Here is a 114,129-nt window from a genome sequence, read left to right on the forward strand (position 1 = left end):
AGCATGATCTCGAGGTCGGCCCGCAATCCCGGGGTGAGCCGGGTGCGCAGTGTGCTCATCAACTGTCGGTCTTGCGGCATCAACGCCAGGCCGCGGAGGCGGCGGCGGTCGCGGTCGTCGGTGAGCTGCCCATCGGGATCCAGATGCGCCAGCAGACGCACACCGGCGGTGCGGACCCCGGCGGGAGTCAGGGTGCGGGCCACGGCCGCGAGCTGGGCTTCGGCACCCTCACGGACGTCGGTGGTGACGGCGGCGGGGATGCGAGTCAAAACGGCGTCGATCTCCAAGACGTGATCGACCCCGATCGCCCCGTCGCCGACCGCTACGGCGGTGGCCGGGCACCGCGGTTCGAGGGTTTGGCCGAGCATGTTGGTGAATCGTCCGATCGCCGCGGCGGCGACCCGGCGTCGGCGGGCGGCACCGTCACCGACCCGCAGACCACCGGACAGATACGCGTGCAACGACAGGTAGCCGGCCGTGCGGTAGGCGCCTCGGTCGGAGATCTCCACCAGGACGGCCGCATCGGCGGCGTCGAACCGGCGCCGTGCCTGCTCCAACGACTCCGCCGCCGCCAACAACTCACCTTCGGTGGACGCGGCCAGCGGTAGTGCGGCCAGCTTCACCGCGACGGCGTTCGCGACGGCGGCCAGGGCGACCGGATCATCGGGCAGCAGGGCATCCAGATCGGGTGAGGCCGGCGCGGCGATGATCGTCGTCACGACCCTCACCCCCTAGCGTGTTCCTGCAGCTCACCGCTGCTATCGAAGCTGTGACACGACACTAACAAGACCCTCCGACAAAACCGCTCTCCCACGATCGCCCCTCCGCTCACCTACTCGATGAGGCGAGGGAATGCGGACGCACCTGCCCGCTGAACGGACCATTCGCCCCCGGAACGCAGGCGCGTCGACCGCCACCGCTCCCCAGACCGACTAGAATCCGGCATTATGCTGCCCGACAGCCGCGGCCCCTTCGAGCTGCGCGGACCACTGGAACTCCACGTGGCGAACACCCCTGCCGCGTCGCCCGAACGCGCCGACGCCGCGCGGAATCGCCGCCTCCTCCTCGCGGCGGCCAAATCGTTGATCGATTCGCACGGTGCGGCCGCCGTCACGATGGAGGCCGTCGCGCGGGCGGCGGGCGTCGGAAAAGGCACCGTCTTCCGGCGTTTCGGCAATCGGACCGGGTTGATGCTCGCGCTGCTCGACCACTCCGAAGCCGATCTGCAGCAGGCTTTCCTCTCGGGCCCCGAACCGCTGGGACCGGGCGCTCCGCCGCTCGAACGGCTCATCGCCTACGGACGGGCTCGACTGAAGATGACCGTCGATCACCTCGACATCCTGTTGGAGGCCGGCGCCGATCATCCCGACTATCTGGCCCACCCGGTGATGGCGATGTCGACCCAGCACGTCCGACTGCTGCTCACCGATCTCGGGTTCACCGGCCGCCTCGACGTGGTCGCACACGCACTCCAAGCCCCGCTCAACGCTCTCGCGGTCCGACACCTGATCGACATGCTCGGCATGACGCCCGCGCAGATCGCCGACGACTGGGAGACCCTCGTTCGGCGCCTCGTCACGCACCCCTGAGCGTCGCGCCCCACAACCCCGCCCCCACGCCGACCGTCAGCGGGCCGTGTCGGCGGCGACGGCTGCCGCCTCCCGGCTGAGTTCGGGGCCCGACGGCAACAGCGTCACCACCGACCACGGAGCCCGCTCGGTGGCGGACAGTCCCAGCATCTCCCCGATGCCGTCGCCGATCCGATAGCGGACGCCGGTGTCGGCGATGTAGAACGACGTCGCCGACCGGGGACTGCGCGGGTCGGTCCCCGTCACGCGCACGTGCTCCCCCGACCCGGGCCGCAGGTACACGCCGTCGAGTGCGGGGCCCCGGCCGTCGGCGGACGCCATCCGGACCGGCCGGGCACCGTCGCCGAGCGGGAGCGCCGTCCCGGCCCACAGTGACGAGGTCGCATAGGCGTCGGAGGCGCCGCGGCTCCACGACCGGCACAGGACGTCCGCATGCTCGTCGACCAGTGCGGGCGTCCGTGCCGGGAAGTGGTCGACGGCCAGATCGTCGCGGACCGGCACCGTGGCGAGTGCCCCGGGCGAGACACGCCGAACCTGTGCCGACGCGGTCGGATCGGCGAGCCGGATCGCGTCGGCCACCGGTCGCGGCACGGGTTGGACGGCCCCGTCGAGGATCACGTGGTACGACTCCCGGCCACCGACCGACGTCGTCGTGAGCACCGATCCGACCGCGGCGCCGAGAGGGCCCGGCGCACCCCGCGCGGCGATCGCAGGGACAGTCAGGGCGGGTTCGGGAGGGAAGGCGTTGATCAGTCCGGCGCTCACGGTCCGCACCGGTGCGTCACGCAATCCGAGGGCCTCGAGCACCGCGGTGTCGGACGGGTCGACCCGCGCCCGCACGGGAACGGCGGTCCCGTCCGGGCCCGGGCGCTCGTACAGCAGCCAGTGCACACCGTCGTGTTCCACGAGGGCCCCGCCGCCGCTCCGCATGCCGGAGGTCCGCAGTCGACCCGCGATCACGACGGTCTCGCCGCCGGCGTCGCACACCGTCCACCGGGATCCGCCGACGCCGGAACCCACCGCCGTCGGTGCGCCGCGCAGACCGACGGCCGGCCCGCGTGCAAAAGCACGCAGCGAGTCGTCGGACACGTGTCGGGGTTCGGCGGGCTCCCCGAGCAGGAGCCGTGCCGAGACGATGCCGTTCACCGGGTGCATCACGTCGTCGATCCGCACATACATCGCACCGTCGTCGGCGACCACCACGGCGGCGTCCCCGACCGTCGGAGCGGGCCGGATGATGCCGTAGACGCCGGCGCCCGCGAGCGCGAGGACCGCGAGCACCAGGCCCGCCGCGAGCGACCGCGCGTGCGTCCGCATCGGATCGTGCATCATTCGGACGTCGCGCCGGACCAGGGCGTGCCCGGCACGGTGTATCCCGAAGCGGTGGCCGCTGACCTGTGCGCGCGTGGTGATGTGACGAGACATCCGATCCCCCCGATCGTTTCCCCGCAAGGAGGGTAACCGGGCGTTAGCCTGATCTCGGATGGATTCGGCGAACCCCGCGAATCCGCCGTGCCTCGGGGGGAGCACTCTGGTGACAGCACTGTTCGCACGCCGCGGTGCCGCCGCGGCCGTCCACGATGCGTTCGACGTGCCCTGCGACGACGGCTATGCCGGACTCCGCCGAGCGGGCGACGAGCTGCTCGGGGTCCTCGCCGTCGATCCCGGTCCGGCGGTTCCCGTGGTGCACGCCGTTCACCACGCGGGAGGCGGTGTCGGCGGGGCCGGACCCCGCGGGGCCGAGATCCTGCCCGCCGTGGCCCGTGCTCTCGGGATGCGTGACGCCGCCCCCGTCGGCGTCGACATCGTCAGCCAGGTGATGACGGCGGCGCCGCACGGCCCGGCGGCCCACGCCTACCGGCGTCTGCTCGGCGGCCTGCCGATCGCCGCGCACCGCAGTGTCCACCTCGTGATGCGTTTTCGGCCCGCGGCGCATCCGGCTGCCGTCGCGGCCCGCGGCGGCTCGGGGGTCGGCGCACTGCGGACCGCGATCTGGTGTCTGCGCCGGCTGGCGGCGTGTCTGGCGGAGGTCGGGGTGGCGGCGAGGCCGTTGACCGCCGCCGAGGTCACCGCTCTGACGGCCGGGCTCACCGAGGGTCGCGCTCCCGGCGATCCCGCACTCGTCACCCGGGTTCCGCTGGTCGAGGCCCCGGAGACGCTGCGGGCCCTGCTGGCGGCCCCGACGTTGTCCGCCGCATCCTCGACGACCGTCACGATCCGTGTGGGACGTCGCGTCGACGGGATCGGTCTGCAGACGGTGGTCCGCGATCGCCTCGTCGCGCCCGTCGCACCGCGCCCGGGTTTCGTCGATGTGGACGGCGATCCGCGAGCCCTCGCGGCGATCGGGCTGCCGGTCGCCGTGCCGGCGGGGCGCGTCGATCCCGATCTCCCGTGGCAGACGGGTGCGGCGGCGGCCGCGATCATCGGGTCGGTGCGGATTCCGACGGGCGGTGACGGGCAGGTCGTCGGCGCCGCCGTCGACGGCTCACCGGTGACCCTCCGGCTGGCGGGGCCGAGTCTCGCGCGGTCGGAGGTTCTCGGCGGTCGACGACTCGCGGGCCAGGTCCTCGTCCGTCTGGCGGGGCTGGGTGTGACGACGTGCGTCCGCACGGTGTGCCCCGCGGACTGGGAGCCGGCGGCCGCGCGGCTGGGTCCGACCGTGCGCGTCGGCGGGCACACGTCCGGTGTTCAGGCGATCGTCGACGCCGCCGATCCGCCGGTCGTCGCGGATCCGGGTGTCACCGTCGTCCGGGCGAGCGACGCTGCGGGAGGTCCGTCGGTCGGCGCGCACCCGGTCCTCATCGCGTCCCGCGACGACCCGGACACGGTGACGGCGACCGCGGGCGGCGCGAGCGTGACGGTCCGGCTGGTGTCGACGCCCGAGGAACGCGGTCTGCTCGGTGAGATCGATTGACCGGTGCCCGCCCCCGTCGGCGTCAGCCGTCGCGGCGAAGACCGGGAACCAGGGCGCGAAAGAACGTGGTCGCCGAGGACAGTGCCCGAACGGTCACGTCGGGGTCGCTGTCGGCCAACCACACCGCATCGCCGGGCCCGGCCTCCACGGTCTCGCCGCCGGTCGTCTCGACGACGATCCGACCGGACATGACCGCCAGCACCTGCGGGCCGGGCATGTCGAATCCGATCGACGACGCCGGACCGTCGACGTCGAGTTCCACGTACGACAGGCGGAACTCCGCCGCGGGCGTCAGGTAGATCCGCTCGGCGCCCTCGCTGCGGACCCGCGCGACGAGCTCGTCCATCGGCGCGGGGTGGAAGTCGAGGACCCGCAACAGTTCGGGGACGTCGATGTGCTTCGGCGTCAATCCGCCGCGGAGGACGTTGTCGGAGTTCGCCATCAGTTCGACGGCCGTTCCGTGCAGGTAGGCGTGCAGGTTGCCCGCCGCCAGGTACATGCCCTCCCCCGGCTGGAGTCGGACGCGGTTGAGCAGGAGCGAGGCGAGCACCCCCGGGTCTCCCGGGTACGCCTCACCGAGTTCCAGCAGTGAACGCAGTTCGAGTGTGAAGCGGTCCTCGCCCCGCTCCAACGCGCGGATCGCACCGGTGAGGACCTCGGGGACCAGGGTGCCGATGACCGCGTCCGGCAGGGTGAGCCACGTGGTGAAGATTGCGCGCAGCCCCGACTCGTCGGGCTGTTCGGCGAGCATCCCGAGGTACGGGGCCAGGGCCGGCGCGTCGATCCGGTGGAGCAGCTCCACCGTCACCCGCGGATCGCGGAACCCGGCGAGGGCGTCGAACTCGGTGACGGCGACGACCAGTTCCGGTTTGTGCGACGGGTCCCGGTAGTTCCGTTCGGGGGCGTCCATCGTCAACCCCGCCGCGTTCTCGCGTTCGAACCCGTCGATGGCCTGTTCGAGACTCGGGTGGGCCTGGAGGGACAGTGGTTCCTGGGCCGCGAGGATCTTCAGCAGGAAGGGCAGGCGCGGGCCGAATGTCTCGCGGCAGTTCGCGCCGAGTTGTCCGTCCGGATCCCCCTCGATCACGGTCAACAGGTCGTCGGTGTCACTGCCGCGGATCGTGGCGGGCGACGCCGGATGGGCGCCGAACCACAGTTCGGCCTCGGGGTGCGGGGACGGGCTCGGCGCGCCGCGCAACTCGGCGAGTGCGGTCCGCGACCCCCACGCGTACGGCCGCACCACTCCAGCCAGCAGCTTCATCAGGCCGTCTCTCCCATCAATCGGACGAACACCGCGGCGAGTTCGGCACGCACCGCGAGCACCAGGTAGGTGGTGAGGTCGGCCGGCCGGTCCGCGAACGGATCGGCCCCCGCACCGGTCGGCGGTGTCGGCCCGACGGACTCCTCGTCGCCCGACGCCCGGCCGGCGAGAACGTCGATGTCGCCGAACGGCGCCACCCGCCGCTCCACCTGGTCGCGCCGTGAGTCGGCGGTGATGAGCACGCCGCGGACGCCGGCGTCGCGGGGCGGGTCGAAGTCGGGGTCGTGGAAGATGTCGTCGACGGGCGAGGCCGTCGGTCCGTCCGCGATGCGGGCGATGAGCGCGGTCTCGTCGGCGGCCTGCGCCACGGCGCCGGCGACGGAGAAGGCGGTCGCGGCGGCATGGGCGGCCACGACCGCGGCTCCGGCGGTGTCACCCGCCCACGCCACGCGGCGGTCTGCCGTCCGCAGTGCGAGCAGCTTGGCCTCGTTGCGGAAGCTCTCCCGGCCGGGATGGTCGGCCGCCGCCTCCGCGTCGAGGCGGTCGGCGATGTCGGCGAGCCCCGGCGGCGCCGGTTGCAGTCGGACGTCGGGCATCGCCGTGCACATCGCGATGAGTGCGGCGACGTAACCGCAGAACGCGAACCGCGGGTCGACCGGCAGTCGCGGCGACAGGTCGGCGACCGGCGCGCCACCGACGGCTTCGCGGACGGGGCCCTCCACCGGGACGGCGACCACCAGTTCGGCGCGGCGGCGCAACGCACGGGACGCCGCGTCCGACAGCGCCGGGTCGCCGGCGTCGTCGCCGACGACCGCCACCACGTCGAGCGGACCGATCCACCCGGGCAGCTGCGGGACGACGCTCATGGGCACGTCGATGCGCGGGCCGAGGACGGCGACCACGAGGTCGGCGGCGCGGCGGGCGACGGCGGCGCGACCGGTCACGATCACCACAGCGCGGGGTCGGAGTTCGGCGAGCCTGCCGAGGACGCCCTCGGACTGCGCCTGCGACACCGCACGGACTTGTGCGCCGGCCATCGCCGCGGACCGCAGGAGTCCGTCGCGGTCGGCAGCGATCAGTCCCTCGACATCGTCGAGGTCAGTGGTCAACGCAGACATGCTTCACAGCCTAGTTCGCGGGGCGCCGAATATCGGCACCGCAGGGCCGCCGACGAACTCAGTCGACCGGATCCGGCAGCACCCGCAGGTGGCCGCGCCGTCCGGGCCGGGGGGTGACGGGCGCCGACGGCGCCGGGGGGCCGGATCGCGGGGCGCGATGCCGTCCGCGGGGGACCTCGTCGTAGTCGGCGTGGGCGAGGAATCCGGCCCGGGCCGGCGATGTGCCGCCGACCTCGCGGACCGCGTCGACCAGGGCCGTGAGCTCCTGATCCTCGGCCGGCTGGGTCAGTCGACGCTCACTGCGCAGCAGCTCCCACCCGACCGGGACCGTGGTGCGGTCGGCGTGCTCGGAGCACAGGTCCCACGAGTGCGGCTCGTCGGCGGCCGACAGCGGGCCGATGACCGCCGTCGACTCGGCATAGACGAATGTCAGGGTCGCGACGGCGATACGCGAACAGCCGGTTCTGCAGCACTGACGGGGGACACTCACGCCCGTCAGCCTAGCCGGTCCGACGGCACTCCGGACAAATCGACACGCAGAAGGCGGACACCCGCCGACAGTCGAGTCGAGTCATGGCGAGTCGAGTCATGGCGAGTCGAGTCATGGCGAGTCGAGTCGTGGCCGGGTCGTGACATGGCCGGTTCATGACATAGTCGGGTCATGACCTTCCGACTCGCCCCCATGCGGTCCGGCCGCGAGCTCCTCGCCCCTCCGGCGCGGCGGGTCCGCGATCGCCGCGGTCGCGGAACCCGGGGTCCGCTGATGCCGATGTCGATGCCGGGTCGACGGACTCGGCGCGATCACTTCGACGCGGCGGCGGTGGATGCTTTCGCGGAGATCGATGCGCGGTGGCACGACCATCTCGTCGATCTGGATGTGGCCGTCGACGACATTCCGCGGATGCTGCCGCGCGGGACCGACCCCGTGCAGTGGCCCGACGAGGTGACCGCCGACGACCAGGTGCCGCTGGCGCGACTGCTGCCCGCGGGAATCGACGTGGCGGGCAACCCGATTCGCGCACAGATCATCCTGTTCCGGCGGCCGCTGGAACTGCGCTCCCATGATGACGAGGAGTTGCCGGAGATTCTGCGGGAAGTGCTCATCGAGCAGGTCGCGACGTATCTCGGGGTGGACGAGGAGACTGTGGAGGGCGGACCGGAGACCGGCTGAGGGCGGATCGCCCGATGATCGCGAACCCGGTGATCGTCGACCCGGTCGCCGTATGCCCCGTCAAAGACGGCCCCGCCGATGACTGCCCTGTCGTTGCATGCGCAGTCACCGCATACTGCGGGTCTCGTCAGATGATGCCGCGCTTGAGGCGCCGGCGTTCACGCTCGGACAGTCCGCCCCAGATGCCGAAGCGTTCGTCGTTGTGCAGCGCGTACTCGAGGCATTCGGCCTTGACTTCGCAGCTCTGACAGATTCGCTTGGCCTCGCGCGTCGATCCGCCCTTCTCGGGGAAGAAGGCTTCCGGATCCGTCTGTGCGCACAGTGCACGGTCTTGCCACTGTTCTTCTTCGATGGCATCGAACAGCTCGTCCCATTCGTCCGGGACGGCCGAGAGATGTCGGTTGGTGAACGCCTGCCCGAACGGGTCAGCACCATTGCCGGCATCGAGAGTCATCTGGCACCTCCCTGCTCTCAGACTCGTTTCACCCCGCAACCGGACGTTTGTCCGGCCGGTGCCAGGATCGATCCCCCCGCGCGATGGTCATCGGTGGTGTGCAGCGGTTGCCGTTCACCGGTGATGGTCATCGGGAAGTTCAAAATGACACTGCTGTGATTAGACACGCTCGAAGGCTGATCGGTCAAGCGGAAGCCGAAGATTCATTCCTACCACCGGGCTCGGACATTTCCGTGTCAGACATCGAAACGACAGCATGTTGCGGCGTGTCGCGCACGCGTGGACGCCGCGCGAACGCCCGTTCCGGCCGCCGCACTACAGTGGGTCGGTGTGAAGGTGACGGTACTCGTAGGCGGCGTCGGCGGCGCCCGTTTTCTCCTCGGCGCACGCGAACTGTTCGGTCGGACGCCGTTCCCCGCCCTGTCGGAGGATCCTGGTCTTCCCGACGGCCCCAACAGCCCGGACAGTCCAGAGGCCCCTCATTCGGTGACGGCGATCGTCAACGTCGGCGACGACTCCTACATGCACGGAGTCCGCATCTGTCCGGATCTGGACACCTGCATGTACACGCTGGGCGGCGGCATCGACCCCGACCGCGGGTGGGGGCACCGCAACGAGACGTGGAACGCCATGGAGGAGTTGGCCGCGTACGGCGCCGACCCCGACTGGTTCGGCCTCGGGGACCGCGACCTGGCCACCCACCTCATCCGCACGCACATGCTCGAGGCCGGGTTCGGCCTCTCGGATGTCACCGAGGCGCTGTGCCGACGATGGGATCCGGGTGTACGGCTCCTTCCGGCCAGCGATCAACGCCACGAGACGCACGTGGTGATCGACAAACCGGGCGAGGCCGACGGCGCCCGCGTCGCCATCCACTTCCAGGAGTGGTGGGTGCGCTATCGGGCGCAGGTCCCCACCCATGGCTTCGCCCAGGTCGGTCGCGACACGGTGACGCCCGCCCCCGGCGTCCTCGAAGCGATCGCCGACGCCGACATCGTCCTGCTCGCTCCCAGCAACCCGGTGGTGAGCATCGGGGCGATCACCTCGGTCCCCGGAATCCGGGGCGCCCTGCGGACCACGTCGGCCCCCGTCGTCGGCGTGAGCCCGGTGATCGCGGACAAGCCGCTGCGCGGCATGGCCGACGCCTGCCTGTCGGTGATCGGCGTCGAGACCTCGGCGCAGGGCATCGCCGAACACTACGGCGCGCGCAGCGGCAACGGCCTCCTCGACGGCTGGCTGATCGCTGACGGCGATCGGGCCGACGTCGACGGGATGACGGTCGGCACCGCCCCGCTGCTGATGAGCGACGCCGCGGCGACGGCCGACATGATCCGCGCGGCGTGTGCGCTCGTCGGGGTGCAGACGCCGTGACCGATGACGCCGCGGCACCGGACGCCGCGACCGGCCGCGACCACCGCGCCTCCGCCGGACTCGAGATCCTGCCCGTGACCGGTCTCGGCGAGTTCGGCCCGCACAGCGACGTGGCCGCCGAGATCGCCGCCGCCGCCCCGTGGCTCGCCGACGACGACATCGTGGTCGTCACCAGCAAGGTCTTCTCCAAGACCGAGGGCCGCATGGTCGCGGCCCCCACCGATCCCGACGAGCGGGACGCCTTCCGCCGGACGCTGATCGACGAGGAGACCGTCCGCATCGTGGCGCGCCGCAACCGCACGCTGATCACCGCGAACCGCAACGGTCTCGTGCAGGCGGCGGCCGGGGTGGACGGATCGAACGTCCGCACCGACCAGATCGCGCTGCTGCCCGTCGACCCCGATGCGAGCGCCGCCCGACTCCGTGCGGCGTTCGCCGCCGATCACGGTCTGTCGGTGGCCGTCATCGTCACCGACACCATGGGCCGAGCGTGGCGGACCGGACAGACCGATGTGGCCATCGGCGCGGCCGGCATCGCCGTCAGCCACGGGTACGACGGCGTCGACGACGCCTACGGCAACACGCTCATGGTGACCGACATCGCGGTGGCCGACGAGATCGCCGCGGCCGCCGACCTGGTGAAGGGCAAACTCGACGGCGTCCCGGTGGCCGTGGTGCGCGGGATGACCCCGCGCGATGACGGCACCACCGCCCGCGATCTGGTCCGCGACCTCGACGACGACATGTTCCGACTGGGCGTCGAGGAGGCGCTCGACCAGGGGCGCCGGGAGGCGGTGCTCACCCGCCGCTCGGTGCGCCGCTTCGCCGACGGCCCCGTCGCGGACGCCGTGATGCACGCGGCGTTCGCCGACGCGCTGACCGCGCCCGCCCCGCATCACACCCACCCGATCCGCTTCCTGTGGATTCGCGATCCCGCGCGGCGTCGGCGTCTCCTCGACGCGATGGGTGCGGCGTGGCGCGATGATCTGGCCGCCGACGCCAAGACCTCCGCGTCCATCGAGCGACGGGTGGCGCGCGGGCAGATCCTCTACGACGCCCCCGAACTGGTGGTCCCCGTCCTCACCGGCGACGGGATGCACGAGTACCCCGATGAGCGTCGCAACGACTGCGAGCTCACGATGTTCACCGTCGCCGGCGGTGCGGCCGTCTCCGGTCTCCTGGTGGCCCTGTCGGTGCGGGGCGTGGGCAGTTGCTGGGTCGGCTCGACGATCTTCGCCGCCGACGTGGTCCGCGCCGAACTCGACTTGCCCGACCACTGGCGTCCGCTGGGGGCGGTCGCCGTCGGGCATCCCGCCGAACCGGCGGGCCTGCGGCCGCCGGCCGACACCGCCGGCCTCGTGGTGGAACTGTGACCGACGGACACCGACAGACCCTGCATCGCGCCGCGGTCGACGCACTGGCCTCGTGGTCGGCGCCCGATCCCGCACAGGATTCCCTCCGCCACGCCTACCTGGCGTTCCTCGCCGCCGCCGACGACGCGTGCGAGCGGGCGTGCGTCCCCGGGCACGTGACGGCGTCGGTGATCGTCTTCGACGCCGATCGGACGCACGTCCTGCTGACCCTGCACCCGCGCGTGGGCAAGTGGATCCAGCTCGGCGGGCACTGCGAGCCCGAGGACCGTTCGCTGGCCGAGGCCGCCCGACGGGAGGGCCTCGAGGAGTCGGGACTGGTCTCGTTGACGCTGTCGGCGGCACCCGTGCACCTGCACGCGCATCCGATCACCTGTTCACTCGGCGTACCCACCCGCCACCTGGACGTCCGGTTCGCCGCGGTCGCCGATCCCACGGCCGACGGATCCCTGCCGCGAGCCGTCATCAGCGACGAGTCGACCGATCTGGCGTGGTGGCCGATCGACGCCCTGCCGGCCGAGGTCGATGCCGAGTCGATCCCGACTCTCATCGACGCGGGTCTCGACGCGATGCGGAACCGCGCCGGTCACGGTAGGTAGTACGGCCCGATGTTCTCCTCGGCGCGGTGCGTCATCCGCACCCGGTAGCGCTCCCGTTCGGCGTCCGCCACTCGCCGGGTGCGCTCCGGGTCGTCCAGGTCGAGCGCCAGCTCGTCGGCGGTGTGGTGCTCGTCGACGGTGTCGTGCTCGTCGTCGGGAGCTTGCGGGGCCCGGCGCACCGCGAGTCCGATCATCACGAGCAGTGCGGTGAACCACACGATCAGCGCGACGACGATGAACCATGTTCGTGCCGTACCGGCCTCGTTCGACGCGACGGCCGCGATCGGCACCACCGGCGAGATGATCGCCATCATCATGGCGATGCGACGACTGGTGCGAACCCCCGGAATCCCCATGAATCCAGTAAACCACCGGAGCCGCCCTGCTCGGCCGGGTTACGCAGGCCGACCGGGCGTCGGATCGTGCGCTCACCGCGCCGAGACGGCGATGACTCCGTGCGCGCCCCGCTCGGCGTCCGCCGTCGCGTGGGTGACGAACCGCGTCGGTCACGGTAGGTAGTACGGCCCGATGTTCTCCTCGGCGCGGTGCGTCATCCGCAGCCGGTAGCGCTCCCGTTCGGCGTCCGCCACTCGCCGGGTGCGCTCCGGATCGTCCAGGTCGAGCGCCAGCTCGTCGGCGGTGTGGTGCTCGTCATCGGGGGCTTCCGGGGCCCGCCGCAACGCGAGTCCGACCATCACGAGCAGGGCGCTGTACCAGACGATCAGCGCGGTGACCGTGAGCCATCTGACCCACGTACTGTCGCTGTCCCACGGTGCGATCGGCCCCACCATCGAGAGAATCGCCATCATCATGGCGATGCGACGACTGGTGCGAACCCCCGGAATCCCCATGAATCCAGTAAACCACCGGAGCCGCCCTGCTCGGCCCGGTTACGCAGGCCGACCGGGCGTCGGACCGTGCGCTCACCGCGCCGAGACGGCGATGACTCCGTGCGCGCCCCGCTCGGCGTCCGCCATCGCGTGGGTGACGAAGGGATATCGTCCGGGTTCGTCGAACGTCAACTCCACGAACCCGCCCTGGGCCGGTGCGAGATCCAGGACCTGGCTGCCCCCGGCCTGATCGTTGCCCGGCACCAGCAGATAGGCGCCCTCGGCCCACACGGTGTCGAACTGACCGCCGATCACGTGGAAGGCACTGCCCCGGTTCGGCCCGGCGGCGACCACCCAGATCCGCACCCGCTGCCCCACCGTCGCCCGCAGCGGCGCGTGGTCGTACTGGTTCGCATATCCGTTGAACACCACCAGGTCGGGGCGGTCCTCGGCGACCTTCGCCGGATCGGCCGTCCCGTCGGGGCCGCCGAGGAACACCTCCGACTGGGTCAGGACGTACTCGCGGTCCACGGTCGGCAGGTCCGGCGGGTCGATGACGACAGCGCCGAACATCCCGTTGGCCATGTGCACCGACATCGGCATCGTGGAGCAGTGGTAGAGCCACGCACCGCTGCGCGTCGCGGTGAACCGATAGCGCAGCGACTCCCCCGGCGCGATCGTCCGCATGGGACGGTCCGGGGCGAGCGCGCCCGCGTGGAAGTCGACCGAGTGCCCCATCGACGCCGAGTTGACGAGGGTGATCTCGAAGACGTCGCCCACCCGGCCGCGCAGCGTGGGTCCGGGCGCTCCCCCGCGATACCGTCCGTCGGGGCCCACCGAGCCGTACGGCCACTGGGTCACCGTGACCCCGGGCGCCACCGGTCGCTGCACGTCGCGCACGTCGAGGGTGAGCCGGTGGACGCGCTCGTCGGGCGCCGGGGGCAACGACGGATCTCGCGCCGTGAAGCCGGGGCCCGGGTCCGCCGACAGGTCGACGGGCGTCGGTCCGCCGGCCCGATCGTCCGGGCCGTCGTCGGGCGTCGCGGACGCGGGCGGTCCGCCGGTCACCTCGATGTCGAGGACCATGCCCATCTGCCGATGCCCGGGCAGCGAGCACCAGCCCTGGGTGTCGGCGCCCATCACTCCGGCATCGAGGCGGGCGCTCTCGCCGGGACTGAGTCGCGGTGTGGCGGACCCCGTCGGCAGCACCAGGTCGTGCGTCTGGTCGCCGGTGTTCCTCAACTCGATCACCAGCCGGTTCCCGGCGGGGACCTCGATGCGCCCTGGTACGAAGCGCATCCCGGAGATCCCGACCTGGACGCGCGTGGTCTGCCCCGTGGCGGTGACCCGGGCGGGCCGATCGTCGCCGAACCCGATCGACGCCGGGTCGATCGCGACCCCGACCGCGGCCACCGCGACGACCGCGGCGACGCCCGCCGACATCGCGCCCAGCACTCGCGGCGTCGGCCGATCGGTGGGTCGCGGTCGGGGGCCGTCCGTCGCCGCGGGCCGCATGCCCTTCACCGCGGCCCACACCACGAGGGGGACGAAGCCGCCGAGACAGAGCACCGCGATCGCGGCGCCGAGCGTGTGCGGCAGGCCCTCCCCCGGCAGCGCCCACAGCAGCAGCCCGGCGTTGGCCGCCCCCACGCGCGCGGGGCCGGCGAGGTCGAGGACGCGCATCGCCTGCTGGGTGGCGGCCGGCTTCCTGCCGAGGACCACCGGGATGAGATAGCTGAGGGCGCCGATCAGGACCTGGGCCAGGAATCCGCCGAGCAACGCCGTGGTGAGCGTGTCGAGACGCGCATGTGCGACCGTCCAGTCGTCGGCGGTGGCGTAGGCGACGGCGCCGACGACGAGGGCGCACTGAAGCCAGGCGACACCCGCGAGCACGGACAGGCCGGCGAAGCTCGTCGGCTTCTTGCGGCGAACCTCGTCGGCGTGCGACCACGCGGTCCGCGCCACCCCGACCGCGTAGGCCGCCATGCCGAGTGCCGCGACCATCAGGACTCCGATGAGGGCGCCGGTGACGACGAGGGCCACCGCGCCGATCAGCAGGGGCAGGGCACTCGTCGCGGCCGCCTCGACGCCCGCCGCCATGCGGGTCCGCAGGATCGTCGGCCACAACGTGACCAGGGTGCCGATGACGGTGAGCCCGATCCAGCCGAACACGTTGAGCGTCGCGTGCGCCACGGCGAGACGGTCGGGCCAGTCGCCGTGCAGGCCGCCGCGTGCGACGATCACGCCGATACCGATCCCGACGAGCAGCAGACCGCCCGCGGCGACGTAGTAGTGGACCATCTTTCCGAAGCGGGCCCCGACGGCGGTCCGCACGCGGTGCGCCAGGTCGACGCTGTGCCACGCGATCATGGCGAAGGCCAGAGACGCTCCCGCGGTCACCGCATACCAGGGGCCGCCGCCGACGTCGCCGGAGGCCGCCGTGAACACCCCGTATCCGACGACCACGGCCACCGCGCCCGCATTGAAGCCGATCAGCCGGATCGCGTGCACCGCACGCCGGTCGGTGTGCGACAGGCGCAGGACCGATTCGGCGAAGTACCAGCTCCAGACGAGGATCGCGTTGCTGGCGGCGCCCAGCCCCAGCAGGTGGATCATCAGCCAGTGCGATGCCGTCACCGCATCGCTCGCGACGGCCACCGCGACGAGCGCGATCAGCCACGCCAGAACCGCGACGCCGGCCCGCACGTTCCACGCCCGCAGGGTGATCGGTTCGCGCGTCATCGCGTCTCTCCTCCGGTCGGGGCGTGTCGTCCCGCGGCATCCGGGTCCCGTGTCGCCCCCGACCGCGCGGTGAGGACCGACACGACGGCGATGATCGCGAAGCCGAGGACGGCGATGATGTTCACGACCCCGCCGGCCTGGACCGCCCACCGCACATCGGCGCCGTCACCGACCACGACGCGCAGCGCCAGGGATGCGTGGAGCGCGACGGCCGGGGCGTACATGATCGGCCGGTACGGCAGCGGACGCCGGAGGACCGCCGGAAGGATGATCGGAGCGTGCGCGAAGATCATCGAGATGACGAAACCGAGGAACACCGCGTGTGACGATGCGTCGTAGCCGGGGCCCGAGCGCACGGGTCCGCCGACGAGCCACACGCCGCCGGCCACCAGGAGCCACGCGTATCCGCCGAGCAGACAGTAGGCGCTGAAGCGGGGCAGCCCGCTCGACCGGACGGTTCGGCGGGCGATGTCGTGTCGCACCAGCCAGGCCGTCGCCGCGATCAGCGACGCCCCCAGCAGTCGGTAGCCGATCACGGGCCACAGCAGCGACGCCGGGACGGCGAGGAAGACCGCGGCGCTCGCCGCGAGCGCCGCCGTCTCCACGCTCGGATTCACGAACGCCACGCGGGCCAGCTCGAGCCGCTCGCCGGCGATGGTCAGGATGAGGAAGCCGGCGAGCCACGGCAGCAGCCACGGGATCGAGATCCCGGAGGCGTAGAGGACGCCGCCGCCGAACGCGAGAACGGCGCCACCGGCCTGCACCAGGACCGCCGGCGCCCCGTTACGCGACCACAGGGGGATGTAGAGGGCCGTGAGCAGTGCCGATCCGGCTGCGATCACGCCGCCGCCGATCGTGTGGGAGTCGAGCACCACGAGCAGGATGCCGCCGACCCCGAGAGCGCCGGGTGCCGCGAACCCCCAGCGCCGGCCGAGCGCGACCGCGCGTTCGAGGGCGACGAGGGTGCCGACGAAGGAGTACACCATCAGCGGGCCGTGGACGTCGGCGAGGCGACCCAGGTCGACCGGCGCCGGGAGGCCGAGGAGCATCAGGGCGGCGTCGAGTCCCGCGAGGAGGGCCAGGCCGCCGGGCACGAGGAGCGCCAGGCGCAGGGCGGGCCGTTCGGTGATCACTTGCGGTCCGCGGTCAGGGACGCTCGAGTCGGAGCGTGCACGAGCCCCGACGGGCGAACGGTTCGAGGGCGGGGCTGGTCACGGTGTCGCCCGCGGCATCGAGTGTGCCGCGGATCAGGCCGAGGTGGATCTGGCACGTCACCTCGGGGTAGCGGCGGGCGGCGTCGAGCAGCGGACACCGGCGCAGTGCGATGCTCCGATCGGCGTTCTCGACGGGCGCGAACCCGAATGCCTCCAGTTCCTGCAGCACTCCCGGTCCCTGCCCGCCGCAGCAGTGGGATTCGGCGATCTCGCGCCCCCAGGCACGACCGAGTTCGAGGGCGTCGGCCGGCGGGTCGGCGGAGGTCCGCTGCAGGTGACCGGCCAGTGCGACCGCGAGCCCCCGGTAGGCCTCGACCCGCGGATCGACCGCGTCGCTGACGGCTCGGTATCGACGCGCCGGTCGACCCCGCCCCGCCGGTCGGTCGGTCGTGGACTCCGCGAGTCCCGCGTCGACCAGCGCGTCGAGGTGCTCCCGCGCCGTGTTGGTGTGCAGGCCGCGCCGTTCGGCGACCTCCGCGACGCGCAACCCGCCCTCGGCGGCGCGCAGCGCATCGAGCACCGCGGCCTGTCGGGCACTGATCGCGGTCTGCGGCGGCGCCACGGGTTCGGGACCCCAACGATTACTCACGGATCTCACCGTATTTAATTTCGGCGCGAATGAGTAGTACCGACGTCACACGACGGCGCAATCCCCAGGTGACAGCCCCGTCCTCACCCGACTGGGCCGCCCTCACCCGACTGGGCCGCCCTCAGCCGACCGCCGTGTTCTTCCCGACGGTGACCACACCGCCCGGACTGACCACGAACCGTTCCCGATCGTGGTCCAGGTCGACACCGATCTGCCCGTCATCGCCCACCCGGACGTTCTTGTCGAGGATCGCATTGCGGACCACCGCATTCCGCCCGACCCGCACCCCGGGCATGAGGACACTGCCCTGGACCACCGCCCCCTCGTCGACGATCACGTTGTTCGAGAGCACCGATCCGTGCACCGTCGCGCCGGAGACGACGGTGCCCGCACCCACCACCGAATCGTGGGCCGCACCGCCGCGCACGAACTTCGCCGGCGGGAGATGACTGGTCTCGCCACGGATCGGCCACCGTCGGTTGTAGAGGTTGAACACCGGATTCTCCGACACCAGATCCATGTGCGCGTCGTAGAACGAGTCGAGGGTGCCGACGTCACGCCAGTACCCGCGGTCCCGCTCTGTCTGCCCCGGCACCACGTTGTCGTTGAAGTCGTACACGTACGCCTCACCGCGGGCCACGAACGCCGGAATGATGTCGCCGCCCATGTCGTGATCCGAATCGGAGTCGGCCGCGTCACGTTTGAGCATGTCCACCAGCGCCTCCGCGGTGAACACGTAGTTGCCCATCGAGGCGAACGTGACGTCCGGATCGTCGGGGGTCCCCGGCGGATCCGCCGGCTTCTCGAGGAACTCGGTGATCCGACCGGCGTCGTCGGAGTCGATGCACCCGAACGCGAAGGCCTCGCTGCGCGGCACGCGGATGCCCGCGACCGTCGCCGCCGCCCCCGAGGCGATGTGCGCGGCCACCATCTGCGCCGGATCCATCCGATAGACGTGATCGGCGCCGAACACGACGATGTAGTCGGGCATCTCGTCGTAGATCAGGTTCATCGACTGGTAGATCGCGTCGGCACTGCCGGTGTACCAGCGCGGACCGAGTCGCTGCTGCGCCGGGACCGGGGTGATGAACTCGCCGTGGAACCCCGACGACCACCAGGTCTGGGAGATGTGACGGTCGAGCGAATGCGACTTGTACTGGGTCAGCACGCAGATCCGCTCGTATCCGCCGTTGACGAGGTTCGACAGGACGAAGTCGATCAGCCGGTACGAGCCGCCGAACGGGACCGCCGGCTTGGCGCGATCCATCGTCAGCGGATAGAGCCGCTTTCCCTCACCGCCGGCGAGGACGATTCCGAGGACGTGCGGTTGCGATCTCACGTGTCAAACATATCCGGCCGGGACGCGACGGGCATCCCGGTCACGAGCGACGAGCCACCGTCACGGTCACATCGAGGGTCGCAGTCACCGGCCCGGTGTCGCTGAGCTGCGCCGCCGCCGACCGCAGCTCGGCCGGATCCCGGTGGAACGCCGCCGGCCCCATGGCGGCGATGTCGACGAGCGCATCGGTGTCGCACCGGATCTCGGCCCGCACGCGACGGATGCGGGGCGCGGCGAAGTCGGCGGCGAACTCGTCGGCCAGCCGGTCGGCCTTGTGGGCACCGACCGTCAGCATGCCCATCGGCTCGACGATCTCGGCGAGATGGCCGGGCTCCGGCGTCACGACGATCCACGTCCCGCCCGGCGCCAGGACACGCGCGGTCTCGACAGCATTCCGCGGCGCGAACACCGACAGGACGGCGGCGGCGGCACCGTCACGGACCGGGAGTCCCGCCCACAGATCGGCGACCGCTGCGACCGCGCGCGGGTGGATGCGCGCGGCGCTGCGCGCACAGTACTTGGACAGATCGACGCCGAGCCCCGCGGTGTCGGGTCCCGCGGCGTCGAGCGCAGCCGCCAGATAATGGCCCGGACCACCACCGGCGTCGACGATCACACCCCGGCGGCCGACGGCCTCCGCCGCACACTCGGCGACGGCGTCGACGATCGGCGCATACAGACCGCCGCCGACGACGCGATGACGGGCCGCGACCATCGCCGCGGTGTCGGACCGGTGCGCCGAACCGCGACCGGTGAGCAGGGAGACATAGCCCTGCCGAGCCAGATCGAACGCGTGCCCCGCATCGCAGCGGAGTGCACCGCCGTCGACGCGCAGGGAACCCGCGCACACCGGACAGACGACGAAGCCGGCGGCGGTGAGCCACCGACCGCCGGCCGAGTCCGTCAGGCCGTGACCTCGCGCAACGCTTCGCCCAGCGCCGAGGCCTCCTCATCGTTCAGTTCGACGACGAGGCGACCGCCGCCGTCGATCGGGATGCGGACGACGATCCCACGCCCCTCCTTGACCGCTTCCATCGGTCCATCCCCCATACGTGGCTTCATCGCCGCCATCTGTCGTGCTCCCTTCACATGGATTCCACGAGGTGTCAGATCAATGATACGTGCATGATGTGCGACGACCCACGTCAGGACCGCCCGGTGACATGGAACCTGATCGCGCCGGGCAGGCCCGGCGCCCCTACTCGGGTCGGACGATCGGGATCGGCCCGGTGTCGGCGGACCCCGCGTCGATGTCCTCGCGCGCCTGCAGATCGTGGACGACGGCGCGCAGCTCGTCGATCTCCCGGGCGAGTTTCTCCAGCGTCCAGTCCACCTCGGACGCCCGATAGCCCCGGAAGGTCTGCGCGAAGATCACCGAACGGACGTCGTCGCCGGTGATCCCGGCACGCGGGAGTCGGGTGAGCGTCGTCCCGCGGTCGAGCGGCGGCAGCTCCTCACCGCGACCGAAGGCGAACCACACCACCAAGAACAGGACGGCGACCATCCCGGCCACGCCCATCACATACAGACCGATCGTCACCACGTGTTCAGCGTAGCGGTGACCGCGCCGCCGGGCCGTCAGCGCACCGAACGATCCAGACTCCGAATCGGCGGACGGTCGCCGACCTGCAGCGGCATCGTGCGCGACGAGAAGCCGCCGTCGGCGTCGGCGCGGAACTGCGTGAGACCGACACCGGAGTCCTCGACACCGCAGCGACGCAGCAGGACCGCGGTGATCTGCCTGCTCATCACCGCCAACTCCTCGAGCGAACGGTTCCGGTGAGTCCGCACACCGAGGTTCACCTGACCGATTCCGGCCAGACCGTAGCGGTCGTAGGTGTCGATCAGCAGTCCGACCTCCACCCCGTAGCCGGGGGCGAAGGGCACCGACGAGAGGAGTTCGCGCGTCCCCGCGTACTCGCCGCCGAGCGGTTGGCACACACCGCCCAGCTCGGGCTTCAACGCCGTCAGCAACGGACGAGCGAGGAGTTCGGTGACCCGCCCGCCGCCGCTGGCCTGCTGCCGGTCGCCGGTCCGCAGCGGCCTGCGGTAATACCCCTTCACCAGGTGGATCGCCGGATCGACCAGAAGCGGCCCGAGCATCCGCGGCACGAACATCGGATCGGGATCGATGAGGTCGGAGTCGACGAACGCGATGAGATCGCCGGTGGTGGCCGCGATCGACCGCCACAGCGCCTCCCCCTTGCCCGGTGCGGGATCGATCCCGGGGATCGCCTCCTCGCGAGTGACCACGCGCGCTCCGGCCGCGACGGCCCGCGCCGCGGTCCGATCGCCACTCCCCGAGTCGAGGACGATGAGCTCGTCGACGAGCGACCCGACCAGCGGGGTGATCGTCTCCACGACCGCGGCGACGGTCGCCTCCTCGTCGAGCGCGGGCAACACGACCGACACGGTCCGGCCCCGTTTGGCGGCGATCAACTCGTCGACGCTCCACGTCGGGTGATCCCAGGTGCGCGGCGTGTCGCGCCCGGCCGTCACGCCAACCCCCGGACGGTCCGCGCCGGCGGGCGCGTCCCGGCGATCGAGGCGACCATGTCGACCACGCGGCGGGTGTCGGCCACCTCGTGGACTCGGAACATGCGGGCGCCGGCCGCCGCCGCGAGGGCGGTCGCCGCGAGCGTTCCGGCCACCCGGTCGTCGAGGCCGGCGTCGAGCGTCTCGCCGATGAAGTCCTTGTTGCTCAACGCCATCAACACCGGCCACCCGGTGTCGACGAGACGGTCGAGACCACGCAGCAGCGCCAGCCCGTGATGTGTGTTCTTCCCGAAATCGTGTGTCGGGTCGATGAGGATCCCGTCGGCGCGGACCCCCGCGTCGCGGGCCCGCTCCGCGGCCGCGGTGACCTCAGCGACCACATCGCCCACCACGTCGTCGTAGGCCACCCGATGCGGACGGGTCCGCACCCGCGCGCCACCGGTGTGCGAGCAGACCAGTCCCGCACCGGCATCGACGGCCACCCGCACCAGTCCCGGATCGACCCCCGCCCACGTGTCGTTGATGAGGTCGGCTCCCGCGGCGCACGCGGCGGCGGCGACCTCCGAACGCCAGGTGTCGACACTGATGAGCACATCGGGATGCGTCCGGCGGATCCAGGCGATCAGCGGCACCACCCGCTGCGTCTCGGCCTCCGCGTCCACATCCCGTCCCGGTCCGGCCTTCACGCCGCCGACGTCGACCATGTCGGCGCCCTGGGCGATCACCTCGTCGATCCGACGTTTCGCCGCATCGTCGGAGAACGTCGCACCGCGGTCGTAGAACGAGTCGGGAGTGCGGTTCACGATCGCCATGACCAGGGCGCGGTCGTCGGGAACGGGTCGGCCGCAGAGGGTCGAGGCCGGACGGACGGGACTCACCACCTCAGCCTACGGTGCGCCGGGCAGCGGTCAGCGCGGGGCCTTCGCCGCGGCGACGTCGTCGGTGTAGCCCTCGTAATACGGCACATAGCCGTCGGATCGACCCGAGAGCACCCACACGGTGTCGTCACCGGTCTGCGAGTACCCCTCGTCGCGCAGCTCGACCTTGCGGTTCTTGAACGTCGAGGTGGTCTCGATCTCCGGCACGAACCGGAGGAACAGCGGCACCGCATACGCGGGCAGTCGGCCGTACAGGTGATCGGCCATCGCCTTGGGGTCCGGGTCGGCGCCGTCGACCAGCTTCACAGCGACCATGCCGGCGCGGCCGTCGGCACCGGGCACCTCGACGCCGTATGCGACCGACTGCTCCACGCCGTCGGCGCCGTCGACGGCGCCCTCCACCTGGGTGGTCGCGACGTTCTCGCCCTTCCACCGGAAGGTGTCGCCGAGACGGTCGACGAAGGCGATGTGCGAGAACCCCAACTCGCGGACCAGATCCCCGGAGTTGAAGTACGCGTCGCCCTTCTTGAAGGCGTCGCGGATGATCTTCTTCTCGGTCTCGTCGACATCGGTGTAGCCGTCCACGGGCACCCGCTCGCTGATCTCCGCGATCAACAGCCCGGGCCGCCCCTTGCGGACCTTCCGCAGCCGCCCGGAGGCGTCGCGGCGCGCGGTGCCGTCGTCGTTGTACTCGACGACCTTGAACGGCAGCGGACAGAAGCCCGCGGTCCGCTTCACGTCGAAGACGTTGACGAACGCCAGGTTGAGCTCGCTGGCTCCGTAGAACTCGACCACGCGGTCGATGCCGAAGCGCTCGGTGAACTCGTCCCAGATCTCCGGACGCATGCCGTTGCCGACCATCACGCGAACCGAGTGACCGCGGTCGGCGGGTTTCGCCGGCTGCGCGAGCAGGTAGCGGCACAGTTCGCCGATGTAGCAGAACGCGGTGGCCCGGTTGAGGATGACGTCGTCCCAGAACCGGGAGGCCGAGAACTGTTTGCCGATGGCGATGCACGCCCCGCCGGCGAGGACCGCGCCGAGCGAGACCGAGAGCGCATTGTTGTGGTACAGCGGCAGCGAGACGTACATGGTGTCCGACGGACGCAGTCGCACGGCCAGACCGCCGATGCCGTCGTAGTTCGCGAGCCACCGGTTGTGGCTCATCACGCTGGCCTTGGGCAGACCGGTGGTCCCCGAGGTGAAGATGTAGAACGCCGTCGTCGACGCCGGGATGGTCGCGGTGACGGCCGGATCGGCCTCGGACTTGTCGCGGGCGGCGTCGTCGAGGGCCGCGTAGTCCAGGACGTGCTCGGGCAGGTGCTCGGCGCCGATCGACTCGAAGGCCTCCGCGCACTCGGGGTCGTGCACCAGGACGGTGCCGTCGAGCAGCGTCATGCTGTGGTCGATGACCTCGCCGCGCTGGTTGTAGTTGAGCATGCCGGCGACGGCGCCGAGCTTGAGTGCCGCGAGGATCACCATGAGGTTGGTGGGGCTGTTCTTGGCGAGGATGCCGACCACGTCGCCCACCGCGACGCCACGCTCGGCGAGGACGGCGGCATACCGGTTCACCTGGCGATTCGCCTCACCGTACGTGGTGGTCTCACCCTGCCAGCGGATGAAGGGGCGGTCGGGGTGCGCGGCGGCGAGTTTCGCGAAGACCAGGCCGATGGAACGGGTGGCGTCCGGCGACCGGAAGATCATGCCCGGTGCGTGACGGGCCATGGACGGGAGGTCCGGCACCATCTTGATCGCACCCCGCACCATGTCGGTGATTCCGACCTTCGCCGGTGCATTCGTACTCATCGCCTGCCTCACTTCCCCGTAGCTCGCGTGAACGCCGTTACCTTACCGGCCGGTCAGGTATTGGATCGCGGCACCCACGGTGTCACATACTTCCAGTTTCGCAAGCGCCCCGGAAGCGACGAACCCCTTCGCCCGGAGATCGTCGAGCCAACCGAGCAGCGGATCGTAGAAACCACGGTGGTTGAGCAGCACGATCGGCTTGTCGTGAACGCCGAGATAGGCACCGGTCCACGTCTCGAAGAGCTCCTCGAAGGTGCCGATCCCGCCCGGCAGGGTCAAAAAGCCGTCGGAGAGCTCGTCCATCTGGCGTTTACGCTCCCGCATCGTGTCGGTGACGATCAGCTCGTCGGCCCCCAGATCGGCGACCTCCTTGGCCATGAGGTGCTCCGGGATGATGCCGACCGTGCGCCCGCCCGCGTCGCGCGCCCCGCGGGCGAGGTGCCCCATCATCGAGATGTCGCCGCCGCCGGACACCAGCGTGGCGTCGGCACCGGCGACGGCCGCCCCCACCTCGGCGGCCAGCCGCAGGTACTCGTCGTCGACGGGCCCGGACGCGCAGTACACGCAGATCGCGCGCCGCGCTCCCGCTCCGCCCGCCGCGGCCGCCCCGGTCACCGGCGGGCCGATGCGCAGATCGCGGCGACGGCCTCGGCCGGGGTGTCGACCACCTGCAGCAGATCCACGTCACCCGCGGAGATCTTGCCCTCGGCCTCGAGCGCGGATCGGATCCACGCGACCAGCGGACCCCAGAAATCACGCCCCACCAGCACGATCGGGAACTGCAGGACCTTCTTGGTCTGCACCAGGGTGAGCGCTTCGAAGAGCTCGTCGAGTGTGCCGAACCCGCCCGGCAGACAGACGAACGCCTGCGCGTACTTCACGAACATGGTCTTGCGGACGAAGAAGTACCGGAAGTTCATGCTGAGCGTGACCCACGGATTGCTGTGCTGCTCGAAGGGCAGCTCGATGTTGAGGCCGATCGACCGCGCGCCCGCCTCGTAGGCCCCGCGGTTGGCGGCCTCCATCGCGCCGGGACCGCCGCCGGTGATGACGGCGAACCCCTCCTCGCCGAGCAGGCGACCGAGTTCGCGCGACTGCTCGTACTCCGGCGACCCGGCCTCGACGCGGGCCGACCCGAACACGGTCACCGCCTCGGCGACGTCCTCGAGGGCGTCGAACCCGGAGACGAACTCCGCCTGGATGCGCTGGACGCGCCAGGAGTCCCGGATCATCCGCTGTTCGGCCCGGTTCGGGTCCCGCGGGTCGACCCACTGCAGGAGCTTGCGGTCGGACGGGATCACCTCCTCGTCGGCGGCGACCCGGACCTGCATCGGCCCGACGTGCCGGACGCACGCGTCACTCGGGTCGGGAACGGCCGGGGCGCGCGCACCGCCGGTCGTGTCGTGATCGTCGGCCCGCGGTGTCTCGCTCATGCGGCGACACTAGCAATCACCGCGCCCGCCGCGCGCGGTGATCCCGGGCCCCTACCCCCTGAGTCACTGGGCGCCTGACTCCCTGGGCGCCTGCCTCACCGGGCATCTGACTCGAGGACCGGTACGACCTCGAAGACCGGGAAGCGCGGCGCCGCCGCACGGAGCTCGGCGTCGCCGGAGTCGGCGCTCAGATCGCCGACGAAGGCCGCGACCTGTCCGCGCCAGCGACGCAGGTACTCCCGCAGCAGCGGAGCCTTGACGGCGTCGTCGCACTCGACGAGGCGGACGCGTTCGGTCGTGCGCGCCCGCCGCAGCTCGGCGTCGGGGCGGACTCGAACGTTGTGCACCCATTGCGTCTCGCCGCGGGGCGCGACGAGGTAGCTCCTGCCGTCCATGTCGAGCACGTTGACCGGTCGCGCGGTGACCCTGCCGCTCACCCGCCCGGCCACCGGCAGCTCATGGCAGTAGCGCGGCGCCATCCCCAGTCGAGCAGCACCGCCGACCAGGGTGTTCGACAGCGCCAGGAGGCGACCGCCCCGGTGGACGTCGGCGGCGTTCGGCATCGCGGAACCCTTTCGTCGATCTCCGGCGCGTACGGTTTCGCACGCATTACGAGAACACTGTTCTCATATCTGTGAGAGTAGTTCACCCGCCGACGATTGACAAGAACACCGTTCTCGAATCAGTGGAGTTCGGCCCGAGTCCGTGGGATCATGACCGGCGATGAGCGAACGGGAGGCCCTCGGGCCACGGGCCAGGAACCGCGCGGCGATCGAGGCCGCGCTGCGCGACGTCGGCCGCAGGCACCTCGCCGAGCACGGCGCCGCCGCGCTGTCGCTGCGTGCGGTGGCGCGCGACATCGGGATCGCCCCGTCGGCGCTGTACCGATACGTCCGCAGCCGCGACGACCTGCTGACGCTGCTCATCGTCGACGCCTACGACGACCTCGCCGACGCTCTCGACGCGGCCACGACACCGGCCGACCCCCCGCGCACCGCGTTCGTCGCCTTCGCGACCGCCCTGCGCGCATGGGCCCGGAGCAATGCCGGCGAGTACGCGTTGATCTACGGCTCCCCCGTCCCCGGCTATCACGCACCGGGCGACGTGACCCGACGCTCGGGCACCCGCCCCCTGGCGCTGCTGGCGTCGCTGGCCGTGCGCGTCGACGCCGTTCCCGAGGTGCCCGGCACCAGTGGGAGCACACAGCGGGCGGCCGCGGCGGCGCTCGCTCCGGCGGCCGCCGATCCCGCTGTGCCTCGCGGCGCCGACCCGGCGTCGATCGCCCGCACGATCGCGGTCTGGAATCTCCTCCTCGGATCGATCGCCTCGGAGTTGTTCGAGCAGCTCGGCCCCGTCACCGACGACCCGGACGCCGTCTACGCGGGCATCACGGACCTCGCGGCCGCACTCCTGTTCGGCTGACTCCCGCGGCACCCGCGCACAGCCGCGGTCGGTTGAACGGCCGCGGACGTTCCCCGGTGACGCGGGAACGGGCGGGGCGGGAACGGGCGGGGCGGGGAGCGGGCGGGACGGGTCAGGTGGTGAGGTAGCGGCGCAGGATCTCGGTGACCTCCGCGATCTGCTCCACCGGGACGCGCTCGTCGGCGCGGTGCGCCAGGCTCGGATCGCCGGGACCGAGGTTGACCGCCGGGATCCCGAGCGCCGAGAAGCGGGAGACGTCGGTCCACCCGTACTTGGCGCGAAACCGGCCCGACGCCGCCGCCACCAGCTTCGCGGCCGCCGGATGCGCGAGTCCGGGAAGCGCACCGGCCGCCGAGTCGGTCACCTCGGCGCGCACCGTGCCGTCCGCGAGGTCGTCGGCGAACACCTCGCGGACGTGCGCGAGGGCCTGCTCGGGACTGCGATCGGGCGCGAACCGGAAGTTCACGTCCACCCAGGCCTCGTCGGGGACGACGTTGCCCGCCACCCCGCCGTGCACGGCGACGGCCGACAGTCCCTCCCGGTACTCGCAGCCGTCGATCGTCACCCGCCTCGGCCGGTACCCCCCGAGCGTCGTCAGCAGACGACCCAGCTTGTGGATCGCGTTGTCGCCCATCCATGCCCGCGCCGAATGGGCGCGCACGCCGCTCGCGGAGAACCGCACCCGCAGCGTCCCCTGACATCCGGCCTCGATCTGTCCGGCCGTCGGCTCACCGAGCACGGCGACGTCGCCCTCGAGCCACTCCGGCAGGTCGCGTTCGATCGTGCCCAGACCGTTGAACTCCGCGGCGATCTCCTCGCAGTCGTAGAAGATCAGGGTGAGGTCGACCGCCGTGTCCGGCAGCGTGGCCGCCAGATGCAGGAAGACGGCGTCGCCGGACTTCATGTCGACGGTCCCGCACCCGTGCAGAACGTCCCCCTCGTCATCGGTGACGCTGCGGCGCGACGGCACGTTGTCGGCGATCGGGACGGTGTCGAGGTGGCCGGCCAGGATGACCCGATTCGCTTTGCCGCGCCGGGTCCTGGCGAGCACGCAGTTACCGTGGCGGATCACCTCGAAGCCGGTCGCCTGGCGGCGCAGCGCCTCCTCGACGGCGTCGGCGATGAGCGTCTCGTCACGGCTCACGCTGGGGATGTCGACGAGGGCGGCGGTCAACTCGACGGGATCGGCGGTCAGGTCCAGGCGCACGGTGCTCACGACCCCACAGCGTAGGCGACCGCCCCGGCGACCGCGGCGGCGGCGATCGCGGGCGTTCGCGCCGCGGTCGATAGACTCGGCCGCGTGACTACTCAAGGTGCTGTTGCCATCGGAATCGCCACCCTCGCCCCGGGCGACGACTCGGACGTCGTTCTGGACACGTGGTACCCCTCCCCCGAACTGACCGCGGATCCGGGGGCCACCGGATCCACCGAGCTGACCGGCGACGAGATCCCCGCCGATCTGCGACCCCTCGTGGGCGACGACGACGCACGCGGCGTCCGGACCGCGGCGATCCGCACGGCGATCGCCGACCTGTCGGTCGCCCCCGTCGACGCGCACGACGTGTACCTGCGCCTGCACCTGCTCTCGCACTGCCTGATCGCCCCGCACGGCGCGAACCTCGACGGTCAGTTCGGGCTCCTGCAGAACGTGGTGTGGACCAACTTCGGTCCGTGCGCCGTCGACGGCTTCGAGGCCACGCGCGCCCGCCTCCGCGCCCGCGGCCAGGTGACGGTGCACTCGATCGACAAGTTCCCGCGGATGGTCGACTACGTGACGCCGAAGGGCGTCCGCATCGGTGACGCCGACCGCGTGCGCCTCGGAGCGCACCTGGCGCCCGGGACCACCGTCATGCACGAGGGCTTCGTCAACTTCAACGCAGGCACCCTCGGCAGTTCCATGGTGGAGGGCCGGATCTCGGCGGGCGTCGTCATCGGCGACGGCTCGGACATCGGCGGCGGCGCGTCCACGATGGGCACGCTCTCCGGCGGCGGCAAGGAGATCATCTCGATCGGTGAGCGCTGCCTGCTCGGCGCGAACGCCGGCTGCGGGATCCCGCTGGGCGACGACTGCGTCATCGAGGCCGGACTGTACGTGACGGCGGGCACCAAGGTGACCGGTCCCGATGGGGCGACGGTCAAGGCCCGCGAGCTGGCGGGCCGGTCGAACCTGCTGTTCCGTCGCAACAGCACCACCGGCGCTGTGGAGGTGCGGCCCAAGGAGGGCGACGGCATCGAGCTCAACGCCGCGTTGCACGCCAACGACTGACGGTCTCGCCGCACACGCACGCGGGCCCCGTCACGGCGACGGGGCCCGCGTGCGTGGTCAGGCGAGTCGGGCGACGGCGGCCGCGACGCGTTCGTCGGTCCCCGTCAGCGCCATCCGCACGTGCCGGGCGCCGGCGGGGCCGTAGAAGTCGCCGGGCGCCACGAGGATGCCGCGGTCGGCGAACCAGTCGAGCGTCTCGCGGGCGTCGCGGTCGCATGTGGCCCACAGGTACAGACCGGCCTCGGAGTGGTCGATGCGGAATCCCGCACGCCGCAGTGCCGCCGACAGTGCGCCGCGACGAGCCCGGTACCGCTCGCGCTGGGCGTTCACGTGGTCGTCGTCGGTCAGGGCCGCGACCGTCGCCCCCTGGATCGGGAACGGCACGATCATGCCCGCGTGCTTGCGGACGGCGAGGAGTTCGGCGATCAGCGCGCGGTCGCCGGCGAGCATGCCGGCCCGGTAGGACGCGAGGTTGGACACCTTCGACAGCGAATGCACGGCGATCAACCCGGTGTGGTCGCCGCCGCACACGTCGGGATGCAGGATCGAGTGCGCCGTGCCCTCCCAGACGAGACCGAGATAGCACTCGTCGGAGACCACCACGGTCCCGCGTTCCCGTGCCCACTGGACGATCGTGCGGAGCTGTTTTGCCGACTGGACGCGCCCGGTCGGATTCGACGGGCTGTTGAGATACAGCAGGGCCGGTGCGGTGTCGCCCATCTGGTCGACGGTGTCCGCGCGGAGCACCCGTGCGCCCGCCAACAGCGCCCCGACCTCGTATGTCGGGTAGGCGACCTCCGGGATCACCACGAGATCACCGGTCGGGACGCCGAGCTGCGAGGGCAGTCCCGCGATGGCCTCCTTGGTGCCGACCACCGGGAGGATGGACCCCGCGTCGAGTCCGGTGACGCCGAAGCGTCGGTGCAGTGCGCCGACGGCCGCCTCGCGCAGCGCATCCGTGCCGACGGTCGTCGGGTAGCCGGGGAACTCCGACGCCGCGTCGAGGGCGGCGCGGATCACCGGGTCCACCGGGTCCACGGGGGTGCCCACCGAGAGGTCGACGATCCCGTCGGGATGCTCTCCGGCACGTCGCCGAGCCGCCGCGATGGTGTCCCACGGGAAGTCGGGGAGGCCGGCGCTGACCGGCCGGAGGCGACGTGTCGGCGAAGCGGTCACGGAAAGATCAGTCCTCGTCGTTCATCGGGGGGAGGTTCTTGATGAACTCGGGGTCGTGCGAGGCCTTCCCGACCTTGCTCGCGCCGCCCGGCGAGCCGAGCGTGTCGAAGAAGTCGACGTTGGCCCCCACGTAGGGCTCCCATTCATCGGGGACGTCGTCCTCGTAGAAGATGGCCTCCACCGGGCAGACGGGCTCGCAGGCACCGCAGTCGACGCATTCGTCGGGCTGGATGTAGAGCATGCGATCGCCCTCGTAGATGCAGTCCACCGGGCACTCCTCGACGCAGGCGCGGTCGAGGACGTCCACACAGGGCTCAGCGATGATGTAGGTCACTACGCGTTCTCCTTCACTGCACGACTGCCACTCCGCGCCCAGGGCTGATGAACACAGAGGATTCGCGCCGACATCAAGAGTATCCACTACCGATGACCGGTTCCGATCGGCACCCCGCCCGGAACCCCGTCAACTGCAGTGATTTTCGCTCACGGTGACGACAAACCGATCGTCACCGCGTCCGGCCGTTCCCGGGGAGCGTCAGCGGACGGCCAGCAGCGGCGCATCCACCGTCCCGTACTCGGTGGTCCGCTGGCGCGGCGTGCGGTCGATGCCCGACACGATCTCGTGCAGTTCGGCGACGGTCTTGGCCGAGCCGTGCATGCTGCCGGCCATCCGCGAGATGGTCTCCTCCATGAGCGTGCCGCCCAGATCGTCGGCGCCGCCGCGCAGCATCACCCGCGTCCCCTCGACGCCGAGCTTCACCCAACTCGTCTGCACGTGGTCGATCCGGCCGTGCAACATGATCCGGGCCAGCGCGTGCACGGCGCGGTTCTCGCGACGCGTCGGTCCGGGTCGCGCCGCACCGGCGAGGTACAGCGGTGAGGACTGGTGGACGAAGGGCAGCGGAACGAACTCGGTGAAGCCGCCGGTGCGATCCTGGATGTCGCGCAGGATGTTCAGGTGGCCCACCCAGTGCCGCGGCGCGTCGACGTGGCCGTACATCATCGTCGAACTCGACGGGATGCCGACCTCGTGCGCCGTGGTGACGACCTCGATCCACGATGCGGTGGGCAGTTTGCCCTTGGTGAGGATCCAGCGGACCTCGTCGTCGAGGATCTCGGCGGCGGTGCCGGGGATCGACCCCAGCCCCGCCTCCTTGAGCGCGACGAGCCAGTCGCGGATGGACTCGCCGCCGCGGGAGGCGCCGTTGACGATCTCCATGGGGCTGAACGCGTGGACGTGCATCGCCGGTATCCGCTCGATGATCGCGCGCACCAGGTCCGCGTAACCGCTGACGGGCAGTTCGGGGTCGATGCCGCCCTGCATGCAGATCTCGGTGGCGCCGGCGACATGCGCCTCCCACGCGCGGTCGGCGACTTCGGCCGTCGACAGCGTGAAGGCGTCGGCGTCGCCCTTGCGCTGCGCGAAGGCGCAGAAGCGGCAGCCGGTGTAACAGATGTTGGTGAAGTTGATGTTCCGGTTGACCACGTAGGTGACGTCGTCGCCCACCACGTCGGCGCGGATCGCGTCGGCGAGGGCGGCCACGGCGTCGAGTCCGGGGCCGTCGGCCTCCGCGAGCGCCAGGTACTCGGCGTCCGACAGCCCCGCGGGGTCGCTCTCGGCGTGCCGGAGGGCCGCGGCCACATCGGCCTCCAGCCGTTCGGGGGCGCTCGTCCCGGACGCCGCCGACAGATCGTGCACCTGCTCGCGGATCGTGTCCCAGTCGCCGAACGCGTTGGCCATGTCGCTGCGGGTGTCGGTGTTGCGGCCGTCGACGTCGATGGCCGCGTTGAGGTCGATGCGCCCCGACGAGTCCCAGTCGTCGTCGGGCTCCTGCCACGGGATGCCGCTGGGCGTGACGTCGGCCGCCAGCCCCGTCGCCGGGTCGGCGAGCGCCGCCACGTGACGGGCGATCCGCGGATCGATCCAGGGGTTGCCGGCGAGCACGTATTTGGGCTGCGCGGCGATCCGTTCGGTGAGCGTGTAGCCGGTGCCCGCGGTGATCTCGGCGAGCGTGTCGAGGTTGGGCCAGGGTCGCTCGGGATTGACGTGGTCGGGGGTCAGGGGTGAGACGCCGCCCCAGTCGTCGACGCCGGCCGCCACCAGTGCCCGGCACTCCTGCGCGGAGACCAGGTTCGGCGGCGCCTGGATTCGCATCGCCGGCCCCAGCACGAGGCGGGCGACGGCGACGGCAGCGAAGAACTCGGCCATCTCCGCGTCGGGAGTCCCGCGCATCGCGGTGTCGGGCTTGGCTCGGAAGTTCTGGACGATGACCTCCTGCACGTGGCCGAAGGCCTTGTGCACCTTGCGGATCGCGAAGATCGACTCGGCTCGCTCGGTGAGGTTCTCGCCGATCCCGACGAGGATGCCCGTGGTGAACGGGACCGACAGGCGGCCCGCGTCGGTGAGCACCCGCAGCCGCACCTCGGGGTCCTTGTCGGGGCTGCCGTAGTGGCACTCCCCCTTGTCGGTGAACAGCCGCCGGGCCGTGGTCTCGAGCATCATGCCCATCGACGGCGCGACCGGCTTGAGCCGGTTGATCTCCTCCCAGCTCATGACGCCCGGGTTGAGGTGCGGGAGCAGTCCGGTCTCCTCGAGGACGCGGATCGCGGCCGCGCGGACGTAGTCGATGGTGGAGTCGTATCCGCGGGCGTCGAGCCACTCGGCGGCCTCCGGCCACCGGTCCTCGGGGCGGTCGCCGAGCGTGAACAACGCCTCCTTGCAGCCCATCTCGGCGCCGCGGCGCGCGATGTCGACGATCTCGTCGATCTCCAGGTACGCGCCGAGCCCCTCGCGGGCGAGCTTGCCGGGGACGGTGACGAACGTGCAGTAGTGACAGCGATCGCGGCAGAGCCGGGTGACCGGGATGAACACCTTGCGCGAGTAGGTGATGCGGCCGGCGCGTCCGTCGGCCTCCAGTCCCGCGTCGCGGACCCGCGCGGCGGCCGCGCACAGTCGGTCGAGATCGTCTCCGCGGGCCGCGAGGAGAACCGCGGCCTCGTCGACGTTGAGCACCGAGCCGTCATCGGCACGCCGCAACGCCCGGCGCATCGCCGACGCGGACGGCGTCGATGCGTCACGGGGCGGGGTCGCGCCGCCAGAAGTGGTCGTCACCGTTCCGATGGTAACCACGATCGCCCGCCGTCGGCCGGGTGGTGCGCCGCGTCAGGAACCGGTGGGGTCGTTGAACCGCATCGTCGAGACGTAGACCGCGGGCGCGGCCAGCCCGCATCCGAGCAGGAGCAGCAGGCGCCAGTCCGGCACGAGCGTGCCGTTCCCGAAGATGGGGAGGACGGCCAGCATCGTCACGAAGGTCCACGCCACGATCGGCCCGTACTGCCAGGCGGACGCGGTGTACGAGCCGGCGAGACGCAGCAGCGCGACGTTGACGACGCCCGCGACGAGTGCGGAGATCGGAAACGGCACCCCACCGACGGTCGCCAGCACGAATGCGGTGGTCAGAATGCCGGTGAGGAAACCGGCGACGGTGAGGACGGCCAGTTCGAGCCGTTCGCCGACGGTCATCGGCTCGCTCCGGGATCGACTCCGGCGAACAGATCGGTCTCCCGCTCGCCCGCCCGAGCACCGGCGTCGGACCGGATGAAGTGCTCGGTGGGCACGATCGGCTGCACCACGCCGTTGCTCAACGCGTACTCGGTCTGTGACGGTGCGACGGTGACCTGGGTGGCGTGCGCGGCCAGCGCGCGGACCTTGCGGTGCACGACGTCGCCGACGTCGACGGACGCCGTGACGAGTTCGTCGGAGACGCTCGGCAGCTCGCCCGGTTCGGGCAGGCGCATCCCCTGCGGGACCGATTCGATCCGAGCCAGTCCGGCCTGCAGCTCACGGTCCGCGGTGACCGACTCGTACACCTTGATCTCCCGGCCGAGCCGGGCCGTCGCGATCGGGATCGCCGCCTCGCCGATCTCATGGACGCGCTTATGGTCGGGGTGACCGTAGGTGCCCGCACTGTCGTAGGTGACGACCACCTGGGGCGCGAAGTCGATCAGCTCCGAGACCAGGGCGGCGATCAGTTCGTCGCGGTCGGCGCGGACCAGGGCGCGGGGGTGCTGCGCCGACGGCGCGCCGGCCATCCCCGAGTCGCGCCAGCGGCCCGCACCGCCGAGGAACCTCGGCGCGGGGCCGGCGTGCGCCGGCGGAGCGAGCGCCGCGAGTGCGGCGCGGAGCTCACCGATGCGAAATCCGCCGAGCTGATCGGCACCGGCGTGCGGTGCGGCGGTCGGGTCGGCCGCCAGCAGCGCCCACTCGTCGCCGATCACCTCGCCCTCCTCACCGAGGGTGAAGGTCAGGACGCGGACGTCGACGCCGCGGTCGAGGTAGGCGGCGATGGTGCCGCCGGTCATGATCGTCTCGTCATCGGGGTGGGCGTGCAGCAACAGCATCCGCAGCGGGGCGCCATCGGTCATCTCACTGCCCGTCATCCCACTGCCCGTCATCCCACTGCCCGTCATCCCACTGCCCGTCATCGCAGCACCCAGCGGTCCGCGCCGGCGAACACGGTCAGCAACGGCGGTCCCGTCAACGTCACACCGTCGATCCGGTCGGTCACCGCGGCGAACATCGTGTCCTGGTAGACGGGGAGATACACGGCCTGCTCGGCGAGCAGTGGCTCGGCCGCGTCCAGCGACGGGGACGGGTCGTCGCTCGTGAGCGCCGAGTCCGCCAGTTCGATCAGACGCGGATCGCACAGACCCGAGATGTTTCCGGTGTAGCTGTCGTCGGCCGACACCCGCGTCTGCGGTCTCTTCGAGACGCTGGTGGTCGGCGTGGACGTCGGCAGGACCGTCTCGTCCGACGGCTTCTCGTCGCCCGGTTCCACCGTGTGGGCACCGGCCTCGGTTCCGCGCGGCGGCGCCTGGCACGCCACCTGTGAGGCCAGCCGGGTCGCCGGGCTGCCGCCCACCCCCGTCCATCCGACGACGAGGTCGACACGTCCCGCGGTCAGCGCCTGACCGTACAGCTCGGTGTTCGACATGCCGACGACGCTGGCGCGGACACCGTTCGACCGCAGTTGATCGACCATCGTCTCCGCGGCCGACATGGTCCGCTGGTCGGTGTTCGTGGCACCGATGCGCACCACGAGATCTCCGTCGCCGTTACGGATCGGCGCGACGTCGAAGGGGACGCCGGGAACGTCGGCGGGCGTCGGAGTGCTGGACGACGGCGGAGTGCTCGACTCCGACGGAGCGCCCGGCTCCGGACGCGGCGTCGCCTCCCCCGGGCGGTAGCCGGCGGCCGCCAGCAGCTCGAACACCTGGTCCCGGGAGGGACGAGCACGGTCGACGGCCGTGAAGTCCCGATCCGACGGCGCATACACGGTGTTCGCGAACGGCGTCACCACGTTGTCGCCGGCGGCGGCCGCGGTGATGAGCCGACCGTCGAGCATCCCGAGGATCGCGCGCCGGACGAGAACCGACTTCATGGTGTCCGACCTGGTGTTGACGTTGACGCCCATCACGCGGGACGTCGCCAGGCGCGAGGTGACCACTCCCGGCACGGCGCCGAGTTCGGCCGCCGGCGCCGCCCCGATGGGCAGGGCCGCGAACGTCGAATCGCCGTTGCGGATCGTCTGCGTCATCTGCTGCGGTGTCCCGGCCTTGCGGAGGACCACCTGATCGATCTCCGGCGGCGTCCGCCAGTACCGGTCGTTGCGGATCAGCCGCACCTCGTCGCGGGCGCGGTCGATCGAGTAGATCTGGAACGGTCCGGCCGTGACCGGCTTGCCGTTGTCCATCCCCGTCTGGAAGCCGGTGGGTTCCGAGCGCAGGGTGTGGCTCGGGAGCAGGTGGGTGAACAGCTCCCGCCAGTCGGGGTACTGCTCGTCGAACGTCACCGTGACGATCTTGCCGCCGCCGGAGGTCCGCACGTCGCTGATCGCGCGGTAGCCGGCCGGGCCGATCACGTTCGGCTGACGGGACATCTGCTCCCACAGATAGTGGAAGTCGTCACCGGTGACCGGCAGCCCGTCCGACCACTGCGCATCGTCGACGATGTGGTACTTCACCTCGAACGGATCGGTGGACGACACCTCGGCCGACGAGAGCAGCGCGTCGTTCATCCGCCACTGCACGCCCTCGGGCGTCGTCGTCGGCACGAAGGCGCTCGGCAGCGTCATCGTGCCGATGGCGCTGGTGACGGTGCCCTGGTCGGCCCCCAGATGCGGATTGAATCCCGCGCCGATGGAGTCGGTCGCGATGGTGACCGTCCGCTCATCGGGGTATTCGTTGGGCGTGTGCGTCGGGAGGGTCTCCCGGACGGGCGGCGGCGGGTCCGCCATGCACGCGGTGGCCGTCGCCCCGACCACCCCCGCGACCACGATCGCCCGGATGCGGGCCCGCATGGTCCTCATCGGATCTCCTTCAGTGCACTCGGTTCGGTCCGACCGTCCGCTCACGTCGCGAGTGTCCACCGGCTCGGGACGCCCGTCGGGACCGGTCCCGCTCCGGGACCGGTGCGGGAGTGTTCCGTACTAACCTACGGTGTCGGCCCCCGACGATCCACAGCCGCGCACGGGTCGCCGTGCGCGCGGGTGTCGGTTCACCGACCGTCGGCCGTCAGGAGTTCGCGTCGCGAGCCTTGGCGCGGGACCGCTCGCGGGCGCGGGTGGAGGCGTCGAGGTTCACCTTGCGCACCCGGCACGCCTCCGGCGTGACCTCGACACACTCGTCGACCGCGCAGAACTCCATCGCGCTCTCGAGGTCGAGCTGCATCGGCTTCGCGAGGGTCTCCATGACGTCGGCCGACGACTGACGCATGTTGGTGAGCTTCTTCTCGCGGGTCACGTTGATGTCGAGGTCCTCCATCCGGGGGTTGATCCCCACCACGTGTCCCTCGTACGTGTCGTCGCCCGGGTCGACGAAGAACGTGCCGCGGTCGGCGAGCTGGATCATCGCGAACGGGGTCACGCTGCCGGCGCGGTCGGAGACGAGCGAGCCGGTGTGGCGGGCGCGGATCTCGCCGGCCCACGGCCCGTACTGCGCGAAGACGGCGTTGGCGATGCCGGTCCCGCGGGTCTCGGTCATGAAGTCGGTGCGGAAGCCGATGAGGCCGCGCGACGGGATCTCGAACTCCATGCGCACCCAACCGCTGCCGTGGTTGTTCATCTGGTCCATGCGGCCCTTGCGGGCGGCGAGCAGCTGGGTGACGGCGCCGAGGTACTCCTCGGGCACGTCGATCGTCAGGTGCTCGAACGGCTCGTGAACCTTGCCGTCGACCTGACGCGTCACCACCTGCGGCTTGCCGACGGTCAGTTCGAATCCCTCGCGCCGCATCTGCTCGACGAGGATCGCCAGCGCCAGCTCGCCGCGCCCCTGGACCTCCCACGCGTCGGGGCGACCGATGTCCTGCACCCGGAGCGACACGTTGCCGACGAGTTCGGAGTCGAGGCGGTCCTTGACCATCCGGGCGGTCAGCTTGTGGCCCTTCACGCGGCCGGCGAGGGGCGAGGTGTTGGTGCCGACGATCGCCGAGATCGCGGGCTCGTCGACCGTGATGCGGGGCAGGGCGACCGGATTCTCGGGGTCGGCGAGGGTGTCGCCGATCATGATCTCCGACATGCCTGCGACGGCGACGATGTCGCCGGCGACCGCCTCGTCGGCGGGTGCGCGATCGACGCCCAGCGTCACCAGCAGTTCGGTGATCTTGGCGCGTTCGGTGACCTGCTCGCCGTCGACCTCCCGCATCCAGGCGATCTGCTGGCCCTTGCGCAACCGGCCGTTGTGGATGCGGACCAGTCCGAGTCGGCCGAGGAACGGCGATGCGTCGAGGTTGGTGACGTGGGCCTGGAGCGGCGCTTCGACGTCGCCCTTCGGCGCCGGGACGTTGTCGATGAGGACGTCGAACAGCGGGTCGAGGTTGTCGCCGTCGGGCACCTGCCCGTTCTGCGGCATCGCCGTGCTGGCGACGCCGGCGCGACCCGAGGCGAACAGGACCGGGAGGTCGAGTGCCAGTTCGGCGGCTTCGGCGGCCTCGTCGTCGAGGTCGGACGCCAGGTCGAGCAGCAGGTCCTGCGCCTCGGTGACGATGTCGGAGATCCGCGCGTCGGGCCGGTCGGTCTTGTTCACCACGAGGATCACCGGCAGCGACGCGGCCAGCGCCTTGCGCAGCACGAAGCGGGTCTGCGGGAGCGGCCCCTCGGAGGAGTCGACGAGCAGGACCACGCCGTCGACCATCGACAGCGCGCGCTCGACCTCGCCGCCGAAGTCGGCGTGGCCGGGGGTGTCGATGACGTTGATGATGTAGTCGGTGCCGTCGGGCTGACGGCGATGCACCGCGGTGTTCTTCGCGAGAATGGTGATGCCCTTCTCGCGTTCCAGATCGCCGGAGTCCATCACGCGGTCGACGAGTTCGGCGCGCTCGCCGAACACGCCGGACTGACGCAGCATCGCGTCGACCAGGGTGGTCTTGCCGTGGTCGACGTGCGCCACGATCGCGACGTTGCGGAAGTTGGTACCAGCGCTCACTAAGGTCTCTTTCGTCTCTGGGGAATTGACGGTCGCAATTCGTTCCGGTGTCTGGGACCCGGGCGTGCACTCGCGCGGGGCGCCCGGCCCAGATCAACCCGTCCAGAGTAAGGCAACGACGGTGTCTGCGCGATCCGACACCACGCGATCTGTGGTTAGCCTGAGCTAACAATCCTGGTGTACCGTCGACCCGTGGGAAAGACCGAACCGGCGAAGGTCGCACGACTGCGACCCAAGAAGAAGTGCTGCCAGAAGAGCACGCGCTGCCTGCGGTGCCCGGTCGTCATCCACCGGATGAAGAAGATCGACTGCGATGGCATGACCGAGAAGCAGGCGAGGAAGGCCCTCAAGAAGGCTCGTGCGGCCTGACCTGCAACTCCTCGGCCAATTCCTGCACCCACGGCAGATCGTTCGGGACGATCTCGCCCCGCTTCGCCATCGTGATCAGCTCCTCGGCGCCCACCCAGCGGAGTTCCCGGTGCTCGAGAGCCCGGGGCGTGCCGCGCACCACGCGAGCACGCATCGCGATCAGCGTGAGGCCGCTGCGCGGCCGAACCACATCGGCCAGCGGAGCGCCGACCGACACCCAGACGTCTAATTCCTCACACAGTTCGCGACGGAGCGCGTCGCGGGGGTTCTCGGCGGCTTCGACCTTGCCGCCGGGCAGTTCCCACAGGCCCGCGAGCTCCGGCGGCGCGGTGCGCTGCGCCAGCAGCACACGGCCGCCGTCGAGGACCGCGCCCGCCACCACGAGCGTTCCGCCGTCGGTCACGACCCCACCACCGCGAGCGCACCCGGATCGAGCCGGAGCCGCACCGAGTGCCCCGGGGCGACGGCGACGGCGCTCACGGCATCGAACTCTGCTGCCCCGGACTCTCCTGTCTCAAACTCTGCTGCACCGGACTCTCCTGCACCGGCCCCCTGAGCGCCGATCCGCACGCGCAGTCGCCACCCCGACACCAGGGCCGCCGAATGCACAACGGTCGCACGGGGGCCCACACCGGCGGGGAGCCCCGCCGCGGACGCGCCGTCGGCGGCGGGCCACGCGACGATCGACTCCGGTCGCAGAGCCACGCGGACCGGACCGTCGACGAGATCGTCGAACACCCCGCCGGAGACCCCCTGCGCTCCGCGGAGCACATCGCCCAGCGGCGTCCGCAGCGTCGCACCCGCGACCGACCCGTCGACGAAGGCCCGCGCGCCGAGGAAACGCGCCGTCTCCTCATCGGCCGGTCGATGCCACAGTCGAGAGGTCTCATCGGACTGCACGATGCGACCCGCACTCATCACGCTCACCGTGTCGGCCATCAGCGCCGCCTCCCGGTGATCGTGCGTCACGAGCACCGTCGGCGTGCCGCTGCGACGCACGATCGTCCCGATCGCCTCGGCGAGGGACTCGCGCAGTTGCGCGTCGAGGGCCGCGAGCGGTTCGTCGAGCAGCAGGAGCCGCGGCCTCGGTGCGAGCGCGCGGGCCAGCGCCACCCGCTGCGCCTGCCCACCGGACAGCGCGGCGACCGACCGGTCGCCGAATCCCGACAACTGCACCAGCTCCAGCATCTCGTCGACCCGCGCACCGATCACCGTGCGGCCGACACCCCGGCGTCGCAGCCCGTACGCGACGTTCTGAGCGACCGTCCGCCCGGGGAACAGCTGTCCGTCCTGAAAGACCACGCCGAAGTCGCGGCGATGCGCGGCAGTCGACGACACGTCGTGCCCGGCCCACGACACACTGCCCGACGCGAGCGGTTCGAATCCGGCGATCGCCCGCAGCAGAGTCGTCTTCCCGCAACCCGACGGCCCCAGCAGCGCGGTGACCATCGACTCGTCGGTGCCGACGCGCCAGTCGACACCGTCGAGCGCGGTGAATCGGCCGTAGCGGACAGAGACGTCCCGGACCGTCAGCATGCGGGCGCCTGTCGCGTCGAGGACCGCGGCCGCGTCCCGGTGACCGCGATCAGCTCGATCACCGCGATGACCACCGCGCCGACCAGGACGAGGACGGTGGACGCCGCCATGGCGGTGGCCAGTTCGTCGGTGCCGGGCCTGCCCATCAGCGTGCCGATCAGCACCGGCAGCGTGGTCGTGTCGGGGCGCGCGAGAAATGTCGTCGCACCGAACTCGCCGATCGCCATCACGAACGCGAATCCAGCCGCGGCGCACAGAGTCCGCGCCGTCATCCGCAGGTCCACCGACACGATGACGCGCAGCGGGCCCGCGCCGAGGGCGGCCGCCGCATCCCGCAGCCGCGGCGGGACCTGCCCCAGCGCCGGGATCATCACCCCGGCCACCACCGGAATCGCGATCAGCGCCTGCACGGCGGGAATCACCAGGGGCGACCCGGTGACCTCCGCGGGCAGAGCGCTGACCACCAGCAGATAGCCGAATCCGAGGGTCACCGCACTGACTCCGAGGGGCAGTGCCGCGAACACCGCCGCCACCCGCGCCGTGCGGCCGCCGCCGCGGGTCACCGACAGCGCCAGCAGCAGACCGATCACCAGTGCCACGACCATCGCGGCGAGAGCGCTGGTCACCGAGTAGACGAGCGAGTCGAGGGCCGACATCCCGCCGGACGGGGTGGCGAGCGACCGGTAGCCCGCCGTCGTCCATCCCCCTCCGTCGGGCCGAACCGAGCGCACGCCGAGCGACAGCAGCGGCACCAGCAGCCACAGGACCGTCCAGGCGATGACCACCGCGACCACGATCCGGATGCGGCCCGCCGGTCGACGCCGGTGCGCGCCGTCGGCCCGCAGCGGCGTCGACCCCGCCCCGGACACGCCGGCTCCCCGGCTCACCGCGCGAGCGAGGACGAGGGCGCACACCACGACCACGATCTGGAGGGCGGAGAGGACCACCACCTCGGGGATCCGGAACGAACCGAACCCCTGGTAGTAGATCTCCGTCTCCAGGGTGCGGGCCCGGGAGGCCCCGAGGATCAGAACCACCCCGAAGCTGGTGGAGCAGAACATGAACACGAGCGCGGCCGCCGCTGCCGTCGCCGGCAGGATCCGCGGCAGGACGACGTCGCGGAACGCTCGGAACCGGCCCGCGCCCAGGCTTCGCGCGGCCTCGAGGGTCCGCGGGTCCACGCGCTCCCACGCCGCACTCACCACCCGGACCACGACCGCCACGTTGAGGAATACGTGGGCCAGCAGGATCGCCGGCCAGCCGTCGTCGATGCCGAGACCGGCCAACGGCCCGGTGAGCAGCGCGTGGAAGGCCACACCCACGACCACCGTCGGCAGGACGAACGGCAGCGTCACCAGCACGCGCAACACCCCGGTTCCCGGCAGGTCGACCGTCGCGACGAGCCACACGATCGGCGCGGCGACGACGACGGTGAGCGCCGCCGATGCCGCGGCCTGGGCCACGGTGACGCCGAGCAGCTGCCAGGCGTCGGTCCGGCGGAGCAGTTCGCCGACCGACGCGCCGCCGCGGACCCCGGGGGTCCCCGGCTCGAGGGAGCGTTTCACCAGGGCGGCGACCGGCCAGACGAACAGCACGGCGACGAAGATCGCGGGGACGAGGGCGGCGGCGCGCATCGCCCAGGACACGCGGACGTCGTGCGACTGCGCCGTCACGTCAGCGCTTCATCGCGGTGCGCCACTCGTCGAGCCACTTCTCGCGGTTGGCGTCGATGTAGTCGGGCGCCATCCGGACGGTCCAGCCGGGCGTCGGGGCGCGGTGCTGCCATGCGGCGGGCAGCCGGATGTCCTTCTGGACCGGGTAGACGTACATGGAGGTCGGCAGTGCCGACTGCACCTCGGGGCTCAGCATGAAGTCGACGAGCTTCTTGGCGCCCTCGGTGTTCGCGGCGCCTCGGAGCACGCCGATGTATTCGATCTGGGCGAAACACGAGTCCAACAGTGCGGAGGTTCCCGGCGTCGCCGCCGGGCTCGACGCGTACGACACCGCGATCGGCCGGTCGCCGTGACCGGCTCCCGCGCTGAACTCCTGGTTGTAGGCCACCTGCCAGCCGCCGACGACCTTGGCGCCGTTGTCGATGATCTGGTGCCAGAACGGCTCGGCCCGTTCCCCGTACCGGCCGATGGTCGCCAAGAGGAAGCCCATGCCGGGTGACGACGTCGACGGGTCGAGCAGCACGGCCTGATCGCGGTAACGGGGGTCGGCGAGGTCATCGATCGAGGTGGGCGCCGGCAGCTCGTGTCGGTCGTACCAGGCGTCGTCGATGTTGAGGCAGACGTCGCCGCGGTCGACGGCCGTCAGCAGGTCGCTGACCTCCCCCTTGTCCTTGACCGCGTACTCCTGCGCGCCGTCGGCGGCGGCCGGCGACACATAGGGTTCGAGTGCTCCGGCTTCGATCGGCCGGGCTGCGAAGGTGTTGTCGATGCCGAAGACGGCGTCGCCCTTGGGCGATCCGGGGGTCAGCGAGACCTGCGCCGAGAGCGACCCGCCGTCTCCGGCCTTCACGACGTTCAGGGTCATCCCCGTCGTCGACTCGAAGGAGTCGATCACGGCGTCCGGGAGGTCGAAGGACTCGTGGGTCAGCAGCGTCACCTCCGGCCGGGAGTCCTCGCTCGACGGCGCGCAGGCGGCGAGGCCGGCGGCCAGGACGGCGGCGGCGGTCACCGCGGTCAGCGCACGTCGGGGTGCGCTCGTCTCGGAGAAACGCATTCTCAAACTCCACTCGTCGGGACATCTGCGCGCCGGCCCCGCAGTCGAGTCGGCCGCAGTCGATTCGGCCGCAGTCGATTCGGCGCCGGACGTTCTGGGTGCTGAATCTACCCAGGCGGACCGGATCGATGCATGTCGAGGCCGCCGCGAATCCCGCAGTGGGGCATCGGAACCTGAGAATGCCGATCTCACCGGTCGCGCCCATCACTTAAGTAACAATTGCCACACAGGCCTCAGTAGTTTCATCTCGGTATGGTTACACTCGCTCCATCACCCCTGTCCGACGACCGAAGGATGTCCCCGTGCGACTCGCTCGCTCCCGTCGTGCCGCAGCCGCCGTAGCCGCGGCCGCGCTCCTGGCTCCAGCCTTCATCTCTCCGGCGACGGCGCACGCCGCGCCGGCGGACAGCGGCGACCAGTCGCAGGACCTGCCGATCCCCGATGCCGAGGACGCCCCCGAGGTGGAACCCCGGGTGCTCGAATCCCTCGGCGCACTGACCCCGGCCCTGATCGGCTCGGTCGCCACCCGCGATGACGACGGCAAGGTGAACGACGACCTCATCAAGCAGGTGCGCGCACTCGCGGACAACCCGGCCGTCCCCGCCGAGGCCGAGAAGGTCTGGAACTCGCTGCTCGACTTCATCGGCGAACCCGGCGCCGAGCGCGCCGCGCGGACGCACGCCGCCGACGACGCGGCCCTGGCCGCCCGCACCGATCCGGGCAAGCGCGATGCGGCGAAGAAGAAGGACGGACCGTCGATCCCGAGCGGCCCCGGCAAGCCGCGGATCCAGCAGTTCCTGTACCCGACCCTCGGCTTCGGCTGCATGGCCGGCGGCGGGAACTCGGTCGGCATGGCCCTGGCGACCGCCGGACCGCAGAAGGCCCCCGCCCCCGGACCCAAGCGCGGACAGGCCGGGTACGTCTACACGAGCCTGGGCACCGGTGCCGCCAAGAACAGCGGGCAGAAGCTCTGGGTGTCGTGGCTCAACATCGACAACGGGCGCACGGGCCAGACGGCGCTCAAGCCGAACCCCAAGATCAACGCCACCAAGGGCCCCGGGACGTTCACGGCCATCGCGAACACCGGCCGCGGCCGCATCGTCTCGACGATCTACGGCACCGTCACCACCAAGAGCAAGGGCCGCACGGTCTCGTGCACCATCGCACCGACGGTGGGCACCGCGATCATCTGAGCACCGCGCACCGGCGACGCCGTCGACGAGCCCCGGAGGACACCTCCGGGGCTCGTCTGCGTGTGGACCCCCTCCCACACGCGGAACACGGGCCGGTCGCGACGAGGTAACGAGTCGGCCTCGCTCCTTGAGTATCGGGGGTCAGAGTTCCCATTATTAACATGAGAAACATCCGTCACATCAGTCACAGCAGTGGTGTGGCTGCGTCCACGACCGGACGTCCGACGTTTTCAGCCCCTGCTCTCGACCGCCGGAGGGACCCCGTGCTCACTGCCATCACGCGATCAACCGCATCCCGATCGATCCGCGTCGGCGCCCTCGCCGTCGCCGTCGCCACCAGCGCGGTCCTCACCGCCCCCGCGATCGCCCACGCCGAACCCGCCGCGCCGGACGCCGGCCCCGCGGCCCCGGACGCCGGACCCGACGCCACCAGCATCACCCAGATCCCCGGCGACGCCGAACTGGCCGAGTTCGTCCGCACCCTCAAGCGCAGCGGCGGCGCCGAATCCGCCATCGAAGCCCTGACGGCGATCCTCTCGTCCGACGGACAGCTCGACCCGACCAGCTACCTCGGCGACTCGACGCTGCTCGACGGTCTCGGCCTCGACGGCGCCACACTCGACCGCCTCGGAATCACCGCGCCCGACCCCGAAACTCCCGACACCCAGACTCCCGACCCCCAGACTCCTGACACTCAGACTCCCGAGGAACCGGGCGACACACCGGCACCCGACGGCACTGCACCCGACGCCCTCGGCGCCACCGATGTCTCGGCGCCGCTGCGCGGGAAGGCTCCGGCCGCCGCCGGCGATGTCCTCTCGGTCCTGCAGAAGGCCACCGGCTCCCAACTGCTCAGTCCGGCGCTCGCCCCGCTGTGCGTCGATCCGTCCGCCGACAATCCGCTCGGCCTGGCCGTGGCACCCGCCGTCGCCGTTCCGGGCCCCTGGCCGACGGCAAAGGCCGGCGGCACCGACCTGATCGATGTGATCGGCGCACTGATCCCGGGTTCGTCACCGAACCTGCTGCGGGCGATCGAGGACGATCAGACCGCATACGCGCTGGTCCCGCCCAATGATCCCGACTCCGACGCCTTCCGCGTCGCCTGGTTCAACACCTCGACGCTCGCCGGCGGGATCGAGGATCTCAAACCCCTCTCCGAGGTGTCGGGCGCCGAACCGATCAAGGCGCTGCTGACCGCCACGGACCAGTTCCACGGCATCCGGCTCGCGAAGGTCAAGACCGGTGAGGGCACCGTCCTCTCGGCGGTCTTCGGCACCACGACCAAGGCGGGGCGCACCTGCTTCTTCCTCCCCGCACTCGGCGCCGTCGAGAACTGACCGCCCCGGTCACCCGCCCCACCGCCTGTGAAACCGCACCGCTCGTCGACCCCACTCCTCGAAGGACGCCCATGATCACCCCACGTCGGCGGTTCGTCCGCCATCTCGCCAGCGCCGCTGCCGTCACGGTGGTCGCCGCCGGTGGCGTCACCGCCGCCGTGGCCGTGGCCGATCCCGCTCAGGAGCCGACGCAGCGCGGCGGCCAGACCGCGGGATCGGTCTACGCCAACCGTCCGCTCACGGGACCGTCCCTGCTGCCCGCCGCGTCCGAGGGACAGCAGTTCAGCTACTGGTCGCAGGGCGCCGACGAGCGGATGCACCTGTCGACGGCCGTCCTCCTCGAGCCGCGCGGCACCGCACCCCGCACCGGGTGGCCGGTGGTCGTGTGGGCGCACGGCTCAGACGGCTGGAACGCCGACTGCGCACCGTCGCAGCAGCGGGGGCGGGCCGACCGCGGCACGATCACGCGGCTGCTCAATCGCGGCTACGCCGTGATCTCCCCCGACTACGCCGCGGTCGGCGCGCCCGGCGCCCCGCAGTACTCCGATGTCGGCGCCACCGCGCACAACATCGTCGATGCGGTGCGCGCGAGCTCCGACATCGGACCCGCCCTGTCGGACCGCTGGGCGGTGCTCGGCCAGTCGCAGGGCGCCGCCGCAGCCGTCGAACTGGCCCGCAAGGCCGTGTCGTGGCAGACCGGTTCCCTCGACTTCCGTGGCGCCGCCGCGATGAGCGTGCCGGCCGGTTACGACGACGTGGTGACCGGGTTGAGTCCGTCCTCCCCGTCGGTCCCCGACCCGGTGATGGCCGATGTCCTCTACACCCTCGCCTCACAGGACCGCGAGGCGCTCGAGCCGATCCTGTCGCGCCGCGGCGCGGCGTTGGTCGACAAGGCCCGGACACTGTGCTCCGAGGCGTTGATCAAGGAGATCGGCGGCACCACGCTCGCCGGTCTGGTGACGCGTCCGCTGTCCTCGCAGCGCAGCCTGGCGGCGTCGCTGCGCACCTCGCTGGCGATCCCGACTCGCGGATTCAACCGTCCGATCCTGCTCAGCCAGCGTCTCACCGACGACACCGTGGTGGTTCCGACGACCCTGCAGTACATCACCGAGGCGCAGGTCACCGACGCCAAGGCGACGATGAGCACCTATCTGACGCCCGACTCGGCGGCGGCGCAGAAGCAGGAGCGCGCGGCCGTCGAGAAGTTCCTCGACACCTTGTTCTGATCCCGACCGCTGATCCCCGACCCGCCGATCCCGACCCGCTGGGCCGGCGGCCTTCCGGGTGTCAGCCCATCTCCTCCAGTTCGCGGCCCGTCGTCTCGGGGACGCGCGCTCGCACGTACGCGAACGACGCCGCCGCGCACACGGCGAAGAACACGTAGACCGGGGCCGGCCCCACGGCTCCCGACACCGCCGGGAACAGCAGGGAGATGATGAAATTGGAGATCCAGTTGACGGCCGTGCACACGCCGAGCGCGATCCCCCGGTAGCGGTTGGGGAACATCTCACCGAGCATCACCCACATCACCGGCCCCCAGCTGGCGGCGAAGAACACGACGAACAGGTTGGCGCCGACGAGGGCGAGCACACCCCATCCGCTCGGCAGTCGGGAGACGGTCTCGCCGTCGGCGTCGATCGCCTCGTACACCTGGGTGAAGGCGACGGCCGCCATGACGAGGCCGACGAACATGCCGATCGATCCCCACAGGAGCAGCGTCCGACGGCCCACCTTGTCGACGAAACCGATCGCGACGAAGGTCATCAGCACGTTGATGACGGCGGTGATCACCGAGGTGGTGAACGACGCCGACTCGGAGAAGCCCACCGACTGCCACAGTGTGGTCGAGTAGTAGAAGATCGCGTTGATCCCGACGAACTGTTGGAACACCGCGAGCCAGATCCCGATCCATACGAGGGGCTGCAGCCCCAGGCTGGGGCCGGCGATGTCGCTCAGTGACGACCGCGCCTCGCGGCGCACGGTCAGCCGGATCTCCTCCACCCGCGCATCCGGATCCGTCTCGCCGGTGACCCCGGCCAGCACGCGTCGCGCCTCCCGGTCGTCGCCGCGCGCCACCAGATAGCGCGGCGACTCCGGGATCGACAGGGCCAGTACGCCGTACACCACGGCCGGGATGACTCCGACGAGGAACATCCACCGCCAGGCTTCGAGGCCGATCCACAGGGTCGACGCCGCCGCACCGGCCCGATCGGCGAGAACGGCGTCCGAGAGCAGCGCCGCGAAGATGCCCAGGGTGATCGCCAGCTGCTGCATCGACCCCAGTGCCCCGCGAAACCGGGCGGGCGCCACCTCCGCGATGTACGCCGGTGCGATCACCGACGCGATGCCGATGCCGAGTCCGCCCAGCACGCGCCAGACCATCAGGTCGTAGACCGTCTGCGTGAGGCCCGCGCCCAGCGAGGAGACGATGAAGAGAGCCGACCCGAGCAGCATCACGCGGGTGCGGCCCCAGACGTCGGCCAGGCGCCCGGCGAACCAGGCGCCCGCGGCGCAGCCGAGGAGGGCGATGGCCACCGCGAATCCGGTCACCAGGTCGCTGAGCGCGAAGTCGTCGCGGATCGCGTCGACCGCGCCGTTGACGACGGAACTGTCGAAACCGAACAGGAAGCCGCCGACCGCGGCGGCCCCGGAGACGCCGAGCACCCGGATGAGCGGGACGTCCCGCCCTCCGGTCGCCTCGGTCATGCCCGTGCCGAACCGCGGCAGGTCGAGTACTGCGGATTCACCATCGGAACGAATGCCATCGCACCGATCTTCTGGGTGACGGTGAAGGTCACGTGGCCGCGGCCCGGGTGGATCACGGCCTCCCAGTCGATCCGCGTCGAGCGGCTCGGCACGCGGACGACGCCGCGTCGCCCGGTGTCGCGGTTCCGCCAACGGACCGTCGTCAGCGTGGTGAACTCGGGGCTCATCATGATGCTGTGCACGGAGTTCGACGCTTTGAGAGCGATCGCCGGCCCGGGCAGCCCGTCGGACGGGTGCGCGATGTCGGTGAACACGTCCACCGGGATCCGCAGCCTGCCCATCGGCCACGGGTTGGGACTGTCGCACCGCAGCGTCCCCACGTAACGTTCGCCCGACGGCGGGGCCGCCGAAGCGGTCGGTGCCGTCACCGCCGCCGCGCCGCTCGCCGCCGTCAGAACCCCCGCGACCAGGGTTCCCGCCTTCACCCACCACGTCTTGGTACCCATGCTGCCGAGTCTGCCAGCCGATAGCATCGAACCCATGGTGAAACTCCAGATTGCTCAGGATCCGGTGGCCGACGACCTCCTCTCTACCGATCCCTTCGCCCTCATCACTGGGATGCTTCTCGACCAACAGTTCCCGATGGAGCGCGCGTTCGCCGGACCCGCCCGGATCAAGGAGCGCTTCGGGTCCCTCGATCCGGTCGCGATCGCCGACGCCGACCCCGAGGCGTTCGCCGATCTGTGCGCCACCCCGCCCGCGGTCCACCGGTACGGGCGGTCGATGGCCGGACGCATCCAGGCGCTGGCTCGGGTGATCGTCGACGAGTACGACGCCGACACCGCCGCGCTGTGGACGACGGCGACGACCGGTCGGGAGTTGTTCGCCCGGGTGCACGCCCTGCCGGGGTTCGGGCGGCAGAAGGCCGAGATCTTCGTGGCACTGCTGGCCAAACAGCTCGACGTGAAGCCTCGCGGCTGGACCACCGTGGTCGGCGACTACGGCCGGAAGGGCTACCGATCGGTCGCCGACGTCACCGATCCGGACTCGCTGCAGCGCGTCCGAGAGTTCAAGAAGGCCGCGAAGGCCGCTGCCCGTGGATGACGACCGCTACACTCGGCACTCATGAACGATCCCATGATCGAGGTCCGCACCGCGGTCAAGCTGCCGCTGCGGATCGGCTTCGCGACCGCAGGCATCGCGCTCTCCACGATGGAGTCCGTGCTCAACGTCGCCCGGCTCACCGCCGAGAGCGTGGAGTCCGAGGTCAACTCGATGGTCGGGATCCACGAGGACAGCGAGATCGCGACGGTCCGCGCGCCGCTGGCGATCCTCAGCCAGGTGGCCGACCTGCTGAGCCCCGATCGGCCGTTCGGACGGATCCTGGCGAACGGCGGTCCGCTCGACCGACTCATCCAGCCCGGCGGGGTGATCGACCGGCTGACGGCGCCGGACGGACTGCTCGAGAAGCTCACCGAGCGCGGTGGACTGCTCGATCAGATGACCGATGAGAAGGGCATCCTCATGCGGCTGGCCGCCAAGGACGGGCCGCTGGACCGTCTGACCCGCGAGGGCGGCGTCGTCGACCAGTTCACGTCCAACGAGGGCATCCTGGAGCGCCTCACCTCCGAGGGCGGCATCGTCGACAAGCTCACCGCGCCCGACGGGGTCCTCGACAAGCTCTCGCAGCCCGACGGCGTCCTCGACCGTGCGGCGAGTGACGAGGGTCTGCTCGATCAGCTCCTCGGCACCGACGGCGCCCTGGAGAAGCTGATCGCGCCGGGCGGCCCGCTCGACAAGTTCACCGAATTGTCCGAGACCCTCGCGTCCCTGCCGCCCAACCTGGCGGCCATGCAGGAGACGGTCGACCACCTCAACGAGGTCGTCGAACTGCTCAACGCCTCGGTCGCGCCGATCGGCGGACTGGCCGACCGGCTGCCCAAACGCTTCACGCGGACCGGTGGCGGCCAGCAGATCCCCCTGCGGCCGCAGCTCGCCGCCGACTCCGACGACGTCACCGGGTCGCGCTACCCCGGCCGGGACTGACCGGACCGGGACCCGACTCCCCGCACGTCTATTTCGCTGTGCGACGCAGCCGCACGTCTATTTCGCTGTGCGACGCAGCCGCACGTTGGCGAACTCGCCGAGACCCCACTGTCCCAGCTCGCGCCCGTAGCCGGACTGTTTGACGCCGCCGAACGGCAGACCGGGCAGCGATGTGCCGTGCTCGTTGATCATCGCCATGCCGACGTCGAGCCGGTCGGCCACCCGCTGCGCACGCTCGACGTCGCTGCTCCACACCGATCCGGACAGACCGTAGTCGACGTCGTTGGCCAGCGCGACGGCCTCCTCCTCGGTCGAGAACGGGTACACGACGGCGACGGGACCGAAGATCTCCTCGCGGTACGCGTCCATGTCGGGGGTGATCCCGGTGAGAACGGTCGGCTCCACGAACGCCCCCGGCCCCTCGATGCGGCGTCCTCCCACGTGGACGGTGGCGCCCGCGGCGACGGCCGCCTCGATCTGGGCCACGACGCCGTCGCGCGCCGTCACCGACGACAGGGGCCCCACCTTGGTGTCGGGGTCGGCCGGATCACCGACGGTCAGGTTCGCGACGGCGTCGGTGAGCTTCGTGACGAAGTCGTCGTACAGATCCTCGTGGACGATGAACCGCTTCGGCGCATTGCATGCCTGTCCGCAGTTCATGGTCCGCATGGCGGCGGCACTCGCCGCGAGGGACCCGACGTCGGCGGCGTCGAGGACGATGAAGGGATCCGAGCCGCCGAGCTCGAGGACCGACTTCTTCAGGTTGGCCGCGGCTACCTGGGCCACCGCGGCGCCCGCGCGGCTGCTCCCGGTCAGGGAGACCCCCTGGATCCGGCGGTCGGCGATCATCGTCGCGATCTGGTCGTTGCTCGCGAAGATGTTGATGTATGCATCGGCCGGGACGCCGGCGTCGTGGGCGATCTGCTCCATGATCTCCGAGGAGGCCGCGCAGATCGGCGCGTGCTTGAGGACGATCGAGTTGCCGAGCATTAGGTTCGGCGCGACGAATCGAGCCACCTGGTAGTAGGGGAAGTTCCACGGCATGATCCCGAGGATCGTGCCGATCGGAGAGCGGGTGACGATCGATTCGGCGGCGCCCTGCGGGTCGAGTTCCTGGGTTTCGAGCAGCGCTGGACCGTTGTCGGCGTACCAGTCGTAGATCATCGCGGTGAGGGCCAGCTCCCCCAGCGCCTGGCGGGTCGGCTTTCCCATCTCGCGGGTGATGACGGCGGCCAGTTCGTCCGCACGCTCGCGGTAGGCCGCCGCCGTGGCGCGCAAGACCTGCGCCCGCCGGTCCACGGGCGTCTCGCGCCACGCGAGGTACCCGGTGTGGGCGCGCCCGAGAACGGGGTCGATCTGCTCGTCGGCGATGGTCGCGAATTCGCGTTCGACCTCACCGGTGGTGGGGTTCGCGGTCACATAGACGGTCATGGCGACGACCCTACGCGTCACCCGCGCGGTGGCGGCGGGGTTGCGCGAACGCGACGGCGGGGTTGCGCGAACGCGAGGGCGAGGGCGAGGGCGTGAACGTAGTCGTCGACGACCGACGCCGCCGCCCCGCGCGCGCAGACCGAGACGGTGACGACGTCGCCGATCCCGTGGACCCCGTGGGTCAGATCGTGGGCGCTCGACAGCGCCGGGAACCCGGCCGTGAACGCCACCGGCGCGCCCTCGAGGGTCAGATCGGCCGGACCGCGGTCGACCGACGAGACCACGGTCGCCCCGGAGACCGTGCTCGGGGCGGGCGCCTGCGCGGCGAGCCGGGCCGCGGCCGCTGCCAGCACGGGCGGTGTGCGGGCCTCCGCTCGGCGGGCCGTCCGACGGGCCGCGGTCCCGTCCCGGCGCCGTGCCGCGGCCAGCTCGTCCCGGATCGTCGCGGCGCGCTCGCGGCGATCGTCGACGTCTGCGCGGAGGTCGACGCCGACGGTGTGGAAGTTGTTGCGCTGCCGACCCTCCGCGGGGCGGGCGACGGTCACTTCGGCCAGGACGCGCCCGTCGTCGGCGGCTCCGCCGAACGTCGGCAGCACCTCGGCCAGGACGGCGAGGACCGCGGTCGTCACCGACGGTCCGTGCTCGCGGAGTGCGTCGGCGGACAGGTGCAGGGTCCGCAGTCGCACGGGTCCCGCGCCGTCGCCGCTGCCGTTGAGGACGGTTCGCCGGATCGGTCCCGGCGCCGGTCCGGGCGCCGGTTCCGGGTCCGGCCGGGCGGCACGGCGCCAGGCCGCCACTCCCCACGCGGTCGCCGCGACCATCCGGGGCCCGATCCGGAGGGCGCCCCAGACGGCCGCTCCGGCGTCGGCGAGCCGTCCGCCGGGGCCCGGCTGCGGCGCCGGCCCGGCGGGGTCGTCCGGCCCGAGCAGCGCGCGGGCGATCGCCGAGACGCGACGGCCGTCGCCGAGTGCGTGTGCGATCTGCAGGACGACGATCCGCGCGGGGCCGTCGACCTCCGGCACGCCGTCGAGCGGTCCGAACAGATGGAGTCGCCACGGGACGGACTCGTCGCGGTCGTTGTCGACGATCAGCTCACCGAGCATCGTGAGGCACTCCGCCCAGGTCGATGCCTCGTGGATGCGGAACCGGTCGTCGCCGGGCACCGATCGCACCCAGCGGGGTCCGCCGAGGTCGGCGGCGACGGCGGCGATCCCGACGCCCAGGTCGCCGACGGCCGCCGCGCGCTCCCGCAGGGTCGCGGGGCGTCCGCCAGATCCGACGCGGCCAGATCCGACGCGGCCAGATCCGACGCGGCCAGATCCGACGCGGCCAGATCCGACATGAGGAAATGCATACACGAGGAACTGGTCGGTGGACGCGTACCGCGCGCGGTAGTGCATCGCCGCGTCGGCGGCTGCGAGTTCCGACACCGAAGTCCCTCCCCGCCCACCTCCTTGCCATCACTCAATGGCATCGTGGGCGTCATGCGAACTGTGAACACTGCAGCAGACCTCGACCCCGCCACTCCGGTCATCGTAGGCGTCGGCCAGGCCTCCGAACGCATCGGCGAGCCCGGGTATGAGGGGCTCGGCGAGGCCGATCTGGCCGCCCGCGCCGTGACGGCGGCGCTCCGCGACGCGCTCCCCGGCCCCGGCGGCGTCGATCCCGCGGAGCTTGCGCAGCGCGTCGATACCGTCGCGGCCGTCCGCTCGTTCGAGAAGTCGAGTCCCGCGTCGTACTCGCCGTTCGGGCGACCCGACAACATGCCGCGCGCCGTGGCCTCGCGCACCGGCATGGATCCCCGCCGGGCCGTCGAGGAGGTGACCGGCGGCCAGAGCCCGCAGCATCTGATCACCGAGTTCTGCGGCGAGATCGCCGCCGGTCGCTGCGAGGTCGCCGTCCTGTTCGGCGCCGAGGTGATGTCGACCGTGCGACGCGCTCAGCGCGCCGGCGAACAGCTCGACTTCACCGAGCACTCCGACGGGGCCCTCGAGGATCGCGGATACGGGATCGCGGGACTGACGTCCATCGAGGAGGTCCGCCACGGCGTCGTCATCCCGATCTCGCAGTATTCGGTCGCCGAGAACGCGCGCCGACACCGCCTCGGCCTGTCGGCCCGCGACTATGCGCTGTCGATGGGCGAGTGGTTCGCGCCGATGACGACGGTCGCCGCCGCCAATCCGCATTCGGCAGCACCGCACGAGTGGACCGCCGAGGAGCTCGCGACCGTCGGCGAGCAGAATCGGCGGGTCTCGGTGCCCTACCCTCGACGGCTCGTCGCGCGGGATCAGGTGAACCAGGCCGCCGCCGTCGTCCTCACCTCGGTCGGTGCGGCACGGGCCGCGGGCATCCCCGCCGAGCGGTGGGTGTTCCTGCACGGCCACGCCGACACCCGGGAGAAGCCGCTGCTGGCGCGACCCGATCTCGCGGACGGTCCGGCTTCGGTGGCCGCGGTCCGCGAGGCCCTCGCGATGGCCGACGCGGGCATCGACGACATCGCCTGCTTCGACGTCTACTCGTGCTTCCCGATCGCGGTGTCCCACGTGTGCGACGACCTCGGCCTGGCTCCCGACGATCCGCGCGGGCTCACCGCGACCGGTGGACTTCCGTACTTCGGCGGCCCGGGCAACAACTATTCGATGCACGGGGTCGCCGAGATCGTGGAGCGGGTGCGTCGCGCCCCCGGCACCCGCGGTCTGGTCGCCGCGAACGGCGGCATCATGAGCAAGTACTCGGTCGGCGTCTACTCCACCTCCCCCGCTCCGTGGCGGCACTCGACGTCCGACGACGTCCAGCGGGCACTCGACGCGGTCGCCGACGTGCCCGTCACCCGCTACCCGGAGGGGCCCGCGACGATCGAGTCGTTCGTGGTCATCGACCCGGACGGCGCCGCTCCCGGCGCCACGGTGGTCGGCCGGCTGCCGGACGGCAGCCGCTTCCTGGCGGCCGTCGCCCCCGACGACGCCGACCTCCTCGAGTTGTTGACCGGTGACGCCGATCCCATCGGCACGCCCGTGTACGCCCGGTCGACGGCGCAGCGCAATCTGGTGACCCGGACGCGCGCGGAGATGGATCGGCGCCTTCCCCGCCTCGAGCCCCGGCTGGCCGAGTCCTACGAGCATCTCGAGGTGCGACGGGACGGGCACCTGTTGGAGGTCACGATCAACCGGCCCGAGTCGCGCAACGCGCTGAGCCCGCTGACGAACGCCGAACTCGACTCCGTGTTCGACGCCTATTTCGCCGATCCCGACCTGTGGGTGGCGATCCTCACGGGCGCCGGGGACCGCGCGTTCTCGTCGGGGAACGATCTGTCGGCGTCGGCGACTGCGGGCACCCTCGAGGTCCCGGCGAACGGTTTCGCCGGGATCACCTCCCGCCGGTCGATGCCCAAACCGGTCATCGCGGCGGTGAACGGCTACGCATTGGGCGGCGGATTGGAGGCCGCGCTGGCATGCCATGTCGTGGTCGCCGACGAGACGGCGTCGTTCGGTCTGCCGGAGGTCCGCGTGGGGCTCGCGGCCGCCGCGGGCGGGCTGGTGCGGCTGCCGCGGAGGATCCCGTCCGCGGTGGCGCACGACATGATCCTCACCGGACGCAGGCTCGACGCCCAGGAGGCGGCGGCTCACGGGCTGGTCTCCCGGATCGCGCCGGCCGGCGGGGTCCTCGACACGGCGCGGGCGGTGGCGCAGGAGATCGTGGCGGGTTCGCCGGTGGCCGTCCGGGCCTCTCTGGCCGCGATGGCCGACGCCGACGGCGAACCGGACACGGCCGCCGCGGTGGCGGCGAGCATGTCGGTGCTCGACGCCGTGCTGGTCAGTCAGGACACCCGGGAGGGGATCGCCGCGTTCCTGGAGAAGCGGCCGCCGCGGTGGACGGGGCGCTGACCGCCGCCCACCCTGCACCTCCCCTCACGGCACTCCTCACGGCAGACAGCCCTGTCTGGAGAACCTCTTTCACCAGGGAGTTCGCCAGTGAATGGCGCTCCCCTTGAATTACTTGGACATCCAAGTATATCGTGGTTTCCGTCACGGATTCGATTCCTCTGGAAGGACGCCACATGACCGCATCGCGGACCATCGACCACTACTTGAACGGCCGGCACGTCGCCGCACGCGGAGCGACCGCCGACGTCTACGACCCCAGCACCGGCACCGTGCAGGCGACCGTCCCGCTCGCCACCGCTACCGAGGTCGACGAGGCCGTCGAGATCGCGAAGGCCGCCCAGCCCGCATGGGCCGCGATGAACCCGCAGCGCCGTGCACGCATCATCATGAAGTTCATCGACCTCGTCCACCAGAACATGGACGAGCTGGCCGCACTCCTGTCCAGCGAGCACGGCAAGACCCTCCCCGACGCCCAGGGCGATGTGCTCCGCGGACTCGACGTCATGGAGTTCGCCGTCGGCATCCCGCATCTGCTCAAGGGCGAGTACACCGAGGGTGCGGGCACCGGCATCGACGTGTACTCGATGCGTCAGCCGCTGGGCGTGGTCGCGGGCATCACCCCGTTCAACTTCCCCGCCATGATCCCGCTGTGGAAGGCAGGACCCGCGTTGGCCTGCGGAAACGCCTTCATCCTCAAGCCCTCCGAACGCGACCCGTCCGTCCCGGTCCGCCTCGCGGAGCTGTTCACCGAAGCCGGCCTCCCCGACGGCGTCTTCCAGGTGGTCCACGGCGACAAGACCGCCGTCGACGCCCTGCTGGAGAACGACGACGTCAAGGCCGTCGGCTTCGTCGGCAGCTCCGACATCGCGCAGTACATCTACGAGAACGCCGCGCGGAACGGCAAACGCAGCCAGGCCTTCGGCGGCGCCAAGAACCACATGATCATCGCCCCGGACGCCGACCTCGACCAGGCCGTCGACGCCCTCATCGGCGCCGGCTACGGATCGGCGGGCGAACGCTGCATGGCGATCTCCGTGGCCGTCCCGATCGGCGAGGCGACCGCCGACGCGCTGCGCGAGAAGCTCGTCGAGCGCATCGCCTCGCTCCGCGTCGGTCACAGCCACGACCCCGAGGCCGACTACGGCCCGCTGATCACCGCCGCCGCCCGCGACCGCGTCATCGACTACATCGGTCAGGGCGTCGCCGCCGGCGCCGAACTGGTCGTCGACGGCCGTGAGCGGGGTGCCGACGACGTGCAGTTCGACGGCGCCGACCTCGCCGGCGGCTACTACCTCGGCCCGACCCTCTTCGACCACGTCACCAAGGACATGTCGATCTACACCGACGAGATCTTCGGCCCGGTCCTGACGATCGTGCGGGCACACGACTACGAGGAGGCCCTGGCCCTGCCGAACGAGCACGAATACGGCAACGGCGTGGCCATCTTCACCCGCGACGGCGACACCGCGCGCGACTTCACCTCGCGCGTCGAGGTCGGCATGGTCGGCGTCAACGTGCCGATCCCGGTCCCGGTCGCCTACCACACCTTCGGCGGCTGGAAGCGGTCCGGGTTCGGCGACCTCAACCAGCACGGGCCGGCGTCGATCATGTTCTACACCAAGACGAAGACCGTCACCTCCCGGTGGCCGTCGGGCATCAAGGAGGGCGCCGAGTTCGCGATGCCGACCACCCACAGCTGACCCGTACGACCGCCGACCAGCAGCGACCGCCGACCAGGAGAGCACATGCCGTATCCGACGCTGGATGACGACGACCGGATCGTCGTCGAGGCCGCCCGGGACTTCGCCCGCAAGCGGCTCGCCCCCCACTCCCTCGAGTGGGATGCCCGCAAGCACTTCCCCGTCGACGAGATGCGCGAGGCCGCATCGCTCGGCATGGCGGGCATCTACACCAGCGAGGACGTCGGCGGCTCCGGGCTGCGCCGGATCGACGCCGTCAGGATCTTCGAGGAACTGGCCCGCGCCGACCCCGTCACCGCGGCGTTCCTGTCGATCCACAACATGTGCACGTGGATGGTCGACACCTACGGCACCACCGAGCAGCGGAAGCGCCACGTGCCGGCGATGGCGTCCATGGAGCATCTGGCGAGCTACTGCCTCACCGAACCCGGGGCCGGCTCCGACGCCGCCGCACTGGCCACATCGGCCCGTCGCGACGGAGGCGACTACGTCCTGCGGGGCAGCAAGCAGTTCATCTCCGGCGGCGGCGTCTCGGACGTCTACGTGGTGATGGCCCGCACCGGCGACTCCGGGCCGCGGGGCATCTCCACGTTCGTCGTCGAGAAGGACGCCGACGGTCTGTCGTTCGGTCCGGCCGAAGCCAAGATGGGCTGGCACAACCAGCCGACCGCCCAGGTGGTCTTCGACGACGTCCGGGTGCCCGCCGACGCCATGCTCGGCGGCCCGGAGGGCGAGGGCACCGGCTTCGGCATCGCGATGAACGGCCTCAACGGCGGCCGCATCAACATCGCGGCGTGCTCGCTCGGCGGCGCCCAGGAGGCCTACGACCGGGCACTGGTGTACTGCACCGAACGCGAGGCGTTCGGCAGACCGCTGATCGAGGAGCCGACGATCTCGGCCACCCTCGCGGAGATGGCGACGGCGCTGGAGGCGTCCCGCCTGATGCTCTGGCGCGCCGCCGACGCCCTCGACGCCGGCGACCCCGACAAGGTGGAACTGTGCGCCATGGCCAAGCGGTTCGTCACCGAGAACTGCTACACCGTCGCCGATCAGGCACTGCAGCTGCACGGCGGTTACGGGTACCTGCACGAGACGGGGATCGAGAAGATCGTGCGCGATCTGCGCGTGAACCGCATCCTCGAGGGAACGAACGAGATCATGCGGATGGTGATCGGCCGCGCCGAGGCGCAGCGCGCCGCCGCACTACAGAAAGGCTCACGATGAGCACCATCGCATTCATCGGATTGGGAAACATGGGCGGACCGATGGCCGCCAACCTCATCGCCGGCGGCCACTCGGTGGTCGGCTTCGACCCGTCGGCCGACGCCCTGGCGGCCGCCGTCGAACACGGGGTGTCCGCGGCCGAGTCCGCGGAGTCGGCGACCGCGGGGGCCGACGTCGTCATCACCATGCTGCCCAGCGGCGCCATCGTCCGCTCGGTGTACGAGTCGGTCCTCCCCCATGCCGCGACGGGCACGCTGTTCATCGACAGTTCGACGATCTCGGTCGACGATGCGCGCGCCGTCCACGCTCTCGCCGTCGACGCCGGGATGCTGCAGATCGACGCCCCGGTGTCCGGCGGCGTCAAGGGCGCCACCGCCGGCACCCTGGCCTTCATGGTCGGCGGTGACGAGAAGTCGCTGGCGGCGGCCCAGCCCGTGCTCTCCCCCATGGCCGGCAAGGTCGTGCCGTGCGGCGGCGCGGGGAACGGTCAGGCCGCCAAGGTCTGCAACAACATGATCCTCGCGGTGCAGCAGATCGCCGTCGGCGAGGCCTTCGCCCTCGCCGAGAAGCTCGGCCTGTCCGATCAGGCCCTCTACGACGTCGTCACCGGCGCCACCGGCAACTGTTGGGCGCTCGAGGTGAACTGCCCGGTCCCGGGACCGGTCGACACCGCGCCCTCGGCCAACGACTTCCGCCCCGGCTTCTCGACCGCGCTGATGGACAAGGACCTCCACCTGGCGATGGACGCCGTGGCGGCCACGGCGGCGAAGACCCCGCTGGGCGCGCACGCCGCCGAGATGTACGAACAGTTCGCGGCCGAGAACGGCGCCCGCGACTTCAGTGCGATAATCGAGACTCTGCGGTAACCGTCAACGAGGAGTCGAGTGTGGCCAGGGTCGATCAGACGCCGGACGACCATGATCCGATCGCCCTGGCCCGACGCAATTGGGAGGACGCCGGCTGGGGCGGCGCCGTCGCCGACGGCATGGAGGCCGTCACCTCGGTGATGCGCGCCCACCAGATCATGCTGGCCCGCGTGGAGCAGGAGCTCAAACCCTTCGGACTGTCGTTCTCCCGGTTCGAGCTCCTGCGCCTGCTGGCCTTCACCCGCCACGGCGCCCTCCCGATCTCCAAGGCCAGCGACCGACTCCAGGTCCACGTCTCATCGGCGACCCACGCGGTGGGCCGCCTCGTCGATGCGGGCCTGGTGCGGCGTGAACCGCACCCCACCGACGGTCGGACCACCCTCGTCGCCATCACCGAGGAGGGGCGCGAACTCGTCGAGAAGGCGACGGTCGCGATCAACGTGGTGTTCGCCGACCTCGGGCTCGCCCGCGACGAATCGCGGGCGCTGGTCTCGGCGATCCGCAGTCTCCGCCGCGACCACGGCGATTTCTGAGAGGTCCCGTCACGCGGGTAAACTCGTCTACCGTGGCCCTGACCACGGGCCCCGGACGAGCCCGCCGTACCCGGATCGCGACAAGACGGTGGCCCGAAGGGAACCGTCATGCAGTGGATCGTCCTGGTCGTATCCGGCCTTCTCGAGGCCGTCTGGGCCACCGCGCTCGGACGCTCGGAGGGGTTGCACCGTCTCACCCCGACCATCGTCTTCTTCGTCGCACTTTTCCTGAGCATGGCCGGACTCGCCTATGCCATGCGGGATCTGCCGACGGGCAGCTCGTACGCCGTCTGGGTGGGGATCGGCGCCACGGGCGCCGTCGCCTACGGGATGGCCACCGGCGCCGAGGCGGCGGGTCTGGCGAAGATCCTCTGCGTCATCGCCATCGTCGGCGGCGTCATCGGTCTCAAACTCGTCAGCTGACCGCGTCCCGGCGGCGTCAGGTGACCGATCGGGGTTCGGGCAGGCCGGCGCGGGCGGCGACGACCGCGGCCTGCACCCGCGACTGAACCTCGAGTTTCACCAGGACGCGCGACACGTGCGTCTTCACGGTGGCCTCCCCGATGTGCAGTCGCCGAGCGATCTGGGCGTTCGACCACCCGGCTCCGAGGCCCGCGAGCACCTCTGCCTCCCGTTCGGTGAGGACGCTCAGGTCGGGGCCCGACTCGCGGCGCCGTCCGCGCATCGCTCCCACGACGACGCCGATGACGGCCGGGTCCAGGACGGCGTCGCCGCCGGCGACACGGCGCACCCCGGCCACCAGTTCGGCTCCCGACGCCGATTTGAGCAGGAAGCCGTCGGCTCCCGCGGCGAGGGCGCCGAGCACGTACTCGTCGACGTCGAACGTCGTCAAGACCAGAACGCGCGCCGACGTCTCGGCCAGCACCCGATCGGTGGCGGCCAGACCGTCGATCCCCGGCATCCGGACGTCCATCACCACCACGTCGGGCCGCAGGCGACGGGCCGCGTCGATCGCTGCGGCACCGTCGGCCGCCTCCCCCACCACGGTGATCGCCCCGGAGGCCTCGAGGACCATGCGCAGTCCCTCGCGGACGGCCGCGTGATCGTCGGCCAGCAGCACGCGGATCCGGGTCACGAGGCCTCCCACCGGTACCCCGACCCGGAGCCCGCCGACTCGGGCCCCACCGACTCGGGCCCCACCGACTCGGTCCCCGCCGACCCGGTCCCCGCGGGGATCCGCGCGACCACGATCCACCGGTCGCCTGCCGCCCCGGCGCTCAGGGTCCCGCCGAGGCTCTGGGCCCGGACGGCCATGTTCGCGACCCCCTGCCGTCTCCCACCGTCCGCACCCACACCGTCCGCGCCCACGGCGTCCCCGCTTGCGCCGTCGGCACGCCGGTTGCACACCGTCAGGACCGCGTCGTCGCCGTCGCGGACCACGTCCACCGTCACGTCCCGACCGGGCGCATGGGACGCGGCGTTCGCGAGGGCCTCGCTCGCGATGCGGGTGAGGACGGCCTCGACACGACTCGGGAAGATGTCGGCCCGTCCGGTGATCGTGACCTCACCGCCCACCGCCTCGGCCGCCGCGATCAGCGGCTGCAGTGACACCCACCGCGCCGTCCTCACCTCGTCGTCGTCGGCGGCGAGCAGATCGATCATGTCGCGCAGTTCGGTGAGGGCGGCCAGACTGTTGGCCCGCATCGACGCGATCGCCTCACCGGGGTCGGGCAGGTCGCGGGCGGCTTCGGCGAGGATGGCGATCGCCGAGACGTGGCCGGCGACGGTGTCGTGGAGTTCCCGCGAGAGTCGACGACGCTCCTCGGCGAGCGCCGTCGCGCGGGCGGCGTCCGCCGCCACCCGTTCCGCCGCCGCCGCACGACGGCTGGCGACCACCGCCCACGCGTACCCGATCGGTGAGACGAGGAACGCCGCGAGCGCCAACCCCACGATCACCCCGGCCCGGGCGTCGTACAGGAGCCCGACGACCCCGGCGGCGCCGAGCGACACCCCCGTCCCGGTGCCCGTGACGATCCGCCGCAGCCACGGCCGTTCCGCGGTGGCCGCGGCGAACACGATGTCGGACATCGCGATCCACAGCGGCAGCGACCCTCCGGACGGCGCGTCGACGACCAGCAGGACGGCCATCGCCGCGAACGCCGAGGCGGGATACCGCAGCGCCGCCAGCTGCAGGGTGAAAGCGACCAGCAGGAGCAGGACCGTCACCGGCGCCGAATACCCGCCCAGCGCCGGGACCAGGGTGAACACCCCGCACGCCCAGAGCAGCACCCCGACCCCCACCGTGACGAGTGCGGCGTAGGGCATGTCGGGCCGCGAGCGCTGGATCCAGATCATCACCTCGACTACAGCACATCCCTCGGGTTCCCGGGTCCCCCGGAAGGATGACCGCGCAGCGACCGGTCGGCGGATCCGCCACCGACGGATCCCGCCGACACTGAAGGCATGACCGAGCCCGATGGCATGACCGAGCTGACCGATCCCGTCCTCCTCACGATCGTCGCCTGCGAGATCGGGTTCTGGGTTCTCGTCCTCGGCGGCCTGCTCCTCCGCTACCTCGCGCGACTGTCCCGCACGTCGATGGTGGTCCTCGCACTGGTCCCCGTCCTCGACGTCGTGCTGCTGGCCGTCGTCGCGATCGATCTCGCCCGCGGCGGCGAGGTCGCCTTCGCACACCGGATCGCACCGATCTATCTCGGCGCCACCGTGATGTTCGGTCACCGGATGATCGCGTGGGCCGACGTCCGGTTCGCCCACCGATTCGCCGACGGACCCCCGCCCACACCGATCCCGAAGAAGGGGCCCGTCCGTCGGCGCCACGAGTGGCGGGAGTTCGCCCGCTGGCTGGGGGCGGCGGGCATCTCCGCGGCGATCACCGCACTGCTGGGGTTCACCGTCGCCGACGACGCCCAGCGCGAAGTCATGTTCGGCAGCTTCCAGATGCTCGGCGTCGTGACCGTCATCTGGTTCGTCACCGGCCCGGTGTGGACCCTCGGCGAGTGACCGACCGGCCCGCCGTCACGACGTCCAGACCGGTTCACGCTTGTCGAGGAACGCCGTCATCCCCTCCTGGGCGTCGGCCGTCATCGCGTTGGTCGCCATCACCTCGCCCATCGCCGCATACGCATCGGGTTCGGTGCGGTCGATCTGGTCGTAGAACGCACGCTTGCCGATCGCGAGGGTGTCCGCGGAGAAGCCCGCGATCCGCCCGGCGAGGTCGGCGACAGCCGTCTCGAGCCGGTCGGCGGGCACGGCCTCGTTGATCAGTCCCCAGTCGGCTGCCGTCGCGGCGTCGATCATGTCGCCGGTCAGGAGCATCCGCATGGCACGCTTGCGGCCGATCGCTCTGCTGAGCGCCACCATCGGCGTGGAGCAGAACAGACCGATGCGGACCCCGGGCGTCGAGAAGCGCGCCGTCTCGGCGGCGATCGCCAGATCGCAGGTCGCGACCAGTTGGCATCCGGCCGCCAACGCCATCCCCTGCACCTCGGCGATCACCGGCGAAGGCACCTCGTGGACGGCCGTCATCAACTCGGTGCAGGCCGCGAAGATCTCCCGTTCGTCCTCCACCGTCCGGTCGACCATCTCCGACAGATCGTGGCCCGCCGAGAACGCCGGACCGTGCGCGCGGATCACGATCACCCGGACCGCATCGTCTCCGCCGAGATCGCGTAGCAGTTCGGTGGCCCGGCGCATCGTCGCCAGCGACAGCGGATTGCGTCGCTGCGCGGCGTCGAGGGTCAGGACACCGATCCCCTCGGAGACGGACGAGGTCACGGCAGCACTCATGGTGCCGATAGTAGGCGTCGCACCGGTCTGCGTCAGTCGGTCCGACCGGGCCGCGTCAACCGGAGCGTCAGGAGCGGATACGGGCGCCCGTCGCCGTCGACGTCCGAACGGCCCACCTGTTCGAATCCCCTGGCCGCGTAGAACTCGACGGCCTGCGGGTTCTGTTCGTTCACATCGAGTTCGAGACGCGGGTGGGCGGACGCCGCGCGGTCGAGCAGCGCCGACCCGATGCCTCGACCGCGTGAGTCGGCCTCGACGAAGAGCATCTCCAGTCGCCCGTCGGCGAGCCCCGAGAATCCGACGATCCGTCGATCGACCTCGGCCACCGTGAGATCCACCGAAGGCAGGTAGTCGCGCTCCAGCGCACCGTCGATGGCGAGGAAGTCCGCCGCGGCGAGGAAGTGGTGCGTGGCACGGACCGCGCTGCGCCAGACCCGCACGAGATCCGGATAGTCGTCGGGGCGCACCGCGGACCGCAGGACGATCCGGTCCCGAGGAGTTCTCGCCGCCCTGGGCGTCATGTCAGTGCGGCGAGCGCCCGGTCCGCGTGGACCCCCATGTTCAGTTCGGAGGCGATCACGTCGGCGATCACCCCGTCGGCGCCGATCGCGAACGTCGTCCGCTTCGTCGGGGCGCCGATCGCCCCGAAGAGGGCTCCGCGGCGCACACCGTATGCGGCCGCGACGGTCCCGTCGACGTCGGCCAGCAGCGGATAGTCCAGCGCGTGCTTGTCGGTCCAATCGCGTTGCCTGTCGACGGCGTCGCGGCTGATCCCCACGCGCGCGACCCCGGCGGCGGCGAAATCGGCGGCCAGATCACGGAAATGACAGGCCTCCCTGGTGCAGCCGGGGGTGAAGGCGGCCGGATAGAAGAACAGCGCGACCGGGCCGTTCGTCAAGAGTCCGGTCAGCGTCTGGATCTCGCCGGTCTGATCCGGCAGTTCGAAGTCGGGGGCTCGGTCACCGATCTGCATGAGTGCAGCCTACGCCGCCGCCGAGGTCGGGCCGGCCGGACTTCAGACCGGCCGGACTTCAGACCGGCCGGACTTCAGACTGGCCGGACTTCAGACAAGGCCGGCGTCGTGCATCGCAATCGCCACCTGGACGCGGTTACTCGCGTCGAGTTTGGTGAAGATGTGCGAGATGTGCGCCTTGACCGTGGCGACCGACATGTAGAGGGCCTCGGCGATCTCCGCGTTCGACGATCCGCGCGCCAGATTCACCGCGACTTCCCGCTCACGGTCGGTGAGCGCCGCGACCGCATCCGCGACGGGGCGGTCGCGGGTCGGCTCGTGTCCGTCGACGACCTGCTTGATCAGGGCCGCGGTGACCGACGGGCTCAGCGCCGGCCGGCCTTCGCGGACCGCGCCGATGGCCGCGACGATCTCCTCGGGCGGCGTGTCCTTGAGGAGGAATCCGTCCGCGCCGACCGCCAGTGCCCGCACCACGTGGTCGTCGGCGTCGAAGGTCGTCAGAACGATCACCGCGGGCGGCGGCGACGCGGCCTTCAGCGCCTTGGTCGCCTCGATCCCGTCCATCACCGGCATCCGCAGATCCATCAGCACCAGATCGACGGGGTCCTGCGCGTGCAGTTCCACGGCGCGGCGGCCGTCGGCCGCTTCGGCCACCACCTCCAGACTCCGGTCGCCGCCGACCAGCAGGCGCAGCCCGGACCGGACCAGCGGGTCGTCGTCGACGATCATCACCCGGGACGTCATGACTGCCACGGTAGCCACACTCTCAACACGAAACGGTCGTCACCGGTGACGCGCGTCGACTGCCGTCCCCCGCGCAATTCCACCCGCTCGGCCAGACCGACCAGCCCGAAGCCCGACGGCGGCGCCGACGGCCCCCGGGCACCGATCGGCAGCGGATTGCTCACCACCAGGTCGACGCCGTGATCGGGGCCGCCGCCGACCGCCACGGTGACCGCCGTCGCGGGGGCGTGCTTCCGCGCATTCGTCAACCCCTCCTGAACGCACCGGTACAGGGTCCGCCCGGTGGCTTCGGGGATCTCGGCCAGATCCGTCTCGCACTCCAGGGTCACCCGCATGCCGGTCTCGCGGTTCTCCGCCACCAGGTCGACGATGTCGGCGGCCCCGGCCTGCGGCGGCTCGGGCCGCGCGTCGCCGGGGCCCTCGCGCAGGACGCCCAGCACCTCGCGCAGTTCGGTCAACGCACGCGCCGACGTCGCCTGGATCGTCTCGGCGGCCTCCCGGACCTGATCGGCGGGCAGATCGTCGCGGAAGGTGAGCGCACCCGCATACATGTGGATCGTCGAGATCCGGTGCGCCAGCACGTCGTGCATCTCCCGCGCGATCCGCGACCGCTCGGCCACCTGGGCCTCCCGGATCTTCGCCGACTGCTCGGCCTCGGCCAACTGGGCCCGCGACCGCCAGCTGCCGATCAGTTCGCGCCGCGAACCGATGTACATCCCCCAGGCGATGACGAGCGCGACGAGCACCACGGCGACGGCGATCTCGAGCAGTGTCATCCGGGGCTGGCCGGGGACCTCGTACAGGCGCTGGGCCACCCCCGTCCCGACCGCGGCGAAGACCCCGACCGGCAGGATCTCCCGCCACCGCCGGCGTGTCGACAGCGAGACGAGCGCCAACGTCGCCGGCCCCGACGCCGCCGCCGAGACCATGCCGAGGACATAGGTCGCGACGGTGACGACGACCGGGTGACTGCGCCGCCAGTGCACGACGACCAGCGCGACCACGCCGAGAACGATGTCGGTGACCAGCCACCACGGCCGGTCGCTCCACAGCGGACCGACGCGCGGCCAGACCCCGATGACCGACAGCGCGAGAACCACGATCAGGCGCCACGCATGGCCGCGCCACGTCAACGGCGGCTGGTAGTCGTCGGGGTCCACGCAGATCACCGTAGACGTCTGCCCACCCGATCCGCCTCGACCGGGGGACGAGAGCCGACCCCCTACTTTCGGCTGATACGAGTTCATCCCCGCGGCGGATGTGCCCGAGCCGATGGACCGGCAGGATCGAGGCCATGATCACTGTCGAACATCTGACGAAGCGATACGGGGAGTTCGTCGCCGTCGACGACGTCTCCTTCGCCTGCAAACCCGGTCGGGTCACCGGCTTCCTCGGACCGAACGGTGCGGGCAAGTCGACCACCATGCGGATCATCGCGGGGCTCACTCCGGCGACGTCCGGATCGGCGACCATCGCCGGAACCCACTACCGCGACATCCCGAATCCCGCGACCCAGGTGGGCGTCCTGCTCGATGCGTCCGCTCAGCACGCCGGCCGCAGCGGCGGTGAGGTCCTCAAGCTCTCGGCGATGACGATGGGCCTCGACCCGGCTCGCGTCGACGAGGTCCTGCACCTGGTGAGCCTGTCGGACGAGGAGGCCAACCGCCGGGTGCGCAACTACTCGCTCGGCATGCGCCAGCGTCTCGGCATCGCCAATGCGCTGCTCGGCGACCCGAAGATCCTCATCCTCGACGAACCGGCCAACGGTCTCGACCCAGCGGGCATCCACTGGATGCGCACCCTGCTGCGCAACTACGCCGACCGCGGCGGCACCGTCCTGCTCTCGTCGCATCTCCTGCATGAGATCGAGATCATCGCCGACGACATCATCGTCATCGGACACGGGCGGATCGTGGCCGGCGGCCCCAAGGAGGAGTTGCTCGCGGGCACCGGCACGCGGGTGAAGGCGGTCGACGACGCTCGGCTCGGCGATGCGCTCACGGCGGCCGGAATCGCGATCCACCCGGTCGAGGGCGGCGGCTTCGCCGCCGAGGCCGAACCCGAGCAGGTCGGCCGCGTGGCCCTCGACGCCAGCGTCCACCTCGTCGAACTGCGCCCCGGCGACAACCAGGGGCTCGAGCAGATGTTCCTGCAGCTGACCGAACAGACGCAGCGCGAGCAGCCTGCGCAGATGGGAGCGCTCTGATGTCTACCGCCTACGTCACCGTCGACACGACGGCCGCGCCGATCCCACTGTCCCGGCTCACCCGGGTGGAGCTGCGCAAGCTCGTCGACACGCGCGCCGGCTTCTGGCTCATCGCCTCGATGGGGCTGATCGCCGTCTTGATCGGCGTCATCATGCTGATCGCGAATCGGAACAACCCCGAAGACCTGACGTTCGACAACTTCTTCATGCTGATGAACCAGCCGACGGCCTTCCTGCTGCCGGTGATGGCGATCCTCCTGGTGACCAGCGAGTGGAGTCAGCGGACGGCGCTCGCGACCTTCACGATGGAGCCGCGCCGTGAACGGATCATCGCCGCCAAGCTGATCGCCTCGGTGATCGCCGCACTCGGAGCGGTGCTGGCGGCAGCGGTCGTCGGCGCCGTCGCGACCGTGATCGCTCAGCTCACCACGTCCACGTCGGATGCCTGGTCGGTCTCGGGACTCTCGATCCTGTACGCCGTGGTCCTCCAACTGGCCGGCCTGCTCCTCGGGTTCGCCTTCGCGGCGGCGTTCCTCAACACCCCGATCGCGATCGTGATCTACTTCGTCCTGCCGTCGATCTTCACGCTCGCGGGCAACATCATCCCGTGGTTCCGCGAGAACCTCATCGACTGGATCTCCACCGACATGACGATGATCCCGTTCCAGGACGGCGGCACCGCCGACGGCGGCGACTGGCTCCGCTTCCTGGTGGCGTACGGCCTGTGGATCGGCGTCCCCCTCACGTTCGGCATCGTCCGAATCATGCGTTCAGAGGTGAAGTGACGCCGCGGCGAGCGACGTCACCGCCTGCGAAGAGCTGAACGCAGCACCCGACCGGCGCGCCCGAGAGTTCTCCCCGGGCGCGCCGGTCGTGCGTTCACGGCCGGGCCGCTCGGCCCCTCGGTACGCTCGGCCCATGGGTTTCACCGGTTTTCCCGAGGCCGCGCTCGACTTCTACGATGACCTGGAGATCGATAACAGCAAGGTCTTCTGGGAGGCCAACCGCGAGGTGTACCGCACCGCCGTCGCCGGACCGATGGCCGCGTTGACCGACGAGCTCGCCGAGGAGTTCGGGGCGGCCAAGATCTTCCGGCCCCACCGCGACGTCCGATTCTCCAAGGACAAGACGCCGTACAAGACCCATCAGGGGGCATTCGTCCCCGTGGCGCCCGCGACCGGCTACTACGTCGAGATCGCGGCGCCGGGCGTCACGGTCGCGGCGGGTTTCTATCAGGCCGACGCCGAACGTCTCGCCTTCCTGCGGCGCGCCATCGACGAGGACCTGCACGGCGCCGAGCTGGCACACATCGTCGACTCGCTGCGCCGCCGCGGATGGGAGATCGGCGGCGACCGGCTCAAGACCGCCCCGCGGGGGTGGAGCGTCGAGCATCCCCGCATCGAACTCCTGCGCCACCGGTCGTTGACCGCGACCCGCACCTATGGTTTCGACGAGGTGATCCACACTCCCGCGCTCGTCGAGCAGGTGCGAACGCACTGGCGGGAGACGCGGCCGCTGCTCGACTGGCTCGTCCGCCACGGCGCCTGACCCGGCGTCAAGAGGTCTCGGAGTCAGAGACCGCCCAGCACGGGCCGCCAGCGCCGCGGCATCGGTGCCGTCACGGCGAGATCGGGTTCCCCGGGGCGCGGGATCACCAGGGCGGCGGCGTGCAGGTGCAGGCCGGTGCCGCCGGCGGCGGCGACCCGCGCGTTGAACGCCGGATCGCCGTAGCGGTCGTCCCCGGCGATCGGGTGTCCCGCGTGCCGGAGGTGCACGCGGATCTGGTGTTTGCGACCGGTCGCCAACGACACGTCGAGCACTGAGGCACGGGACCCGAGGCGACGCCGCACCGAGACGCGCGTCCGGGCGCGTCGTCCCGCCGGGTCGACCACCACGCGGCCGTCGTCGCGACGACGCAGCGGGGCGTCGAGGACCGTGAGGCCGGCCGGCCAGCGCCCCGACACGACCGCCATGTACCGGCGCTCGATCTCGTCTTCCCGGTCGCGCAGCAGTTCGTGAAGATATCGCAGCATCGACGGCGTCTTCGCCAGCGCGAGGACACCCGAGGTATCGCGATCGAGACGGTGGCCCAGCTCCAGTTCGGGCAGGTCGGGGCGCAGGTCCCGGAGCGCCTCGATCACGCCGGCCCGGGCGCCGGTCCCCCTGTGCACCGGAATGCCCGCGGGTTTGTCGACCACGAGCAGATCGTCGTCCTCGTGCAGGACGACGTCGCGCAGCTGCCGCCGAAGACTCGACGGGATGCCGGGCGTCGACACGCGGTCGCCGTCGACCCGCAGTTCGGGGACGTCGATGACGTCGCCCTCCCGGAGTCGGTAGTCCTGCGCGGTGCGGGCTCCGTTGACGCGCAGCCGTCCCTGGCGGATGAGTCGGAACAGGAGCCCGGCGGGTACCCCCTTGTGTCGCGACCGCAGGAACTTGTCGAGGCGTCGACCGGCGTGTTCACCGTCCACGGTGATCGTGCCCGCCGGTCGGACGGTCCCGCCGCCGTCACCCCGGGGCCCCGCATCGGCGCGGCCGCCCGCCTTCGACATCCGATCACTCCACGCGGTCGTCACGCCCGGCCTCACCTCCGCCGCCGGGCACAGCGCCCCCACCGTACCCAGCGGGCGTCGGGCGACCGCCCATGCCCCGGTGGGCGATCAGGAGCCGAGCAGATCGGCGATGGTCCGCACCGCGGTCACGAGGTCGCCGACCATCGCGTCCAGGCGATCGGCGCGGCTCGACGGGGCGACGACCGACACGCTGGCCACCGGTCGGCCGGCACGGTCGAGGACCGGTGCCGCGATGCCGGCGACGTCGTGCATCAGCTCGTCGTGGGTCGTCGCGTACCCGCGGTCGCGGATGGCCGCGAGCGTCGATCGGATCGTGTCGGGATCGAGTCCGTCGGGATCGAGTCCGTCGGTTTCGAGGCCGTCGGCGAGTGCGGCGGTGACGATCCGAGGGTCGGCGTGGGCGAGGATGACCAGTCCCGCCGCGCCGCGATGCAGCGGGATCCGGTGACCGACGGGGAATTCGACGCGGACGACGTGGGTGCGGGTCTCGACCTGGTCGACCGCGATCGCCTGCGGTCGCCGGCCGCCGAACTCGGGGACGAACACCAGGACGGTCTCACCGGTCCTCTCGGAGAGGTCTTCGATCACGTGGTGGGAGATCGCGCGGATGTCCGGGCCGACCGACTCGGCGATCCGCAGGACGGTCGATCCGATGGAGTACACCGCCGCACCGTCGACGCGGTGGACGAAGCCGCGGCCGTGCAGTGTCGCCAGGAGCCGATGGACGGTGGTCCGATTCATGTCGAGTTCGCGGGCGAGCTCGGCCGGGGTCCGATTGGGAGACTCGGCCAGGTGGACGAGCAGCCGCAGGGCTTGGTCGACCGTCGATGAGATGTTCACCGTCCGACCGCCTCCCTCGTCCCGGTTCGCCGCGCATCGCCGTTCGTGGACACGCGCGATCGGGCGCCAGTGTATCGGTGCCCCGACGCTGTGCCGTATCGGTGCCGCGATGCTGTGCCGCACGCCCGACGTTGGCCACACCGACGCCACCGTTGACGATCCGTGTGATCCCCGATACATTTAAAGTTCATTATTAGAACCGTAATAGGTCATTTCTGCGGGACGGCGGTCGCCGCACGGTAAGCGCACCCACAGCGCCACGGCAATACAGCGGCCACGGCAACGCAGCGGTACGGCAACACAGCGGTACGGCAACACAGCAGTACGGCAACACAGCGGTACGGCAACAGGGGCCGCAACGACGACGAAGGACGGACTGTGACCGAACTCCTCGGGATCCCCATGCAGGCCAGCGACCGGATCGACGTCTACTCCGGCGTCTCCCGGATGGCGGGCAAGATCTGGGGGTCGCTGCACACCTCGCAGACCGGACCGTCCTCGACGGTCGCCCTGGTGGTGCATCCCACCTCGAATTTCATGGGGCACTACCTCCTCGAGCCCCTCACGCGGCGCGGCATCGACGCCGTCGGTCTCGCGACGCGCTACATCGGCAACGACAGCTCCCTGACCATGGAGAACTGCGTCCTCGACATCGGCGCCGCGATCCGCTTCCTCCGCGAACGCGGATACGAGAAGGTCGTCCTCATCGGCAATTCGGGCGGCGGCGGCCTCGCCGGCCTCTACCAGTCGCAGGCCGAGTCCCCGACGATCACCTCCACGCCCGCCGGCGATCCGCCCGACCTGACCCGGGCCGACCTCCCTCCCGCCGACGCCCTGGCACAGCTCATGGCCCACCCCGGCCGCGCACAGGTGCTCACCGACTGGCTCGACCCGGCGGTCGTCGACGAACACGACCCGTGGGCGCGCGACCCCGACCTCGACATCGTCAACGGGGTGATCCGACCGCCGTTCTCCGCGGAGTTCCTCGAGCGCTACCGGGCGGCGCAGGTGGCGCGGAACCGGCGGATCACAGCGTGGGTCCGCGACGAGCTCGATCGCCTCGCCCGCGCGGGCGGCGAACTCCAAGACCTCCCGTTCGTCGTCCACGGCACCATCGCCGACCCGCGGTTCATCGACACCTCGATCGACCCGTCCGACCGCGAACCCGGGACCATGTGGGGGCCGACGGCGGTCGCGAACATGATGCCCGCATCGCTGGCCCACTACAGCAGTCTCCGCTCGTGGCTCTCGCAGTGGAGCCTCGACGAGTCGAACTGCGACGGTCGAACGCACATGGCGCGGATCAGCGTTCCCACGCTCATCATGTACGGCACCGCCGACCAGGTGTGCTTCCCGAGCTACGCCACCGAGATGTTCGACGCGGTCGCGCACGACGACAAGCGGCTGGTGCCGGTGGCCGAGGGGCTGCACTACCTGTCCGGCCAGCCGGAGAAGGTCGCGTTCGTCGCCGACACCGTCGCCGACTGGCTCCGCGCCCACGAGCTCGCGAACTGACCCCGACCGCCCCCAATACCGATCACACCGATACCGATCACACCGATACCGATCACACCGCTCCCGGATTCACCGATGGAAGGATTCTGACGATGTACTACCGCGCCGTTGGCGAGATCCCCCGGAAACGCCACATCGCGTTCCGCGCCTCCGACGGCTCGCCGTGCTTCGAGGAGTTCATCGGCGAGGAGGGATTCTCCTCGACCGGATCGCTGCTCTATCACCGCGGCGTCCCGGCGAACCTCGTCGACTCGCGACCGTGGTCTCTCGGTGATCTGTCCACCGAACCGAACGAGCCCCTGGGGCCCCGCCACTTCCGTCTGCCGGATCTGTTCGACGACGACCGCACCGGGCGCGACGTCGTGCGCCACCGCCGGTTGATCCTGGCGAACGACGACGTCCGCATCAGCTATGTCGTCGCCGACGCCACCAGCCCGCTCTACAGCAACGGCGTCGGGGACGAGGTGATCTACATCGAGAGCGGCAGCGCCGTCGTGGAGAGCATCTTCGGGAGCATCGAGGTCTCGGCCGGCGACAACGTGGTCATCCCCCGCGTCACCATCCACCGGTGGGTCCTGTCCGACGACCCGGCCGCCGAACCCCTCAAGGCGTACTGCGTGGAGGGGTCCGGGCACATCCGCTTTCCGAAGCGGTATCTCAGCGAGTTCGGACAGTTCCTCGAGAGCGCACCGCTGTGCGAGCGGGACCTGCGCGTGGCCTCCGGGCCCACCGAGGTGACGGGGCCCGCCGCGGATGCCGACACCGACGTCTACGTGCGGCATCGGAGCGGTTCGGGGATCCGCGGCTCGATCGTCACCTACGATCACCACCCGTTCGACGTCGTCGGCTGGGACGGCTGCCTGTACCCGTACGCGTTCAACTACCGGGACTTCGCCCCGGTGGTCGGACAGGTCGTCCAGCCGCCGCCGACATATCAGATTCTGGAGGGACGGAACTTCGTGATCTGCAATTTCGTCCCGCGGCCGCTCGAATTCCACCCGGAGGCGATCAAGGTCCCCTACTACCACTCGAACGTCGACTCCGACGAGGTGATGTTCTATCACGCGGGCGAGACCGCGGCCCGCAAGGGATCCGGGATCGGGAACGCCTCGGTGTCGCTGCATCCCGCCGCGTACACGCACGGCCCCGGGCGTCAGGCGTATCTCGACTCGCCGTCGATGACGGAGAGCAACGAGATGGCGTTCATGGTCGACACGTTCAACCCGCTCGACGTCGGCGAGGGCGGGCTGGCGTGCGACGATCCGTCGTACCCCTGGCACTGGTCGGGCCGTGGTCCTCACCGGTGAGGTCCCACGGCCCGGTGCCGACGGTCACGTCAGGGCGACGAGCTCGTGCAGGGTGCTTCCCTCCACCGTCTCGACCGACCCGTCGTCCTGGGTGACGGCGAGGGTGAAGTCCGACTGGAAACGGAAGTAGCCGGGCTTGCCGATCACGCGGTCGACGATCGGCCGCAGCAGTCGACTGCCCACGATCGGGACCTCTTCGATGAGCGAATGCGACTGCAGGACCTGCTGCACCCGCATCTCCAGCCGGAATCGACCGGGCGCCTCCAGGGTGAAGGTCTGCGGATAGTCCTGTCGGGCGACGTCGTCGTACACCGACGAGCCGAGCGTGAACTCCACCTCGCCGGTCGACAGGAGGATCTCGTCGCCCTTGGCGAGCATGACCGGCATGATCTGCACGCTGTTGTACTTCTCATTGCACGCGACCACGGCGTACAGCAGCGAGTAGTCGTCGGTGTAGAGGCGGCCCCAGTGCCACCGCTCGATGACGCGCGGCATGTTGCCGACACCCCAGTTGTGGTCGGCGTATCCGCGTCCGGTGACGTCCCACTGCTCGTCGCCGATGACCACCCGGCCGGTGACTTCGGCACGCGGCGCCCCGACGCACCAGCCGAAGACTCCGCCGTCACCGAAGTGGTTCTCCCCGCGTCCCGGCATCCACGGCAGGATCTCGTTGCGGAAGGTGAGGTCGAGGCGGACGTCCTCCTCGTCGAAGACGACGTGGTAGGTCGGCATGCGGTTCTCGTCGAACTCGACGCGGGCCGAGTTCGGCCCGATCCGGACGTCGACCTCCTCGGTGGAGAAGAAGGCGGCGCGCTCCGGGTAGCGCTGTGCGATCTGCCGTCTGCTCCCGTCGGGCTGGTAGACGATGATCTCGACCCACGGGCGTGCCATCGGCGGATCCTCCGGGCGACGCTTCACCAGGAAGCCGACGACGGTGTAGCCGTTGTCGAGTTGTGCGTCGAAGTACCAGTGCTCGAAGGCGGTGCGCTCGGGGCGGGCGTGCAGGGCGTTGTCCGCCGGTGACACCGTGGTGATGACGCCGTCGCTGCGGCCGGGTCCGTTCCACGCCTCCACCGAGTCGTATGTCTTCATTGCTCTGTCTCGTTTCCCTCTGTGTGTGCGGTCGTGTGCATGCTCGTATGCGGTCGTCTGCGGTCGCGGGCGTTGGCATGCGGGCGCGCCCGGCCGCGCAGTCCTCAGATGACGCCGGCCGCGGCGAGTTCCGCGACCCTGGCCTCGTCGAGGCCGAGCAGTCCGGTGTAGACCTCGCGGTTGTGCCGTCCGACGGTGGCCGGCCCCGCGGAGCGGATCGACCCCGGCGTCTCGGAGAGCTTCGGGACCACGCCGGGCCCGAGCACCTCGCGTCCGAGCCGCTCGTCGGCGTGCGGCACCAGCATCTCCCGTGCGCGGAACTGATCGTCGGCGACCACGTCGGCGACCGTGTTGACCGGGCCGGCGACCACGCCCGCCTCGGCCATCACCTCGATGACCGCCGCCGCGTCGCGGTCGGCGACCCAGGCCCCGATGATCTCGTCGAGGAGGTCCTCGTGCTCGCCCCGTGCCACGTGGTCCCGGGTGCGTTCGTCGTCGATCAGGTCCTCGCGGCCGATCACCGTGCACAACCGCCGGAACACGGTGTCCTGGTTGGCGGCGATGATCACCCACCGCTCGTCGCGCGTGCGATAGAGGTTCGACGGCGCGATCCCCGACAGTCTGGTCCCCGACGGCTCGCGGACGACGCCGCCGAGGTCGTAGTCGGGGATGGTCGACTCGAGCATCGCCAGACAGGCCTCGGTGAGCGCGACGTCGACGACCTGGCCGCGTCCGGTGAGGTGGCGACTGTGCACGGCCGCGAGAATCCCCTGGACGGCGAACATGCCCGCCAGTGAGTCGCCGATCGACAGCGACAGTCGCGGTGCCGGGCCGCCGGGGAAGCCGTTGATGTACCGCAGACCGCTCACCCCCTCGGCGACCGAGGCGTAGCCGGGTTTGTAGGCCGCCGGACCGGTCTGCCCGTATCCGGACACCCGGGCCAGGATGATGCCGGGGTTCCGATGCGCCAGGGTCTCGTAGTCCAGGCCCCACTTCTCGAGGGTGCCGGGACGGAAGTTCTCGACGACGATGTCGCTGCGGTCGACGAGGTCCAGGAAGATCTCGCGCCCCTCGTCGGTGCGGAGGTCGAGGCTGATCGCCCGCTTGTTCCGCGCCTGGACCGTCCAGAAGGCCCGTTCGCCGTCGACCTCGGCCTGGCCCCAGGTCCGCAGCGGGTCGGCCTTCCCCGGCGCCTCGATCTTGATGACGTCGGCGCCGAGGTCGCCCAGGAGGCGGCCCGCGAAGGGGCCGGCGATCAGCGTGCCGAGCTCCAGGACCCGCAGGTCGGCGAGTGCTCCCCGATTGGCCTCGGTCTCGTCGGCCCGGTCCGTGTCAGAACGCAAGGTGGACGGTCTTCTCTTCGGTGTTGGCGTGGATGCCCGACTCACCGAGCTCACGCCCGTAGCCGCTGGCTTCGCGGCCGCCCCACGGCAGGCCCGGCTCGGGGACGCCCCAGCCGTTGACCCAGACCATCCCGACGCGCAGCTGCGGGATCACGGCGTGCGCCGTGGCGAGATCGGTGGTGTGGATCATCGCGTTGAGGCCGTACTTGGTGTCGTTGGCAATCCGCACCGCCTCCTGGGTGTCGGTGAAGGGGATGACGGTGGCGACGGGGCCGAAGATCTCCTCGCGCGCGATCGTCAGGTCGTTGTGACCGCGGAAGACGGTCGGTTCGACGAAGTAGCCGGGGCCGTCCAGCACCCGGCCGCCGGCGACGAGGTCGGCGTTCTCGCTGGTGCCGAGCTCGATGTAGCGCTGGATCGAGTCGAGCTGCTTGCGGTTGACGATCGTGCCCATCGTGCTCGACGGATCCCGCGGGTCGCCGATGACCGCGGCCTTCGCGGCGGCCACCAACCCGTCGATCACCTCGTCGACCCGGGACTCGTGGACCAGCACGCGGGTGCCCGCCGCACAGACCTGTCCCTGGTGGTAGAAGTTGCCCATCGCGATCCACGGCATCGACTGCTCGAGGTCGGCGTCGGCGAAGATCAACTGCGGAGACTTGCCTCCGAGTTCGAGCGTCATCTTGCGGAACTTGTCTCCCGCGCGCGGCTGGATCGTCCGCCCGACCCGGGGGCTGCCGGTGAAGCTGATCTTGTCGATCCCCTCGTGTCCCGCGAGCGCGGCTCCGGCCTCTTCGCCGAGACCGGTCACGACGTTGACCACTCCGTCGGGTACTCCGGCCTCGACGAGCAGCTCGGCCAGGCGGAGGGTCGACAGCGATGCGTCCTCGGCGGGTTTGATGACGGCCGCATTACCGGCCGCCAGTGCCGGCGCCAGCTTCCATCCGGCGATCACCGCGGGGTTGTTCCACGGTGTGATGGCCCCGACGACGCCGAGCGGTTGCCGCAGGGTGTATCCGAATCGCTGCTGCGGCCCATAACTGGGCAGCACCGACGTCTGACCGACGATCTTGTCGGCCCACCCGGCGAAGTGCCGGAAGGTCGCCGCAGTCGCGGGGATGTCGCCGTTGACGCTGTCGACGTACAGCTTGCCCATCTCGACGGACTCCAGCGCCCCGAGATTCTCCGCATCGGCCTCGATCAGGTCGGCGGCGCGGTTGAGGATCCGCCCGCGCTCCGCCCCCGGCAGTCCCGACCAGACGCCGGACTCGAACGCCTCCCGCGCCGCGGCGACGGCATCGTCGACGTCCGCGGCCGAGCCGGCGGGCAGTTCGGCGACGAGGCTCTCGTCGGCGGGGTTCGTCGACGTGTAGGTGGCACCGCCGGCGGCTGCTCGTCGGGTGGTCCCGATCCGCAGGCTGACGTCGGGAATGGTGGGTTCGAAACGAGTCTCGGTGGTCTCGGTCATCGGGGGCTCCTTAGCGAGGATGTCGGCCGAGGTCTGCAGCCGGTCGAGGGGTGGGGTGGTGGTTGAGGGGTGGTGGTTGAGGGGTGGGGGCGGGTGCCGGGTCAGCGACGCAGGGCGCCGGACGCGTCGAATTCGGCCTCGCGGTCGGCCATCTGCGCGCGGTACCAGTTCTCGCGGTGCCAGCACATGACGCGCTCGTGGAGGCGGCCGATCGGCGGGATGCGGCGGAGGATCTCGACGGCGGTGATCGCCGGGAACCGCGCGATCACCCACACCAGTCCGGGCCACGCGTTCGGCATGTCGTGCTTGGCGTAGGTCTGCGGGAACATGAACAGCCGCGCGTATGTCGCGTAGATCGCCGAGTTGTAGTGTTCGCGCAGCCGCTGCAGACCGGAGTGGTCGCCGCGCGGCGCGAAGGCGAGGGGGAAGGACTCGACGAGCTCCACGCCACCGGGGCCGGCGTCGTAACTGCGCGCGGTCCCGACGATGGCCAGCAGCCGCAGACTGTCGGCGATCGTCTCGGGGTACCAGGTGTTGCGGACTCCGACGATGTGTCCCATGTAGCGCTGGAATGCGATGAGGTCGTAGATCTCCTTGCGGGTGGTCTGCACGCCGAGCATCCACAGGGCGAGCGCCGGGACCACGCTGCCGCCGAGGAGCGTGAGCATCATGTAGGCCTGACTGATCGGCAGGCCCCACTTCTCCGAATGCCATTCGGGGTGGTCTGCGACGCGACGGCGCACCGACACGTGCATGACCCGGACGAGCATGGCGGTCGCCCGGCCGCGGCTGCCCGGCGTCAGCAGACCGCCGGGTTCGGAGACGTCGATCCAGAACCGGGAGGTCTCCAGGAAGCGGCGCAGCGCGTTGTCGCCCGCGTAGCCGCCGGCGAGGGACAGCGGTGTGGCGACGGCCGCCTCGGTGTACATCTCGAGGGTCTCGCCGCCGGCGACGCTGAACAGGAATGTGCCCCACCGTCGCCAGACTCGGGCGCCGGCTTCGACGACCTCCGGGTCGACCCAGTCCGGGATCTGCTCGAACTCGTTGAACAGTTCGACCATCGACGGGGGCGGGTTCTCGATGCTGTCGAGCCCGTCGTTGAGGGCCTTCTTGAGCATCGCTCGGCCCTCCTCCATCCCGATCTCGCCGTAGAGCACCTCGTCGACGAAGCGTTCGGCGACGGGGTCGCCGGCGTACATGTCGCCGGCGAAGGCCTCGATCTGCTCGGTGGTCGGGAAGATGTCGGCGCCGGTCACCCTCTTGGCGATCTTCCGGATGCGGCGGATGACGGGCCGCGACATGGTCTGTCGGTAGGGGAACGCCGTCGGCGCGGGCCTGGCGGCTGCCTGATCGGCCTCGTGCCGATCGGCGACGATGGGCTCGTCGTGAATGGTCATGTCGGTACCTCCGTATTCCGCCGCACCGCGGCGGCCCGTTGTTCGCCCTGCGCCCCTGCGTGCCGGGGTGAGGTTCAGATCACACGAATGACGGTACCATACCGTATGGTACGGTTATGGAAATCGAGCCGACCTGCCACGATGAGGCGCAATGACGCACACCGACGAGATCTCCGACGACACCGCCGCTGACAGCACCGCCGCTGACGACACCGCCGACGACAGCACCGCCGACGACAGCACCTCCGCCGGTGCCGCGACCGCTGACGACGCGACGCCCCGACGGTCGAGGCGTCGCGTGCTGACCGCGATCGTGGTCGCCGTCGTCGTGATCGGCCTCGCAGCGGCGACCGGCTTCACCGCCGACCGCTATCTCACCGAACGCAGTCGCGAACACCGCGACGCCCAGTACGTCGACGCCGCACGGCAGGGCGTGCTCAACGTCATCTCGGTGAGCGCCGACCGCGCCGACCGGGACGTGGACCGCATCCTGGAGACCGCGACCGGCGACTTCCGGGCCGACTTCGCCGCCCGCTCGGCGGACTTCATCGACGTCGTCAAGAAGATGAAGGTGACGAGCAAGGGCACCGTCAACGCCGTCGGCATCGAGTCGTCCGACGAACATGAGGCGACCCTGCTGGTCTCGGCCACGTCGCTCGTCACGAACGGCTCCGGTGCCGATGAGGAGCCGCGCGTCTGGCGACTGCGGGTGCACCTGCGCAACGACGACGACCGAATCCTGATCGAGAAGGTGGACTTCGCGGTATGACCGACCCATCCGAGCCGACCGACGCATCCGAGCCGACCGGCCGCGACGAGCCGGAACACGACTCCCCCGCAGCAGACGACACCGCAGCCGACGCCACCCCGGCCGACGATACTGCGACCGACGATACTGCGACCGACGACACTGCAGCCGACGACACCGGGACCGATGACGCCGAGACAGCGGACACCGAGACAGCGGACACCGAGACAAGGGACGCCGAGACAAGGGACGCCGAGACAGCGGACACCGGGAACCGATCGCCGCACCGACGGTGGGCCGGACGGGCTCTCGCAGCCGGCGGCGTCCTGACGATCGCGGCATCGGCCGGTCTCAGCGGGTTCTTCTGGTTCGAGCACCGGGAGAGCCGACAGATCGCCGACGAGCGTCCCGCGGTCCTCACCGCGACCAAGGAGGGCACCGCCGCGATACTGAGTTATCGCGCCGACACCGCCCCGCGCGACGTCGCCGCGGCGCAGAAGCGGCTCACCGGCGCCTTCGCCGACGAATACCGCACCCTCGCCCGCACCGAGGTCCTCCCGGCCGCGAAAGACCGCGGGCTCAGCTCCACGGTCAACATCTCCGGGGTGTCGGTGGTGGAGGCGGAGAAGGAGTCGGCGCAGGCGATGGTCTTCGTCACCCAGCAGGTCTCCTCCGAGCGCGACGACGACCCGACGACCACGGCGACCGCCATCCGCGTCGGCCTGGTGAAGCACGACGACCGCTGGCTCATCGAATCGTTCCAGCCGCTGTAAGCCCGGCTCTGCCCGACGCCAGATCCGCTCAGCGGCCGGTCAGCATCGACCGGAGGGTCGGCGGGTCACCGCGATCCTCCCCCATGAGTCCGGCCACGGCGTAGGTCACTCCGTCCGACCCGAGATACGTTCCGCGGGTCGCGTCGTAGTCCGCGACCTTCACGCGACTGCGCCCGGTCCCCCTCGCCGCCGCGTCACCTCTCTTCGGTTTCGGGCCGTCCCCGCTCCGCACGGCACCGCGCGGGGCGCTGCCGCCGGCCTTCTGTCGGCACAGCTGCACCGTGGCCGCCCGGTAGCCCGGGTATTCGATGCACGGCAGATTCCGGGCACCCCGGACCGACCTCGGGTCACCGGGCTCCACCTTGCAGTACAGGTCGTCCGGCGTCTCGACCCGGCTCAGATCCGTCGGAGAACGTCGCTCCGCGGCCGGTATGAAGCCCTCGATGCACGGCGGCGGATCGTTGAGACCCAACGCGAAGTAGGTGTTCTGCCCCGGATCGTCGGCGTTGACGATGCCCGCGCCCTGCGACGCCGCGATCAGCGGCGGGAACAGCACCAGGATCTGCTCGAGGCCGGGGTTGTAGACCGCCGCCACCTGCTCGACGGTCACGAGATTCGACAAGAGCATCGGCAGCAGCGGCTCGAAGTCGTTGAACGCCCGCGTCGCCTCCCGCGCCGCCGGACCGGCCTGATCGAGCACGCCTCGCACCCCGGCGTCGGCGTCGGCGACGGTGCCGGTCACGCGCGCCAGCGACGACGCCCACGCGCGGATCGCGTCACCGGAGACCTCCTGGGTCGTCAGCAGCGGACCGAGCTCGTCGAGCAGCGTCGCCGCCGGATCGTCGGCGTCGCGCGCCGAGGCGAGGATTCCCGTGACCGAGTCCACCAGCGAGCGCAACGCCGGCCCCTGCCCCTTCACCGCGACGAAGCTCTCGTCGATGACGGTCGTCAGCTCATCGCGCGGCACCGAGTCGAGCAGCTCGTTCACCGACCGGAGGACCTCGCCCGTGTCCGCCGAGATCCTGACCCGGTCCGCGGGGATCCGCGAGCCCTCACGCAGCGCGACCGCACGCGTGCCCCGCGGCACCAGGTCGATGTACATCTCCCCGACCGCCGACATGCCGAGGATCTGCGCGTCGGCGTCCGCCGGGACGTCGACCCCCGACCGCAGCGACAGCTCCGCGCGCGCCCCGTCCCGGGTGCTCACGACATCGACGACACGGCCGACGGTGACACCGCGGAAGGTGACGTTGGCATTGGGATACAGTCCGCCGGCATCATCCATCTCGACCGTGACCGCATACCGTCCGATCCCGGCCTGCTGCGGCGCCTGCACATACTGCACGGCGACGACCGCGAGCGCGACGACGGCGACGACTCCGAAGACGATCAGGCGCACCACGGTGGGACGTCGAAGATTCACCGCTGCCCCCTCCTTCCGGGATTCAACAGGTCCCGCAGATCCGGCGCGCCGCCGCGACGGCTCGCCGTCGCGGGAGCCGCCTTGCCCAGGACGCCCTCCAGCCCGGAGAGCATCCCCTGCAGCGGTGTACCGATCAGCAACGCCTTGTCGAGCGTCTCCAAACGCAGATCCAGCGTCACCTGGCCGTTCGCGTAGTCACCGCGAACCACGTTGTGCACCACGTCGATCGGGAACGGGTAGGTCAACAGGTACCGCGTCGACTCGGTGAGAGAGCGCCCCGAGTCGGCCAGACCGGTGAGGATCGGCGGCAGCGCCTTGAGGTTGGTCCGCATCTCCTCCCCCGACGATTCGACGATCGCGTGCGCCGTCTCCGAGAACTCGCCCACCCGCGTCAGCACCTGCGAGAGCTCGTCGCGGCGGTCGGCGACGACGGTCAACGCCGGCGAGACCGCGTCGATCGCCCGGCCGATCTTGTCGCGGCTCGCCGCGAGACGAGCCGCGAGGTCGTCGAGCGAGTCGATCGCCGACGTGATCGAGTCGATCTGGTCGTCCAGACCGCCGAGCAGGGTGTCGAGACCGCGCAGCACCCGCCGGGCCGTGTCACCGCGACCGCCGAGCGCCGCGTTCAGCTCGGTCATGACGGTGCGGACCTGGTCGATTCCGCCGCCGCCGAGAACCAGCGCCACCGACGCGAGCGTCTGCTCCGTCGTCGGATACGCACCGGCGTCGTCGAGCGGGATCTCGTCGCCGTCCCGCAGCCGACCCGCCGCCGCATGCTCGGGTGCGGACAGTTCGACGTGTGCCGACCCGAGCAGCGTGGTCTGACCGATCGTCGCCGTCACATTCGCCGGCAGGACGACGTCGGCGTCCAGGCTCACCGACACGACCGCGTGGCCGTCGCGGACCCGGAGGTCGCTGACCCGCCCCACCGTCACATCGGCGACGAGCACCTCGGAGTTCCGGTCGAGGGTCGTCGCATCCGGCATCTCGATGTCGACCGTCCACGATCCGTCGCCGCGACCGTGCGTCCCCGGAAGCGGCAGCGAGTTCACACCGCGCCAGTCGCAGCCGGTCGCCGACAGCACGGTGAGGACGACCAGCGCCGAACCGAGACCGCGCCGCACCCCGCGCATCGGGAACCGCGGGCGCCTCATGACCCCGCCCTCGGAACCAGCATCTCCCCGACGGACCTCGGCGTGCGCTTCGCGGACCGCCCGGACGGCGGCGTCACCCCGGAGTAGACCAGCTGATCGGGTGTCGCGCCCACCCCGCGGGTCGGGTTGCTCGACAACGGCGGGTAGTCCATCGTCAACAGCCGCAACAGCGGACCGAGGTGTTCGACGCACAGGCGCGCGCCCCGTTCCGCCGTCGTCGCCTCGGCCGCCGCGATCGACGAGCAGATGAACTGCACCGGATTGGCGAAGTTGCTCATCGCCAACGCCGAGACGACCGAGTTCTGCGCCGGCTGGTAGATGTTGTTCAGGTTCGCCAGCGCCGTCGGCGCCGTGTGCAACACCTGGGCGATGTCGTCACGCCGCTCCGCGAGCGTCTCGGTGACGTCGCCGAGACGCTTGAGCGCATCGGTCATCCCGCCGCGGTTCTCGGCGATGAACCGCTCCACCCGCCCCAACGACGAGTCGAGACTGTCGATCGCCCCGGAGATGTCGTCGCGATTCGCGTCGAGAATGCTCGTCACCGACATCATCCGCCTGTTGAAGGACACGATCTGCGCGTCGCTGTCGGCGAGCGCACTGACGAACACCTGCAGGTTCCGCACCGTGCTGAACAGATCGTCGCGACCGTCGGAGACGGTCTTCATCGCCGAGGACAGCGACGACAGCGTGTCCCGCAGACTCGCACCGCGGCCGTCGACGTTGGTGGCCGCCGAGGTCACCGCATCGCCGAGGGGTCCTCGGATCTCCTCGGCGTCGGGGGCGAGCTGTTCGGAGACCTCGAGGAGCTGCCGCTCGATCTCGGTCCACTCGACCGGCACCGCGGTCCGTTCGATCGGGATCGTCGCCCCATCCGACAGGGCGGGGCCGCCGGTGTACGCGGGGGTGAGCTGGACGAACCGGCCGGACACCAGGCTCTGGTTGAGGACGACGGCCCGCGCGCCCTCGGGGATCGACTGCGACCGGTCCACCCGCAGGTCGACGACCACGTCGTCGGCACGCGGGGTGATCGACTCCACCGTCCCGACCGGGATGCCCAGGACGCGGACGTCGTCGCCGGGATACAGTCCCGCCGCCGACGGGAAGACCACCGTCAGCGCGGTGGTGGTGACCCGCGGTACCACCAGGTACGAGATGAGCGCGGCCCCGATCACCAGGATCCCGAGAATCGCCCACCGCCACCGGGTGCCCCCCGTTCGTGCGCCTGCCGTGCGTGTCCGCGCAGTCATCGCGCCCCCTTCTTCGCCGGGTACGGGATGCCCGCATCGCCCAGGGCGGTCCGGAGCGCCGGCTCGATCATCTGCGCGGGCAGCAGGTTCGTGATGTACGAGGAGAAGAACGGGCCCGAGGCGACGGCCTCGCCGAGTTCGGTGATGTACGGGGCCAGCGACTCGATGGCCTGCCCGATGTTCTGCCTGTTCCGGGCCAGCACCGACAGCGCCTCCTCGGTGTCGGCGAGGGCGGGCCCCAGCGTCTCCTCGTTGTCGACGACCACCCTCTCCAGCGACCGCGACAGCGTCGTCACGTTCGCGAACAGCGTCTCGACCGTGCGCCGCCGCGTCACCAGTTCGCCGAGGATGACGTCGACGTCGGCGATAAGCCGGCCGATCGCCTCGCTGCGGTCGGCGAGAACGCCGCTGACCGCGTCTGCCTTGCGGAGCAACGACTCGAGTTGCTCGTCGCGGGCGGCGATCGTTCGGGACAGCCTGCCCACGCCCTCCACCGCCGGCGCCAGCTCCGACGGCGTCTGCTCGAGCACGTCGTTCACGGCGCGCAGCGAATCGGCCAGGCGGCCCGTGTCGATGTCCTGCGCGGCCCGCGTCAGATCGTCGAGCGCCGACGTCAGGTCGTACGGCACCTCGGTGCGCTCCCGCGGAATCACCGAACCCGGCTCCAAGGTCCCGGGACCGTCCGAGGTCAACTGCACCACCCGCGTCCCCAACACGGTCGCCGTCGACACGGCCATCGTCGTCCGGGACCCCAGGCGGGCCGCACCGTCCACGTGGAACGTGACGTCGACGTGATCGCCGTCGAGCTCCATCGCCGACACGCGTCCGATGACCACGCCGTGCGTCATCACGTCGTCGCCGACACGCAGTCCGGCGGCGTCGGCGACCTCGGCGACGAAGCTCCGGTCGCCGCCGAGCAACGGCAGGGACCGGACACTCGTGGACGCCGCGGCGACCAGCACGACGATCGTCAGGCCGATCACGCCGGTGCGGAACGTGTCGCGCCGCTCGTAGCGCATCATTTCGGTTCACACCTCCCGGTGTCCTGCCCGAAGACCGGCAGGACCACGCTGTTCCCGTCGAGACCGTCGAGTTTGATCCGCAGCGTGCACAGGTAGTAGTTGAAGAAGTTGCCGTAGGCGCCGAGCCGCGTCAGCGCTTGGTAGGTGTCCGGCAGCCGCGACAGCACGCTGTCGATGGTCGACGAGCCGGCGTTGAGCTGGTCGGCGGTCCGCTTCAACCCGGTGATCGTCTGGGCGATCGGTTCACGCGTGTCGGTGAGCATGTCGCCGAGTGAGGCGCTGACCCGGTCGACGGCGGTCACGGCCCGCCCCCAGTCGTTCGCATCCTCGGCGAGCCGGCCCGCCAGCCGCGAGGCCGACTCCAGCGCCGAGTCCAGTTCGTCCTCCCGGTCGGCGACGGTGCCGAGCACGGCGTCGAGGTTCGTGATCAGGTCGCCGATCACCGCATCGCGGTCGGCGAGCGCTCCGGTGAGGGACGCCGTGCGGGCGAGCAGCGACTCCACGGTGGCGCCCTGCCCCTGCAGGACGTTGAGCAGTTCGGCGCTGAACTGGTTCACCTGGTCGGGGTCGATGGCCCGCAGCAGTGGTTTGAAGCTGCCCAGCAGCGAATCGAGATCGAGGGCGGGACTGGTGCGGTCGAGCGCGATCTCACCGCCCGGCCCCAGCGGCGTCGGCTCGCCCTCCCCGTCGCGGAGCTCCAGATAGCGGTCGCCGGTCAGGTTCAGGTAGCGCACCGTCGCGCGGGTCGCACGCGTCGGGGTGTAGGAGCCGTCGATCGTGAAGTCGACGGCGACGGTGTCGTCACCCGAGATCTCGATCCCGGTGACCTTCCCGACCTCGACCCCGGCGACGCGGACGAACTGGTCCTCCTCGAGACCCGACACATCCGCGAAGTGCGCCCGGTAGTCGTTGTCGTCGAACCGCACGTTGCCGAACACCATCAGCACCGCCGCGAGTATGAGCGTCATCACGGTCACGAAGACGCCCAGGGCGAACCAACGGGCGGTGGACATCATCGGCCGCTCCCTCCCAGCATGAACTCGAGAATCGACTGCGGGACCAGCGCGGGGCCGCCCGTCGACTCGGCGAACGGGTTGGCCCCGGTGTCGGCGACGACGTACGGCGTCGGCACCTGGCTCAGATCGACCCGTGGGAGCTCGCCGCACCGCGGTCCCCCGGTGGCGGCGACCTTCGGCAGGTGCTTCGGGTACGCGTACGGCTCGGTGCCCATCAGAATCGTGGAGTTGAGCAGCATGGTGGCGCCGTTGCCGCCGGACACCTTCTCGGCCTCCCCGCGAGCCACGTCGACGCCCTTGATGAAGCACGTGAGCATCGGGCTGTACTCCTCGAGGAGCGACGCCGTCGGCTCGAACAGGACGGCCGCCTTGACGATCTCGTCCGAATTCGGCGCCAGGACGGCGTCCCCGCGGTCGGCCAGCCCGAGGACACCGGCCAGCAGGTCGTCGATCTGCGGCGTCGCATCGGTGATCGTCTCGGCCGTGGTGGTCAGGTGCCCCAGCGTCGAGATCAGATCGTCGGCGGCGTCGGCGTAGATCCGCGCGGTCGCCGCCCCCGATTCGGCGATCGTCTCGATCTGCGGGAGCCGCGAGGTCAGGGTGTCGAGCACCGTGTCGAGGTCGTCGAGCGCCACTCCGAGCGCGGCCCCCCGACCGTTCAGGGCGTGGGCCAGGGCGCCGAGCACCTCGTTGAGCTTCTCCGGCTCCACCGCGTCGAAGAGTCCGGTCAGGGTCTCGAACACCGTGTTGACCTCCACCGACACCGAGTCCGCCGAGATCTGGGCGCCGTCGACGACGGCGTCGTCCGCGCGGACCGCGGGGTCGAGGACGTCGACGGTCTTGCCGCCGAAGACGGTCGACGACCGGATCCGGACCGCGGTGTTCGACGGGATGTGCGCGGCCGCGTCGGCGTCGATGGCCAGGGTGATCGTCGCGCCGCGGTCGGCGATCTCCACCGAGTCCACCTCCCCGATCCGCACCCCGTTGCGTTTGACCATCGCGCCCGGGTCGAGGGCCAGTCCGGCCCGCTGCGCCGCGACCCGAACGGTGACGGTGTCCTTGAAGTCGCCGCGGTAGGCGCCGACGACCGCCCAGGTCCCCACGGCCAGCACCACGACCGCGACGAGCGCCCACATCCGGTGAATCGTGTTCGAGCTCATCGCCTCACCCGGCCAATCGCAGTTCGCGGGCGCTGCCGTAGAGGACGAGCGCGATGATCAACGTCACCGTCACCACCGCGATCAGCGACAGTCGGACCGACCGGCCGGTCGCCACGCCGACGTCCTCGGGACCACCGGACGCGTAGTAGCCGTAGTAGGTGCACACCAGCATCACCAGGATCGCCATCACGATCGCCTGCAGGAACGACCAGAGGACGTCCGACGGTATGAGGAACGTCGAGAAGTAGTGCTCGTACACGCCGGGCGACTGCCCCAGGACGTTGACGGTCACGACGCGGCTCGAGAGGAACGAGAAGATCAGCGCCACCGCGTAGATCGGCAGGATCGTGATCATGCCGGCCAGCAGCCGGGTGCCGACCAGGTACGGCATCGCCCGGACCGCCATCACCTCGAGGGCGTCGATCTCCTCGCTGATCCGCATCGCCCCGAGCTCCGCGGTGGTGCTCGCACCGAGGGTCGCGGCCAGCCCGATCCCGGCGGTCACCGGGACGACCACCCGGATGTTCACGTACGCCGACAGGAAGCCGGTCATCGCGTCGACACCGATGTTCCCGAGCGTCGAGTACCCCTGGACGGCGACGGTCGCGCCGGCGAACAGCGTGAGGAAGCCGGTGATCATCACGGTTCCGCCGATCAGCGCCAACGCACCGCTGCCCAGGCTCATGTCCGCCACCAGCCGCAGCATCTCGCTGCCGTAGTGGCGGGCGGCGCGCACCGCCGCGATGACGGCGTCGACGACGAACCGGCTCATGCGGCCGATGCCGACGACGGCGTCGTCCAGAGCGCGAACCGCGCGGCGGACTCGGCGGACCGGTCGCGTCGTCATGATCGTCATCCGCCGACCCCCAATGCCACACCGACTGCCGTTAGCACGAGGTTGAGGACGAACAGCGCCGAGAACGCGTACACGACCGTCTCGTTGACGGCGTTGCCCACCGCCTTGGGTCCGCCGAACACCGACAGTCCGCGATAGCAGGCGATCAGGCCGGCGACACAGCCGAACAGCGCGGCCTTGACCTGCGAGAGAATCACCTCACCCGACCCGACCAGCAACGTCAGACTCGACGCGTACGAGCCGGGCGACACGTCCTGGGCGTACACGGAGAAGACGAAGCCGCCGAAGATCCCGATGGCGCAGACCCCGCCGTTGAGCAGGAACGCCACCAGCGTGGAGGCGGCGACGCGGGGGACGACGAGCCGGTTGATCGGATCGATCCCGAGGACGTCCATCGCGTCGATCTCCTCGCGGATCGTTCGCGAACCCAGATCGGCGGCGATCGCCGTCGCCCCGGTCCCGGCGACCACCAGAACAGTCACCAGCGGACCGATCTGCGTGATCGCGCCGAACCCGGCGCCCGCGCCCGACAGGTCGCGCGCGCCGATCTCGCCGAGGAGCGAGTTCAGCGTGAAGACGACGAGCACCGTGAACGGCACCGCCATCACCACGGTCGGCAGCAACGAGACCCGGATGATGGCCAGACACTGTGCACCGAACTCGGTCACCTGGACCGGTCGGCGCCCGGCCGCACGCGCCGTGTCGGCGCACAGCGTGAAGAACTCGCCGGCCCCCGAGACCACCGCCCTGGCTGCGATCACGGCACCACCCGATACCGCAGCATCATGTCGTGGTCCTCGTGATCGAGGATGTGGCAGTGCCACACGTACCCCTGCAGTTCCTTGGGGGATCCGGCCGCAGCATCCCCGTGTCCGCCCCCGTGCGGCGTCCGGGAGACCGCGCGGCCGCCCGCCGAGCGGGTCCACGTCTGCGTGGGGTCCGAGGAGAAGATCGCGTCGGGATCGAAGCCGAGCTCGTCTGCCGTCGGAAACCGCACGATGATCGAGGTGACGTGCCCGCCGGGCGCGCGGACCGTGTCCTTCCACCCGGCCTCCCACGCGGCGGGACCGCGCATCGGGCCGGCGTAGAAGTCGCTCGGGTCGGGTGCCCATCGGGTGCCGATCGGCGGCTGCGGATGCGCCGCCTGGTAGTCGACGGTGCGCAGCGGGCGGCGCCCGAGGACCCGGAACATCACCAGATGCAGGTGAATCGGGTGCGGGTCCGGGGTGATGTTGATGATGTCCCAGCGTTCCGTGACGCCCTGCCGGGGCTTCTCGATCTGCGGATCGGCGTAGCGCAGGTTGTTCAGCGACATGATCGCCGGCGGCAGACGCAGCTCGTAGGGCTGCGAGACGCTCACCCTGCGCACCCGGGAGGGCCTGGCGATCGGCGGGATCCGGTCGGGTCGACGCGCACCGCCGCGGAGCGTGGTCGGCACCTCGCGGCGGTCGCCGCGACCGGCGCCCGCGATGAACCGGCAGAACCGCGGGAGGGCGACCTCCCCGAGGATCGCGGCCTGAGTCGGTGGCGCCAGATCGTTGCAGAGGTCCACCGTCTCGCCCGGTGCGAGGGAGCTGAAGTCGACGAGGATGTCGAACCGTTCCGCCGGTGACGCCTGGATCGAACAGGTCCGCACCGGTGCGTTCAGCAGGCCGCCCTCGTTGCCGATCACCCAGAATCGCATCCTGTTCGAGAAGAACAGATTCCACACCGAGAACGACGACGCGTTGATCAGTCGGAAGCGGTACAGGCCGCGGTCGACCGTCAGTTTGGGCCATACGCGGCCGTTGACGACCGCGCGGTCGCCGACGGCCCCGCCCTCCCAGAGGCCTTCGGGTACCACCGGGGTGGACCGCAGCGACTGGTGACCGTTCTCCCGGAAGATCTTCTCCTGCAGGATCAGGGGGATCTCGTGCTCGCCGGCGGGCAGGCCCAGCGGGTTGTCCGGGCGGCCGGTGTCGAAGTCGTCGCGCAGAAAGTACATTCCCGCCAGCCCCGCGTAGACGTTGGCGCGCGTGATCGCCATCGCGTGGTCGTGGTACCAGAGGTGACCGGCCTCCTGCCGGTTCGGGAACCGGAACGGCGCGGTGCCCCGGTGGGGCAGCGTCAGCCGCTCCGGGTTGCCGTCGTATTCCGGCGGGGTCGCCCCGCCGTGCAGGTGCATCACGGTGGGCGGCCGATCGCGGTAGCTCTCCCGCACACCGTGCAGCGACGCGTCGAGGTCGGCGGCGAACACGTGCCGACCGAGTTCGCTGCGATAGTTGACGGTCGTCTGTTCGCCGACGTGCGCCTCGATGGTGGGTCCGAGGTACGACTCGTCGTTGTACGCCATCGTCGGCACCGCGGGCTGGTCGCGGTGGAATCGGTTGCGCGTCGTCCGCGCGACGATCTCGATGGGCTCGGTCGGTGAGGACACGAGTGTGCTCGGCACCGGCAGGTCGTCGACGTACTTCGCCATCGGCGGCGAGTGGAAGATCGTCGGCCACTTGATCTTCGGCGGCTGGATCTTCGGTGCGGGCGCCGCCTGCGCGGTGCCCGACGAGACGTGGCCCGCCAGTGCTCCCGACGCTGCGGCCGCTGCCGCTCCCAACAGAAATTCTCGACGGTTGACCTTCGCGCCCACGTGGTTCCCTTGTTCGGCGTCCGATGAGACGCAGGCCACAATACCATACGGTATGGTTTGGACATGCTGAGTCGCCGCCGCCCGTTCTCCACGCTCTCGTTGATCATCGGCACCGCCGTCGCGGCCGTCGCCGCACCGCTCGCCGTCCCGGCCGAGTCGGCGGCCGGCCCCGCCGCCTGCCCCACGCAGTACCTGTACCTGCACGACATGGCGGGGACCGCCGCGGAGATGTCGTCGTTCGCCCGGCGCATCGGGACGCCCGCAGCCTGCTCGGTGGTCGTCGACTACGGGCGCACGCCGCTCACCGACACGGTGGTGCGCGCCGGCGGACCGCCCGCCGCCGGCTTCACCGCCATCGACGCGAGCGCCCGACAGGTCGCCGACCGCATGCGCCTGCGGCAGCACTCCGGCGCCACGTGGACCGTGATCGCCCACGGCGCCGGCTCCCTCGTCGCCCAGCGGGTGGTCCAGCAGACCGGTGACGCCCGCCGACTGAATCCGGTCACCGACCTCATCGCGATCGGACCCCTCTGGAGGGGGACCAACATCGGCTTCCTCGGCGACACCGAGGACCTCAGCAGGCGTCTCGGGACCTACGACGCCGTCCTGCGGATGGAGAAACCGCTCATCGACCCGTGGTGCGCCGGCTGTCGCGAACTCGTCCGCGGCTCGGACCTGCTGGTCGCCCTCCGGCGAGCCGGGCTCCCGTCCCCCGAGCTGCGATACACTAACGTCATCTCGCCCATCGACGGCCTGGTGAGCGATCCCTTGTCGGCGGCCATCGAAGGCATGGACAACCGGATCCTCGACCCGGCACGCACCCGGCGCCCGGCGCACCACTTCGCCCTGCTGTCGGAGCCGGCGGTGGCGACCATCGTCCGCGACGCCGTAGGAGGATCCACTCAGCGATGACGAAGTCGCCACGCTCGCATCGACTCAGCGCCACCGACTGGGTCGACGCGGCCCTCGCACTCGTCACGTCGGAGGGCGTGCACGGCGTCAAGATCTCATCACTGTGTGCCGAACTCGGCGTCACCAAGGGCAGCTTCTACTGGCATTTCAAGGATCTCGACGCCCTCTGGGAGGCGATGGCCGCACGCTGGCAGGAGATGAATCGTCTCCGGGTCGCCGAACTGCACGGGCTCACCGAGATGCCCGCCGATGCTCGGCTGGTGGCTTTGTCGACGATGCTGATCAGCGACAGTCACCTCACGGTGGAGACCGCGATCCGCGACTGGGCGCGCAGCAGTGAGAAGGTCGCCGGCACGGTCCGCAACATCGACGGCGAGATCTTCAAGGTCGTCAACGACACCCTGTTGGAGCTCGAGATGAGCGCCGCCCAGGCTCGGCTCCTCGCCGGGCTGCTGGTGTACGCCGGGATCGGGTACATCCACGGCCACGGCGCATTGCCGACCCCGACGCCCGACGAACTCCAGCGCGCGATCTCCGGACTCCTGGCGTCGACGATCGACCGACCGCTCGACGATCCCGACGCCGAGTAGCCGCGGGCCCGATCGCCGCTACGCCGTCAGCACGTAGCGGAGGATCTCGACGACCTGGTCGGTGCTCGTGCACCAGGCCTGGGCTTCGGCGTCGACCTCTTTGAGCGGGTGGACGATGTCCTCGTCGTGGAGCGTCACGTACGGCTTTCCGAGTGCGGCGCAGTAGCCGGCGTCGAACGCGGCGTTCCACTGTTTGTACTTGTCTCCGAAGCGCACCACCACCAGATCGGCCTTCTCGATCAGCGTGCGCGTGCGGATGGCGTTGACCTTGGACGACTGGTGGTCACGCCAGAATCCGCTCTCGGTCGCGCCCAGATGGTCGCCGGCGGCGTCGCTCGCCGGGTGGTCGGTCACCGGGGCGGTGAAGACGACGTCGAGTCCGGCGGCCTCGGCGCCGCGCTGAATCTCCGCGCGCCAGTCGGTGTGGATCTCGCCGGAGAGGTACACGGAAAAACTCATCGATGAATGCTCCTGCTTCGGGGAGACAGATTCCTGTCCCGTTCTCTGCCCACCACCCTAACGAGTCGGCCCGTCCCCTGTTGCGCCCGAACTGTTGCGCCCGAACTGTCGCGCCCGAACTGTTGGGCCCGGACGTCTGCCCCTTGAGCGTTGCCCGCCCCGTTGCTTCACTTGGTGCATGCGTATCGATCGCGTCGTCCCCAACCTCACCGTTCACAGCCGCGAGGCGCTCGACGCGGTCGTCGCGCAGCACGTCGGCGTCTTCGGCCTGACCGTCCTCATGGATCACGGCTGGATCGTCACCCTCGGCGACGATCGAGGCCATCAGCTCAGCGTCATGACGCGTGACGCAGGCGCCCCGGTGAACCCCGACGTGTCGATCTTCGTCGACGACGTGGATGCCGCCCTCGCTCGCGCCGAAACCGCCGGCCTCGAGATCGTCCACCCGCTGACCGACGAGGACTGGGGCGTGACTCGGTTCTTCTACCGCGACGCCGGCGGCCGCGTCGTCAACGTCGGCACGCATTCCTGAGACCGGGCGCCGCCAGCAGTGCGGTGAGCCCCGCGGTCAGAACCGCTTCCGGATCTTCGGGACGTGCCGCGTGCAGCGTCGCGTACGTCGGTGCGAGTCGCGGGTCCACCGGGGCCACACGCTCATGCCCTGCGATCGGTGCCGTCGTCGCGCTGCCGATGACGAAGTTCGACAGCGCATACGCGTCCCCGAGGGGGTCGGCGGAACCACGCTCGACGAGCAAGACGCACATCCGTTCGGACAGCAGCAGGTAGTTCGGCCCCCTCGGCGCGCGCATCGCGATGACCTGGCACGCCCAGGGGCGCCGGACCAGATGCCGAAAGTACGCGACCATCAGTGCGTCGAGCGGCGCCCGGCGCACTGCCGATTGCAGTTCGGCGTCGCGTCCGAGAGCATCATCGAGCGCCACATCGAAGAGGTCGTCGCTCGACGAGAAGCGTGAGTACAGACTGGCCGGCGCGATGTCGAGGCGTTGCGCGACGGCCCTGACGGTGAGCGCGCGAAGGCCACCCTCGTCGAGGATCGAAGACGCCGTGTGCGCGACCCGTGCCACATCGACGGATCGCGCGCGCTTCACAGGTTTCGGATGATCCCAATAACTCACAGGCCAACCTTATTCGAACAATGTTAGTTTAGTGTGGTGTTGTCGACGTCCTTGCTCCCGATCCGCAACGAGCGGGCCACGCTCCGGACCATGCGTCATTCCGACGCCGACGCGTACGCCGCGGGCACTCGTGACGCCGCCGTCCGCAAGTACGGGCACCTCCCCGAGCCGGAGTACACCGCCGAGTCCGTGCGAGCCCTCATCGACGGGCCGATCCGTGAAGGTCTGGACGACGGCGACCTCGCAGTGCTTGCGATCGCCGATCCGACGACGGACGACTTCGCCGGCAGCCTGGTGCTGTTCGGGGCCACGGGCACGTCCGTCGAAGTGGGATTCTGGGTGCACCCCGACCACCGTGGCAAACAGCTCTCCACCGGCGCCCTCGCCCTCGCAATCGAGCTTCTGCGCCGCAGCCGGATCACCGACGTGACGGCCCGGATCCTCATCGACAACGACGCATCCAGGCGGGCTCTCGAACGTTCGGGCTTTGTGCGTGGTGAGGCCATGCACGATACGACGCCATCCGGCGACAGCGCGGTCCTGCTGCACTACCGCCGAGCGATCGAGGCGATCGAAGCGTTCCCGCTGACCACCGAGCGACTCCGCCTGCGCCTGCACGAGCATTCCGACGTCCGGGCACTGGACCGAATCTATGGACGGTCGGCCGTCGCCCGATATCTCCTCGATGAACCTTGGACGATGCCCGAGACCGTCAGACACGTCGGGGAGCGAATCGCGCATACCGGCCTCGCGGACGGCGGTACGAAGCTTGCGTTGGTCGTCGAACACGACGGCGCCGTCATCGGCGATGTCACCCTGTGGCCGACCGACCCCGAACACCGCGTGGCGGAGATCGGCTGGGTGCTCGACCCCGAATGGGGCGGCCGGGGGCTGGCGAGCGAAGCCGTGAACGCGGTCCTGTCGACGGCGTTCACGCACTATCGCCTGCACCGTGTCGCAGCACAGATGGATGCCCGCAACACGGCGTCCGCCGAACTCGCACGCCGGGTCGGAATGACGGCAGAAGCGCACCTGCGGCAGAACTGGTGGAGCAAGGGAGAGTGGACGGACACGCTCATCTTCGGCGCTCTCGCCGGAGACACCGACCCTCATTCCGGTCGGCCCGACCGCGCGCCGAGAGCTGCGAACCCCCAGCGGAATCGACCCCTCTGACGTGATCCACTCACCAGACGTGTCGTGAGCCGGAGGCGAATCCCAGCCACGTGTGCCGTTTGCTGCACCAGCACCAACCGTGTTTCGGGGCTCCCCGATGCTGTGTCGGCCCCGTCAGGTCCTGTCAGCGTGCCACCGCACCCGCGTCTTCGAGAACTCCTGCGAATGCGGCGACCAGGCGTTGCGCCGCCGCACGCTCACCGCCGACTTCCATGGAGCTCAGATCGATGCCGTCGTAGAGCACGCCGGCCCAGGTCGTAGAGTCACCGGAGATGGTCACGGCAGCATCGGGGGCCCGATCGCGTTCGATGGACAGTCGATCCGCCCAATGCAGCCGATAGATGTATCGTTCAGCGTCTCGGTTCACGCGCATGTCAGCCAACCGCAGTTCCACGTACAACGGCGGGTCCATCGTGAGCGGCGGTGCCATCGTCAGCATGGACTGCGCGATCGCGTCGGGAGTCAGACCGCACCCATCGACGTCACGCACCGGCGACCTCAGCGCCCAGCGCCCCAACGACTCGAAAACCGGCCGCAGTTCGGCCGCCCATTGTGTGACGGCGTACACGGTGACTCGCGCAGGAGCGGGCAACGCCGTGCGCCGGACCAGACCCGCCGCCTCGAGCTGACGCAGTCGTGCCGTCAAGACCGCCGGCGTGACACCCCGCAAGGAGGCCTCGAGTTCGGCGAAGCGTTTCGGGGCAAGCATCAGCTCACGCAGCACCGGGTAGGTCCATCGATCCCCGAGCAGCTCCATCGCGTGCGCTGTTGCGCAGGCATCCCCCTGAACCGCGTAGGAACGCTTGATCGGCATGACTCCATGTTGTCACTATGGACTTCGAAGCTCCAACTATGTTAAACATAGTGTCGAGTCGACGGCTTGGAACATCCTTCACGACCACGAGCAGGCCGACCAGACAACCCCACCCGCCGCCCCACAGGACCTCAAGGAGCCCCGATGGCGACCGCATCCGCCTCGAAACAGACGCATGGCGTCGTCGACTCCACGGACGGGACACCGATCGCCTGGAGTCGGGTCGGCACCGGCCCGGACCTGGTGATGGTTCATTGTGTCGGCGTCTCCCGCGCCACCACACCACAGCCGACGCTCGCCGATGCGCTCGCCGAACGCTTCACTGTCTGGACCTACGATCGCAGGGGGAAGGGCGAGAGCGGCAACACCGACCCCTACGACGTGCAGCGCGAGGTCGAGGACCTCACCGCCGTCATCGACCTGGCCGACGGCCCCGTCACGGTTTACGGGTTCTCCTCCGGGGCGACGCTCTCCCTCATCGCCGCCGAAGCCGGTGCCCCGATCGAACGCCTGGCACTTCTGGAACCACCCCTCTACGACGAGCCGGACCCCGACCATGCGTTCCGCGCTGAAGGGGAACGCCGACTCGCGGACGGCCCGGACGTCCTCCACCACTGGTTCCAGACCGACGTCGTCGGCGTCCCCGCCGAAGTATTGGCCGAACTGCCGCCACCGTCCGCAGAGACCCTGCGGGATGCCGCGTCACTTCTGCACGAGCTGACCTTTCTGCCGGGAACGCCGGCGATTCGGTTCTCCTCGGTGCGGCAACCGACCCTGCTCATCGCCTCGGACTCCACCGCACCCGAGATCCACACTTGGGGAGAGGAGTTGGAGGCGACGCTGCCCGACGCGCGCCTGACGATCCTTCCGGGCGAATGGCACGGTGTTGACGATGCCACGCTGACCACAGCGATCGGCGACTTCGTCGACGAATGAGAGCGCCATGGCGTCGGCAGAACTCGACCGCCAGCGACTCCATAGGCAGGACCCCCTCCGAACAACAACAAGCACCCGACCATTCGCCGGACCTGCCAGTTCCCTGCTGATCATGACGATCAGCAGGGTCTCGAAACGATCCGTCCGGACTTCCTTAACGCGGCCGCAATCCTGTCAGCACCAGTGCGAGCAGACCGTCGACGAACGCGTCGTCCAGATCTCCGGTTCGCAACGCCCATCGATGAAACACAGGCCCGAAGATCAACTCAACCGCAAGTCCCGGGTCCACAGAGCTGTCGACCTGGCCCGCCCGGATGCCCTCCTCAATTCTCGCAGCAGTCGCGTCCAGCTGCGGGCGGAGCAGCCTCCGCACCAGTTCGTCGGCAATAGCCCGGTCGGCCTGCACCTCCGCGGTGAGCGTTCGCTGAAGGCGGTCGGTTGCCGGATCCCTGAGCTCAGCCGCCGCCCCTCGCAGTACCATCCTGAGATCGGACTCCAGATTCCCGGTATCCGGGACGCCGACCACACCCGATTCAAACGAATTCGACTCCAGGATCGCATCGAATAACACTGCCGCTTTCGACGGCCACCAACGGTAAATCGTCTGTTTTCCAACACCGGCCGCAGCCGCGATTCCCTCGATGCTCATCCGCCCATATCCAACCTCGCGAGCAAGCCCTCGCGCGGCGGAGAGTATCGCGCGACGGGCTCGCTCGCTTCGTCTCGAGGCGTCAGGACCCGGAGTTCGGGTAGCTGAGGCTCTCTCGGGGGGTGAAGTCATGGGGCAAGAGTAATCAAAAACGAGACGAGACGCACCGTCTTGACAAGAGATCGCTGCTCGTCCACCCTGACGAGACGGACCGTTTCGTTGAAGGGATCGCCACATGACGGCAACAACGCAGAGACCTCGCACCTGGCTTGTCACCGGCGCGGGCCGCGGGCTCGGCCGGGCATTCGCACAGGCCGCACTGGCGCAAGGTGATCGCGTCGTCGGAACGACCCGCACCCCGGGGGCGATGGCCGAGTTGCGGGAGACCTACCCCAACTCAGCCCGCGAGATTCTTCTCGACGTGCGCGATGCCACCGCGGCCACTGCAGCTGTTGACAAGGCAGCCCGTATATTCGGCAGTCTCGACATCGTCGTCAACAACGCGGGCGTCGGTTTTGTCGGGGCCCTCGAGGAGATCGACGAGAAGGAAGCGCGCGAGCACTTCGACGTGAATCTGTTCGGCGCGATGTGGGTGTCGCGCGCGGCGATCCCGCACCTGCGGGCGAATGGCGGCGGTGACCTCGTGCAGATCTCAACACTGGGAGCCATCGGCTCGATGCCGATGCTCGGGCTCTATAACGCAAGCAAGTGGGCGCTCGAGGGATTCAGTGAGGCACTGTCCTCCGAGGTCGCGCAATTCGGGATCCGGGTGACGATCGCGCAGCTCAGCGGATTTGCCACCGACTGGGCCGGCAGCAGCATGCAGTTCGCCACCCCCAAACATGAATACGACGGGCTACGCGCTCACATCTTCGGGACTTCAGAGGTCCCGTGGCCGACCGTTGACACCGACGCGCCGCCGACGGATGCGCACCCCGAACAGGCGGCCGATGCGCTCCTCGCCCGCCTGGCTGGTCCGGACCATCCGTTACGAACACTCATCGGGGACGATGCCCCGGACCAGGCCGCGACCGCATACGCGGCCCGCCGCGACTCCTATGGCACGAACGGGACGTTCCACTGGCCGACATGAATCGTTAAGAAGACTGCTACCCACCACCCCTCTCGGACCAACGAATCCCACGCAATGCCTGCGGCAGCATGCCCACGCACGCGAGCGAACATGTTCTTGATGCGAATCGAACGCTGCGCGATCCATTTCCGAGGCTGTTGAGCCAGTTGACCAGTGCGCCGCGGTCTCCGCGGCCGGCGCCGCCACCGGAGTCGTCGGCGGCGGCGCCACCGCGATCGCCGCGGCGGCGCTCGAGACCGACGATCTCCTCGCCGGCTGCCGCGGAATGGGCGCCGACTATCCTGCAGCTATGACTGTGCCACTGACGCTCGAAGTGATGATCGGAGTCAGTCGCGCCACGCGCCGTGCCGTTCCGCCGCGCATGGCCGTCATCTTTGCGGCCATGCACGTCCGCGACTGCCTCGGCCTCGGCGTGGAACGGACTCGCTGATGGGCGCAGGCGGCATCCTTTTCGTCCTCATCGCCATCGCATTCGTCGTGGCTGCTCCCTTGGGCGCACTCCTGCTCGTCATCGCCTGGAACACCCGCGGAGACAAGCATTCCCGTGCCACGGCGATCATCGGCGGCGTTCTCATCGGAGGTATCCCCGTCGTAGCCGTGGTCCTCTTCACTGGAGGCCTGCTCGTCGGGGCCGTCGTCAACGACCCGAAGACCCTCGTCGTCGACCTCCGCAGTCCCGCCAACGCCTCCGAACTGGGTGGCACCCCGTTCCTCGGGTCCGACAAGATCCGCGAATTCACCTCCGACAACATCGATCTCACCCTCCCCGACGGTTCCACGTTCGCGGCGCACGATATAACGATGTCCGTTCATACAGACACGTCCGATCGCATCGAGTTCGTGTCGATCAGCCACCGCTCACAGCCGTGGGACGACGCCGTCGCCACTCTCCGCGACTGGTCGCACGACCTCGACATCGCCCTTCAGCCGCCGACCCGTCTCGATCGGGAGTGGGAGCAGTCCGCAAAGTCTGGCGGCGCCACCGTCGACATGCGTCTATATCCGACGAGCGCAGGGAACGGCGCCCCGACTCTCAAAATCCGACTCACGTCCGCGAACTGACTCGAACTTCGATACTTGCAACCGACTCTGAGCCGACGGAGAGTGCCGGCGTTCGGATTGACGCAGATGCTGTGCTGCACCATCCGGTCAACGCGCCTGCCCTACTGCTCATGCCAGATGCGCTCGGCGTCCTTGCTGCCGAACGATCTGATCACGTCAGCAGAGCATAACGGGCACCGTCATTAACGCTAGACGTTAAATCGGAACTCCACCGCGTTCCGGCACGTACAGCCATCACCTGGCGGCCAATCGTTCGAGCCGACGCTCGATGAGCGTTTGGGCCCGATCGCATTGGCTGAAAAAGCAAATCGCCTCGTCGACGCGCCCGCGCAGGGCGATGACCAGTCTGGTGCAGTGGGTTTCCCATTCGAGTGGGAATGGGGATCTGACAGGGCGGGGGCAACGAGCGGGCGTCCAGGCTTCTGGACGCCCGCTCGAGGTGCAGAGGTCCTTTAACCTTCGCTGATGGTCATCTTCGCAACCTTGTCGCCGTCGGTGTCGAAGACGAACTTCGAGCGGCCGTTGGCGTAATTCGAGCGCCAGTCGCCGATAACGGTGACGGTGTCGCCGGTGACGTCGACCTCTTCGACGGTCAGGGTGCCGCGGGAGCCGATGAACTCCTTGTCGCTCCACGCCTTGATCGCCTGGCGACCGGTGAAAATGCGACCCCAATCATCCACTGCGCCGGCCTCGATGAAGGCGTCGAGGAACGCCTGCTCGTCATGGGCGTTGACCCGATCGAGGAATGAGGCGACAGGCTCGGGAATCACTTGTTCAGTCATGGGCGTCCTCCTTCTCAGCGGGTGGTGTATCCGCCGTTGGCGAAGATCGTCTGTCCGGTGATCCACCAGCCCTCGGTGGCAAGGAACCGCACGATCGGGGCGATGTCCTCAATCTTGGTCAGCTGGCCGCCCATGGCCTGGGACTTGTGGAACTCGACCCGCTCGGGCGTCTCCTGCCCGTAGAAGAACGGAGTGTCCATCGGGCCGGGGCCGATGGCGGTGACCGAGATCCCTCGCTCGGCGAACTCCTTCGCCGCCGCACGGGTGAAGTGCTCGACTGGGCTCTTGCCGCCGGCGTAGGTGGAGTAACCGTCGGTGAAGGCGGCCAGGAGCGAGGTGACGATGGTGATGATCTTCCCGCCGTCGGCGACGTGCTTTCCGGCCTCCTTGATGAAGAAGTAGGCGGCCTTGGAGTTGATGTCGAACATCGAGTCGTACTCGTCCTCGGTGGTCTCGACGATCGGCTTGCGCAGAACCTTACCCGCAGTGTTGACCGCGACGTCGATCGTCCCGAGCGCAGCCTGCGCGTCGTCGAACAGACGCGCCGCGTTGTCGGGCACGGTCAGGTCCGCCTGGAAGAGTGCGCCCTTGACGCCAAGAGCCTCGACTGCGGCGAGGGTGGCCTCGGCCTCGGAGCGGCTCGAGTCGGAGTTGTAGTGGATGGCGACGTTCGCGCCGGCCTGCGCCGACTGCCGGGCGATCAATCCGCCAAGGTTCTTGGCTCCACCGGCGACGAGGACGTTCTTGCCTGTGAGTGTGTGCTCGGTCATGGACCCTCCATATCGCTGAGACATATCTATGTAGCACTGATACGTGACGTACTGTAGCAGCGTGACAGGACTGGCAACAAGCGATACACGACGACGTCTGATCGCAGCGGCGGCTGACCTCGTCTCCGCGGCACCGGGCGAGGAGGTTTCACTGCGGGCTATCTGCGATGCCGTTGGGGTGAAACTGCCGACGCTCTACCACTTCTTCGGCTCCAAGCAGGGCCTCGTCGACGCGGTCATCGAGCATGGCTTCGACCTCTACCTCGATGAGAAGTCGGCGATGGAGTCCACCGGAGACCCGATCCAGGACATCCGCGCCGGATGGGACGCACACGTAGCCTTCGGGCTGACCAATCCGGGCTTCTACACACTCATGTACGGCAAGATCCGGCCTGGCTATTCACCTGTGGCACAGTCTCGGGCTAACGAGATCCTGCAGGCCATCACGGCGCGCGCGGCTGAGCAGGGTCGACTCGCCGTGCCATCCGAGCAGGCCGCGGCGCATGTACTGGCGACCAACATTGGCCTCACTTTGCGCCAGATCATCATGGCGACACCCGACCCGACATTGGCGGCGGCGGTCCGCGAGGGAACGATCGCGGCAATCACCGGCACCAACACACAGGCCACGAACCCCTTTGCTGTCGCTATCGAGAGAGCTGCATCCCGGCCCGAAGTCCTCGGGCAGACTCAGACGCAATTGCTCATCGAGTGGCTCACCAAACTCGCTGAACAAAACCTCTGAAGTCCGATCCGTGGCAAGTGCTCGAACAAGGAGCTGGCCGACCCACGCAGAGAGCTTGCGTCAGAGCAGAGAGCACAGTCAAAGCACCGCGAAAAGCTACCGCGAGAATCTCCATTCCACGACGTCACCGTCGACCATGACGTACTCTTTGCCCTCCATGCGGACTTTGCCGGCGGCCTTCGCCGCGTTCATCGTGCCGGCCGCGTCGAGGTCGTCGAACGAGACGATCTCGGCCTTGATGAAGCCCTTCTCGAAGTCCGTGTGGATGACGCCGGCGGCCTTGGGCGCGGTGTCGCCGCGACGAATGGTCCACGCGCGCGCCTCCTTGGGGCCCGCGGTCAGGTACGTCTGCAAACCGAGGGTGCTGAAACCGGCACGCGCGAGCTGCCGCAGACCGGCCTCGTCCTGACCGATCGACTCCAGCAACTCCTTCGCATCGTCATCGTCGAGTTCGAGCAGTTCACTCTCCACCTTCGCGTCGAGAAAGACGCAGTCGGCGGGAGCGACGGCGTCGCGCAGCTCTGCCTTGCGCGCATCATCTGTCAACACCGACTCGTCGGCGTTGAACACATAAAGGAACGGCTTGGCGGTCAGCAGATGCAGTTCACGGACGCTCGAGAGATCGAACTCGCCCTTCGCCGAGAACAACGTCCGACCGGCATCGAGAACCGCCTGCGCCCCCTTGGCCGCCTCGAGCAGAACCGCCTGCTCCTTGTTCTTCCGCGCCTCCTTCTCCAGACGCGGAATCGCCTTCTCGAGAGTCTGCATGTCCGCCAGGATCAGCTCGGTCTCGATCACCTCGATGTCCGACAACGGGTCGACGCGCCCGTCGACGTGGACGACGTCGTCGTCGGCGAAGACACGAACCACCTGGCAGATGGCGTCCGCCTCACGGATGTTCGCGAGGAACTGGTTACCCATCCCCTCGCCTTCGGAGGCGCCCTTCACGATGCCGGCGATGTCGACGAACGACACCGTCGCCGGCAGGATCCGCTCACTGCTGAAGATCTCGGCCAACCGGTCGAGACGGGCGTCAGGCAGTTCCACCACGCCGACGTTGGGCTCGATCGTCGCGAACGGATAGTTCGCGGCAAGCACATCGTTGCGGGTCAGGGCGTTGAAAAGCGTCGACTTCCCCACATTGGGCAGACCGACGATACCGAGGGTAAGACTCACGGGAGATCAGTCTATCCGCGAATCACCCGAGTCGGCCCATCAGGCACTCGCGCGCCCCTTGCGCCGCTCGCGCCGTTCGTCCCGCGCACGCCGCGCCATCTCGTCCTCCACCCTGATCTCCTCGCCCGCCGCGATCCCGATCTGCTCGAGGATGTACCGCAATGCCACCGACAGACACGAGGCGACGGGCACTGCGAGGAACGCGCCGGTGATCCCGAACAGACTGCCGCCGAGAGCCACCGACAACAGCACGATGACGGCGTGCATGTCCATGGTCTTGGCCTGCAGCCACGGCTGCAGCACGTTGCTCTCCAACTGCTGCACCACCAGGATGATCGCGAGCACGATCAACGCAACAGTGGGCCCCTGGGTCACCAACGCGATCAACACCGCGAGGGCCCCGGCGACGAACGCACCGACGATCGGCACGAATCCACCGAGGAACGTGATGACGATCAGGACCCCCGCGAGAGGGATGTCGAGAATCAGCAGTCCGATGCCGATGAATGCGGCGTCGACGAAGCTGACGATCGCCTGGGTCCGGATGAACCCGCCCAACGCATTCCACATCCGATTCAAGATCTGATTGAGGTGCGTCGCCCCCTCACGACCCATGGTCCGCTCGAGCCACGGCAGAAAACGCGGCCCGTCCTTGAGGAAGAAGAAGACCAGAATCACCGTGGTGAACAGCGTGATGATGGCCGACGTCGCGACTCCGACGCCATTGAACACACCCGTCGCGATGGTGCTCGCGCTGGCCTGCAGCTTGGTGGTGATCTCGCCCGCGATCGACGAGATCTGCTCGTCCTGAACGTTGAGCGGCGGCCCCTGCGCCCAGTCCTGCACCTGTTTGACGCCGTCGACGGCCTTATCGGCCAACTGCGGCGCTTGATCGACCACCGACGGGACGATGAGACCGATGATCCCGGCGACGACCCCGACACCGACCAGCATCATGACCAGCGACGCCGCTGCCGGCGGCACGCCCTTGCCGCGCATCCACCGGACCGGCGGCCACAGGACCGTCGACACGATGATGCCGAGGATCACCGGGAGCAGGATCACCCAGAACTTCGCCATCACCCAGAACAGCGCATAGAGGAACACCATCACGATCAGCGCCTGCAGGCACACCATCGCCGTGGACCTCAACCCGGTGAGGAACACCCGTCCCCGACTCGGGTACGGCTTGCCGGTCACCGGGTTCACCAGCGGACCGTCGGGTGAACCCTCGGCCCCGTCGTCCGTCCCGTCGCATCGGCCCCCGCCATCGTCATCGAGGCGGGAGTCGGCGACGGCGTCCTTCTCGACACTCGTCTCGGCGTGCTCGGCGAGGTCGTCCCCCGTCGGCCGCAGATCGTCGCTCTTCTCGCTCACGAGGCAATCCTCACACACCGGTCCGACATCGTCCGCCCGACGCACCGCGCGCCTGTGGACCACCGATGGAACCGAAGTCGCACGTGCTGCGTCCAAGTCAATGAGCGGCTCGTGACCGGCGTCCCGGCCGTTCACCGAATCCTGTGGCGCCGGCCGATCCGCTCAGGAGCCCGCAATGCCCGCACTCTTCGATCGACAGCCCTGCCTGCAGACGATCAGCGTCGTCACTCCGGACGGACCGTTCACCGCCCTCGCCGCCGACGACGACGTGGTCCTCGCGTCGGGGTGGACCGACGACACCGGCGTTCTCCAGGCGCTCATCCGCGGCCGGAGCGCTCCGCACGTCTCGCGCAGAGGAGAGGCGGAACGGTCGCCGAGGCCGTCGAAGCCTATTACGACGGAGCGCACGACGCGCCTGCCGCGGTCGACGTCCGTCAGTCGTCCGGCCCGTTCGTCGAGGCCGCGTGGGCGGCGTTGCGGACCGTGCCGCCGGGTGCTCCCGTCACCTACGGGCAGCTCGCCGCGCTGGCGGGCGATCCCGCTGCCGCTCGGGGTGCCGCACAGTGCTGCGTCCGCAACGTCGCCGCCTTGTTCGTCCCCTGCCACCGCGTGCATCGAGCCGACGGATCACTGGGCGGATTCCGCTACGGCCTCGACCTGAAACAACGTCTACGCGACCGCGAGGACGCCGTTTTGTCGGAGGCTCTTGTTAGTGTCGTGTCACAGCTTCAATAGCAGCGATGAGCTGCAGGAACACGCTAGGGGGTGAGGGTCGTGACGACGATCATCGCCGCGCCGACCTCACCCGACCTGGATGCCCTGCTGCCCGATGATCCGATCGCCCTGGCCGCCGTCGCGAACGCCGTCGCGGTGAAGCTGGCCGCACTACCGCTGGCCGCATCCACCGAAGGCGAATTACTGGCGGCGGCGGAGTCGTTGGAGCAGGCACGGCGCCGGTTCGACGCCGCCGATGCGGCCGTCCTGGTGGAGATCTCCGACCGAGGCGCCTACCGCACAGCCGGCTACCTGTCGTTGCACGCGTATCTCTCGGGTGGTCTGCGGGTCGGTGACGGCGCCGCCCGCCGACGCCGGGTCGCCGCCGCGGCGATCGGACGATTCACCAACATGCAAGGTCAAACCCTGTCTCCGCGGTGCCCCGCGACGGCCGACGCGGTGGGCGACGGGGCGATCGGGGTCGATCACGTCCTGGAAATCGACGCCGTCCTGACCCGCATCCCGGCCGCGGTCGACGAGACCACCCGCGAGGGTGCCGAAGCCCAACTCGCGGCCGTGGCCCGCACCCTGACTCCCGCCGGCGTCCGCACCGCCGGCATCCGCCTGCTGGCCCACCTGGATCCCGATGGGCAGCTCACCGACGACCGCGACCGCCGCCGCCTCCGCGGCCTGGCGTTGATGCCCCAAGACCGCCAGTTGATGAGCACACTGCGCACCCGGCTCACCCCGGGATTGCGCGCCGACCTCGAGATCATGCTCCAGTCCTGGGCCGCCCCGGGCATGAACAACCCCGACGACCCCGCCTCCCCGACCGGAGCGATGGAATCAGCCGACCCGGCCGTCGTGGCCGCGGCGGCCGAACGAGATGACCGCACCCCGATGCAACGCAACCACGACGCCCTCCACGCCCTCCTGATCCTCGCCCGCTCCCACAGCGGCACCCCGGCATCGGGGTCGTTGCGCTCCGAACTCGTCGTCACCATCACCGACGCCGAACTGGCCGCCCACGCCGGCATCGCCCTGACCGCCACCGGAACCCGAGTACCGATCAGCGAACTGGTCCGGCTGGCCGCCGCAGCGACCCCACACCTGGCGGTGTTCGCCCACACCACCGGCGAACCCCTCTACCTCGGACGCGGGCGCCGCCTGGCCTCCCGCGCCCAACGGTTGATGCTCTTCGCGCGGGACCGCGGCTGCACCGCCCCCGGCTGCCCGGCACCCTTCGCCCGCACCGAAGCCCACCACTTCCCGGACTGGCAAGACGGCGGCCCCACCGACATCGACCACCTCGGAGCCGCCTGCGGCAGCCACAACCGCACCGTCGGCACCGCACCCGGCCAATGGGAAACCCGCATCGCGGCCACCGGCCCCCACACCGGACGCGTCCACTGGCGACCGACCCCACCAACCACAACAGGCACCGGCGGACCCCATCGGTGGCAGCTCAACACCATCCACCACGCCGAACTCCTCCCGACCACAGACCCCGACCCACCACCGACACCACCAGCACCACCAGAACCGGACTGACACCACCCTCGATGTCAGAGGCGCCCGGCATCATGGCCGTATGACTGCAGCCGCGATCATCGGACCCATCTGCCTCGTCGTCGGCGCGCTGCTCGGCTGGCTCGCCCGCGGTGCATCGAACTCGACCGGCCACGCACCCCCGCCGGGCGCAGCTGTCGGCGCAGAAGTCGACCTCGTCGTCCGCCCGCTGCGCGACACCTTGGGACGACTCTCCGAGGAACTACGACGCAGCGAAGCCGGCCGCGCCCACGCCTACGCGGGACTCTCGGAACAGGTCCGCGGCATGCAGGCGACCTCGACCCGACTGCACCAGCAGACCGCCCGGCTGGCGGGTGCACTGCACGCGCCCCAGATCCGCGGCCGATGGGGTGAACTGCAGCTGGAGAGAGTGGTGGAACTCTCCGGCATGTCTCGCCACTGCGATTTCGCAACCCAGGTGCACGGACTCTCGGACGCCGAACGCGCCGTCCGCCCCGACCTGGTCGTCCAGCTGGCCGGCGGACGCCGCATCGTCGTCGACGCCAAAGCCCCGTTGGCCGCGTACCTCGAGGCCGCCGACGGCGGCCCGGGGGTCGGCCACGACCCCGTGGTCCGACACGCGCAGGCCGTCCGGGCGCACGTCAACACCCTGTCCGCGAAGGCGTACTGGTCGGCACAGCCGGTCTCACCGGAGTTCGTCGTCCTGTTCCTTCCCGGCGACGGCGTCCTCGAAGCCGCTCTGCGCGCCGACCCGTCACTGCTCGACTACGCCTTCTCCCGCGACGTCGTGATCGCCACCCCGAGCACGCTGATCGCCCTGCTGCGGACCGTCGCCCTCGGGTGGCGTCAATACGCGCTCGCCGAGGACGCCGAGGTGATCCACACCCTCGGCCGACAGTTGTACACACGGATCGACCAGGTGCTCGGACACCTCGAGAAGATGGGCGGATCACTGCGCCGAGCCGTCGAAACCTACAACTCCACCGTGGGAGCCATCGACGGCAGGCTGGGGGTGACTGCGCGCCGCCTGTCCGAATTGGAGGCACTCTCCGGCGCTTCCGACCCGTCCGCGCGAATCGCCGACGGCGTCCGCCCCATCGACTCGACGGTGAGATCCGCATCACCGATGCAGTAGTTTTCAGCAAACTCACGGCTTCGGATCACGGAGATCCGCGGCCGGGACGGTACCGTTTAGATGTGTTCTCGCGCCTGTTAACCGGCACCGCCGTGCCCGCCGACGAGCGGTCAGTCCTCCCCGGTCTCCGGGGAGTCCCGTGGTGGGGCGCCGTTCTCATCGCCGGTGTGATCACCGCGATCGGCGCCTACATCGATGCGGGATCGACCGCTGCGCTGGGCCGTTCGTTCAAGCTCTTCTATCTCATCGGATGCGTTCTCGCCGCCCTCCTGGTTCGCCGCCGCGCACTGTTCACCGCCGGCGCCCAACCGCCGCTGATCGCCTTCGTCATCGGAATCCTGACGCTCTACACGGCCAACCGGGAGGCCGCCGACGGCATGCGGGCGATCATCCTCAAGGTGGTCCTGCCGATCGCGACCAGCTTCCCGTGGATGGTCATCGCATTCATCATCACCCTGGCCGTGGTGGTCGCGCGGTTCTTCCTCGAACGGACCGGAGAGAACCCGCTGCTCGTCAAACTCGCCACCGCCCTGGGCCTGCAGGACGCCGCACCCGCACGCCCCGCGAAGAAAACGCAGGCCGCGCGCGCAGGCGCGGACCGGACCCGCACCCAGCGGAAGACCCCAACCCAGAAGGCTTCAGGACAGAAGGCTTCAGGACAGAAGGCTCCAGGACAGAAGGCTGCCGCGCAGAAGTCGGGTTCACCAGCTCGTTCCGGGCGCACCCCGACTCCAGCCAAGGGCGCAGCACCCGCTAAGAAAGCAGCACCGGAGCGGCGTCGAGCCGCACCGAGCCGCGTCGCGCCCCCTCGTGCCGCCGACCAGCCCCGGCCCGGCCAGCCCCGACCCGAGCAGCCCCAGTCAGGACAGCGAGGCGCCGATCAGCGTGGGACCGGGCGGCCGGCGAGTGCCGGAACGGGTCGGCGACGCGCTGCCGATCCCGCACCGGATCGCCGGCAGTCCCGCCCCCGCCGCGACGAGGGCACGCGCGCCGCACCGCGCCGGGCCGCACCGCAGACCGTTCCACCGCGCCAACCGGAGCAGGGCCGACCGACACAGGGCCGACCAGAACAGGGCCGACCGGAACAGGGCCGACCAGAACAGGGCTCGCGTCGTTCGGGGCCGCGCCGCACTGCGGGCGAGCAACTGCGCGACCGCGGCACCGTCGAGGATCTCACTGCGGGCGCAGACGACCGCTGATTCCTGCGGCGTCGAGCCAGCGCGCCAGATCGACGGCCGCGGAGTCGATCGCCGAGGGCCAGTCCATGGCCGTGTCGTCAGCGTTGTCGCTGACGACCTTCACCAGCTGGACCGGGATCTCGAACGCGGCGCACACGGCGGCGATCGCGGCGCCCTCCATGTCGACGAGATCGGCGCGGGCGGCGATCCGGTCGCGGTCTGCGCTGTCGGTGACGAAGGTGTCACCGGTGGCGAGCACGCTGCCGTCGCCTCCGGGCAGCTCCCATTCGTCGGTGATCGTGTAGCCGAAGCCGCGGAGCCGATCGGCACTGATGTCGTGCTCCAGCACCCGCGACGGGACGAACAGGCCGCTGTGGTGATCGTGCAGGGCACCGGCGGTCCCGATGTTGACCACGCGCCGGTATCGTCCGGATTCGAGGGCGCGGGTCACGGCGATGGCTGCCCGGACCTTGCCGATCCCGGTGATCAGGACATCGTGCGTGCGCTCGACGTGGGCCGCCTCGGCTTTCGTCGCCGCGACGACGAGGACGTCCCCAGCCGTCACTCGCCGGATCTCGACGGTGTCGAATCGGCGGCGTTCGACGCCGCGGCACGCTCACCGAGACCGCTGATGCGCGCGAGGTGATCGAATCGGTTGTTGGCGATCCGCATGACGACCTCGTACGGGAACGCGAACTTGCGGGCCCACCAGTAGCCGAAGCGGATGTCGAACGACGTGTAGACCATGAACTTGTTGCGGGTGACGCCGCGCAGGATCGCCGCGGCCGCCTTCTCCGGGGAGACCGCTATCTTGTGGAAGCCGTCCACCTGCTTGCGGACCACCGGGTTGTCGCGGTCCAGCCCCACGATGTCGACGGTCCCGACCAGCGGTGTGGCGACTCCGCCCGGGCAGACGAGGCTGACGCCGATGTTGTGGCGCCGCAGATCGAAACGCAGTACCTCCGAGACGCCGCGGATGCCGAATTTGCTGGCGCTGTACGCCGCGTGCCACGGCAGGGCGAGGAGTCCGGCGGCCGACGAGACGTTGACGACCTGTCCGCCGCGTCCACGGCGAACCATCTGCGGTACGAAGCATTCGATGATGTGGATCGGCCCCATCAGGTTGACGTCGACCATCGTCTTCCAGTGCCGGTGTTCGAGGTTCTCGACGGTCCCCCACGCGGATACGCCGGCGACGTTCATGACGACGTCCATGACGCCGACTTCGGCGTCGACGCCCCGGGCGAAGGCCGCGACCCACTCGTAGTCGGAGACGTCGCCGGCCCGGTGGTAGACGACGCTTCCGCGTTGGTCGAGGATCTCGGCGACGACGGCGTCGAGATCGTCGGCCCGCAGGTCGGTGAGCACGAGGTGCGCGCCGGCGCGTGCTGCGGCGATGGCCGTCGCCCGACCGATGCCGCTCGCGGCGCCGGTGATCAGGACGGTTCGGTCCCGCAGGGAGGGCACGGGTGTGGGCACCCAGAACAGGTCGCGGACGGTGCGCAGACTCGGCAGTGGCACGGAGGATGAGAGACCCATGCCACAACCCTAGCGCCCGATCGGGGCGCAACGGGTCGGCCGGAACTAAACGGGGAGTTCGCCGCCGAAGAGGGCGTAGACCACCGAGAGCATCGACCGGAGCACGTCGGACGACACGTCCTGCCCCTCGGTCATGAGGATCTTCTGCGCCTCGTCGGCACTCTTGGCCTTGGTGATCTTGTCGATCAGCGGTCCGAGACCTTCGAGCCCGGTCATGTCGACGCCCTCACTCGGCTCGGGTGCGGCGGGTTCGCTCGGGGTGGCTCCCGGTGCGGGTGCCGGGGCCGTCGGGTTCGCCGGAGCGGAGTCGCCGTCGAGGTATTTGACGATGCCGTTGGTGATGGCGGCGGCGTACTTGGTGGCGCCCTGCGGCGACGAGAGGACGGCGGCTTCGGCCGGGTCGGACAGGTTGCCCATCTCGATGAAGGCCAGGGGCACGCGGGTGAGGTTGAGTCCGGCGATGTCGGGGCGTTCGACGATGCCGTCGACGGCGCCCAGGTAGTTGGCCGGCGTGAGGCCGCCCTTCTTGAGGCTGTCGCGGATGGTGTTGGACGCCTTGCGCCCGTCGGTGCTCTGCGCTGCGTCGACGGCCTTGTCGGGGATCGGGAGCGTCGGCACGATCATGTGGAAGCCCGATTTGGCGGCGTCGGGTCCGGTGCTGGTGGAGTCGGCGTGGATGCTGACGGCGAGTTGGGCGCCGCTCGCGCTGGCGGCGGCGGCGCGCTCGTCGACGCAGCCGCCCCACCCGGTGTCGTCCTTGCGGCTCATCTTCACGACGGCGCCCTTGTCTTCGAGGGCCTTCTTGACGAGCTGGGAGACGTCCCAGTTGATCGTGTGCTCGGCTTTGCCGGTCACGGCGGTCGCACCGGTGGTCTGGCAGTCCTTCTTACCGTCCCGCCCGTCGGGCACCTGCTTGGCCAGATCGTGTCCGGCGGCCGAGCCCTGGTGGCCCGGGTCGAGGAAGACCGTCTTGCCGGTGAGGGAGCCGGCCTTGGGGGCCGCGTCGGCGGGCATCGAGACGAGGAGTCCACCGGCCAGCGCCGATGACGCCAGCAGGGACGAGGCGATCAGTACACTCCGGCGAGCGCGAGTAGCAGCCATGGGCGGGGTGGGCGCCGGCCGACCGGGTTCGGTCGGCATGCGCCGCTCTCCTTCCGAAATCTCACAACATTAGTCACACAGACAACTCTAGTAACAGTCAAGCAGTACTTGAGACCTCACGGCAAACCGGAGTCGGCCGAGAGCCGGAATCGTTAGGCGCCCGTGACCAGATGTCGGGTGAGGTGCAGGACGCCGTTCTCGTCGGCGACCCCGTCGGAGTCGACCAGCGACTCCAGCGCGACCGTCGCTCCCTCCGCGTCGAGGCCCGCCCCGATGACCACGAGCGACGTCGACGGCACCCGTCCGCGGCGGCGCGCGGCTCCGACGCGCACGAACCCGCCGACGGCCTGCACCGTGTACTCGAGATCTCGGTGATCGGGCAGGTCGATGAACACCGTGCCCTTGATCCGATAGGCGCCGACCGGCGGACGCTCCAGGAACCGCGCGAGCCGACGCGGGTCGACCGGGCTCGAGGTCTCCAACGTCGCCGACTCGAACGCGGCATGCAGGTGGTCCCCGTGCTCACCGCCATCGTTCTCACCGCCAGCCCGGTCCTCGGCGACCAGGTCGGCCAGACTCAGCTGCCGCGGCACGTCGTCGGGGTCGTCGCGCCGATCCACCGGGTCGAACAGCAGCTCGGGATCGACCGCGGCCTCCGACACCGCGACGACGGGGGCGGAGTCGTTCACCTCGCGGATCAGCGCGTGCACCCGGTCCAGCCCGCCCCCGCCGGGCCCATTCGCATCGAGCAGGTCGACCTTGTTGCACACCACGAGATCGGCGACGGCCAGATGGTCGCGCACCTGCGGGTGCTCGACGACGGTCTCCGCGAAGCCCGCGGCGTCCACCACATACACCAGGCCGCCGTAGGAGACGTCGACGCCGCGCGCCGCGAGCACCGTCCGGACGAGCGCCTTCGGCTCCGCGATGCCGCTGGCCTCGATGAGGACGGCGTCGAGCCCGGCCTTCGGGTCCGCCATCATCGCGAGGGACTCCGCGAGGTCACCGTCGTCGGTGGTGCAGCAGATGCAGCCGTTGCTCAGCGACATCGTGCCCGCCGAACGTCCCGAGACCAGCAGTGCGTCGACGTTGATCGAACCGAAGTCGTTGACGAGGACGCCGATCCGCCGGCCGCCGGCGTTCCGGAGCATGTGATTGAGGAGGGTGGTCTTCCCCGCTCCGAGGAACCCGGCGAGGACGACGACGGGAACACCTCGAGTCATGACGGGAACGCCTCGGGTGATGCCGTCTGCTCCTCGGGCGTCGCGACGGCGCAGTCGTCGCACATCACGGCCAGATCGCGGCCGTCCCCGTCGGGCAGATTCACGACGCGACTGGTCGGCGTGCCGCACACGCCGCACCGACCGATCACCGTGGATTCCGGGCTGAAGTCGATGCTCATCCTCTTGTCGAAGACATAGAGCGATCCCTCCCACAATCCGTCGTCACCGTATTCTTCGCCGTATCGGACGATTCCGCCGTCGAGTTGATACACCTCGTCGAATCCACGGGATCTCATGAGGGCGCTGAGCACCTCGCAACGAACTCCGCCGGTGCAGTAGGTGACGATCGGCTTGCCTTTGAGATGGTCGAATGCGCCGCCTGCGAGCAGTGGGACGAATTCCCGCGTGGTCGTGACGTCCGGGACGACGGCGTCGCGGAATCGGCCGATCTGCGCTTCGATGGCGTTTCGTCCGTCGAAGAAGACGACATCATCGCCCCGCTCCTCCACCAGTCGGTGCAGTTCCGCGGGCGAGAGTCTGGTTCCGCCGCCGACGACCCCGGATTCGTCGACGACGACGTCGTCGGGCACTCCGAACGTCACGATCTCCGGTCGCACTCGCACACTGAGCCGGGGGAAGTCGTCACCGCGACCGTCGGACCATTTGATGTCCGCGTCGCGAAAAGCGGGATATGTGCGAGTCGCGCGGACGTAGCGCTT

General features: G+C 70.2%; 114 protein-coding genes and 1 riboswitch (1 of these 115 only partly in view). Of the genes, 41 read left to right on the top strand and 73 right to left on the bottom strand.

The window, feature by feature from the left end:
- On the bottom strand, positions 1 to 719 hold a 719-nt coding region (locus G528_RS0106730; protein WP_245569706.1), incomplete at its 3' end, for a DUF222 domain-containing protein.
- Positions 720 to 947: 228 nt separating this feature from the next.
- Between G528_RS0106730 and G528_RS0106735 the strand changes: the two genes are divergently transcribed.
- Positions 948 to 1,589, top strand: coding sequence for a TetR/AcrR family transcriptional regulator (locus tag G528_RS0106735; protein ID WP_051198418.1), 642 nt, complete (start codon positions 948 to 950; stop codon positions 1,587 to 1,589).
- Between the two features lie 36 nt (positions 1,590 to 1,625).
- Here the strand turns inward: G528_RS0106735 and eccB are convergent, their stop codons facing one another.
- Positions 1,626 to 3,014: a type VII secretion protein EccB gene (gene eccB / locus G528_RS0106740; protein ID WP_026918311.1), complete on the bottom strand. Its 1,389-nt coding sequence runs from the start codon at positions 3,012 to 3,014 to the stop codon at positions 1,626 to 1,628.
- 109 nt (positions 3,015 to 3,123) lie between these two features.
- On the opposite strand from eccB, the gene G528_RS0106745 reads away from it, so the two are divergent.
- Positions 3,124 to 4,503 carry a type VII secretion protein EccE gene (locus tag G528_RS0106745; RefSeq protein ID WP_156890371.1) on the top strand — a complete coding sequence of 460 codons (1,380 nt, stop codon included), beginning with the start codon at positions 3,124 to 3,126 and terminating at the stop codon, positions 4,501 to 4,503.
- 22 nt (positions 4,504 to 4,525) lie between these two features.
- On the opposite strand, the gene manA is transcribed toward G528_RS0106745, so the two are convergent.
- From manA to G528_RS0106760, 3 genes are read right to left on the bottom strand one after another with little or no spacing between them, the layout of a single operon-like run.
- Positions 4,526 to 5,764, bottom strand: a complete 1,239-nt coding sequence (gene manA / locus G528_RS0106750) for a mannose-6-phosphate isomerase, class I (RefSeq protein WP_026918313.1) — start codon at positions 5,762 to 5,764, stop codon at positions 4,526 to 4,528.
- A complete protein-coding gene (locus tag G528_RS0106755) occupies positions 5,764 to 6,882 on the bottom strand; it encodes a hypothetical protein (protein WP_026918314.1) in 1,119 nt (372 codons plus the stop codon). Before G528_RS0106755 ends, manA begins: the two co-directional genes overlap by 1 nt.
- Before the next feature lie 58 nt (positions 6,883 to 6,940).
- Positions 6,941 to 7,372: a DUF3499 domain-containing protein gene (locus G528_RS0106760; RefSeq protein WP_026918315.1), complete on the bottom strand. Its 432-nt coding sequence runs from the start codon at positions 7,370 to 7,372 to the stop codon at positions 6,941 to 6,943.
- 171 nt (positions 7,373 to 7,543) lie between these two features.
- Here G528_RS0106760 and G528_RS16660 point away from each other — a divergent pair, with 171 nt between their 5' ends.
- Positions 7,544 to 8,053, top strand: coding sequence for a metallopeptidase family protein (locus tag G528_RS16660; protein WP_035719242.1), 510 nt, complete (start codon positions 7,544 to 7,546; stop codon positions 8,051 to 8,053).
- Positions 8,054 to 8,180: 127 nt separating this feature from the next.
- Here G528_RS16660 and G528_RS0106770 read toward each other — a convergent pair whose 3' ends face one another.
- Positions 8,181 to 8,507, bottom strand: coding sequence for a WhiB family transcriptional regulator (locus G528_RS0106770; protein WP_051198420.1), 327 nt, complete (start codon positions 8,505 to 8,507; stop codon positions 8,181 to 8,183).
- Positions 8,508 to 8,837: 330 nt separating this feature from the next.
- Here G528_RS0106770 and cofD point away from each other — a divergent pair, with 330 nt between their 5' ends.
- Genes cofD through G528_RS0106785 form a run of 3 tightly spaced genes read left to right on the top strand, consistent with a single transcriptional unit; the run spans position 8,838 to position 11,847 of the window.
- Entirely contained in the window at positions 8,838 to 9,878 is a 1,041-nt protein-coding gene (cofD, locus tag G528_RS0106775; RefSeq protein ID WP_026918317.1) for a 2-phospho-L-lactate transferase, read from the top strand.
- Positions 9,875 to 11,251 carry a coenzyme F420-0:L-glutamate ligase gene (locus G528_RS0106780; protein ID WP_026918318.1) on the top strand — a complete coding sequence of 459 codons (1,377 nt, stop codon included), beginning with the start codon at positions 9,875 to 9,877 and terminating at the stop codon, positions 11,249 to 11,251. Before cofD ends, G528_RS0106780 begins: the two co-directional genes overlap by 4 nt.
- Positions 11,248 to 11,847, top strand: a complete 600-nt coding sequence (locus G528_RS0106785; RefSeq protein ID WP_051198424.1) for an NUDIX hydrolase — start codon at positions 11,248 to 11,250, stop codon at positions 11,845 to 11,847. The genes G528_RS0106780 and G528_RS0106785 overlap by 4 nt, the downstream gene beginning before the upstream one ends.
- On the opposite strand, the gene G528_RS0106790 is transcribed toward G528_RS0106785, so the two are convergent.
- From G528_RS0106790 to G528_RS16680, 15 genes are all read right to left on the bottom strand, one after another.
- On the bottom strand, positions 11,835 to 12,203 hold the full coding sequence (locus tag G528_RS0106790) for a hypothetical protein (protein WP_156890372.1): 369 nt from the start codon (positions 12,201 to 12,203) through the stop codon (positions 11,835 to 11,837). The genes G528_RS0106785 and G528_RS0106790 overlap by 13 nt on opposite strands.
- A gap of 150 nt (positions 12,204 to 12,353) precedes the next feature.
- Positions 12,354 to 12,698: a hypothetical protein gene (locus G528_RS0106795; RefSeq protein WP_156890373.1), complete on the bottom strand. Its 345-nt coding sequence runs from the start codon at positions 12,696 to 12,698 to the stop codon at positions 12,354 to 12,356.
- Between the two features lie 72 nt (positions 12,699 to 12,770).
- A complete protein-coding gene (locus G528_RS0106800) occupies positions 12,771 to 15,419 on the bottom strand; it encodes a multicopper oxidase domain-containing protein (RefSeq protein ID WP_084638087.1) in 2,649 nt (882 codons plus the stop codon).
- Complete coding sequence (locus tag G528_RS16665; protein WP_245569707.1) at positions 15,416 to 16,552, bottom strand: hypothetical protein; 1,137 nt, start codon at positions 16,550 to 16,552, stop codon at positions 15,416 to 15,418. The genes G528_RS0106800 and G528_RS16665 overlap by 4 nt, the downstream gene beginning before the upstream one ends.
- Before the next feature lie 13 nt (positions 16,553 to 16,565).
- Entirely contained in the window at positions 16,566 to 17,222 is a 657-nt protein-coding gene (locus G528_RS0106810; RefSeq protein ID WP_026918323.1) for a helix-turn-helix transcriptional regulator, read from the bottom strand.
- Between the two features lie 121 nt (positions 17,223 to 17,343).
- The gene (gene glgC / locus G528_RS0106815; protein WP_026918324.1) at positions 17,344 to 18,561 is read right to left on the bottom strand and encodes a glucose-1-phosphate adenylyltransferase; all 1,218 of its coding nucleotides are present in this window, start codon (positions 18,559 to 18,561) and stop codon (positions 17,344 to 17,346) included.
- Between the two features lie 40 nt (positions 18,562 to 18,601).
- Positions 18,602 to 19,411: a putative RNA methyltransferase gene (locus G528_RS0106820; protein ID WP_026918325.1), complete on the bottom strand. Its 810-nt coding sequence runs from the start codon at positions 19,409 to 19,411 to the stop codon at positions 18,602 to 18,604.
- A 53-nt stretch (positions 19,412 to 19,464) separates the two neighbouring features.
- The gene (locus tag G528_RS16670) at positions 19,465 to 19,632 is read right to left on the bottom strand and encodes a DUF3117 domain-containing protein (RefSeq protein ID WP_084638100.1); all 168 of its coding nucleotides are present in this window, start codon (positions 19,630 to 19,632) and stop codon (positions 19,465 to 19,467) included.
- A 127-nt stretch (positions 19,633 to 19,759) separates the two neighbouring features.
- Positions 19,760 to 20,104: a DivIVA domain-containing protein gene (locus G528_RS0106830; protein ID WP_026918326.1), complete on the bottom strand. Its 345-nt coding sequence runs from the start codon at positions 20,102 to 20,104 to the stop codon at positions 19,760 to 19,762.
- A gap of 35 nt (positions 20,105 to 20,139) precedes the next feature.
- Positions 20,140 to 21,060 carry a glucosyl-3-phosphoglycerate synthase gene (locus G528_RS16675; protein ID WP_035719250.1) on the bottom strand — a complete coding sequence of 307 codons (921 nt, stop codon included), beginning with the start codon at positions 21,058 to 21,060 and terminating at the stop codon, positions 20,140 to 20,142.
- Positions 21,057 to 21,869 (bottom strand): dihydropteroate synthase, encoded by an 813-nt coding sequence (folP, locus tag G528_RS0106840; RefSeq protein ID WP_211220610.1) that lies wholly within the window; start codon positions 21,867 to 21,869, stop codon positions 21,057 to 21,059. The genes G528_RS16675 and folP overlap by 4 nt, the downstream gene beginning before the upstream one ends.
- A 96-nt stretch (positions 21,870 to 21,965) precedes the next feature.
- Positions 21,966 to 23,738 (bottom strand): long-chain-acyl-CoA synthetase, encoded by a 1,773-nt coding sequence (locus tag G528_RS0106845; RefSeq protein WP_026918328.1) that lies wholly within the window; start codon positions 23,736 to 23,738, stop codon positions 21,966 to 21,968.
- A 42-nt stretch (positions 23,739 to 23,780) separates the two neighbouring features.
- Complete coding sequence (locus tag G528_RS0106850) at positions 23,781 to 24,353, bottom strand: LOG family protein (protein ID WP_051198428.1); 573 nt, start codon at positions 24,351 to 24,353, stop codon at positions 23,781 to 23,783.
- A complete protein-coding gene (locus G528_RS0106855; RefSeq protein WP_026918330.1) occupies positions 24,350 to 25,171 on the bottom strand; it encodes an LOG family protein in 822 nt (273 codons plus the stop codon). The genes G528_RS0106850 and G528_RS0106855 overlap by 4 nt, the downstream gene beginning before the upstream one ends.
- Positions 25,172 to 25,266: 95 nt before the next feature.
- Positions 25,267 to 25,734: a nitroreductase/quinone reductase family protein gene (locus G528_RS16680; RefSeq protein WP_035719253.1), complete on the bottom strand. Its 468-nt coding sequence runs from the start codon at positions 25,732 to 25,734 to the stop codon at positions 25,267 to 25,269.
- Between the two features lie 160 nt (positions 25,735 to 25,894).
- Between G528_RS16680 and G528_RS0106865 the strand changes: the two genes are divergently transcribed.
- Positions 25,895 to 26,593, top strand: coding sequence for a TetR/AcrR family transcriptional regulator (locus G528_RS0106865; RefSeq protein ID WP_026918331.1), 699 nt, complete (start codon positions 25,895 to 25,897; stop codon positions 26,591 to 26,593).
- Between the two features lie 112 nt (positions 26,594 to 26,705).
- Here the strand turns inward: G528_RS0106865 and dapE are convergent, their stop codons facing one another.
- On the bottom strand, positions 26,706 to 27,809 hold the full coding sequence (gene dapE / locus G528_RS0106870; protein WP_026918332.1) for a succinyl-diaminopimelate desuccinylase: 1,104 nt from the start codon (positions 27,807 to 27,809) through the stop codon (positions 26,706 to 26,708).
- 84 nt (positions 27,810 to 27,893) lie between these two features.
- Here dapE and dapD point away from each other — a divergent pair, with 84 nt between their 5' ends.
- Positions 27,894 to 28,859 carry a 2,3,4,5-tetrahydropyridine-2,6-dicarboxylate N-succinyltransferase gene (gene dapD, locus G528_RS0106875; RefSeq protein ID WP_026918333.1) on the top strand — a complete coding sequence of 322 codons (966 nt, stop codon included), beginning with the start codon at positions 27,894 to 27,896 and terminating at the stop codon, positions 28,857 to 28,859.
- Positions 28,860 to 28,916: 57 nt separating this feature from the next.
- Here dapD and dapC read toward each other — a convergent pair whose 3' ends face one another.
- The 7 genes from dapC to typA form a co-directional block, all read right to left on the bottom strand.
- Positions 28,917 to 30,035 carry a succinyldiaminopimelate transaminase gene (gene dapC / locus G528_RS0106880; RefSeq protein WP_026918334.1) on the bottom strand — a complete coding sequence of 373 codons (1,119 nt, stop codon included), beginning with the start codon at positions 30,033 to 30,035 and terminating at the stop codon, positions 28,917 to 28,919.
- Between the two features lie 7 nt (positions 30,036 to 30,042).
- Positions 30,043 to 30,369 carry a ferredoxin gene (gene fdxA / locus G528_RS0106885; RefSeq protein ID WP_026918335.1) on the bottom strand — a complete coding sequence of 109 codons (327 nt, stop codon included), beginning with the start codon at positions 30,367 to 30,369 and terminating at the stop codon, positions 30,043 to 30,045.
- 201 nt (positions 30,370 to 30,570) lie between these two features.
- Entirely contained in the window at positions 30,571 to 33,147 is a 2,577-nt protein-coding gene (locus G528_RS0106890) for a bifunctional FO biosynthesis protein CofGH (protein ID WP_156890374.1), read from the bottom strand.
- Positions 33,148 to 33,198: 51 nt separating this feature from the next.
- Positions 33,199 to 33,558 (bottom strand): hypothetical protein, encoded by a 360-nt coding sequence (locus G528_RS0106895; protein WP_026918337.1) that lies wholly within the window; start codon positions 33,556 to 33,558, stop codon positions 33,199 to 33,201.
- Positions 33,555 to 34,460, bottom strand: a complete 906-nt coding sequence (gene mshB, locus G528_RS0106900) for an N-acetyl-1-D-myo-inositol-2-amino-2-deoxy-alpha-D-glucopyranoside deacetylase (RefSeq protein WP_026918338.1) — start codon at positions 34,458 to 34,460, stop codon at positions 33,555 to 33,557. Before mshB ends, G528_RS0106895 begins: the two co-directional genes overlap by 4 nt.
- 56 nt (positions 34,461 to 34,516) lie before the next feature.
- Positions 34,517 to 36,403, bottom strand: a complete 1,887-nt coding sequence (locus G528_RS0106905; protein WP_026918339.1) for an ABC transporter family substrate-binding protein — start codon at positions 36,401 to 36,403, stop codon at positions 34,517 to 34,519.
- Positions 36,404 to 36,608: 205 nt separating this feature from the next.
- Positions 36,609 to 38,516 carry a translational GTPase TypA gene (typA, locus tag G528_RS0106910; protein ID WP_026918340.1) on the bottom strand — a complete coding sequence of 636 codons (1,908 nt, stop codon included), beginning with the start codon at positions 38,514 to 38,516 and terminating at the stop codon, positions 36,609 to 36,611.
- Between the two features lie 192 nt (positions 38,517 to 38,708).
- Here typA and G528_RS18615 point away from each other — a divergent pair, with 192 nt between their 5' ends.
- Entirely contained in the window at positions 38,709 to 38,885 is a 177-nt protein-coding gene (locus G528_RS18615) for a hypothetical protein (protein WP_169515231.1), read from the top strand.
- Here the strand turns inward: G528_RS18615 and G528_RS0106920 are convergent.
- Genes G528_RS0106920 through G528_RS0106935 form a run of 4 tightly spaced genes read right to left on the bottom strand, consistent with a single transcriptional unit; the run spans position 38,863 to position 43,148 of the window.
- Complete coding sequence (locus G528_RS0106920) at positions 38,863 to 39,288, bottom strand: (deoxy)nucleoside triphosphate pyrophosphohydrolase (protein ID WP_026918341.1); 426 nt, start codon at positions 39,286 to 39,288, stop codon at positions 38,863 to 38,865. The two genes, G528_RS18615 and G528_RS0106920, sit on opposite strands and share 23 nt — an antisense overlap.
- Positions 39,285 to 40,421, bottom strand: coding sequence for an ABC transporter ATP-binding protein (locus tag G528_RS0106925; protein ID WP_026918342.1), 1,137 nt, complete (start codon positions 40,419 to 40,421; stop codon positions 39,285 to 39,287). Before G528_RS0106925 ends, G528_RS0106920 begins: the two co-directional genes overlap by 4 nt.
- Positions 40,415 to 42,055: an ABC transporter permease gene (locus tag G528_RS0106930; protein WP_026918343.1), complete on the bottom strand. Its 1,641-nt coding sequence runs from the start codon at positions 42,053 to 42,055 to the stop codon at positions 40,415 to 40,417. The genes G528_RS0106925 and G528_RS0106930 overlap by 7 nt, the downstream gene beginning before the upstream one ends.
- Positions 42,056 to 42,095: 40 nt before the next feature.
- Positions 42,096 to 43,148 (bottom strand): thiamine ABC transporter substrate-binding protein, encoded by a 1,053-nt coding sequence (locus tag G528_RS0106935; RefSeq protein WP_026918344.1) that lies wholly within the window; start codon positions 43,146 to 43,148, stop codon positions 42,096 to 42,098.
- Between the two features lie 302 nt (positions 43,149 to 43,450).
- On the opposite strand from G528_RS0106935, the gene G528_RS0106940 reads away from it, so the two are divergent.
- The 3 genes from G528_RS0106940 (at position 43,451) to G528_RS0106950 (ending at position 46,904) form a co-directional block, all read left to right on the top strand.
- A complete protein-coding gene (locus tag G528_RS0106940; RefSeq protein ID WP_026918345.1) occupies positions 43,451 to 44,341 on the top strand; it encodes an Rv1157c family protein in 891 nt (296 codons plus the stop codon).
- 263 nt (positions 44,342 to 44,604) lie between these two features.
- Positions 44,605 to 45,678 carry a hypothetical protein gene (locus G528_RS0106945; RefSeq protein WP_156890375.1) on the top strand — a complete coding sequence of 358 codons (1,074 nt, stop codon included), beginning with the start codon at positions 44,605 to 44,607 and terminating at the stop codon, positions 45,676 to 45,678.
- Positions 45,679 to 45,749: 71 nt separating this feature from the next.
- Positions 45,750 to 46,904, top strand: coding sequence for an alpha/beta hydrolase family protein (locus G528_RS0106950; RefSeq protein ID WP_026918347.1), 1,155 nt, complete (start codon positions 45,750 to 45,752; stop codon positions 46,902 to 46,904).
- Positions 46,905 to 46,965: 61 nt separating this feature from the next.
- Here the strand turns inward: G528_RS0106950 and G528_RS0106955 are convergent, their stop codons facing one another.
- Both G528_RS0106955 and G528_RS0106960 read right to left on the bottom strand, forming a co-directional pair.
- Positions 46,966 to 48,384: a sugar porter family MFS transporter gene (locus tag G528_RS0106955; protein ID WP_026918348.1), complete on the bottom strand. Its 1,419-nt coding sequence runs from the start codon at positions 48,382 to 48,384 to the stop codon at positions 46,966 to 46,968.
- Entirely contained in the window at positions 48,381 to 48,890 is a 510-nt protein-coding gene (locus G528_RS0106960; protein ID WP_245569708.1) for a hypothetical protein, read from the bottom strand. Before G528_RS0106960 ends, G528_RS0106955 begins: the two co-directional genes overlap by 4 nt.
- 34 nt (positions 48,891 to 48,924) lie before the next feature.
- On the opposite strand from G528_RS0106960, the gene G528_RS0106965 reads away from it, so the two are divergent.
- Both G528_RS0106965 and G528_RS0106970 read left to right on the top strand, forming a co-directional pair.
- Entirely contained in the window at positions 48,925 to 49,488 is a 564-nt protein-coding gene (locus tag G528_RS0106965; protein WP_026918350.1) for an HhH-GPD-type base excision DNA repair protein, read from the top strand.
- Positions 49,489 to 49,509: 21 nt separating this feature from the next.
- Complete coding sequence (locus tag G528_RS0106970; RefSeq protein WP_026918351.1) at positions 49,510 to 50,430, top strand: hypothetical protein; 921 nt, start codon at positions 49,510 to 49,512, stop codon at positions 50,428 to 50,430.
- A gap of 57 nt (positions 50,431 to 50,487) precedes the next feature.
- Here G528_RS0106970 and G528_RS0106975 read toward each other — a convergent pair whose 3' ends face one another.
- Positions 50,488 to 51,861, bottom strand: coding sequence for an NAD-dependent succinate-semialdehyde dehydrogenase (locus G528_RS0106975; RefSeq protein ID WP_026918352.1), 1,374 nt, complete (start codon positions 51,859 to 51,861; stop codon positions 50,488 to 50,490).
- 17 nt (positions 51,862 to 51,878) lie between these two features.
- Positions 51,879 to 53,291: a WS/DGAT domain-containing protein gene (locus G528_RS16685; protein WP_051198432.1), complete on the bottom strand. Its 1,413-nt coding sequence runs from the start codon at positions 53,289 to 53,291 to the stop codon at positions 51,879 to 51,881.
- Positions 53,292 to 53,345: 54 nt separating this feature from the next.
- Between G528_RS16685 and G528_RS0106985 the strand changes: the two genes are divergently transcribed.
- From G528_RS0106985 to G528_RS0107010, 6 genes are all read left to right on the top strand, one after another.
- On the top strand, positions 53,346 to 55,745 hold the full coding sequence (locus tag G528_RS0106985) for an acetyl-CoA acetyltransferase (protein WP_035719260.1): 2,400 nt from the start codon (positions 53,346 to 53,348) through the stop codon (positions 55,743 to 55,745).
- A 173-nt stretch (positions 55,746 to 55,918) separates the two neighbouring features.
- Positions 55,919 to 57,445 carry a CoA-acylating methylmalonate-semialdehyde dehydrogenase gene (locus G528_RS0106990; protein WP_026918354.1) on the top strand — a complete coding sequence of 509 codons (1,527 nt, stop codon included), beginning with the start codon at positions 55,919 to 55,921 and terminating at the stop codon, positions 57,443 to 57,445.
- A gap of 45 nt (positions 57,446 to 57,490) precedes the next feature.
- Positions 57,491 to 58,669 carry an acyl-CoA dehydrogenase family protein gene (locus G528_RS0106995; protein WP_026918355.1) on the top strand — a complete coding sequence of 393 codons (1,179 nt, stop codon included), beginning with the start codon at positions 57,491 to 57,493 and terminating at the stop codon, positions 58,667 to 58,669.
- Entirely contained in the window at positions 58,666 to 59,535 is an 870-nt protein-coding gene (mmsB, locus tag G528_RS0107000) for a 3-hydroxyisobutyrate dehydrogenase (protein WP_026918356.1), read from the top strand. Before G528_RS0106995 ends, mmsB begins: the two co-directional genes overlap by 4 nt.
- A gap of 20 nt (positions 59,536 to 59,555) precedes the next feature.
- The gene (locus G528_RS0107005) at positions 59,556 to 60,068 is read left to right on the top strand and encodes a MarR family transcriptional regulator (protein ID WP_026918357.1); all 513 of its coding nucleotides are present in this window, start codon (positions 59,556 to 59,558) and stop codon (positions 60,066 to 60,068) included.
- A gap of 29 nt (positions 60,069 to 60,097) precedes the next feature.
- A riboswitch (guanidine-III (ykkC-III) riboswitch) is annotated at positions 60,098 to 60,163 on the top strand.
- Between the two features lie 13 nt (positions 60,164 to 60,176).
- The gene (locus G528_RS0107010; RefSeq protein WP_026918358.1) at positions 60,177 to 60,491 is read left to right on the top strand and encodes a DMT family transporter; all 315 of its coding nucleotides are present in this window, start codon (positions 60,177 to 60,179) and stop codon (positions 60,489 to 60,491) included.
- Between the two features lie 16 nt (positions 60,492 to 60,507).
- Here G528_RS0107010 and G528_RS0107015 read toward each other — a convergent pair whose 3' ends face one another.
- Positions 60,508 to 61,164 carry a response regulator gene (locus tag G528_RS0107015; RefSeq protein ID WP_281170341.1) on the bottom strand — a complete coding sequence of 219 codons (657 nt, stop codon included), beginning with the start codon at positions 61,162 to 61,164 and terminating at the stop codon, positions 60,508 to 60,510.
- A complete protein-coding gene (locus G528_RS16690) occupies positions 61,161 to 62,384 on the bottom strand; it encodes a sensor histidine kinase (RefSeq protein ID WP_084638088.1) in 1,224 nt (407 codons plus the stop codon). The genes G528_RS0107015 and G528_RS16690 overlap by 4 nt, the downstream gene beginning before the upstream one ends.
- A gap of 108 nt (positions 62,385 to 62,492) precedes the next feature.
- Between G528_RS16690 and G528_RS0107025 the strand changes: the two genes are divergently transcribed.
- On the top strand, positions 62,493 to 63,050 hold the full coding sequence (locus G528_RS0107025) for a hypothetical protein (RefSeq protein WP_026918360.1): 558 nt from the start codon (positions 62,493 to 62,495) through the stop codon (positions 63,048 to 63,050).
- A gap of 15 nt (positions 63,051 to 63,065) precedes the next feature.
- Here G528_RS0107025 and G528_RS0107030 read toward each other — a convergent pair whose 3' ends face one another.
- The 5 genes from G528_RS0107030 to G528_RS0107050 all read right to left on the bottom strand — a co-directional run bounded on the left by G528_RS0107030 (position 63,066) and on the right by G528_RS0107050 (position 66,713).
- Positions 63,066 to 63,836: an enoyl-CoA hydratase gene (locus G528_RS0107030; protein ID WP_156890376.1), complete on the bottom strand. Its 771-nt coding sequence runs from the start codon at positions 63,834 to 63,836 to the stop codon at positions 63,066 to 63,068.
- A 32-nt stretch (positions 63,837 to 63,868) separates the two neighbouring features.
- A complete protein-coding gene (locus G528_RS16695; protein ID WP_084638089.1) occupies positions 63,869 to 64,357 on the bottom strand; it encodes an acetyltransferase in 489 nt (162 codons plus the stop codon).
- Complete coding sequence (locus G528_RS0107040; protein WP_026918362.1) at positions 64,354 to 64,809, bottom strand: peroxiredoxin; 456 nt, start codon at positions 64,807 to 64,809, stop codon at positions 64,354 to 64,356. Before G528_RS0107040 ends, G528_RS16695 begins: the two co-directional genes overlap by 4 nt.
- A gap of 90 nt (positions 64,810 to 64,899) precedes the next feature.
- A complete protein-coding gene (locus G528_RS18405; RefSeq protein WP_026918363.1) occupies positions 64,900 to 65,553 on the bottom strand; it encodes a response regulator in 654 nt (217 codons plus the stop codon).
- On the bottom strand, positions 65,550 to 66,713 hold the full coding sequence (locus G528_RS0107050) for a sensor histidine kinase (RefSeq protein ID WP_026918364.1): 1,164 nt from the start codon (positions 66,711 to 66,713) through the stop codon (positions 65,550 to 65,552). Before G528_RS0107050 ends, G528_RS18405 begins: the two co-directional genes overlap by 4 nt.
- Before the next feature lie 134 nt (positions 66,714 to 66,847).
- Between G528_RS0107050 and G528_RS0107055 the strand changes: the two genes are divergently transcribed.
- From G528_RS0107055 to G528_RS0107065, 3 genes are all read left to right on the top strand, one after another.
- Positions 66,848 to 67,759, top strand: coding sequence for an ABC transporter ATP-binding protein (locus G528_RS0107055; protein WP_026918365.1), 912 nt, complete (start codon positions 66,848 to 66,850; stop codon positions 67,757 to 67,759).
- A complete protein-coding gene (locus tag G528_RS0107060) occupies positions 67,759 to 68,544 on the top strand; it encodes an ABC transporter permease (RefSeq protein ID WP_026918366.1) in 786 nt (261 codons plus the stop codon). The genes G528_RS0107055 and G528_RS0107060 overlap by 1 nt, the downstream gene beginning before the upstream one ends.
- Before the next feature lie 133 nt (positions 68,545 to 68,677).
- Positions 68,678 to 69,307, top strand: a complete 630-nt coding sequence (locus G528_RS0107065) for a DUF2461 domain-containing protein (RefSeq protein ID WP_026918367.1) — start codon at positions 68,678 to 68,680, stop codon at positions 69,305 to 69,307.
- A gap of 23 nt (positions 69,308 to 69,330) precedes the next feature.
- On the opposite strand, the gene G528_RS0107070 is transcribed toward G528_RS0107065, so the two are convergent.
- Complete coding sequence (locus tag G528_RS0107070; RefSeq protein ID WP_245569709.1) at positions 69,331 to 70,335, bottom strand: RluA family pseudouridine synthase; 1,005 nt, start codon at positions 70,333 to 70,335, stop codon at positions 69,331 to 69,333.
- A gap of 84 nt (positions 70,336 to 70,419) precedes the next feature.
- Positions 70,420 to 71,172, bottom strand: coding sequence for an IclR family transcriptional regulator (locus G528_RS0107075; protein WP_169515233.1), 753 nt, complete (start codon positions 71,170 to 71,172; stop codon positions 70,420 to 70,422).
- 378 nt (positions 71,173 to 71,550) lie between these two features.
- Here G528_RS0107075 and G528_RS0107080 point away from each other — a divergent pair, with 378 nt between their 5' ends.
- Both G528_RS0107080 and G528_RS0107085 read left to right on the top strand, forming a co-directional pair.
- A complete protein-coding gene (locus G528_RS0107080; RefSeq protein ID WP_026918370.1) occupies positions 71,551 to 72,687 on the top strand; it encodes a serine aminopeptidase domain-containing protein in 1,137 nt (378 codons plus the stop codon).
- A 92-nt stretch (positions 72,688 to 72,779) separates the two neighbouring features.
- On the top strand, positions 72,780 to 73,994 hold the full coding sequence (locus G528_RS0107085) for a homogentisate 1,2-dioxygenase (protein ID WP_026918371.1): 1,215 nt from the start codon (positions 72,780 to 72,782) through the stop codon (positions 73,992 to 73,994).
- Between the two features lie 24 nt (positions 73,995 to 74,018).
- Here G528_RS0107085 and G528_RS0107090 read toward each other — a convergent pair whose 3' ends face one another.
- From G528_RS0107090 to G528_RS0107105, 4 genes are all read right to left on the bottom strand, one after another.
- Entirely contained in the window at positions 74,019 to 75,086 is a 1,068-nt protein-coding gene (locus G528_RS0107090) for a lipocalin-like domain-containing protein (RefSeq protein WP_026918372.1), read from the bottom strand.
- Between the two features lie 104 nt (positions 75,087 to 75,190).
- Positions 75,191 to 76,429, bottom strand: coding sequence for a CaiB/BaiF CoA transferase family protein (locus G528_RS0107095; RefSeq protein WP_051198434.1), 1,239 nt, complete (start codon positions 76,427 to 76,429; stop codon positions 75,191 to 75,193).
- On the bottom strand, positions 76,419 to 77,897 hold the full coding sequence (locus G528_RS0107100; RefSeq protein WP_026918374.1) for an aldehyde dehydrogenase family protein: 1,479 nt from the start codon (positions 77,895 to 77,897) through the stop codon (positions 76,419 to 76,421). Before G528_RS0107100 ends, G528_RS0107095 begins: the two co-directional genes overlap by 11 nt.
- A gap of 101 nt (positions 77,898 to 77,998) precedes the next feature.
- A complete protein-coding gene (locus G528_RS0107105) occupies positions 77,999 to 79,198 on the bottom strand; it encodes an oxygenase MpaB family protein (protein ID WP_084638102.1) in 1,200 nt (399 codons plus the stop codon).
- 247 nt (positions 79,199 to 79,445) lie between these two features.
- Between G528_RS0107105 and G528_RS0107110 the strand changes: the two genes are divergently transcribed.
- Both G528_RS0107110 and G528_RS18000 read left to right on the top strand, forming a co-directional pair.
- Complete coding sequence (locus G528_RS0107110) at positions 79,446 to 80,063, top strand: hypothetical protein (protein ID WP_051198436.1); 618 nt, start codon at positions 79,446 to 79,448, stop codon at positions 80,061 to 80,063.
- Positions 80,060 to 80,815, top strand: a complete 756-nt coding sequence (locus G528_RS18000; RefSeq protein WP_051198438.1) for a hypothetical protein — start codon at positions 80,060 to 80,062, stop codon at positions 80,813 to 80,815. The genes G528_RS0107110 and G528_RS18000 overlap by 4 nt, the downstream gene beginning before the upstream one ends.
- A gap of 28 nt (positions 80,816 to 80,843) precedes the next feature.
- Here the strand turns inward: G528_RS18000 and G528_RS0107120 are convergent, their stop codons facing one another.
- The 9 genes from G528_RS0107120 to G528_RS0107160 are packed head-to-tail and all read right to left on the bottom strand — an operon-like array spanning position 80,844 to position 91,283.
- Complete coding sequence (locus tag G528_RS0107120; RefSeq protein ID WP_026918377.1) at positions 80,844 to 82,238, bottom strand: MCE family protein; 1,395 nt, start codon at positions 82,236 to 82,238, stop codon at positions 80,844 to 80,846.
- Positions 82,235 to 83,392: an MCE family protein gene (locus G528_RS0107125; RefSeq protein WP_245569710.1), complete on the bottom strand. Its 1,158-nt coding sequence runs from the start codon at positions 83,390 to 83,392 to the stop codon at positions 82,235 to 82,237. The genes G528_RS0107120 and G528_RS0107125 overlap by 4 nt, the downstream gene beginning before the upstream one ends.
- Positions 83,389 to 84,639, bottom strand: coding sequence for an MCE family protein (locus G528_RS0107130; protein WP_051198439.1), 1,251 nt, complete (start codon positions 84,637 to 84,639; stop codon positions 83,389 to 83,391). Before G528_RS0107130 ends, G528_RS0107125 begins: the two co-directional genes overlap by 4 nt.
- Positions 84,636 to 85,661 carry an MCE family protein gene (locus G528_RS0107135; protein WP_035719274.1) on the bottom strand — a complete coding sequence of 342 codons (1,026 nt, stop codon included), beginning with the start codon at positions 85,659 to 85,661 and terminating at the stop codon, positions 84,636 to 84,638. Before G528_RS0107135 ends, G528_RS0107130 begins: the two co-directional genes overlap by 4 nt.
- Entirely contained in the window at positions 85,658 to 86,677 is a 1,020-nt protein-coding gene (locus G528_RS0107140; protein WP_026918381.1) for an MCE family protein, read from the bottom strand. The genes G528_RS0107135 and G528_RS0107140 overlap by 4 nt, the downstream gene beginning before the upstream one ends.
- Positions 86,674 to 87,837, bottom strand: a complete 1,164-nt coding sequence (locus G528_RS0107145) for an MCE family protein (protein WP_026918382.1) — start codon at positions 87,835 to 87,837, stop codon at positions 86,674 to 86,676. Before G528_RS0107145 ends, G528_RS0107140 begins: the two co-directional genes overlap by 4 nt.
- A gap of 4 nt (positions 87,838 to 87,841) precedes the next feature.
- Positions 87,842 to 88,684 carry an ABC transporter permease gene (locus tag G528_RS0107150; RefSeq protein ID WP_026918383.1) on the bottom strand — a complete coding sequence of 281 codons (843 nt, stop codon included), beginning with the start codon at positions 88,682 to 88,684 and terminating at the stop codon, positions 87,842 to 87,844.
- Between the two features lie 5 nt (positions 88,685 to 88,689).
- The gene (locus G528_RS0107155; RefSeq protein ID WP_026918384.1) at positions 88,690 to 89,454 is read right to left on the bottom strand and encodes an MlaE family ABC transporter permease; all 765 of its coding nucleotides are present in this window, start codon (positions 89,452 to 89,454) and stop codon (positions 88,690 to 88,692) included.
- Positions 89,451 to 91,283 (bottom strand): multicopper oxidase family protein, encoded by a 1,833-nt coding sequence (locus G528_RS0107160; protein ID WP_035719311.1) that lies wholly within the window; start codon positions 91,281 to 91,283, stop codon positions 89,451 to 89,453. Before G528_RS0107160 ends, G528_RS0107155 begins: the two co-directional genes overlap by 4 nt.
- A 96-nt stretch (positions 91,284 to 91,379) precedes the next feature.
- Between G528_RS0107160 and G528_RS16705 the strand changes: the two genes are divergently transcribed.
- The gene (locus G528_RS16705) at positions 91,380 to 92,228 is read left to right on the top strand and encodes a hypothetical protein (protein WP_156890377.1); all 849 of its coding nucleotides are present in this window, start codon (positions 91,380 to 91,382) and stop codon (positions 92,226 to 92,228) included.
- Complete coding sequence (locus tag G528_RS0107170) at positions 92,225 to 92,818, top strand: TetR/AcrR family transcriptional regulator (RefSeq protein ID WP_026918386.1); 594 nt, start codon at positions 92,225 to 92,227, stop codon at positions 92,816 to 92,818. Before G528_RS16705 ends, G528_RS0107170 begins: the two co-directional genes overlap by 4 nt.
- 18 nt (positions 92,819 to 92,836) lie before the next feature.
- Here G528_RS0107170 and G528_RS0107175 read toward each other — a convergent pair whose 3' ends face one another.
- Positions 92,837 to 93,277, bottom strand: coding sequence for a YtoQ family protein (locus G528_RS0107175; protein ID WP_026918387.1), 441 nt, complete (start codon positions 93,275 to 93,277; stop codon positions 92,837 to 92,839).
- A 178-nt stretch (positions 93,278 to 93,455) separates the two neighbouring features.
- On the opposite strand from G528_RS0107175, the gene G528_RS0107180 reads away from it, so the two are divergent.
- Entirely contained in the window at positions 93,456 to 93,809 is a 354-nt protein-coding gene (locus G528_RS0107180; RefSeq protein WP_026918388.1) for a VOC family protein, read from the top strand.
- Here the strand turns inward: G528_RS0107180 and G528_RS0107185 are convergent.
- Positions 93,787 to 94,386: a TetR/AcrR family transcriptional regulator gene (locus tag G528_RS0107185; protein ID WP_211220606.1), complete on the bottom strand. Its 600-nt coding sequence runs from the start codon at positions 94,384 to 94,386 to the stop codon at positions 93,787 to 93,789. The genes G528_RS0107180 and G528_RS0107185 overlap by 23 nt on opposite strands.
- Positions 94,387 to 94,449: 63 nt before the next feature.
- On the opposite strand from G528_RS0107185, the gene G528_RS18795 reads away from it, so the two are divergent.
- Positions 94,450 to 95,586, top strand: coding sequence for a GNAT family N-acetyltransferase (locus G528_RS18795; RefSeq protein WP_084638103.1), 1,137 nt, complete (start codon positions 94,450 to 94,452; stop codon positions 95,584 to 95,586).
- Positions 95,587 to 95,596: 10 nt separating this feature from the next.
- Here the strand turns inward: G528_RS18795 and G528_RS18945 are convergent, their stop codons facing one another.
- The gene (locus G528_RS18945) at positions 95,597 to 95,704 is read right to left on the bottom strand and encodes a DUF5701 family protein (protein WP_425402219.1); all 108 of its coding nucleotides are present in this window, start codon (positions 95,702 to 95,704) and stop codon (positions 95,597 to 95,599) included.
- 6 nt (positions 95,705 to 95,710) lie between these two features.
- On the bottom strand, positions 95,711 to 96,400 hold the full coding sequence (locus G528_RS16715; protein WP_051198442.1) for a winged helix-turn-helix transcriptional regulator: 690 nt from the start codon (positions 96,398 to 96,400) through the stop codon (positions 95,711 to 95,713).
- 144 nt (positions 96,401 to 96,544) lie between these two features.
- On the opposite strand from G528_RS16715, the gene G528_RS16720 reads away from it, so the two are divergent.
- Positions 96,545 to 97,336, top strand: a complete 792-nt coding sequence (locus G528_RS16720; protein ID WP_051198443.1) for an alpha/beta fold hydrolase — start codon at positions 96,545 to 96,547, stop codon at positions 97,334 to 97,336.
- Between the two features lie 154 nt (positions 97,337 to 97,490).
- On the opposite strand, the gene G528_RS16725 is transcribed toward G528_RS16720, so the two are convergent.
- Complete coding sequence (locus G528_RS16725; RefSeq protein WP_342663110.1) at positions 97,491 to 98,222, bottom strand: TetR/AcrR family transcriptional regulator; 732 nt, start codon at positions 98,220 to 98,222, stop codon at positions 97,491 to 97,493.
- On the opposite strand from G528_RS16725, the gene G528_RS0107215 reads away from it, so the two are divergent.
- From G528_RS0107215 to G528_RS0107225, 3 genes are all read left to right on the top strand, one after another.
- On the top strand, positions 98,221 to 99,078 hold the full coding sequence (locus G528_RS0107215; RefSeq protein ID WP_084638093.1) for an SDR family NAD(P)-dependent oxidoreductase: 858 nt from the start codon (positions 98,221 to 98,223) through the stop codon (positions 99,076 to 99,078). The genes G528_RS16725 and G528_RS0107215 overlap by 2 nt on opposite strands.
- A 289-nt stretch (positions 99,079 to 99,367) precedes the next feature.
- Positions 99,368 to 99,508 carry a hypothetical protein gene (locus G528_RS18410; protein ID WP_156890379.1) on the top strand — a complete coding sequence of 47 codons (141 nt, stop codon included), beginning with the start codon at positions 99,368 to 99,370 and terminating at the stop codon, positions 99,506 to 99,508.
- Positions 99,508 to 100,140 (top strand): hypothetical protein, encoded by a 633-nt coding sequence (locus G528_RS0107225; protein ID WP_026918391.1) that lies wholly within the window; start codon positions 99,508 to 99,510, stop codon positions 100,138 to 100,140. The genes G528_RS18410 and G528_RS0107225 overlap by 1 nt, the downstream gene beginning before the upstream one ends.
- 452 nt (positions 100,141 to 100,592) lie before the next feature.
- Here G528_RS0107225 and G528_RS0107230 read toward each other — a convergent pair whose 3' ends face one another.
- On the bottom strand, positions 100,593 to 100,922 hold the full coding sequence (locus tag G528_RS0107230; RefSeq protein ID WP_026918392.1) for a nuclear transport factor 2-like protein: 330 nt from the start codon (positions 100,920 to 100,922) through the stop codon (positions 100,593 to 100,595).
- 14 nt (positions 100,923 to 100,936) lie between these two features.
- Positions 100,937 to 101,692, bottom strand: coding sequence for an SDR family oxidoreductase (locus G528_RS0107235; protein ID WP_026918393.1), 756 nt, complete (start codon positions 101,690 to 101,692; stop codon positions 100,937 to 100,939).
- A gap of 61 nt (positions 101,693 to 101,753) precedes the next feature.
- Between G528_RS0107235 and G528_RS0107240 the strand changes: the two genes are divergently transcribed.
- On the top strand, positions 101,754 to 102,437 hold the full coding sequence (locus G528_RS0107240) for a TetR/AcrR family transcriptional regulator (RefSeq protein ID WP_035719322.1): 684 nt from the start codon (positions 101,754 to 101,756) through the stop codon (positions 102,435 to 102,437).
- 96 nt (positions 102,438 to 102,533) lie between these two features.
- Here G528_RS0107240 and ychF read toward each other — a convergent pair whose 3' ends face one another.
- Together ychF and G528_RS16730 are read right to left on the bottom strand one after the other, a co-directional pair.
- Positions 102,534 to 103,613: a redox-regulated ATPase YchF gene (ychF, locus tag G528_RS0107245; RefSeq protein ID WP_026918395.1), complete on the bottom strand. Its 1,080-nt coding sequence runs from the start codon at positions 103,611 to 103,613 to the stop codon at positions 102,534 to 102,536.
- Positions 103,614 to 103,652: 39 nt separating this feature from the next.
- Positions 103,653 to 104,969 (bottom strand): AI-2E family transporter, encoded by a 1,317-nt coding sequence (locus tag G528_RS16730; RefSeq protein WP_035719324.1) that lies wholly within the window; start codon positions 104,967 to 104,969, stop codon positions 103,653 to 103,655.
- A 306-nt stretch (positions 104,970 to 105,275) separates the two neighbouring features.
- Here G528_RS16730 and G528_RS18195 point away from each other — a divergent pair, with 306 nt between their 5' ends.
- From G528_RS18195 to G528_RS18005, 4 genes are all read left to right on the top strand, one after another.
- Positions 105,276 to 105,725 carry a methylated-DNA--[protein]-cysteine S-methyltransferase gene (locus tag G528_RS18195; RefSeq protein ID WP_245569712.1) on the top strand — a complete coding sequence of 150 codons (450 nt, stop codon included), beginning with the start codon at positions 105,276 to 105,278 and terminating at the stop codon, positions 105,723 to 105,725.
- Between the two features lie 39 nt (positions 105,726 to 105,764).
- Positions 105,765 to 107,255 (top strand): HNH endonuclease signature motif containing protein, encoded by a 1,491-nt coding sequence (locus G528_RS0107260; protein ID WP_245569713.1) that lies wholly within the window; start codon positions 105,765 to 105,767, stop codon positions 107,253 to 107,255.
- A 40-nt stretch (positions 107,256 to 107,295) separates the two neighbouring features.
- Entirely contained in the window at positions 107,296 to 108,369 is a 1,074-nt protein-coding gene (locus G528_RS0107265; protein ID WP_026918398.1) for a DNA recombination protein RmuC, read from the top strand.
- 62 nt (positions 108,370 to 108,431) lie between these two features.
- Positions 108,432 to 109,568, top strand: a complete 1,137-nt coding sequence (locus G528_RS18005) for a DUF6542 domain-containing protein (RefSeq protein WP_051198444.1) — start codon at positions 108,432 to 108,434, stop codon at positions 109,566 to 109,568.
- Here the strand turns inward: G528_RS18005 and G528_RS0107275 are convergent.
- The 5 genes from G528_RS0107275 to trhO form a co-directional block, all read right to left on the bottom strand.
- A complete protein-coding gene (locus G528_RS0107275) occupies positions 109,543 to 110,112 on the bottom strand; it encodes a nucleosidase (protein WP_026918399.1) in 570 nt (189 codons plus the stop codon). The two genes, G528_RS18005 and G528_RS0107275, sit on opposite strands and share 26 nt — an antisense overlap.
- The gene (locus G528_RS0107280; RefSeq protein WP_051198446.1) at positions 110,109 to 111,086 is read right to left on the bottom strand and encodes an SDR family oxidoreductase; all 978 of its coding nucleotides are present in this window, start codon (positions 111,084 to 111,086) and stop codon (positions 110,109 to 110,111) included. Before G528_RS0107280 ends, G528_RS0107275 begins: the two co-directional genes overlap by 4 nt.
- 45 nt (positions 111,087 to 111,131) lie before the next feature.
- Entirely contained in the window at positions 111,132 to 112,226 is a 1,095-nt protein-coding gene (locus tag G528_RS0107285) for an N-acetylmuramoyl-L-alanine amidase (RefSeq protein WP_425402218.1), read from the bottom strand.
- A 113-nt stretch (positions 112,227 to 112,339) separates the two neighbouring features.
- Positions 112,340 to 113,410: a CobW family GTP-binding protein gene (locus tag G528_RS0107290; protein ID WP_026918402.1), complete on the bottom strand. Its 1,071-nt coding sequence runs from the start codon at positions 113,408 to 113,410 to the stop codon at positions 112,340 to 112,342.
- A protein-coding gene (trhO, locus tag G528_RS0107295) for an oxygen-dependent tRNA uridine(34) hydroxylase TrhO (protein ID WP_026918403.1) crosses the window boundary here: on the bottom strand, positions 113,407 to 114,129 show its 3' portion. Its footprint extends 168 nt past the window's final position; only the last 723 of its 891 coding nucleotides appear in the window; the start codon falls outside the window, past its right edge; the stop codon is at positions 113,407 to 113,409. The genes G528_RS0107290 and trhO overlap by 4 nt, the downstream gene beginning before the upstream one ends.

Source organism: Gordonia shandongensis DSM 45094, assembly GCF_000423025.1.
Lineage (GTDB): Bacteria > Actinomycetota > Actinomycetes > Mycobacteriales > Mycobacteriaceae > Gordonia > Gordonia shandongensis.

Coding starts and splice junctions, on each gene's coding strand:
- G528_RS16690 (WP_084638088.1), bottom strand. CDS start 62,384: ATGATCTGGATCCAGCGCTCGCGGCCCGACATGCCCTACGCCGCACTC.
- G528_RS0107285 (WP_425402218.1), bottom strand. CDS start 112,226: ATGCCGACCGAACCCGGTCGGCCGGCGCCCACCCCGCCCATGGCTGCT.
- G528_RS0107110 (WP_051198436.1), top strand. CDS start 79,446: ATGACGCACACCGACGAGATCTCCGACGACACCGCCGCTGACAGCACC.
- G528_RS0106865 (WP_026918331.1), top strand. CDS start 25,895: ATGAGCGAACGGGAGGCCCTCGGGCCACGGGCCAGGAACCGCGCGGCG.
- manA (WP_026918313.1), bottom strand. CDS start 5,764: ATGAAGCTGCTGGCTGGAGTGGTGCGGCCGTACGCGTGGGGGTCGCGG.
- G528_RS0106990 (WP_026918354.1), top strand. CDS start 55,919: ATGACCGCATCGCGGACCATCGACCACTACTTGAACGGCCGGCACGTC.
- G528_RS0107085 (WP_026918371.1), top strand. CDS start 72,780: ATGTACTACCGCGCCGTTGGCGAGATCCCCCGGAAACGCCACATCGCG.
- G528_RS0106770 (WP_051198420.1), bottom strand. CDS start 8,507: ATGACTCTCGATGCCGGCAATGGTGCTGACCCGTTCGGGCAGGCGTTC.
- G528_RS0106795 (WP_156890373.1), bottom strand. CDS start 12,698: ATGGGGATTCCGGGGGTTCGCACCAGTCGTCGCATCGCCATGATGATG.
- G528_RS0107060 (WP_026918366.1), top strand. CDS start 67,759: ATGTCTACCGCCTACGTCACCGTCGACACGACGGCCGCGCCGATCCCA.
- G528_RS18000 (WP_051198438.1), top strand. CDS start 80,060: ATGACCGACCCATCCGAGCCGACCGACGCATCCGAGCCGACCGGCCGC.
- G528_RS0106845 (WP_026918328.1), bottom strand. CDS start 23,738: ATGAGTACGAATGCACCGGCGAAGGTCGGAATCACCGACATGGTGCGG.
- G528_RS18410 (WP_156890379.1), top strand. CDS start 99,368: ATGACTGTGCCACTGACGCTCGAAGTGATGATCGGAGTCAGTCGCGCC.
- G528_RS0107225 (WP_026918391.1), top strand. CDS start 99,508: ATGGGCGCAGGCGGCATCCTTTTCGTCCTCATCGCCATCGCATTCGTC.
- G528_RS0106995 (WP_026918355.1), top strand. CDS start 57,491: ATGCCGTATCCGACGCTGGATGACGACGACCGGATCGTCGTCGAGGCC.
- G528_RS0107105 (WP_084638102.1), bottom strand. CDS start 79,198: ATGTCGCGGCCCGTCATCCGCCGCATCCGGAAGATCGCCAAGAGGGTG.
- G528_RS0107265 (WP_026918398.1), top strand. CDS start 107,296: ATGACTGCAGCCGCGATCATCGGACCCATCTGCCTCGTCGTCGGCGCG.
- G528_RS0106855 (WP_026918330.1), bottom strand. CDS start 25,171: ATGAGCGAGACACCGCGGGCCGACGATCACGACACGACCGGCGGTGCG.
- G528_RS0106950 (WP_026918347.1), top strand. CDS start 45,750: ATGATCACCCCACGTCGGCGGTTCGTCCGCCATCTCGCCAGCGCCGCT.
- G528_RS0106960 (WP_245569708.1), bottom strand. CDS start 48,890: ATGGGTACCAAGACGTGGTGGGTGAAGGCGGGAACCCTGGTCGCGGGG.
- G528_RS0107235 (WP_026918393.1), bottom strand. CDS start 101,692: ATGACCGAGCACACACTCACAGGCAAGAACGTCCTCGTCGCCGGTGGA.
- G528_RS16660 (WP_035719242.1), top strand. CDS start 7,544: ATGACCTTCCGACTCGCCCCCATGCGGTCCGGCCGCGAGCTCCTCGCC.
- G528_RS0107030 (WP_156890376.1), bottom strand. CDS start 63,836: ATGAGTGCTGCCGTGACCTCGTCCGTCTCCGAGGGGATCGGTGTCCTG.
- G528_RS0106955 (WP_026918348.1), bottom strand. CDS start 48,384: ATGACCGAGGCGACCGGAGGGCGGGACGTCCCGCTCATCCGGGTGCTC.
- G528_RS0106735 (WP_051198418.1), top strand. CDS start 948: ATGCTGCCCGACAGCCGCGGCCCCTTCGAGCTGCGCGGACCACTGGAA.
- G528_RS0106790 (WP_156890372.1), bottom strand. CDS start 12,203: ATGGGGATTCCGGGGGTTCGCACCAGTCGTCGCATCGCCATGATGATG.
- G528_RS0107290 (WP_026918402.1), bottom strand. CDS start 113,410: ATGACTCGAGGTGTTCCCGTCGTCGTCCTCGCCGGGTTCCTCGGAGCG.
- G528_RS16705 (WP_156890377.1), top strand. CDS start 91,380: ATGCTGAGTCGCCGCCGCCCGTTCTCCACGCTCTCGTTGATCATCGGC.
- G528_RS18405 (WP_026918363.1), bottom strand. CDS start 65,553: ATGACGTCCCGGGTGATGATCGTCGACGACGACCCGCTGGTCCGGTCC.
- G528_RS0106970 (WP_026918351.1), top strand. CDS start 49,510: ATGAACGATCCCATGATCGAGGTCCGCACCGCGGTCAAGCTGCCGCTG.
- G528_RS0106930 (WP_026918343.1), bottom strand. CDS start 42,055: ATGCGCGCCGCCGCCCTCGTCCCCGCGATCTTCGTCGCCGTGCTGTTC.
- G528_RS0107170 (WP_026918386.1), top strand. CDS start 92,225: ATGACGAAGTCGCCACGCTCGCATCGACTCAGCGCCACCGACTGGGTC.
- G528_RS0107140 (WP_026918381.1), bottom strand. CDS start 86,677: ATGATGTCCACCGCCCGTTGGTTCGCCCTGGGCGTCTTCGTGACCGTG.
- G528_RS0106755 (WP_026918314.1), bottom strand. CDS start 6,882: ATGTCTGCGTTGACCACTGACCTCGACGATGTCGAGGGACTGATCGCT.
- G528_RS0106965 (WP_026918350.1), top strand. CDS start 48,925: ATGGTGAAACTCCAGATTGCTCAGGATCCGGTGGCCGACGACCTCCTC.
- G528_RS0106985 (WP_035719260.1), top strand. CDS start 53,346: ATGCGAACTGTGAACACTGCAGCAGACCTCGACCCCGCCACTCCGGTC.
- G528_RS16715 (WP_051198442.1), bottom strand. CDS start 96,400: ATGCCGATCAAGCGTTCCTACGCGGTTCAGGGGGATGCCTGCGCAACA.
- G528_RS0107145 (WP_026918382.1), bottom strand. CDS start 87,837: ATGAGCTCGAACACGATTCACCGGATGTGGGCGCTCGTCGCGGTCGTG.
- G528_RS16720 (WP_051198443.1), top strand. CDS start 96,545: ATGGCGACCGCATCCGCCTCGAAACAGACGCATGGCGTCGTCGACTCC.
- G528_RS0106905 (WP_026918339.1), bottom strand. CDS start 36,403: ATGAGGACCATGCGGGCCCGCATCCGGGCGATCGTGGTCGCGGGGGTG.
- G528_RS0107025 (WP_026918360.1), top strand. CDS start 62,493: ATGACCGAGCCCGATGGCATGACCGAGCTGACCGATCCCGTCCTCCTC.
- mshB (WP_026918338.1), bottom strand. CDS start 34,460: ATGACCGATGGCGCCCCGCTGCGGATGCTGTTGCTGCACGCCCACCCC.
- G528_RS16680 (WP_035719253.1), bottom strand. CDS start 25,734: ATGCCGAACGCCGCCGACGTCCACCGGGGCGGTCGCCTCCTGGCGCTG.
- folP (WP_211220610.1), bottom strand. CDS start 21,869: ATGGCGATCGTGAACCGCACTCCCGACTCGTTCTACGACCGCGGTGCG.
- G528_RS0106800 (WP_084638087.1), bottom strand. CDS start 15,419: ATGACGCGCGAACCGATCACCCTGCGGGCGTGGAACGTGCGGGCCGGC.
- G528_RS16725 (WP_342663110.1), bottom strand. CDS start 98,222: ATGTGGCGATCCCTTCAACGAAACGGTCCGTCTCGTCAGGGTGGACGA.
- G528_RS0106935 (WP_026918344.1), bottom strand. CDS start 43,148: ATGCGTTTCTCCGAGACGAGCGCACCCCGACGTGCGCTGACCGCGGTG.
- G528_RS0107010 (WP_026918358.1), top strand. CDS start 60,177: ATGCAGTGGATCGTCCTGGTCGTATCCGGCCTTCTCGAGGCCGTCTGG.
- G528_RS0107135 (WP_035719274.1), bottom strand. CDS start 85,661: ATGATGCGCTACGAGCGGCGCGACACGTTCCGCACCGGCGTGATCGGC.
- G528_RS16695 (WP_084638089.1), bottom strand. CDS start 64,357: ATGACGCCCAGGGCGGCGAGAACTCCTCGGGACCGGATCGTCCTGCGG.
- mmsB (WP_026918356.1), top strand. CDS start 58,666: ATGAGCACCATCGCATTCATCGGATTGGGAAACATGGGCGGACCGATG.
- G528_RS0107280 (WP_051198446.1), bottom strand. CDS start 111,086: ATGGGTCTCTCATCCTCCGTGCCACTGCCGAGTCTGCGCACCGTCCGC.
- G528_RS0106925 (WP_026918342.1), bottom strand. CDS start 40,421: ATGCTGACGGTCCGGGACGTCTCTGTCCGCTACGGCCGATTCACCGCG.
- G528_RS0107125 (WP_245569710.1), bottom strand. CDS start 83,392: ATGAGGCGCCCGCGGTTCCCGATGCGCGGGGTGCGGCGCGGTCTCGGT.
- G528_RS0107090 (WP_026918372.1), bottom strand. CDS start 75,086: ATGAAGACATACGACTCGGTGGAGGCGTGGAACGGACCCGGCCGCAGC.
- G528_RS0106975 (WP_026918352.1), bottom strand. CDS start 51,861: ATGACCGTCTATGTGACCGCGAACCCCACCACCGGTGAGGTCGAACGC.
- G528_RS0107215 (WP_084638093.1), top strand. CDS start 98,221: ATGACGGCAACAACGCAGAGACCTCGCACCTGGCTTGTCACCGGCGCG.
- eccB (WP_026918311.1), bottom strand. CDS start 3,014: ATGTCTCGTCACATCACCACGCGCGCACAGGTCAGCGGCCACCGCTTC.
- G528_RS16670 (WP_084638100.1), bottom strand. CDS start 19,632: ATGGCGGCGATGAAGCCACGTATGGGGGATGGACCGATGGAAGCGGTC.
- G528_RS0107150 (WP_026918383.1), bottom strand. CDS start 88,684: ATGACGACGCGACCGGTCCGCCGAGTCCGCCGCGCGGTTCGCGCTCTG.
- G528_RS0107130 (WP_051198439.1), bottom strand. CDS start 84,639: ATGACTGCGCGGACACGCACGGCAGGCGCACGAACGGGGGGCACCCGG.
- G528_RS0107055 (WP_026918365.1), top strand. CDS start 66,848: ATGATCACTGTCGAACATCTGACGAAGCGATACGGGGAGTTCGTCGCC.
- G528_RS0107175 (WP_026918387.1), bottom strand. CDS start 93,277: ATGAGTTTTTCCGTGTACCTCTCCGGCGAGATCCACACCGACTGGCGC.
- G528_RS0107065 (WP_026918367.1), top strand. CDS start 68,678: ATGGGTTTCACCGGTTTTCCCGAGGCCGCGCTCGACTTCTACGATGAC.
- G528_RS0107100 (WP_026918374.1), bottom strand. CDS start 77,897: ATGACCGAGACCACCGAGACTCGTTTCGAACCCACCATTCCCGACGTC.
- G528_RS0107230 (WP_026918392.1), bottom strand. CDS start 100,922: ATGACTGAACAAGTGATTCCCGAGCCTGTCGCCTCATTCCTCGATCGG.
- G528_RS0107040 (WP_026918362.1), bottom strand. CDS start 64,809: ATGCAGATCGGTGACCGAGCCCCCGACTTCGAACTGCCGGATCAGACC.
- G528_RS0106895 (WP_026918337.1), bottom strand. CDS start 33,558: ATGACCGTCGGCGAACGGCTCGAACTGGCCGTCCTCACCGTCGCCGGT.
- G528_RS0107180 (WP_026918388.1), top strand. CDS start 93,456: ATGCGTATCGATCGCGTCGTCCCCAACCTCACCGTTCACAGCCGCGAG.